Annotated in this window: 117 protein-coding genes (1 of these 117 cut by a window edge); 50 read left to right on the top strand and 67 right to left on the bottom strand. The window is 71.3% G+C overall.

The window, feature by feature from the left end; genetic code table 11:
- Positions 1 to 438: the 3' end of an NAD(P)/FAD-dependent oxidoreductase gene (locus tag GVL05_RS01905; protein WP_159570833.1), read on the top strand. The gene continues 756 nt to the left of window position 1, outside the view; only the last 438 of its 1,194 coding nucleotides appear in the window; the start codon falls outside the window, past its left edge; the stop codon is at positions 436 to 438.
- Positions 439 to 537: 99 nt separating this feature from the next.
- Here the strand turns inward: GVL05_RS01905 and GVL05_RS01900 are convergent, their stop codons facing one another.
- A complete protein-coding gene (locus tag GVL05_RS01900) occupies positions 538 to 1,617 on the bottom strand; it encodes an alpha/beta fold hydrolase (RefSeq protein ID WP_159570830.1) in 1,080 nt (359 codons plus the stop codon).
- 71 nt (positions 1,618 to 1,688) lie between these two features.
- Positions 1,689 to 2,564: an SMP-30/gluconolactonase/LRE family protein gene (locus GVL05_RS01895; protein WP_159570827.1), complete on the bottom strand. Its 876-nt coding sequence runs from the start codon at positions 2,562 to 2,564 to the stop codon at positions 1,689 to 1,691.
- Between the two features lie 89 nt (positions 2,565 to 2,653).
- Between GVL05_RS01895 and GVL05_RS01890 the strand changes: the two genes are divergently transcribed.
- Positions 2,654 to 3,226, top strand: a complete 573-nt coding sequence (locus GVL05_RS01890) for a hypothetical protein (RefSeq protein ID WP_159570824.1) — start codon at positions 2,654 to 2,656, stop codon at positions 3,224 to 3,226.
- A gap of 99 nt (positions 3,227 to 3,325) precedes the next feature.
- Here the strand turns inward: GVL05_RS01890 and GVL05_RS01885 are convergent, their stop codons facing one another.
- Positions 3,326 to 4,159 (bottom strand): DUF1206 domain-containing protein, encoded by an 834-nt coding sequence (locus GVL05_RS01885; RefSeq protein WP_123672176.1) that lies wholly within the window; start codon positions 4,157 to 4,159, stop codon positions 3,326 to 3,328.
- A 108-nt stretch (positions 4,160 to 4,267) separates the two neighbouring features.
- On the bottom strand, positions 4,268 to 5,434 hold the full coding sequence (locus GVL05_RS01880) for an RtcB family protein (protein WP_159570821.1): 1,167 nt from the start codon (positions 5,432 to 5,434) through the stop codon (positions 4,268 to 4,270).
- Positions 5,435 to 5,973: 539 nt separating this feature from the next.
- Here GVL05_RS01880 and GVL05_RS01875 point away from each other — a divergent pair.
- Together GVL05_RS01875 and GVL05_RS01870 are read left to right on the top strand one after the other, a co-directional pair.
- Positions 5,974 to 7,803 carry a glycoside hydrolase family 15 protein gene (locus tag GVL05_RS01875; protein WP_159570818.1) on the top strand — a complete coding sequence of 610 codons (1,830 nt, stop codon included), beginning with the start codon at positions 5,974 to 5,976 and terminating at the stop codon, positions 7,801 to 7,803.
- Positions 7,804 to 7,816: 13 nt separating this feature from the next.
- Positions 7,817 to 8,419, top strand: coding sequence for a DUF1992 domain-containing protein (locus GVL05_RS01870; RefSeq protein WP_159570816.1), 603 nt, complete (start codon positions 7,817 to 7,819; stop codon positions 8,417 to 8,419).
- A 67-nt stretch (positions 8,420 to 8,486) separates the two neighbouring features.
- Here the strand turns inward: GVL05_RS01870 and GVL05_RS01865 are convergent, their stop codons facing one another.
- Positions 8,487 to 9,167, bottom strand: coding sequence for a hypothetical protein (locus GVL05_RS01865; protein ID WP_131922103.1), 681 nt, complete (start codon positions 9,165 to 9,167; stop codon positions 8,487 to 8,489).
- Positions 9,168 to 9,365: 198 nt separating this feature from the next.
- Between GVL05_RS01865 and GVL05_RS01860 the strand changes: the two genes are divergently transcribed.
- The 6 genes from GVL05_RS01860 (at position 9,366) to GVL05_RS01835 (ending at position 14,438) form a co-directional block, all read left to right on the top strand.
- Positions 9,366 to 11,762 carry a phosphoketolase gene (locus GVL05_RS01860; RefSeq protein WP_159570813.1) on the top strand — a complete coding sequence of 799 codons (2,397 nt, stop codon included), beginning with the start codon at positions 9,366 to 9,368 and terminating at the stop codon, positions 11,760 to 11,762.
- Positions 11,763 to 11,882: 120 nt separating this feature from the next.
- The gene (locus GVL05_RS01855) at positions 11,883 to 12,185 is read left to right on the top strand and encodes a hypothetical protein (protein ID WP_131844797.1); all 303 of its coding nucleotides are present in this window, start codon (positions 11,883 to 11,885) and stop codon (positions 12,183 to 12,185) included.
- Complete coding sequence (locus tag GVL05_RS01850) at positions 12,166 to 12,381, top strand: hypothetical protein (protein ID WP_159570810.1); 216 nt, start codon at positions 12,166 to 12,168, stop codon at positions 12,379 to 12,381. The genes GVL05_RS01855 and GVL05_RS01850 overlap by 20 nt, the downstream gene beginning before the upstream one ends.
- Before the next feature lie 33 nt (positions 12,382 to 12,414).
- Positions 12,415 to 13,098 (top strand): fumarylacetoacetate hydrolase family protein, encoded by a 684-nt coding sequence (locus GVL05_RS01845; RefSeq protein WP_159570807.1) that lies wholly within the window; start codon positions 12,415 to 12,417, stop codon positions 13,096 to 13,098.
- A gap of 159 nt (positions 13,099 to 13,257) precedes the next feature.
- Positions 13,258 to 14,250: a sugar phosphate isomerase/epimerase gene (locus GVL05_RS01840; RefSeq protein ID WP_159570804.1), complete on the top strand. Its 993-nt coding sequence runs from the start codon at positions 13,258 to 13,260 to the stop codon at positions 14,248 to 14,250.
- An 11-nt stretch (positions 14,251 to 14,261) separates the two neighbouring features.
- Complete coding sequence (locus GVL05_RS01835) at positions 14,262 to 14,438, top strand: hypothetical protein (protein WP_159570801.1); 177 nt, start codon at positions 14,262 to 14,264, stop codon at positions 14,436 to 14,438.
- A 3-nt stretch (positions 14,439 to 14,441) separates the two neighbouring features.
- On the opposite strand, the gene GVL05_RS01830 is transcribed toward GVL05_RS01835, so the two are convergent.
- From GVL05_RS01830 to GVL05_RS01805, 6 genes are all read right to left on the bottom strand, one after another.
- Entirely contained in the window at positions 14,442 to 14,771 is a 330-nt protein-coding gene (locus GVL05_RS01830; RefSeq protein WP_131844800.1) for a hypothetical protein, read from the bottom strand.
- Complete coding sequence (locus tag GVL05_RS01825; protein ID WP_123937329.1) at positions 14,768 to 15,337, bottom strand: hypothetical protein; 570 nt, start codon at positions 15,335 to 15,337, stop codon at positions 14,768 to 14,770. Before GVL05_RS01825 ends, GVL05_RS01830 begins: the two co-directional genes overlap by 4 nt.
- The gene (locus GVL05_RS01820; RefSeq protein WP_235035797.1) at positions 15,334 to 15,948 is read right to left on the bottom strand and encodes an RNA polymerase sigma factor; all 615 of its coding nucleotides are present in this window, start codon (positions 15,946 to 15,948) and stop codon (positions 15,334 to 15,336) included. The genes GVL05_RS01825 and GVL05_RS01820 overlap by 4 nt, the downstream gene beginning before the upstream one ends.
- 153 nt (positions 15,949 to 16,101) lie before the next feature.
- A complete protein-coding gene (locus GVL05_RS01815) occupies positions 16,102 to 16,257 on the bottom strand; it encodes a hypothetical protein (protein WP_159570798.1) in 156 nt (51 codons plus the stop codon).
- Between the two features lie 178 nt (positions 16,258 to 16,435).
- Positions 16,436 to 18,952 carry an ATP-dependent DNA ligase gene (locus tag GVL05_RS01810; RefSeq protein ID WP_159570786.1) on the bottom strand — a complete coding sequence of 839 codons (2,517 nt, stop codon included), beginning with the start codon at positions 18,950 to 18,952 and terminating at the stop codon, positions 16,436 to 16,438.
- A complete protein-coding gene (locus tag GVL05_RS01805; protein WP_123294896.1) occupies positions 18,949 to 19,839 on the bottom strand; it encodes an SDR family oxidoreductase in 891 nt (296 codons plus the stop codon). The genes GVL05_RS01810 and GVL05_RS01805 overlap by 4 nt, the downstream gene beginning before the upstream one ends.
- Before the next feature lie 106 nt (positions 19,840 to 19,945).
- Here GVL05_RS01805 and GVL05_RS01800 point away from each other — a divergent pair, with 106 nt between their 5' ends.
- The 4 genes from GVL05_RS01800 (at position 19,946) to GVL05_RS01785 (ending at position 22,793) form a co-directional block, all read left to right on the top strand.
- Complete coding sequence (locus GVL05_RS01800) at positions 19,946 to 20,965, top strand: Ku protein (protein ID WP_159570783.1); 1,020 nt, start codon at positions 19,946 to 19,948, stop codon at positions 20,963 to 20,965.
- A 70-nt stretch (positions 20,966 to 21,035) separates the two neighbouring features.
- Positions 21,036 to 21,416: a hypothetical protein gene (locus GVL05_RS01795; protein ID WP_159570780.1), complete on the top strand. Its 381-nt coding sequence runs from the start codon at positions 21,036 to 21,038 to the stop codon at positions 21,414 to 21,416.
- A gap of 236 nt (positions 21,417 to 21,652) precedes the next feature.
- The gene (locus tag GVL05_RS01790; protein WP_159570777.1) at positions 21,653 to 22,135 is read left to right on the top strand and encodes a hypothetical protein; all 483 of its coding nucleotides are present in this window, start codon (positions 21,653 to 21,655) and stop codon (positions 22,133 to 22,135) included.
- Between the two features lie 46 nt (positions 22,136 to 22,181).
- A complete protein-coding gene (locus GVL05_RS01785) occupies positions 22,182 to 22,793 on the top strand; it encodes an antibiotic biosynthesis monooxygenase (protein ID WP_123937324.1) in 612 nt (203 codons plus the stop codon).
- Here the strand turns inward: GVL05_RS01785 and GVL05_RS01780 are convergent.
- The 6 genes from GVL05_RS01780 to GVL05_RS01755 are packed head-to-tail and all read right to left on the bottom strand — an operon-like array spanning position 22,790 to position 28,409.
- Positions 22,790 to 23,401, bottom strand: a complete 612-nt coding sequence (locus tag GVL05_RS01780) for a TetR/AcrR family transcriptional regulator (RefSeq protein WP_159570774.1) — start codon at positions 23,399 to 23,401, stop codon at positions 22,790 to 22,792. The two genes, GVL05_RS01785 and GVL05_RS01780, sit on opposite strands and share 4 nt — an antisense overlap.
- Positions 23,398 to 24,108 carry a DUF998 domain-containing protein gene (locus GVL05_RS01775; RefSeq protein WP_159570771.1) on the bottom strand — a complete coding sequence of 237 codons (711 nt, stop codon included), beginning with the start codon at positions 24,106 to 24,108 and terminating at the stop codon, positions 23,398 to 23,400. The genes GVL05_RS01780 and GVL05_RS01775 overlap by 4 nt, the downstream gene beginning before the upstream one ends.
- A gap of 19 nt (positions 24,109 to 24,127) precedes the next feature.
- Positions 24,128 to 25,072 (bottom strand): Ppx/GppA phosphatase family protein, encoded by a 945-nt coding sequence (locus GVL05_RS01770; RefSeq protein ID WP_159570768.1) that lies wholly within the window; start codon positions 25,070 to 25,072, stop codon positions 24,128 to 24,130.
- 9 nt (positions 25,073 to 25,081) lie between these two features.
- Positions 25,082 to 25,963 (bottom strand): ribokinase, encoded by an 882-nt coding sequence (locus GVL05_RS01765; RefSeq protein WP_159570765.1) that lies wholly within the window; start codon positions 25,961 to 25,963, stop codon positions 25,082 to 25,084.
- The gene (locus tag GVL05_RS01760) at positions 25,960 to 27,390 is read right to left on the bottom strand and encodes an MFS transporter (RefSeq protein WP_159570762.1); all 1,431 of its coding nucleotides are present in this window, start codon (positions 27,388 to 27,390) and stop codon (positions 25,960 to 25,962) included. The genes GVL05_RS01765 and GVL05_RS01760 overlap by 4 nt, the downstream gene beginning before the upstream one ends.
- A 5-nt stretch (positions 27,391 to 27,395) precedes the next feature.
- Complete coding sequence (locus GVL05_RS01755) at positions 27,396 to 28,409, bottom strand: nucleoside hydrolase (protein WP_123937319.1); 1,014 nt, start codon at positions 28,407 to 28,409, stop codon at positions 27,396 to 27,398.
- 163 nt (positions 28,410 to 28,572) lie between these two features.
- Between GVL05_RS01755 and GVL05_RS01750 the strand changes: the two genes are divergently transcribed.
- Positions 28,573 to 29,571 (top strand): LacI family DNA-binding transcriptional regulator, encoded by a 999-nt coding sequence (locus tag GVL05_RS01750; protein ID WP_235035796.1) that lies wholly within the window; start codon positions 28,573 to 28,575, stop codon positions 29,569 to 29,571.
- A gap of 263 nt (positions 29,572 to 29,834) precedes the next feature.
- Here the strand turns inward: GVL05_RS01750 and GVL05_RS01745 are convergent, their stop codons facing one another.
- From GVL05_RS01745 to GVL05_RS01720, 6 genes are all read right to left on the bottom strand, one after another.
- Positions 29,835 to 31,538 (bottom strand): MDR family MFS transporter, encoded by a 1,704-nt coding sequence (locus GVL05_RS01745; RefSeq protein ID WP_159570759.1) that lies wholly within the window; start codon positions 31,536 to 31,538, stop codon positions 29,835 to 29,837.
- Complete coding sequence (locus tag GVL05_RS01740; RefSeq protein WP_235035795.1) at positions 31,535 to 32,155, bottom strand: TetR/AcrR family transcriptional regulator; 621 nt, start codon at positions 32,153 to 32,155, stop codon at positions 31,535 to 31,537. The genes GVL05_RS01745 and GVL05_RS01740 overlap by 4 nt, the downstream gene beginning before the upstream one ends.
- A 50-nt stretch (positions 32,156 to 32,205) precedes the next feature.
- Entirely contained in the window at positions 32,206 to 32,688 is a 483-nt protein-coding gene (locus tag GVL05_RS01735) for a GNAT family N-acetyltransferase (RefSeq protein ID WP_235035794.1), read from the bottom strand.
- A gap of 66 nt (positions 32,689 to 32,754) precedes the next feature.
- Positions 32,755 to 33,444 carry an HAD family hydrolase gene (locus GVL05_RS01730; protein WP_159570756.1) on the bottom strand — a complete coding sequence of 230 codons (690 nt, stop codon included), beginning with the start codon at positions 33,442 to 33,444 and terminating at the stop codon, positions 32,755 to 32,757.
- Between the two features lie 55 nt (positions 33,445 to 33,499).
- Positions 33,500 to 34,141 (bottom strand): MBL fold metallo-hydrolase, encoded by a 642-nt coding sequence (locus tag GVL05_RS01725; protein WP_159570754.1) that lies wholly within the window; start codon positions 34,139 to 34,141, stop codon positions 33,500 to 33,502.
- A 57-nt stretch (positions 34,142 to 34,198) separates the two neighbouring features.
- Positions 34,199 to 34,624 carry a MarR family winged helix-turn-helix transcriptional regulator gene (locus GVL05_RS01720; RefSeq protein WP_159570751.1) on the bottom strand — a complete coding sequence of 142 codons (426 nt, stop codon included), beginning with the start codon at positions 34,622 to 34,624 and terminating at the stop codon, positions 34,199 to 34,201.
- A gap of 52 nt (positions 34,625 to 34,676) precedes the next feature.
- Between GVL05_RS01720 and GVL05_RS01715 the strand changes: the two genes are divergently transcribed.
- Both GVL05_RS01715 and GVL05_RS01710 read left to right on the top strand, forming a co-directional pair.
- Entirely contained in the window at positions 34,677 to 35,432 is a 756-nt protein-coding gene (locus GVL05_RS01715; RefSeq protein WP_159570748.1) for a glycosyltransferase family 2 protein, read from the top strand.
- Positions 35,433 to 35,527: 95 nt separating this feature from the next.
- Positions 35,528 to 36,205, top strand: a complete 678-nt coding sequence (locus GVL05_RS01710; RefSeq protein ID WP_159570745.1) for a hypothetical protein — start codon at positions 35,528 to 35,530, stop codon at positions 36,203 to 36,205.
- A gap of 34 nt (positions 36,206 to 36,239) precedes the next feature.
- Here the strand turns inward: GVL05_RS01710 and GVL05_RS01705 are convergent, their stop codons facing one another.
- Positions 36,240 to 36,848, bottom strand: coding sequence for a helix-turn-helix domain-containing protein (locus tag GVL05_RS01705; protein WP_159570742.1), 609 nt, complete (start codon positions 36,846 to 36,848; stop codon positions 36,240 to 36,242).
- Between the two features lie 67 nt (positions 36,849 to 36,915).
- Between GVL05_RS01705 and GVL05_RS01700 the strand changes: the two genes are divergently transcribed.
- Positions 36,916 to 37,902 carry an NAD(P)/FAD-dependent oxidoreductase gene (locus GVL05_RS01700; RefSeq protein WP_159570739.1) on the top strand — a complete coding sequence of 329 codons (987 nt, stop codon included), beginning with the start codon at positions 36,916 to 36,918 and terminating at the stop codon, positions 37,900 to 37,902.
- A 62-nt stretch (positions 37,903 to 37,964) separates the two neighbouring features.
- Here the strand turns inward: GVL05_RS01700 and GVL05_RS01695 are convergent, their stop codons facing one another.
- The 15 genes from GVL05_RS01695 to GVL05_RS01625 form a co-directional block, all read right to left on the bottom strand.
- Complete coding sequence (locus GVL05_RS01695; RefSeq protein WP_159570736.1) at positions 37,965 to 38,630, bottom strand: pentapeptide repeat-containing protein; 666 nt, start codon at positions 38,628 to 38,630, stop codon at positions 37,965 to 37,967.
- Between the two features lie 34 nt (positions 38,631 to 38,664).
- Positions 38,665 to 39,075, bottom strand: coding sequence for a DUF6314 family protein (locus GVL05_RS01690; protein WP_159570733.1), 411 nt, complete (start codon positions 39,073 to 39,075; stop codon positions 38,665 to 38,667).
- Positions 39,076 to 39,084: 9 nt separating this feature from the next.
- On the bottom strand, positions 39,085 to 39,438 hold the full coding sequence (locus tag GVL05_RS01685; RefSeq protein WP_131844819.1) for an SHOCT domain-containing protein: 354 nt from the start codon (positions 39,436 to 39,438) through the stop codon (positions 39,085 to 39,087).
- 163 nt (positions 39,439 to 39,601) lie between these two features.
- Complete coding sequence (locus GVL05_RS01680; RefSeq protein ID WP_159570730.1) at positions 39,602 to 40,687, bottom strand: NAD-dependent epimerase/dehydratase family protein; 1,086 nt, start codon at positions 40,685 to 40,687, stop codon at positions 39,602 to 39,604.
- Positions 40,687 to 41,880: a zinc-dependent alcohol dehydrogenase gene (locus tag GVL05_RS01675; RefSeq protein ID WP_159570727.1), complete on the bottom strand. Its 1,194-nt coding sequence runs from the start codon at positions 41,878 to 41,880 to the stop codon at positions 40,687 to 40,689. The genes GVL05_RS01680 and GVL05_RS01675 overlap by 1 nt, the downstream gene beginning before the upstream one ends.
- A gap of 124 nt (positions 41,881 to 42,004) precedes the next feature.
- Complete coding sequence (locus tag GVL05_RS01670) at positions 42,005 to 42,892, bottom strand: aminoglycoside phosphotransferase family protein (protein ID WP_159570724.1); 888 nt, start codon at positions 42,890 to 42,892, stop codon at positions 42,005 to 42,007.
- Positions 42,893 to 42,998: 106 nt separating this feature from the next.
- A complete protein-coding gene (locus tag GVL05_RS01665; protein ID WP_159570721.1) occupies positions 42,999 to 43,556 on the bottom strand; it encodes a TetR/AcrR family transcriptional regulator in 558 nt (185 codons plus the stop codon).
- 27 nt (positions 43,557 to 43,583) lie between these two features.
- Entirely contained in the window at positions 43,584 to 45,116 is a 1,533-nt protein-coding gene (locus GVL05_RS01660; protein WP_235035793.1) for an MFS transporter, read from the bottom strand.
- Positions 45,117 to 45,185: 69 nt separating this feature from the next.
- Positions 45,186 to 45,836, bottom strand: a complete 651-nt coding sequence (locus tag GVL05_RS01655) for a DNA alkylation repair protein (protein WP_159570715.1) — start codon at positions 45,834 to 45,836, stop codon at positions 45,186 to 45,188.
- 84 nt (positions 45,837 to 45,920) lie between these two features.
- Positions 45,921 to 46,118 carry a hypothetical protein gene (locus GVL05_RS01650; RefSeq protein WP_131844824.1) on the bottom strand — a complete coding sequence of 66 codons (198 nt, stop codon included), beginning with the start codon at positions 46,116 to 46,118 and terminating at the stop codon, positions 45,921 to 45,923.
- Between the two features lie 97 nt (positions 46,119 to 46,215).
- Positions 46,216 to 46,932, bottom strand: coding sequence for an NYN domain-containing protein (locus tag GVL05_RS01645; protein WP_159570712.1), 717 nt, complete (start codon positions 46,930 to 46,932; stop codon positions 46,216 to 46,218).
- Positions 46,933 to 47,082: 150 nt separating this feature from the next.
- Positions 47,083 to 48,276, bottom strand: coding sequence for a peptidoglycan DD-metalloendopeptidase family protein (locus tag GVL05_RS20330; protein WP_200849136.1), 1,194 nt, complete (start codon positions 48,274 to 48,276; stop codon positions 47,083 to 47,085).
- Positions 48,277 to 48,399: 123 nt separating this feature from the next.
- A complete protein-coding gene (locus GVL05_RS01635) occupies positions 48,400 to 48,876 on the bottom strand; it encodes an SRPBCC domain-containing protein (protein ID WP_131844827.1) in 477 nt (158 codons plus the stop codon).
- Positions 48,873 to 49,298: a helix-turn-helix transcriptional regulator gene (locus tag GVL05_RS01630; protein WP_159570709.1), complete on the bottom strand. Its 426-nt coding sequence runs from the start codon at positions 49,296 to 49,298 to the stop codon at positions 48,873 to 48,875. Before GVL05_RS01630 ends, GVL05_RS01635 begins: the two co-directional genes overlap by 4 nt.
- Before the next feature lie 78 nt (positions 49,299 to 49,376).
- Entirely contained in the window at positions 49,377 to 50,132 is a 756-nt protein-coding gene (locus GVL05_RS01625; protein WP_159570706.1) for a helix-turn-helix domain-containing protein, read from the bottom strand.
- Positions 50,133 to 50,208: 76 nt separating this feature from the next.
- Between GVL05_RS01625 and GVL05_RS01620 the strand changes: the two genes are divergently transcribed.
- Positions 50,209 to 51,027 (top strand): sulfite exporter TauE/SafE family protein, encoded by an 819-nt coding sequence (locus tag GVL05_RS01620; RefSeq protein ID WP_123294862.1) that lies wholly within the window; start codon positions 50,209 to 50,211, stop codon positions 51,025 to 51,027.
- 104 nt (positions 51,028 to 51,131) lie between these two features.
- A complete protein-coding gene (locus tag GVL05_RS01615) occupies positions 51,132 to 52,934 on the top strand; it encodes a gamma-glutamyltransferase family protein (protein ID WP_200849137.1) in 1,803 nt (600 codons plus the stop codon).
- 125 nt (positions 52,935 to 53,059) lie between these two features.
- On the opposite strand, the gene GVL05_RS01610 is transcribed toward GVL05_RS01615, so the two are convergent.
- Positions 53,060 to 54,103: an NAD(P)-dependent alcohol dehydrogenase gene (locus tag GVL05_RS01610; RefSeq protein WP_159570700.1), complete on the bottom strand. Its 1,044-nt coding sequence runs from the start codon at positions 54,101 to 54,103 to the stop codon at positions 53,060 to 53,062.
- Positions 54,104 to 54,279: 176 nt separating this feature from the next.
- Between GVL05_RS01610 and GVL05_RS01605 the strand changes: the two genes are divergently transcribed.
- Entirely contained in the window at positions 54,280 to 54,720 is a 441-nt protein-coding gene (locus GVL05_RS01605; RefSeq protein ID WP_111085865.1) for an OsmC family protein, read from the top strand.
- Positions 54,721 to 54,833: 113 nt separating this feature from the next.
- Positions 54,834 to 56,363, top strand: coding sequence for a threonine/serine exporter ThrE family protein (locus GVL05_RS01600; RefSeq protein ID WP_159570697.1), 1,530 nt, complete (start codon positions 54,834 to 54,836; stop codon positions 56,361 to 56,363).
- A gap of 9 nt (positions 56,364 to 56,372) precedes the next feature.
- Here the strand turns inward: GVL05_RS01600 and GVL05_RS01595 are convergent, their stop codons facing one another.
- A complete protein-coding gene (locus GVL05_RS01595) occupies positions 56,373 to 57,056 on the bottom strand; it encodes a TetR/AcrR family transcriptional regulator (RefSeq protein ID WP_159570694.1) in 684 nt (227 codons plus the stop codon).
- 172 nt (positions 57,057 to 57,228) lie between these two features.
- Between GVL05_RS01595 and GVL05_RS01590 the strand changes: the two genes are divergently transcribed.
- Positions 57,229 to 57,546: a hypothetical protein gene (locus GVL05_RS01590; protein WP_159570691.1), complete on the top strand. Its 318-nt coding sequence runs from the start codon at positions 57,229 to 57,231 to the stop codon at positions 57,544 to 57,546.
- Positions 57,547 to 57,636: 90 nt separating this feature from the next.
- Here GVL05_RS01590 and GVL05_RS01585 read toward each other — a convergent pair whose 3' ends face one another.
- Complete coding sequence (locus GVL05_RS01585) at positions 57,637 to 58,578, bottom strand: SDR family oxidoreductase (RefSeq protein ID WP_159570688.1); 942 nt, start codon at positions 58,576 to 58,578, stop codon at positions 57,637 to 57,639.
- A 198-nt stretch (positions 58,579 to 58,776) separates the two neighbouring features.
- On the opposite strand from GVL05_RS01585, the gene GVL05_RS01580 reads away from it, so the two are divergent.
- The gene (locus GVL05_RS01580) at positions 58,777 to 59,508 is read left to right on the top strand and encodes a hypothetical protein (RefSeq protein ID WP_159570685.1); all 732 of its coding nucleotides are present in this window, start codon (positions 58,777 to 58,779) and stop codon (positions 59,506 to 59,508) included.
- Between the two features lies 1 nt (position 59,509).
- Here GVL05_RS01580 and GVL05_RS01575 read toward each other — a convergent pair whose 3' ends face one another.
- From GVL05_RS01575 to GVL05_RS01565, 3 genes are all read right to left on the bottom strand, one after another.
- Positions 59,510 to 60,292 carry an endonuclease/exonuclease/phosphatase family protein gene (locus GVL05_RS01575; protein ID WP_159570682.1) on the bottom strand — a complete coding sequence of 261 codons (783 nt, stop codon included), beginning with the start codon at positions 60,290 to 60,292 and terminating at the stop codon, positions 59,510 to 59,512.
- Positions 60,293 to 60,326: 34 nt separating this feature from the next.
- Entirely contained in the window at positions 60,327 to 61,820 is a 1,494-nt protein-coding gene (locus tag GVL05_RS01570) for an LCP family protein (RefSeq protein WP_159570680.1), read from the bottom strand.
- Between the two features lie 89 nt (positions 61,821 to 61,909).
- Complete coding sequence (locus GVL05_RS01565) at positions 61,910 to 63,262, bottom strand: MFS transporter (protein ID WP_159570677.1); 1,353 nt, start codon at positions 63,260 to 63,262, stop codon at positions 61,910 to 61,912.
- Positions 63,263 to 63,371: 109 nt separating this feature from the next.
- Here GVL05_RS01565 and GVL05_RS01560 point away from each other — a divergent pair, with 109 nt between their 5' ends.
- On the top strand, positions 63,372 to 65,618 hold the full coding sequence (locus GVL05_RS01560; protein WP_159570675.1) for an FAD-dependent oxidoreductase: 2,247 nt from the start codon (positions 63,372 to 63,374) through the stop codon (positions 65,616 to 65,618).
- Positions 65,619 to 65,647: 29 nt separating this feature from the next.
- On the top strand, positions 65,648 to 66,424 hold the full coding sequence (locus GVL05_RS01555) for an IclR family transcriptional regulator (RefSeq protein ID WP_159570672.1): 777 nt from the start codon (positions 65,648 to 65,650) through the stop codon (positions 66,422 to 66,424).
- A gap of 200 nt (positions 66,425 to 66,624) precedes the next feature.
- Here the strand turns inward: GVL05_RS01555 and GVL05_RS01550 are convergent, their stop codons facing one another.
- A complete protein-coding gene (locus GVL05_RS01550) occupies positions 66,625 to 67,275 on the bottom strand; it encodes a GntR family transcriptional regulator (RefSeq protein WP_123294620.1) in 651 nt (216 codons plus the stop codon).
- Between the two features lie 12 nt (positions 67,276 to 67,287).
- Entirely contained in the window at positions 67,288 to 69,408 is a 2,121-nt protein-coding gene (locus GVL05_RS01545; protein ID WP_159570669.1) for an efflux RND transporter permease subunit, read from the bottom strand.
- 135 nt (positions 69,409 to 69,543) lie between these two features.
- Here GVL05_RS01545 and GVL05_RS01540 point away from each other — a divergent pair, with 135 nt between their 5' ends.
- Together GVL05_RS01540 and GVL05_RS01535 are read left to right on the top strand one after the other, a co-directional pair.
- Entirely contained in the window at positions 69,544 to 69,957 is a 414-nt protein-coding gene (locus GVL05_RS01540; protein ID WP_131844840.1) for a MarR family winged helix-turn-helix transcriptional regulator, read from the top strand.
- Between the two features lie 78 nt (positions 69,958 to 70,035).
- Positions 70,036 to 71,076 (top strand): LCP family protein, encoded by a 1,041-nt coding sequence (locus tag GVL05_RS01535; protein ID WP_131881078.1) that lies wholly within the window; start codon positions 70,036 to 70,038, stop codon positions 71,074 to 71,076.
- An 87-nt stretch (positions 71,077 to 71,163) separates the two neighbouring features.
- On the opposite strand, the gene GVL05_RS20325 is transcribed toward GVL05_RS01535, so the two are convergent.
- The 6 genes from GVL05_RS20325 to GVL05_RS01505 form a co-directional block, all read right to left on the bottom strand.
- The gene (locus GVL05_RS20325) at positions 71,164 to 71,862 is read right to left on the bottom strand and encodes a transglycosylase family protein (RefSeq protein ID WP_123294616.1); all 699 of its coding nucleotides are present in this window, start codon (positions 71,860 to 71,862) and stop codon (positions 71,164 to 71,166) included.
- Between the two features lie 302 nt (positions 71,863 to 72,164).
- Positions 72,165 to 73,316 (bottom strand): 23S rRNA (uracil(747)-C(5))-methyltransferase RlmC, encoded by a 1,152-nt coding sequence (gene rlmC / locus GVL05_RS01525; RefSeq protein ID WP_159570667.1) that lies wholly within the window; start codon positions 73,314 to 73,316, stop codon positions 72,165 to 72,167.
- Positions 73,317 to 73,323: 7 nt separating this feature from the next.
- Positions 73,324 to 74,202 (bottom strand): SMP-30/gluconolactonase/LRE family protein, encoded by an 879-nt coding sequence (locus GVL05_RS01520; RefSeq protein ID WP_235035792.1) that lies wholly within the window; start codon positions 74,200 to 74,202, stop codon positions 73,324 to 73,326.
- A gap of 37 nt (positions 74,203 to 74,239) precedes the next feature.
- On the bottom strand, positions 74,240 to 74,860 hold the full coding sequence (locus GVL05_RS01515; RefSeq protein ID WP_159570661.1) for a DedA family protein: 621 nt from the start codon (positions 74,858 to 74,860) through the stop codon (positions 74,240 to 74,242).
- 66 nt (positions 74,861 to 74,926) lie between these two features.
- Positions 74,927 to 75,586: a FadR/GntR family transcriptional regulator gene (locus GVL05_RS01510; protein WP_131881069.1), complete on the bottom strand. Its 660-nt coding sequence runs from the start codon at positions 75,584 to 75,586 to the stop codon at positions 74,927 to 74,929.
- Positions 75,583 to 76,305 carry an SDR family oxidoreductase gene (locus GVL05_RS01505; protein ID WP_131881067.1) on the bottom strand — a complete coding sequence of 241 codons (723 nt, stop codon included), beginning with the start codon at positions 76,303 to 76,305 and terminating at the stop codon, positions 75,583 to 75,585. Before GVL05_RS01505 ends, GVL05_RS01510 begins: the two co-directional genes overlap by 4 nt.
- A 45-nt stretch (positions 76,306 to 76,350) precedes the next feature.
- Between GVL05_RS01505 and GVL05_RS01500 the strand changes: the two genes are divergently transcribed.
- Complete coding sequence (locus GVL05_RS01500) at positions 76,351 to 77,100, top strand: SDR family NAD(P)-dependent oxidoreductase (protein WP_159570658.1); 750 nt, start codon at positions 76,351 to 76,353, stop codon at positions 77,098 to 77,100.
- Between the two features lie 4 nt (positions 77,101 to 77,104).
- Here GVL05_RS01500 and GVL05_RS01495 read toward each other — a convergent pair whose 3' ends face one another.
- Positions 77,105 to 77,512, bottom strand: a complete 408-nt coding sequence (locus GVL05_RS01495; RefSeq protein ID WP_111085883.1) for a MarR family winged helix-turn-helix transcriptional regulator — start codon at positions 77,510 to 77,512, stop codon at positions 77,105 to 77,107.
- 81 nt (positions 77,513 to 77,593) lie between these two features.
- Here GVL05_RS01495 and GVL05_RS01490 point away from each other — a divergent pair, with 81 nt between their 5' ends.
- The 7 genes from GVL05_RS01490 to GVL05_RS01460 all read left to right on the top strand — a co-directional run bounded on the left by GVL05_RS01490 (position 77,594) and on the right by GVL05_RS01460 (position 84,972).
- Positions 77,594 to 78,538: a zinc-binding alcohol dehydrogenase family protein gene (locus tag GVL05_RS01490; RefSeq protein WP_159570655.1), complete on the top strand. Its 945-nt coding sequence runs from the start codon at positions 77,594 to 77,596 to the stop codon at positions 78,536 to 78,538.
- Positions 78,539 to 78,647: 109 nt separating this feature from the next.
- On the top strand, positions 78,648 to 81,560 hold the full coding sequence (locus GVL05_RS01485; RefSeq protein ID WP_159570652.1) for a Na+/H+ antiporter subunit A: 2,913 nt from the start codon (positions 78,648 to 78,650) through the stop codon (positions 81,558 to 81,560).
- Positions 81,557 to 82,009: a Na(+)/H(+) antiporter subunit C gene (locus tag GVL05_RS01480; RefSeq protein ID WP_111085885.1), complete on the top strand. Its 453-nt coding sequence runs from the start codon at positions 81,557 to 81,559 to the stop codon at positions 82,007 to 82,009. The genes GVL05_RS01485 and GVL05_RS01480 overlap by 4 nt, the downstream gene beginning before the upstream one ends.
- Positions 82,006 to 83,697 carry a Na+/H+ antiporter subunit D gene (locus tag GVL05_RS01475; RefSeq protein ID WP_123294607.1) on the top strand — a complete coding sequence of 564 codons (1,692 nt, stop codon included), beginning with the start codon at positions 82,006 to 82,008 and terminating at the stop codon, positions 83,695 to 83,697. Before GVL05_RS01480 ends, GVL05_RS01475 begins: the two co-directional genes overlap by 4 nt.
- Positions 83,694 to 84,278: a Na+/H+ antiporter subunit E gene (locus GVL05_RS01470; RefSeq protein ID WP_123294606.1), complete on the top strand. Its 585-nt coding sequence runs from the start codon at positions 83,694 to 83,696 to the stop codon at positions 84,276 to 84,278. The genes GVL05_RS01475 and GVL05_RS01470 overlap by 4 nt, the downstream gene beginning before the upstream one ends.
- Positions 84,275 to 84,619, top strand: coding sequence for a sodium:proton antiporter (locus GVL05_RS01465; RefSeq protein WP_123294605.1), 345 nt, complete (start codon positions 84,275 to 84,277; stop codon positions 84,617 to 84,619). Before GVL05_RS01470 ends, GVL05_RS01465 begins: the two co-directional genes overlap by 4 nt.
- A 5-nt stretch (positions 84,620 to 84,624) precedes the next feature.
- Positions 84,625 to 84,972 (top strand): monovalent cation/H(+) antiporter subunit G, encoded by a 348-nt coding sequence (locus GVL05_RS01460; protein WP_235035809.1) that lies wholly within the window; start codon positions 84,625 to 84,627, stop codon positions 84,970 to 84,972.
- Between the two features lie 3 nt (positions 84,973 to 84,975).
- Here GVL05_RS01460 and GVL05_RS01455 read toward each other — a convergent pair whose 3' ends face one another.
- Positions 84,976 to 86,241 (bottom strand): MFS transporter, encoded by a 1,266-nt coding sequence (locus GVL05_RS01455; protein WP_159570646.1) that lies wholly within the window; start codon positions 86,239 to 86,241, stop codon positions 84,976 to 84,978.
- 206 nt (positions 86,242 to 86,447) lie between these two features.
- On the opposite strand from GVL05_RS01455, the gene GVL05_RS01450 reads away from it, so the two are divergent.
- Positions 86,448 to 87,494 carry an aldo/keto reductase gene (locus GVL05_RS01450; RefSeq protein ID WP_123937276.1) on the top strand — a complete coding sequence of 349 codons (1,047 nt, stop codon included), beginning with the start codon at positions 86,448 to 86,450 and terminating at the stop codon, positions 87,492 to 87,494.
- A gap of 8 nt (positions 87,495 to 87,502) precedes the next feature.
- Here GVL05_RS01450 and mgrA read toward each other — a convergent pair whose 3' ends face one another.
- Positions 87,503 to 88,546, bottom strand: a complete 1,044-nt coding sequence (mgrA, locus tag GVL05_RS01445) for an L-glyceraldehyde 3-phosphate reductase (protein ID WP_123294639.1) — start codon at positions 88,544 to 88,546, stop codon at positions 87,503 to 87,505.
- A gap of 111 nt (positions 88,547 to 88,657) precedes the next feature.
- Between mgrA and GVL05_RS01440 the strand changes: the two genes are divergently transcribed.
- From GVL05_RS01440 to soxR, 3 genes are all read left to right on the top strand, one after another.
- Positions 88,658 to 89,113 (top strand): iron chaperone, encoded by a 456-nt coding sequence (locus tag GVL05_RS01440; protein ID WP_159570643.1) that lies wholly within the window; start codon positions 88,658 to 88,660, stop codon positions 89,111 to 89,113.
- 50 nt (positions 89,114 to 89,163) lie between these two features.
- Positions 89,164 to 90,210 (top strand): YdcF family protein, encoded by a 1,047-nt coding sequence (locus GVL05_RS01435; RefSeq protein WP_159570640.1) that lies wholly within the window; start codon positions 89,164 to 89,166, stop codon positions 90,208 to 90,210.
- Positions 90,211 to 90,307: 97 nt separating this feature from the next.
- The gene (gene soxR / locus GVL05_RS01430) at positions 90,308 to 90,790 is read left to right on the top strand and encodes a redox-sensitive transcriptional activator SoxR (protein ID WP_159570637.1); all 483 of its coding nucleotides are present in this window, start codon (positions 90,308 to 90,310) and stop codon (positions 90,788 to 90,790) included.
- Here the strand turns inward: soxR and GVL05_RS01425 are convergent.
- On the bottom strand, positions 90,787 to 91,227 hold the full coding sequence (locus GVL05_RS01425; protein ID WP_235035791.1) for a MarR family winged helix-turn-helix transcriptional regulator: 441 nt from the start codon (positions 91,225 to 91,227) through the stop codon (positions 90,787 to 90,789). The genes soxR and GVL05_RS01425 overlap by 4 nt on opposite strands.
- Before the next feature lie 46 nt (positions 91,228 to 91,273).
- On the opposite strand from GVL05_RS01425, the gene GVL05_RS01420 reads away from it, so the two are divergent.
- Entirely contained in the window at positions 91,274 to 92,515 is a 1,242-nt protein-coding gene (locus GVL05_RS01420; RefSeq protein ID WP_159570634.1) for a multidrug effflux MFS transporter, read from the top strand.
- Between the two features lie 9 nt (positions 92,516 to 92,524).
- Here the strand turns inward: GVL05_RS01420 and GVL05_RS01415 are convergent, their stop codons facing one another.
- Complete coding sequence (locus tag GVL05_RS01415) at positions 92,525 to 93,223, bottom strand: phosphatase PAP2 family protein (RefSeq protein WP_131844859.1); 699 nt, start codon at positions 93,221 to 93,223, stop codon at positions 92,525 to 92,527.
- Positions 93,224 to 93,312: 89 nt separating this feature from the next.
- On the opposite strand from GVL05_RS01415, the gene poxB reads away from it, so the two are divergent.
- A complete protein-coding gene (gene poxB / locus GVL05_RS01410; RefSeq protein WP_159570631.1) occupies positions 93,313 to 95,037 on the top strand; it encodes a ubiquinone-dependent pyruvate dehydrogenase in 1,725 nt (574 codons plus the stop codon).
- 123 nt (positions 95,038 to 95,160) lie between these two features.
- Here the strand turns inward: poxB and GVL05_RS01405 are convergent, their stop codons facing one another.
- Positions 95,161 to 95,844 carry an SDR family NAD(P)-dependent oxidoreductase gene (locus tag GVL05_RS01405; protein ID WP_159570628.1) on the bottom strand — a complete coding sequence of 228 codons (684 nt, stop codon included), beginning with the start codon at positions 95,842 to 95,844 and terminating at the stop codon, positions 95,161 to 95,163.
- A gap of 169 nt (positions 95,845 to 96,013) precedes the next feature.
- On the opposite strand from GVL05_RS01405, the gene GVL05_RS01400 reads away from it, so the two are divergent.
- The 6 genes from GVL05_RS01400 (at position 96,014) to GVL05_RS01375 (ending at position 100,262) form a co-directional block, all read left to right on the top strand.
- Positions 96,014 to 96,532 (top strand): hypothetical protein, encoded by a 519-nt coding sequence (locus GVL05_RS01400; protein ID WP_159570625.1) that lies wholly within the window; start codon positions 96,014 to 96,016, stop codon positions 96,530 to 96,532.
- A gap of 37 nt (positions 96,533 to 96,569) precedes the next feature.
- The gene (locus GVL05_RS01395; protein ID WP_159570622.1) at positions 96,570 to 96,953 is read left to right on the top strand and encodes a helix-turn-helix transcriptional regulator; all 384 of its coding nucleotides are present in this window, start codon (positions 96,570 to 96,572) and stop codon (positions 96,951 to 96,953) included.
- A complete protein-coding gene (locus GVL05_RS01390; protein WP_159570619.1) occupies positions 96,946 to 97,413 on the top strand; it encodes a hypothetical protein in 468 nt (155 codons plus the stop codon). Before GVL05_RS01395 ends, GVL05_RS01390 begins: the two co-directional genes overlap by 8 nt.
- 175 nt (positions 97,414 to 97,588) lie before the next feature.
- Positions 97,589 to 98,431: a helix-turn-helix transcriptional regulator gene (locus GVL05_RS01385; RefSeq protein WP_159570616.1), complete on the top strand. Its 843-nt coding sequence runs from the start codon at positions 97,589 to 97,591 to the stop codon at positions 98,429 to 98,431.
- Between the two features lie 141 nt (positions 98,432 to 98,572).
- Positions 98,573 to 100,066, top strand: a complete 1,494-nt coding sequence (locus GVL05_RS01380) for a putative Ig domain-containing protein (protein ID WP_159570613.1) — start codon at positions 98,573 to 98,575, stop codon at positions 100,064 to 100,066.
- A gap of 1 nt (position 100,067) precedes the next feature.
- Complete coding sequence (locus GVL05_RS01375) at positions 100,068 to 100,262, top strand: hypothetical protein (protein WP_159570610.1); 195 nt, start codon at positions 100,068 to 100,070, stop codon at positions 100,260 to 100,262.
- Positions 100,263 to 100,507: 245 nt separating this feature from the next.
- Here the strand turns inward: GVL05_RS01375 and GVL05_RS01370 are convergent, their stop codons facing one another.
- The 3 genes from GVL05_RS01370 to GVL05_RS01360 all read right to left on the bottom strand — a co-directional run bounded on the left by GVL05_RS01370 (position 100,508) and on the right by GVL05_RS01360 (position 102,576).
- Complete coding sequence (locus GVL05_RS01370) at positions 100,508 to 100,807, bottom strand: Dabb family protein (RefSeq protein WP_159570607.1); 300 nt, start codon at positions 100,805 to 100,807, stop codon at positions 100,508 to 100,510.
- A 28-nt stretch (positions 100,808 to 100,835) separates the two neighbouring features.
- Positions 100,836 to 101,723: an SDR family oxidoreductase gene (locus tag GVL05_RS01365; protein WP_123937265.1), complete on the bottom strand. Its 888-nt coding sequence runs from the start codon at positions 101,721 to 101,723 to the stop codon at positions 100,836 to 100,838.
- A 121-nt stretch (positions 101,724 to 101,844) separates the two neighbouring features.
- Positions 101,845 to 102,576, bottom strand: a complete 732-nt coding sequence (locus tag GVL05_RS01360) for a trypsin-like serine protease (RefSeq protein WP_123294589.1) — start codon at positions 102,574 to 102,576, stop codon at positions 101,845 to 101,847.
- A 148-nt stretch (positions 102,577 to 102,724) separates the two neighbouring features.
- On the opposite strand from GVL05_RS01360, the gene GVL05_RS01355 reads away from it, so the two are divergent.
- The gene (locus GVL05_RS01355; protein ID WP_131922058.1) at positions 102,725 to 103,207 is read left to right on the top strand and encodes a hypothetical protein; all 483 of its coding nucleotides are present in this window, start codon (positions 102,725 to 102,727) and stop codon (positions 103,205 to 103,207) included.
- Positions 103,208 to 103,287: 80 nt separating this feature from the next.
- On the opposite strand, the gene GVL05_RS01350 is transcribed toward GVL05_RS01355, so the two are convergent.
- The 5 genes from GVL05_RS01350 to GVL05_RS01330 all read right to left on the bottom strand — a co-directional run bounded on the left by GVL05_RS01350 (position 103,288) and on the right by GVL05_RS01330 (position 109,635).
- Positions 103,288 to 104,211 carry an ROK family protein gene (locus GVL05_RS01350; RefSeq protein WP_200849133.1) on the bottom strand — a complete coding sequence of 308 codons (924 nt, stop codon included), beginning with the start codon at positions 104,209 to 104,211 and terminating at the stop codon, positions 103,288 to 103,290.
- Positions 104,208 to 105,896: an ABC transporter ATP-binding protein gene (locus GVL05_RS01345; protein WP_159570604.1), complete on the bottom strand. Its 1,689-nt coding sequence runs from the start codon at positions 105,894 to 105,896 to the stop codon at positions 104,208 to 104,210. Before GVL05_RS01345 ends, GVL05_RS01350 begins: the two co-directional genes overlap by 4 nt.
- Positions 105,896 to 106,789 carry an ABC transporter permease gene (locus tag GVL05_RS01340; protein ID WP_111085912.1) on the bottom strand — a complete coding sequence of 298 codons (894 nt, stop codon included), beginning with the start codon at positions 106,787 to 106,789 and terminating at the stop codon, positions 105,896 to 105,898. The genes GVL05_RS01345 and GVL05_RS01340 overlap by 1 nt, the downstream gene beginning before the upstream one ends.
- Entirely contained in the window at positions 106,786 to 107,745 is a 960-nt protein-coding gene (locus GVL05_RS01335; RefSeq protein WP_131844871.1) for an ABC transporter permease, read from the bottom strand. Before GVL05_RS01335 ends, GVL05_RS01340 begins: the two co-directional genes overlap by 4 nt.
- Before the next feature lie 93 nt (positions 107,746 to 107,838).
- Positions 107,839 to 109,635: a peptide ABC transporter substrate-binding protein gene (locus GVL05_RS01330; protein WP_131881022.1), complete on the bottom strand. Its 1,797-nt coding sequence runs from the start codon at positions 109,633 to 109,635 to the stop codon at positions 107,839 to 107,841.
- 216 nt (positions 109,636 to 109,851) lie between these two features.
- On the opposite strand from GVL05_RS01330, the gene GVL05_RS01325 reads away from it, so the two are divergent.
- Entirely contained in the window at positions 109,852 to 111,036 is a 1,185-nt protein-coding gene (locus tag GVL05_RS01325) for an ROK family protein (protein ID WP_111085915.1), read from the top strand.
- Positions 111,037 to 111,046 lie beyond the last annotated feature (10 nt).

Below are 111,046 nucleotides of genomic sequence, written 5' to 3'. Positions count from 1 at the left end.
CGCGACGGCATCGTGGTCTCGTCGACGCTGCTCACCGACGACGACTCGGTCTTCGCCGCCGGCGACGTCGCCGAGTACCCGGACCGGATCCTCGGGACCCGTCGGGTCGAGCACGTCGACAACGCGCAGCAGCAGGGTCGGCAGGCGGGCCGGAACCTCGCCGACGCCGACGAGACCTACGACCACACGCCGATGTTCTACTCCGACGTCTTCGACATGGGGTACGAGGCGGTGGGGCAGGTCTCCACGAAGCTCCGCACCGTCGAGGACTGGCAGGACCCGACCGTCACCGGCGTCGTCTACTACCTGGACGACGACGACACGGTGCGCGGCGTGCTGCTCTGGAACGTGTGGGACAAGACCGACGAGGCCCGCAAGGTCCTCGCCGAGGCGAACTCCCTGACGTCGGACATGCTGGCGGGCCGCATCACGGCCTGACCGGCGCACGGGTCGCCCTGAACGCGACCGACGGGAGGCCCGGTGCCGGTTCACGGAACCGGCACCGGGCCTCCTGTACGTCGCCTGCAGTGCCCGGTGTCAGCGGTTCGAGTCGGCCTCGGGTGCGACGGCGTCGACCACCGCCTTGCGGTCGGCCGGGTCGACCGGCAGGTCGTCCCCGTCGGCCATCGCGACCGCGTGGGCGGACTTCGCCGCCTCGAGCGTCTCGTCGTCGTTCTTCGCCATGCCGACCAGTTCGACGAAGCGCGACTTCACGAGCATCCACGCCTCGCTCGGGCTCAGACGCGACAAGTCGGACGCCGTCGAGTCGTCGCGCACCCGCTGCAGCGAACCGACCCCGCGGTCCGGCAGCCGGTGGTCGACGTGTGCGACCGCAAGCCGCGCGACCGCGTCGGCCTGGGCGTGCATCACGGAGTGGGCGCCGTCGACGACCTCGCGCAGCACCGCGTAGGGGAACACCCGCGCGAGCCGGCGGATCCAGTCCCGCGGGACCATCGCGTCGTGCTCGCCGCGGACGATGAGGGTGCGCGCCTGCACGTGGGCCGCGCGCTCCTCGATCGGGAACACGATCATCCGGGGCAGCACCTTCGAGAACCAGTGCCATCCGCACAGCGCGTACGCCGTGATGCCGTGCCACCGGACCGCCGAGGGCTCGTGCAGGGTCGACCGCAGGAACCGGAACGCGGACTGGCGGACCGTGCGCGCGTGCGAGTCGACGACCGGGCTGATGAGCACGAGGTCCGAGATCTCCGGGTGACGCGCCGCGACCTCGGTCACGACCTGGGTGCCCATCGAGTGGCCGACCAGGACCGGGTCGACCAGGCCGAGGTCGTCGATGACCTTCTCGACGGCGTCGGCGTACCGCTCGATCGAGACCTTCCCGCGGAACCGGGGAACGCCCGCGAAGCCGGGCAGGTCGAGGGCGTGCACCGGGCCGTTCTCGTTGAGGTGCGGGGCGAGCCGCTCGTAGTAGGTGGCCGCGATGCCGAGGCCGGCGACGAGCAGGAAGGCACGCTCCCCCGGCTCGCCGATCGAACTCACGCGGACGTACGTGCCGTCGACCGCGACCCGGTCCACCTCGACGGTGACGTCGGCGTTCTCAGCCTCCGCGAGTTCGCCGGCCGGGTCCGGGGTGGCTGCCGTGCGCTCGTCGTTCACGTGGGTCTCCTCGGGTCGGGCGAGCGCCCACGATACCCGCGGACACCGCCGCAGCGTGCGCTCCCGCCCGGTCAGCCGCTGAAGGTGTTCGCGGGGAACCCGTGCACCCGCGTCGGCACCGCCAGGATCGCCCCCGAGGACGGGTGCTCCTCCAGCTGCTCCTCGGTGAGGTTCTCCCGTGCCGAGGCGACGAACAGCGTCGACATGTCGGGGCCACCGAAGGCCACCGACGTCACGTTCGGGGTGGGCAGCTCCACGGTCTCGAGGTGCGATCCGTCAGGGCCGTACCGCTCCACCCGGCCGCCGCCGTAGACCGCACTCCACGAGCAGCCCTCGTCGTCGCGGACCAGACCGTCGTGGGCGTGGCCGACGACGAACGGTTCGAGCTCGCCGAGTTCGCCGTCCGGACCGTACGACCCACGGTAGATCGTCGATGCGCTCGTGTCGGTGACGTACATCACGGTGCCGTCGTCCGACCACTCGAAGCCGTTCGTCACGCCGAAGCCGCCACGGAGCACGCGCGTCGCACCGTCCGCCTCGACCGAGTACAGCGCCCCGTCGGGCTCCCCGGTCGTCAGGTTCATGCTGCCGACCAGGAACCGGCCGAACGGGTCGCACTTGCCCTCGTTGAACCGGAGCCCGGCCGTGGCGTGCTCGACGCGGGTGAGTTCACGTTCGACCACCCCGTGCTCGTCCGTCACGACGACGGTGTCCCCGAGCGCTGCGACGAAGCCACCGGAGGCCCGCGGCTGGAAGCTCGCGAGCGGCGGCGGGAGCAGGACCGTCGACACCACGGTGCCGTCGGACTGCGCGGTGACGAGGGTGCCGAGGGTGATGTCGGCCCAGCGGAGGAGCTGCGCCGACGGGTCCCACACGATGCTCTCGGCGAGGACCGCCCGGGCGTCGGAGAAGACGGTCACGGGCCCGGTCGTCGCGCTGGTGCTCATCGGACCGGTCTACCGGCGCCGGCTCCGTGCTCCCTCAGCGAAACACGGAATGTTCGGCTGTGGACTCTCCTAGCTGGCAGCGTGGCTCGATGATCTGTCCACTCCACGCCTGGGGCGACGAGAGCATCCGTTCCCACGGACTCGATGCGCCCGCCTACCTGCTCGGCGCCTCCGTCGTCGACTCCGACGACGTCGAAGCCACCCGCGAGGTGCTCGAGTCGCTGCGGCCGACGAACGGGAAGCTCCACTGGCACGACCTCCGTCGGCGTGAGCGACGACGGGTCGGCGAGGCCGTCGAGGCACTCGAAGCCCTGCACCTCGTCGTGGTCGCCACACCCGTGGATCTCCGTCGGGAAGAACGAGCACGAGCGGTCTGCCTGGAACGTCTCGGATGGGAGCTCGCTCGCCACGACGTGTCACTGCTCACGCTCGAATCACGTGCGAGCGCGCTCATCGCCCGGGATCTGCGAGTCGTGGAAGCACTCCGCGGCCGACGCGTCATCCCGAAGACCCTGCGGGTCGAGCACGGTGACCCCAGGAACGAGCCGATGCTCTGGCTCCCAGATCAGCTGCTCGGGATGTTCGGCGAGGCCATGACCACGGGAAAGCCGCTCTCGGATTCGATCGCCGACGGGCTCGAGACCTTCGAAGTCCGTCCGTGAGCGAACACCGGACGGCGCAAGAGCCGGGACCTGGTATACCCCAGGTGCACCGGCTCCGACTTCTCATCCCCCCAGCAGGAGGCGAGCAAGGTCAATATATCAGAGGCGGGCGTACCGCGCGCGGAAGAAGCTGTAGACGCCGAAGGCGAGGAACCCGATGCCGATCGCGACCAGGACGAACACGCCACCGGGCATCGAGCGCACCGCGTCGAACGCCGCGTCGAGGCCCGTCGCCTGGTCCGGGTCGCTCCGCAGTCCGGCCACACCGATGAGCACACCGACGATGACCACGGCGATGCCCTTGCCGACGTACCCGACGACCCCGAGCACCGTGACCACCCGGTCGAGCGTCCCGGACGGTCGGGTGATCTGCTTCCGGAACGTCCGCCGACACCCGATGACCACGAGCCCGATGCCGACCGCGACCGCGATCGCGCCGGCGAGGAGCAGCACGAACACCCCGCCGGGCGTCGCGAGGGTCTTCGCCGCGGCACTCTGCGACGAGCTGCTGGAACTCGACCCGGCGCCGAGGGCGTACGACGCCGACGAGTACGCGATGATGCCGTAGACCACGGCCTTCGCCACGTCCTTCGCCCGGGCGAGCCACCCACGCGTGCTGTCCGACCGGCCGCCGACGACGGCCTCGACGATCAGCCGCACGGTGAGTGCTGCCGTACCGATCGCGATCAGCCAGAGCAGGAAGACCCCGCCCGGCACGGCAGCGATCTGCTGCAGTGCTCCGGACTGGTCGGTCTCACCGCCGGAGGACGCGTTGCCGATGCCGAGCAGGATCGCGAGGTACCCGATCAGCAGGTGGACGATGCCGCTGCCGACGAAGCCGGCGCGAGCGGTCAGCTCGAACCAGCGGCTGTCCGCCGCTCGTCGGACCTGTCGTCCGGTCTCCCGTGCTGCGTGCTCTGCTGTGTCGCTCATCCGGTCAAGCGTGCCCGACGCGGGCCGGTCTGTCCGGGCCGCGCCGGGCAGTGGACGCGGACCGACGTCGGACGGGCGGCGCGGGGCGGGCTGCACCCGCGCCTCCCGTCAGTCGCCCTTCACGTTGACGACCTGCCGCAGCGTGTGCCGGATCGACACGAGGTCCGACGCGTCCGCCATGACCTGGTCGATCGGCTTGTACGCGCCCGGGATCTCGTCGAGGAACGCGTCGGTGTCGCGGTACTCGATGCCGACCATCGCCTCCCGCAGCTGGTCGTGCGTGAAGGTCCGCCGTGCCGCGCTCCGCGAGAACAGCCGACCGGCTCCGTGCGGCGACGACTCGAGCGACGGCTTGTTGCCGAGGCCCTCGACGACGTACGACGCCGTGCCCATCGACCCGGGGATCAGGCCGGCCTGACCTGCCGTCGCCTGGATCGCACCCTTGCGGGACACCCACACGGACTTCCCCCAGTGCGTCTCGCGCTGCGTGAAGTTGTGGTGGCAGTTGATCCGCTCCTGCTCGTCGACGGGGGTACCGACGACCTCGGACAGCTGCCGCACGACGCGGTCCATCATCTCCTCGCGGTTGAGCAGGGCGAAGTGCTGTGCCCACCGCAGCTCGGCGATGTACCGGTCGAACTCCGGCGTGCCCTCGACCAGGTAGGCGAGGTCGGGGTCCGCCAGCTGGATCCACCAGCGCTCCATCAGCCGCTTGGCGACCGTGATGTGCCGCTGCGCGATCTTGTTGCCGACGCCCCGCGATCCGGAGTGCAGGAAGAGCCAGACCCGGTCCTGCTCGTCGAGGGAGACCTCGATGAAGTGGTTCCCGGAGCCGAGCGTGCCGAGCTGGTTGCGCCAGCCGCCGTGCGCCTGTGCGGGGTCGAACCCGGCGGCGTCGGCCATCGCCTCGAGCTCGGCGATCCGCGGCTCGGCGGTCGCGACGATCTTGTGGTTCGACGCGCCGGCCGACAGCGGGATCGCGCGCTCGATCTGCTCGCGCAGCTCCTGCAGGTCGTCGGGCAGGTCGGCCTCGGTGAACTGGGTCCGGACCGCGATCATGCCGCAGCCGATGTCGACGCCGACGGCAGCCGGCATGACCGCGCCGAGGGTCGGGATGACGGAACCGACGGTGGCGCCGAGGCCGAGGTGGGCGTCCGGCATCAGGGCCAGGTGCGGGAACACGAACGGCATGCGTGCGGTCGTGCGGGCCTGCTGCTCGGTGTTGTCCTCGAGCATCGAGGCCCAACTCAGCAGCCGGTCGTTGATCTTCTTCATTGCTTCGTCTCGCTTTCAGGATGGCCGTCTGGACGGTCGTCTGGACGGTCTTCGATGACGGTCCGGGACGGTGTCCGGCCTGCGCTCCGGGCGACGTCGAGCGCGACGTGGCGAGGATGAGCAGGACGACGAACGCCCCGGGCCGGGTGGGCACGGGGCGTCGTGGGACGTTCCGTGCCTACGCGGGATAGCGGAGGGACCGATGCTGCTGCGGTTCGGGCAGCACGGCGGTCGCGTCGAGCTGGAGCTCGACGCGTTCCTCGTTGTGCTGCACGGCGCGCATGCGCGGTCCTTCCGGTGTGCCCGGGACGGGCGTTCCTGCCGGCGGCGTTGGTGCCGCTGGCGTTCCTGCCGGCGGCGTTGGTGCCGCTGGCGTTCCTGCCGTTGGGCAGGAGAGCGACAGTAGTGCGACACGCCCGGGATGCGCAACTCACCCGGGCGTGTCGCGGTCGTCCACAGTCGGGAGGTCCGTCCCGCGTCCTCCACAGCGGGGTACGTCCGCCTGATGGTCGCGCCCCGGGCGCGGGCAGTCTGGGTGCATGACGGAGCGCACCGAAGACACCCTCGACGCGGTCGACACCCACGCACGCACCGACGGCTACGCCCCGCTCCGCACCTACGGAGCGATCGGCGACGGTCGGACCGTTGCGCTCATCGCCCGCGACGGACAGATCGACTGGCTGCCGATCCCCTCGATGGACTCACCGCCCGTGTTCGCGGCGATCCTCGACGCCGAACACGGCGGCCACGTGGCGCTCCGCCCGGTGGACCGATCGGCCGAGGTCACCCGCGAGTACCTGCCCGGCACCAACGTGCTCGTCACCACGTGGACGACACCGTCCGGGCGGGCGACGGTGACGGACGCGATGGTCACCGGTGTCGCCGGCCGCCTGCCGTGGGCTGAGGTCGCGCGCTGCGTCCAGGGGGTCAACGGGTCCGTGGAGTTCGAGTGGGCCGTCGTGCCCGGCACCCTGCTGGGGACCGCTGAGCCGAAGCGCCTCGACACCGCGAACGGCGCCGTCATCGGCATCGACGGCATCACGATCGCGATCGTCGAGCAGGGGTTCGACCCGGTGGACGACGACCGCCCGCGCTTCTCCGGCCGGTTCACCACCGGCGACGGATCGAAGCACATCCTGACCATCGTCGGCACGCACGACGAGCCGATCTTCATGCCGCGGCCGGAGAGCGCACTCGCCGCGATGGACCGCACGATCGACAACTGGGCGACCTGGTCGGAGGAGTTCTCCTACGACGGCCCCTGGGCCGAAGCAGTGCAGCGCAGCGCCCTCGCCCTGAAGCTGCTCATCTTCTCGCCGACCGGAGCGATCGCGGCGGCGCCGACCACGAGCCTGCCCGAGGACCGGACCGGCGGCAAGAACTGGGACTACCGGTTCGCCTGGGTGCGCGACCTGTCGTACACCGTGCACGCCCTGACCCGGTTCGGCCTGCGCGAGGAGACCCACGCGGCGGTGTCGTGGGTGATGCGCACCATCGCCGAGCACGACGAGGACATGCCGATCTTCTACGAGCTCGACGGCACGAAGAGCGACGACGTCGAGGAGCGCGACGTCCCCGGGTGGAACGGCATCGGCCCGGTCACGGTGGGCAACCGCGCCGGCGACCAGCTGCAGCTCGGAGTCTGGGGTGACGTCTTCGAGATCCTGCGCCAGTACGTGAACGCCGGTAACGTCCTGGACCGGAAGACCGCGGCCGTCCTGCAGCAACTCGCCGACGACGCCTGCCATCGGTGGGAGGAACCGGACTCCGGCATGTGGGAGCTCGAGGACACCCAGCACTACGTCACGAGCAAGATCGGCTGCTGGCAGGCCCTCGACGCCGCGGTGGACCTCCACGACGCCGGGATGATCGACGGGCCGCGCGAGAAGTGGGTCGAGAACCGCGAGCTCATCGAGCAGTGGGTCGCCGAGCACGGCTGGGACGAGGAACGCGGGCACTACGTGATGTACCCGGGTTCGGATGCGCTCGACACATCGATCCTGCTGCACGCGATGAGCTCCTTCGACCGCGGCCCACGCATGGCGTCGACCATCCGGGCGATCGAGGAGCAGCTGCAGCGCGGACCGCTGGTGTACCGCTACTCGGGCATCGAGGACGAGGAGTCGCCCTTCGTCGCGTGCTCGTTCTGGCTCGCTGCCGCGATGGCCTGCACGGGCCGGGTCGACGACGCTCGGACCCTGATGGACGAGATGGTCGGCCAGGCGAACGACGTCGGGCTGTTCAGCGAGATGATCAGCGAGGACGGCTCGTTCATGGGCAACCTCCCCCAGGGGCTGTCGCACCTGGCGCTCATCCAGGCAGCGCTGACCATCGAGGAACTGACTGGCGAGGACGACCGCTCGGAGTGATCATGGAGGGGTCATGAACGACGTCGATGCACGGATGGACCGGCTCCGCAGGGCCGCTCGCTACCGCTACCAGCAGCTGGTCGACAGTGAGATCGAGCGGGGGTCGCTCGATCCGGACGAGGTGCGTGAGGAACGCCGGCTGCTGAAGGCGGCCGACGTCGCCGCGCATGCTCGGGCACAGATCGAGGAGGCCGAGCGCCGCGGCGTCTTCGAGGGCAATCCGTACCACGGCAAGCCCCTGCCCGGGAACGACGGGCAGCACGACCCGGACTGGTGGATCCGCTCCAAGATCGAACGCGAGGACATCCGCGGCATCGCTCCGCCTGCTCTCGCACTCCGCACCGAGGACGCGGAACTCGACGATGCCCTCGACGCGCTGTCGACGGAGGCCGACGTGCGTGATGTCCTGGTGGACTTCAACGCCCGGGTGAAGGAAGCCCGACGCCAGCTGCTCGGTGGGCCGCCGGTCGTGACGCCGCTGCGGGACGTCGACGACGAGGTCACCGCGTGGCGTGTCCGCCGGGAGGCCCGTCTCGCCGCGGCCGCAGCGGCTGCGGCTGCACTGGCGGCCGGGTCTGACGACCGACCTCGTCGGTGGTGGCGCCGGCGTCACTGAACGTGGTGAAGGGCCGTCCCGGTTGCCCGGGGCGGCCCTTCACGTGTGGTGCGTGTGGTGCGGGGTGTTACTTGATCTGTGCGGTGATGGTGGCGGTGCCGACGAGGAGGCCGCGCTTGACGGCGTCGGTGCCGAAGGTCTTGTTCAGCAGGCCGGCGGCGTCTTCGGAGACGTGGACGGTGGTGCCGGTCAGGATGGCGTTGTCGCCCTCGAGCTGGAGGGGCTTGAGGGAGCCGCCCCAGAGCTCGAACAGGAACGCGTTGGACGCGGCGACCTTGCCGTTGACCAGGACGTCACCGTAGAGCTTGGAGGAGCCCGGGTTCACGACGAAGTTCTCGAGCGTGACGGTGGTGTCGCCGGCCTTCAGCGTCAGGCCGGAGTCGTCGTGGTTGAGCAGGCCCTGCACGTAGGGCTTGTAGTTGCCGTCCGGCGACCAGTACGTGACCGAACCGGCGGTGATCGGGAACGACACCGACCCGTCCGCGAGGGTCGCATCCCCGGAGACGCCGGGGGTGAGCTTGAGGGCGGTGAGGGCGTCGGTGAAGCCGGAGTCGAGCTTCACGGCGGTGGAACCACCGAGGACCTCGGGGACCGAGGCGACCGGTGCGGGGATCTTCGACGACGACGACGAGACCGTGTGGATCGCCGGGGTCGAGGCCTGGGCGGAGGAGATGCCGAACGCGGCACCGCCGAGCACGAGGGCGCCGGTCGTGGCGAGGGTGATGGAGGTCTTCAGGCTCTTGCGCATGGTGATCGTTTCCTTTGCTGTGTGGGCACCCCGGCCGACGGCCGACGTATGCTCCTGTGCGTACGCTGAACAACGGCCATGTCTGACCGGAGAGCGCCCTGGGCTTTTGCCCTGTGCAACTCATTCGGTGCACCCCCGCGATCGGTTTGGAACGGGTTTCCTGAGGTTCACGGGGCCGGCATTTCGTAGCGTGGGGGCATGGCTCCTGCACAGCTCTCCACCACCGACCGACTCCGGGCGGTCGACGCCTGGTGGCGTGCCGCCAACTACCTGACGGTCGGGCAGATCTACCTGCTGGACAACCCGCTGTTGGGGCGGCCGATCGAGCCCGACGACATCAAGCCCCGGCTGCTCGGACACTGGGGCACCTCGCCCGCCCTCAACCTCGTGTACGCGCACTGCAACGCGCTGATCGCCGAGACCGGACGCGAGTTCCTGTACGTCTGCGGCCCGGGCCACGGCGGCCCGGCGATGAACGCGAACGCCTGGCTCGACGGCACGTGGGGCGAGCTGTACGCGGACGACGACCTGCAGCGCTTCTTCCGGCAGTTCTCGTTCCCCGGCGGGATCCCGTCGCACGCGGCACCGGAGACACCCGGGTCCATCAACGAGGGCGGCGAACTCGGCTACTCCCTCGCCCACGCGTACGGAGCGGCCCTGGACAACCCCGACCTGGTGGTCGCGTGCGTCGTCGGCGACGGCGAGGCGGAGACCGGCCCGCTCGCGGGGTCGTGGCAGGCACACACCTTCCTCGACCCGGTGTCCGACGGTGCCGTGCTCCCGATCCTCAACCTCAACGGGTGGAAGATCGCGAACCCCACCGTCCTCGCCCGCATCCCCGGTGAGGACCTGACCGCCTACTTCCGTGGCCTCGGGTACGACCCGATCGTGGTGGACTCGAAGCGGGTCGACGACGACCCGTACGCCGTGCACGCCCTGTTCGACGGTGCTCTGCGTCGAGCGCTCGCATCGATCGACGACATCCAGGCGGCAGCTCGGGCGCAGGCCGAACGTGCGGCTGCCGGGCAGCCCGCCGGCGCCGCCGACCTGCGCCCGCGCTGGCCGATGATCATCCTCCGCAGTCCGAAGGGGTGGACCGGGCCGAAGGAGGTCGACGGCCAGCAGATCGAAGGGACGTTCCGCGCCCACCAGGTGCCGCTGTCCGAGGTCCGCGAGAACTCCGCACACCGCGCCCAGCTCGAGGAGTGGATGCGGTCCTACCGACCCGAGGAGCTCTTCGACGCGGACGGGAACCCCGTCGGGATCATGACGACGATCCGTCCCACCGGCGACGACCGGATGAGCGCCACTCCCCACGCCAACGGCGGGCGCATCCGGACGGCCCTCGACCGACCAGCGCTCGACGCGTACGGGGTCCCCGCCGGCTCGACGGCCTCGGCCACCGGCACGCTCGGCCCGTGGCTCGCAGCGCTGATCACGAAGAACCCGTCGTCGTTCCGGCTCTTCGGCCCGGACGAGACGATCTCGAACAAGCTCGACGCCGTCTTCGACGTCACCTCGCGCGTGTGGCGTGCACAACGGGCGGTCGGCGACGAGCACCTCGCTGCCCGTGGACGCGTGACCGAGGTGCTGTCCGAGCACCTGCTGGAGGGCATGCTCGAGGGCTACGTGCTCTCCGGCCGGCACGGGCTCCTGAACACCTACGAGGCGTTCGCCCACATCATCGACTCGATGGTCGGGCAGTACGCCAAGTGGCTCGAGTCCTCGACCGACATCGACTGGCGTGCGCCCGTGTCGAACCTGTCGATCCTGCTGTCGTCGCACGTCTGGCGGCAGGACCACAACGGGTTCTCCCACCAGGACCCCGGGTTCCTCGACGTCGTCGCGTCCAAGCAGCAGGACCTGGTCCGGATCAAGCTCCCCGCCGACGCCAACACGCTGCTCGCCGTCGCGGCACACGCCTTCGAGACCACCGACCGCATCGAGGTGATCGTCGCCGGGAAGCACCCCGAGCCCGTCTTCCTGTCCCTCGAGGACGCCGTCGCCCACGCGGACGCCGGTCTCGGGGTCTGGGACTGGGCCGGCACCGAGCAGTCCGTCGGTCGCGTCGACGTCGTCCTCGCCTGCGCCGGGGACGTCCCCACGGTCGAGGCGGTCGCCGCCGCGGACATCATCCGGCAGCACGCTCCCGGGGTCGGCGTCCGGGTCGTCAACGTCGTCGACCTGCTCGCCCTCGGCGACCCCCGGAAGCACGAGCACCCGATCCCCGACGAGCGGTACGACGAGCTCTTCCTGCCCGGGACCCCGACGGTGTTCGCGTTCCACGGGTACCCGTCGCTCGTGCACCAGCTGACCTACCGTCGCAACGGGCACGACGACCTGCACGTGCATGGCTTCCTGGAGCAGGGCACGACGACGACGCCGTTCGACATGCTCATGCGGAACGAGATGGACCGCTTCGCGCTGGCGCACGACGCCCTGACGCGGGTCGACGCGGGTCCACACGCCGAGTTGCTCGACCGGCTGTCCGCCGCACGGGACGCGGCCCGCGAGTACGCCTACTCACGGGGCGAGGACCACCCGTCCGTCGACGGGTGGGAGTTCTCGGGGTGGCCGCAGGACCCGTCTGCCTGATCCCTCCTGCACAGGCCGGGAGGCCCGGATCACCGTCCACAGGACCGGTCACGCCCGCCGCGTGGCCGGTCCTGTGGCGTCAGGGTGGTCCACATGGATGTCGCGTTGACGAGTGCGGTCGTGTCGGTGGTCGGGGCTCTCGTGGCCGTCGGCGCGTTGGTCGTGTCGGTCGTCGACGGGCGGGCCGGGCGGCGAAATACCGAGTTCTTGGGGCACCGGGATCTCTGGTGGCAGCGTTGGTCGTGGGTCGCCGACCGCGCGACCTCGGACGACGTGCGGCAGCGAGAGGCCGCTGCTGTCATGTCGGTCGCCCTGACGACCCGCGACTGGACGACCGCTGACGACCGCTGGGTCCGCCAGGCACTCGATGACCTGAAGACAGCGACGAACGAAGGGACGAACGATGATCTCGAAGCTCAGTGACCGGGACTTCAAGTACTGGCTGGACGGACGTGAGCTCACCACGCCAGCGCTGCTCGCCGATCCGCACTACGGCCCCCTGATGCGGGCGAAGGGCGCCGAGGAGGAGCTCCGCCAGGCACGGATCGAGTGGCGCGAACGGCAGGAGCGCGCCCGCGCGCGGAAGCTCAAGTACGAGGCGTCCTTCGGTGAGAGCTGAACCGACGCCCTGCGAGCCTGCCACGCTGAGACCGTGACCGACCTCGTCATCCCGGCCCCGAGCCTCCCGACCGTCCCCACGACCACGGGCGCACGCTTCCCCGTCCGACGCGTCTTCTGCGTCGGTCGGAACTACGCGGCGCACGCACGCGAGATGGGTCACGACCCAGATCGCGAGCCGCCGTTCTTCTTCACCAAGCCGGCGGACGCCGTCGTCGTCGACGACGCGGACACCCCGTACCCGCCGCAGACGGCGCAGCTCGAGCACGAGGTCGAACTGGTCGTCGCGATCGGCACCGGCGGCGCGGACATCGGCGTCGACGACGCGCTCAGCCACGTCTGGGGCTACGCGGTGGGCATCGACCTCACCCGACGCGATCTCCAGGCCGAGGCCAAGCGCCTCGGTCGGCCCTGGGACACGGCGAAGGGGTTCGACGCCTCGGCACCGATCGGCGCGATCGTCCCGGCGCAGGGCATCGACCCGACGGCTGGTGTGATCGAGCTCGCCGTCGACGGCGAACGACGGCAGGTCGGTGACCTGGCCGAGCAGATCTGGTCGGTGGCAGAGACGATCGCGGCGCTGTCGCGGTCGGTGACGCTCGCCCCCGGGGACCTGCTCATGACGGGGACGCCCGAGGGGGTCGGGGCCCTGCAACGCGGACAACTCGTCGTCGGCACGATCGCCGGCATCGGCACGGTCCGCACCTGCATCGTCTGACCGGCGTTTCCGCAGTGTGACGCGCCGCTGGGAGGGCTCGCAGACACGCCGGGTATCCCTGGTGCGACGCCAGGTGGGGATCGCGGCGTCGCACACACGGGGCAGGACCATCGCGGCGGGCGTCTGCAGCTGCTCCGGGATGACGGAGGTACGGCCGTGATGGAACACGATCTGCTGGCGACGTCGTGGACGTGGGCGGGCGACGAGCCCATCAGCGAACGGGTCCACGTGGTCGGTGCCGCTGGGTTCGCCGGGCTCTCGTTGTCGCTCGACGACCTGCACGAGGTGCGTGCGACGACGGGCTTCGCCGAACTCCGCCGCATGCTCGACGGTGCGGGGATCGTCTGGGTCCAGTTGGGGCCGCTCGACCGCTGGTGGACGTGCACGAGCCGGACCGACGACGACGCCGCCGACCGCGGGGTGGTCCTCGAGGCCGCCGCGGCGCTCCGTGCCTGGCAGGTGATCGCTCGTGCCGACACGACGTTGCCCGGCGCCTCACCGCTCACGATGGCCGACGACTGGACCGTGCTGGCCGACCAGGCCGCGGCCGTCGGCGCGCAGCTCGTCCTCGAACCCGAGCCGTGGTCGAACCTGCCGACGATCGAACGGGCCTCGCGGTTCGTCGCGGCGGCGGGTCACCCGAACGGCGGGCTGCTGCTCGACGCGATGCACACCCTGCGGGGCGGGTCCACGTTGGCGTCGATCCGCCAGGCGGTCGCGCCCGCGACGCTCGCGGCGGTCGAACTGAGCGACGGGCTCCTGCACACCCCGGCCGGCATGACCCTGTCCGAAGAGGCCCGCGAGGCACGGTACCTGCCCGGAGCGGGCGCGTGGGACCTGCCGGGGCTCGTGCGCACCGTCCGGGAGCTCGGTTTCGACGAGCCGTGGGGCGTCGAGGTCCGGACCCCCGGCCACCGAGCGATGCCGATCGGCGACGCCCTGCGGACGGCCGCGGCGGCGACGCGGGCCGTGCTCGACGCGGCCGACGCGTACGGCGCACCGGCCGCGCCGGCGATGCCCTCGTCACCGGCTCCGACCTCGGCGGTCGACTTCGAGCCGCCCCACCCCCGGACCGATCCGCGGGGCAGGACACACTGGGGGTCGCACCGCCCGGCCGGACGCCGGGACGCCGACACAGGCACGCCCGCGTAGCCTCCTGGAGCATGAGCGACCAGACTGCACACGACGACGACCTCCTCCGCCGCTCGCAGGAGTCCATCGACGAGGCCAAGGCCGCTGCGGCCGAGGTGTCCGAGCCCGGCGAGGACGAGCTCGTCGACGAGGACCTCCCCGTCGCGGACGACGCCGAGCCGTCGGACGGATCGGCACCGGCCGCCTGACGCTCAGTCGATCTCGACGACGCGGACGGTGACGTCGGAGGGCGATGCCCCGAGGGCGTGGCGCGCTGCGGTCACGACGGCGTCACGCACGGCCCGGATGACCGTGATCGTCGGCACGGCCCGGTCGGTCGTGACGACCACGCGGATCCGCGCCCCGTCCGGGCGGTCCTGCACGAGCACGGCGCCACCGTCGCGCGGGATCTCGAGCACGGAGCGGACGTCGCGGACGAGCGTGGCGAGCCCGGGGCCGGGCGGCAGGACCGACCGGACGCCCGGCACCGCGAGGACGACCGAGGTGAGTTCGCGGGAGAGCACCCGGACGTCCGCGGTCACGGTGTGCCCCCGACCACGACGTCGGCGACGCGGACGACGACACTGCGGATCCGGAACGGTGCGTGCGCGCCGAGCACCGACGTGATGTGCGCCCGGAGCGCCTCGGCACGGTCCGACACCGATGCCTCGAGCGTGGCCACGATGGTGACGTCGACGTCCACGGCACCGCCGGGGACCCCGACGTCCCCGCTGAACCGGGTCCGCCGGACGACGACACCGGGCACGTCGTCACCGAGGGTGCGGACGAGTCCGCGCAGAGCCCCCTCGGTCACGACCAGGTGCGCGGCCGGATCGTCGTCGGGGACCGGGATGTCCCGTCCGGCGTGGGCGGTCGTCCGGATGGACGCGAGCACCGAGCTGATCCAGCGCTCGTCGCCGTCCGCCGATGCCTCGGTGTCGAGCAGGTCCCGTGATGCCACCCGCAGGGCCTGCAGCCGCTCGAGTGCGGCGACGGCTTCGGGGTCACCCTCGATGTCCGCCCGGACAGGAGTCCGGTCGGCGTCGAGGTAGTCGGAGAGTTCATCCAGCGTGAAGGCACCGTGACGGTCGTCGACGTCGTCGGTCATCGCCACCCCTCCATCTGTTCGAGCACGTGTCGCCGCGCACGTGCGAGCAGCCCGCGGACGGTCGGCGCGGGCAACCCGGTCGCCTCGGCGATCTCGGCGTAGGGCGCCCCACCCACCTCGCGCATCACCCAGACGGCGCGCTGTGCATCCGGGAGTGCCTGCACGATACGCGCGAGTTCCCGCACCTGCATCCGGGTGGCGACCACCTCGTCGACGGGTCGTTCGTCCGGGGCGTCGACCATCGCTTCGAGGTCGGCGTGCGGGTGCCGCCCGCGGAGCCGGTCGAGGGCCTTGTTGGCCGCGATCCGGAAGAGCCAGTTGCGCACCCGCTCCGGGTCCTCGACCCGGTCGATGCGCTGCCAGGCCTGCAGTGCGGCTTCCTGGACGGCGTCGTCGGCCTCGCCGTCGCCGTACCCGAGGATCCGAGCCGCGTAGGCCCGCATGTGCGGTCCGTACCGACGGATCAGCACCCCGAACGCGGCCGTGTCGCCGTCGGCGCTGCGCTCGACGAGCGAGGCGTCGGACAACGCCGCGAGGGCTTCGTCGCTGGACAGGAGCAGCTCCTCTTCGCGGATCTCGGATTCTCGTGTGACGAATCGGGTGTTCGTCACGTCCTTAGTACGTGCCTACCAGGTACGCCTCCGCGCGCCTGGTGCGAGCGCGCCGTGGCCGGCCATCCCTGAAGGGTCGGTCACGGTGCTTCGACGGCGGCCCGTGCGCTCCCTGATCCGGTGCACGGGCCGTCTTCTCCCCCGCCCCGGCGGCTACTCGTCGGTCTCGTCGGCGAGGAAGTCCGCGTAGGTCGCTTCGGTGTCGGTCACCACGGCCCCCGGATCGACCGGGATCCGTGCGGCACGATCCCCGTTGATCGCGACGCGTTCCTCGGCCGTGTACGGCGGCAGGTACTTGCTCGAGCTCATCCCCAGGCCCTTTCGTCCCGGCGAACGTAACAGTCGGCGGCGGACCGGCGGCCGGACATGTGGAAACGTCCCCCGCCCGGGCGCCGGACGGGGGACGGAATTTCGCCACGGGCGGACCCCATGCGCACGCATCAGCGCGTTCGCGAGCCGGCACATGGCGGCCGGTCCGGCGAGCAGGTCAGTGTTCGCGCACCACGTCCTCGGGGTCCTTGTCCGGACGCCAGCCCCGCCAGGACGGCTGCCGCAGGCGTCCGTCACCGGTCCACTCGGCGAACTCGACCTCGCCCACCCGCTTCGGCGTCACCCAGTGCGCGTCCCGTGCGTCGATCCGGGGCACGTCGACGAACGGCGAGGTCTTCCGGTCGAGCGGTCGCAGCGCTGCGGCGATCTCGTCGAGGTCGCGGTCACGGAACCCGGTGCCGACCTTGCCGACGTACTCGAGACCGTCCGGACCGGGCACGCCGAGCAACAACGAGCCGATCCCGCCCGATCGACGACCACTGCCAGGCTTCCACCCACCGACCACGACTTCCTGCGTGGCGTGGTGCTTCAGCTTCAGCCAGGCCTCGGACCGCCTGCCCTCGGCGTACTTCGAGCTGCGCTTCTTCGCGACGACCCCTTCGAGGCCCTGCTCCTGCGACGACGCCATCACGCCGTCGAGGTCACCCTGCGAGGCTGGCGGCACGTCGATCGCCCCGCCGGGCTCGACGACCGTCTCGAGCGCTTGCCGCCGGGCGTCGTACGCCAGGCGGGTGAGTTCGTGCCCGTCGGCCTCGAGCACGTCGAAGACCAGGAACCGCACGGGGGTCGTCTGCTGCGCCGCCCGCACCTCGCGCGCCTTCGTCAGGCCCATCCGGTTCTGCAGGAGCTGGAAGCTCGGGCGCCCCCGGTCGTCGAACGCGACGATCTCGCCGTCGAAGACGCCGTCGACCCCGGCACGGTCGCCGAGTTCCTGGAGTTCCGGGTACTGCTCCGTCAGGTCGTTGTCGTTCCGGCTCCGCAGCGTGACCGAGCCGTCCCGGACGGTGGCGAGCGCACGGACGCCGTCCCACTTCATCTCGAACGCCCAGTCGGCCGGGTCCAGCCGGGGTGCGTCCTTCGCCAGGGTGGCCTGCATGGTCCGTCGGTCCCCTGGAGCGGTGTCCGCGGGGCTGGCTCCGCTGATGCGCCGCTGTCCGTCTCGGTGCGCGGCAGAGGGACGGGAGGCCCGCCCCGCGTCCGTCGCGCCGCCGGCGTCCGCCAGCCGGTCGGGTTGCTCCTTCGTGCGGTGGATGAGCCAGTTCTTCTCGTCGCCCGCCCCGCCCCGGCCGCGGGTGTGCAGGAGCGCCAGTCGGCGAGCGCCGCCGGTCCGACCGTGCAGGGTGACGATGACCTCTTCGCCCTCGCGCCACTTCTCGAGCTCGTAGGTGCCGTCGTCCCAGAGCGTGACCGTGCCGCCGCCGTACTCGTCCTTCGGGATCGTGCCCTCGAACGCGCCGTACTCGAGCGGGTGATCCTCGGTCTGCACGGCCAGGTGGTTCTTGCCCGGGTCGGTCGGTTCGCCCTTGGGCAATGCCCAGCTCACCAGCACACCGTCGTGCTCCAGCCGGAAGTCGTAGTGGTCGCGGGTGGCGTGGTGCTCTTGGATCACGAACGTCGGGGTGCCGTCCTTCCGGACCGTGGGGGCTCCTTCGGGCACCGGCTCCGGCGTCTTCGAGGCGTCGCGCTTCGCGCGGTAGGCAGTGAGCCGGTCGCGAGCCGGCTGCTCGGCCTCGTTCGCACGCTCGGTCCGGTCGCTGTCCCAGTGACCGTGGTCGTCGCGCCCGACGGCAAGCGAGGCGGAGGCGACCGGGTGCAGGTGGTCCCCGTGCGCCTGCAGGCGTTCGAGGACCTCGTCCAACGTGAGCTGCGCGAGCCCGCGTTCCTCGAGTTCCTTCCAGGTGCGGGGTGCTGCGACCGTCGGCCGCTCGCGGCCGCGCAGCGAGTACGGCGCGATCGTCGTCTTGTTGCCGTTGTTCTGCGACCAGTCGACGAACACCTTGCCCGTCCGCTCGGCCCGGCTCATCGACGACAGCACCAGGTCGGGCAGGTCGTGCTCGAGCGCCTTCGCGAGTTCGTGCGCGACGTCGGAGACGTTCGCCGTGGTCGACCGGCCGTCGAGGGCGGCGTAGAGGTGGATCCCCTTCGAACCGGAGGTCACCGGGTACGGGTCGAGCCCCATGCCGTGCAGGATCTCGCGTGCCGCGACCGCCACCTCGACGCACTCGGGCAGGCCGACGCCCTCGCCGGGGTCCAGGTCGAGCACGAGCCGGTCCGGGTTCTGCTGCCCACCGCGCGGGCCGAACCGCCACTGCGGCACGTGCAGTTCCAGCGCGGCCTGCTGCGCCATCCACACGAGGGTCGGCAGGTCGTCGACGATCGGGTACTCGTTGTCGTGCTCGGAGTGGTGGATGGTGTGGTGGCGGACCCAGTCGGGCGCGGAGTCCGGCAGGTTCTTCTCGAAGAAGACCTTGCCGTCGACGCCGTTCGCCCACCGCTTCCGGGTCACTGGACGGTCCTTGACGTGCGGGATCATCCACGGCGCCACACGCTCGTAGTACTCGATCACCCGCCCCTTGGTCGTGCCGGTCTCGGGGTAGAGCACCTTGTCCGTGTTCGTCAGCGCCAGTCGCCGATCGCCGACCAGGACGACGGTCTTGCGGGCCGCCGGACTCACAGCGCCACCCCGGTCGCTCCCGCCACCGTCAGGGTCGTGCCCGAGGTGTACGACGACTCCGGCCCCGCCAGGTACACGTAGGCGCTGCCGAGCTCGACGGGCTGCGCCGGCCGGCCGAAGGGGGTGTCCTGGCCGTACCGTGCGATCTCGTCGCCCGGGTAGCTGATCGGCTGCAGTGGCGTCCACACGGGCCCGGGCACCACGGTGTTCGCTCTGATGCCCTTCGCCGCGAGCTGCCGCGCGAGGCCGTTGGTGTAGGTGGTGATCGCGGCCTTCGTCGCCGCGTAGTCGATCATGCGGTCCTGCGGCTGGTACGCGGACACCGAGCTCGTCGTCACGATCGCGCTGCCCGGCGCCATGTGCGGCACGGCTGCCCGGACCAGCCAGAACAGCGAGTACAGGTTGACCTTCATCGTGCGGTCGAAGTCCTCGGTCGACTGCTCGGTGACGTCCTCGTGCACCAGCTGGTGTCCGGCGACCAGGACGAGGGCGTCCAGCCCGCCGAGGTCGCGCACCGCCGTCCGGACGAGTTCGTCGCAGAAGCCCTCGTCCGTCAGGTCACCGGGCAGCATCACGGCGTTGCGACCGAGGTCGGCGATGACGTCACGGACCTCGGTCAGGTCGTCGATCTCCTCGGGCAGGGAGTTCAGTGCGACGTCGGCCCCTTCCTTCGCCATCGCGATCGCCGCGGCTCGGCCGATGCCGGAGTCGGCACCCGTGACGAGCACGCGGTACCCCCGCATGCGCCCCGTGCCGAGGTAGGAGACCTCGCCGTGGTCGGGCGGCGGGTCCATCGCACTGGCCAGCCCGGACCCCTGCTGCGTCTGCGCGGGGAACGGCGGTCTGGCGAACTGCGAGCGCGGGTCCTGCTTGTCGAGCTGGCTCATGCGCCCATCGTGCTCGCGTCGACCGGTCGACGGTCCAGCGAACCCGGATCTGTGGAGAACCCGTCGGCTGCGGGCACTCCCGTGCGGACACGGGCATCATGTGCGCATGAGGTCGATCTGGAAGGGTTCCATCGCGTTCGGGCTCGTCAACGTGCCCATCAAGGTGTACGCGGCCACCGAGACCCACGACGTGTCCCTGCACCAGGTCCACGACGAGGACAAGGGCCGCATCCGCTACAAGCGCGTCTGCGAGTTCGGACACGAGGTCGAGTACGCCGACATCCAGCGTGCCTACGACGACGGCGACAAGACCGTGGTGCTGACCGCGGACGACTTCAAGCAGCTCCCCGAGGAGCAGTTGCACGAGGTCGAGGTGCTCGAGTTCGTCCCCGTCGATCAGGTCGACCCGATGATGTTCGAGAAGACGTACTACCTCGAGCCGGACTCGCGCTCGCCGAAGGCCTACGTGCTGCTGCGCGAGACCCTGGCGAAGACCGACCGGCTCGCGATCGTGCAGTTCACGCTGCGCCAGAAGACCCGGCTCGGCGTGCTGCGCGTCCACGACGACGTCATCCTGCTGCAGGGGCTGCTGTGGGGCGACGAGGTCCGAGCCGCCGACTTCACGGCGCTGGACTCGTCGGTGAAGGTCAGCGCGAACGAGCTGAAGATGTCCTCGTCGCTCGTCGAGAGCATGTCGACGGACTTCGATCCCGACCGCTACACCGACTCCTACCAAGAGGAACTGCAGCAGCTCATCGACGCCAAGCTCGACGCCGGTGACGACATCGACACCGAGAAGACGTTCGGCGCGAAGGACGACGAGGACGACGAGGGCGAGGGCGGTGACGTCCTCGACCTGATGGCCGCCCTGCGTGCGTCCGTGGACAAGAAGCGGACAGGAGGCTCGGGGTCGCGTTCGGCGTCCAGCTCGCGTTCGTCGTCGGGTTCCGACTCGAGCGCGTCCGGCTCGACGAAGAAGGCGCCGGCCGCGAAGGCGCCTGCAAAGAAGACTGCGCCCGCCAAGGCCACCGAGAAGGCCCCCGCGAAGAAGACCCCCGCAAAGAAGGTACCCGCGAAGAAACCCGTGGCCAAGAAGGCCCCCGCCGAGAAGAAGCAGGCGAGCTAGGCCTCTTCACTGCGGCGCAGTTTGGTGTGATCCGGGGTGTGATCCGGGGTGTGAGTGGTAAGTTGCAAGCATGCGCACCACAGAGCTCCAGGCATTCGAACGCTCGATCCGCGCTGACCTCCCGGAGATCGTGGGGGACCTCCGCTCGGTTCTCGGCTCCAAGCTGGTCGCGTACATCGCGGGGGTGAACGAGACCCGAGCGGTGCAGCAATGGTCCGAAGCCGGGGGCCGACGGCCATCAAGCGTCGTCGAGCAGCGGCTGAAGCTCACGTTCCGCGTGGCCGAGTTCATCGCCGGGGTCGACGGAGAACGCGTTGCCCAAGCCTGGTTCCAGGGACTCAATCCGCGACTCGACGACGCTTCCCCGGCGCGGACCCTGCGCGAGGGCGACCTGGACGAAGTCGGCCCGAGGGTCTTGGACGCGGCCCGAGCGTTCGTGGCGAACGACTGATGAAGCTCGAGGGCGACCTCGTCGCCTGCCGCCCCGACGGACCGGTGTGGCGCGTCGGTCGGAAGCCGACGCCGTGGGGTTGGTCCGATTGGAAGTGGGCAGACGGGGGAGTGTTCCCTGGCCGATGGGATTCGCCGAACGGAACCTACCGGACGAGTTACGCGGGTTCCTCGCCGTTCGCGTCCCTCGTCGAGGTACTCGCACAGTTCCGCCCGGACCCTCAGGTCATCGACGCAATGGCGGAGATCATCGAAGACGAAGTCGATGCGCTCTACCCGACGGGCCAAGCCGGTGTCGTACCGTCGACGTGGTTCCGAGAGCGGCTCCTCGCCCGCGCGGCGCTTTCCGGAGTGTTCTGCGACGTCGGCGCAGCTGCGACCGTGGCACAGCTCCGTCCGGAGTTCCTCGAGTCCGCGCAGCGGCTGGGGCTCGCGGACTTCGACGTCTCCGCCGTCCAGCAGGCGAAGCACCGGGCGCTGACGCAACGAGTTGGCCTGGCGATCTACTCACTCACCGACGAGGCGATGAACCCGGTGTTCGACGGAGTGCGGTTCCTTTCCCGGCACGGGTCCGACCTCGAGCTCTGGACGGTGTTCGAGCGATCGGACGACGGGGACCGGAGCCGGTTGCTCCACGACGTCACCGCGGAACCGCTCCGAACGCACGATCCTGCAGTGATCGCGGCGATGCAGCTCCACGGCCTGTCAGCAGAGGACTGACCTCCGACGACACGAGCCGGTAACACGCGTCCGCGACACTGGACCCATGACTCCACAAGAGCCTGGGAGCCTGCAGTCGTCACCCGAGACCGCCGGCCCGCCCGTCACTGTGTCCATCACCCGCCTGGTCGAACCCGACCGCATCCCCGAGGTCACCCACTGGGTGCAGTCCGGCGTGAACCTCGCCAACCGCTACCCGGGGTTCCTCGGCTCCGGGTGGGTGCGGTCCCGGGCGCAGTCCCGCGAGTGGCACATGCTCTACCGCTTCGCCGACCACGACTCGCTGGCCACGTGGGAGAACTCCGACGACCGGCTGCGCTGGCTCGACCTCGGTCGCGACCTGGTCGTGGAGTCCCGCGTCGAGAAGCGCACCGGCATCGAGGGCTGGTTCGACGTCCCGCAGGACGCCCCTGCCTCGAGCGCTCCCCCGCGGTGGAAGCAGGCGGTGAGCATCTGGCTCGGCTTCTTCCCGGTGAACCTGGCGTTCACGATCGTCGTCGGGCTGCTCGTGCCGTCGTTCGCGGGACTCGCAGCGCTGCCGCGGGTGCTCATCACGACGCTCGTGCTCACACCGATCATGACGTTCTGGGTGCTGCCCTTCGTGACGAAGCTGATCCGTCCGTGGCTGCTGGCTCCACCGAGGTCCGAGCGGCCCTAGTCGACGACCCCGAGCGGCACGAACCCGTCGTGGCCGAGGGCGTCCCACCCGACCTGCAGCATGTGCGGCCGGGCCTCGGCGGCGGAGGCCTCGGTCTCGTACGTCAGCGCGAGCATCACGATCGCACCGAACGCCCCGGAGACCCGCGCCCGCCGGTCCAGCGGGGTGGCCGTGGCGTCGACCATGTCGATGCCGAACACGTCGAGGAGCGTCGCGGCGACCGGTTCGAGCCGGACGCCGACGTCGTCCCCGCGCCGCAGGGTGAACGCCGCGAGGGCGAGTTCCGCCCACCCCGGCCGGGCGAGTGCGAGGTCGGCGATCCCCGCGAGCGCCGCGGCGTCGCGGGACTCCCCCGCGGGGGCGTCGGAGGCAGCTGCCCGGATCGCCTCGGTCTGCACGGCGCACTGCGCGAGCGCGGCCTCGACGAGCATCTCCTTGCTCGTGAACCGGGCGAGGATGCCCGCCTTCGAGTAGCCGGCCTGGTCGGCGACGGCCTGCACGGCGGTGTCCTTGATGCCGCGGCGGGCGATGAGTCCGGCGGTGATGTCCAGGACGTCCCCGTTGATCTCCTCGGCAGAGGGCCGAGCACGGCGCGCGGGCCGGGTCATGCGCGGACCGCCGTGGCTCGTGCCGCCCGCTGGCGCCGCGTCCCCGCGACCAGCAGGGTGATCCCGGTCATGACCTCCCACGCGACGATCGTGTACACGGACGCACGCTCCCACACGCCGTCGGGGAGCACGTCGATCACCGTCGACGACGAGTCGACGACGAGCATCACGAGGGAGACGAGGCCGACGATCCCGAGCGCGACGCTCGCGATCCGGTAGGCCGCCGGTGCCCGCAGCGCCCGGGACCCGATGCCGGCGGTGATCGCCACGAGGTTGCCGGTCGTGATCGCTGCCGCCGCGCCGAGCACGTGGAACACGATGGTGCCGCCGTCGGTGCTCGTCTGGCTGCCGTGGAACGAGCCGACCAGGACCATCCCGACCAGGTGGACCACGGCGAGGACCGCGGTCGCCAACCGCGCACGGCGGGACGCGGCACGGAACACCACGACGGCGAGCACCGCTGCGATCCCGAACAGGACGCCCTGCCCGATGAACGTCGTGTTCATGAGCGCGTGCAGCGGTGAGTCGATCCCCCGCCCCTGGAACGCTCCGACGTCGGGGACCCCGAGGTCGGAGATGTAGTTCGTCGCGTAGCTGTAGCCGGGGAACGCCGACGCCGAGACGGCTTCGCCGACGAGCCATCCGACTCCCGCGACCGTCCAGAGTGCGCCGGGGACGAGCGCACGGGGTGTGTCCGTTTTGGTCATGTACTGACCATAACGGTCACTACTTGGAGTTGCCCAGCACCGACAGCTGGTCGAGCCGCTCGAGGATCACGCCCTCGCGGAGCGCCCACGGGCAGATCTCCAGCGCCGGCAGGTCGAAGATGTCGAGGCAGGCCTCGGCCACGAGCGCACCCGGCACCACCTGGTGCGCACGGCTCGCCGACACCCCGGGCAGCGTCGCGAGTTCGTCGACCGACATGGTCAGGAGCGCCGGCAGCTTCGACCGGAGCACGTCACCGTCGAGCACCCGCGGCACGAGCGGACCGGCACCCGAGGGCGCCGCCCCGCAGATCCGCGCGATCGACCGGAAGGTCTTCGAGGTCGCCACGGCACGGTCCGGACGTCCGGCGCGGAGCAACTTGCCGGCGTCGCGGGCGATCTCCACGCGGATCTCGTGCCGGATGCGGCGGACGTCGTCCTCGGTCGGGGTGCCGGCTGCGAAGTAGGACCGGGCCAGGCGTGCAGCGCCGATCGGCATCGACCACGCGACGTCCGGCGCCTCGTCGGCGCCCCCGGCGATCTCGAGCGAGCCGCCGCCGATGTCGAACACCGCGAGCCGTCCGGCGGACCACCCGAACCACCGCCGGACCGCCAGGAACGTCAGTCGCGCCTCGTCCCCACCGGACAGGACGGCCAGTTCGACCCCGGTCGAGGCCTCGACGTGGGCGAGCACCTCGTCGGAGTTCACCGCGTCGCGCACGGCCGAGGTCGCGAAGGCGAGCATGTCCTCGCAGCCGCGTTCCTCGGCGACGCGGACGGCGTCCGCGACGAACCGCGTCAGCGCGTCGACGCCCTCGGGCGTCACCGCGCCGGCGTCGTCGAGGTGCTCGGCCAGCCGCAGCGGCTGCTTGAACGAGGACGCCGGCAGCGGCGCGGCGCCGCCGTGGGCGTCCACCACGAGCAGGTGGCCGGTGTTGGACCCGATGTCGAGGACTCCCACGCGCATGCCACAACGCTAGCTGCCTGGAGGCCCGTCCTCCGCCCGCAGGAACGCCTCGAGTTCCGCCGTGGTCGGGTACGAGGCCTGTGCGCCCGCCTTGGTCGCGGCGTACGCCCCGACCCCCACCGCGAACCGTGCGGCGTCGACGAGGGAGGCCCCCGCCGCCAGCCGCAGGGCCACCGAACCCATGAAGGCGTCGCCGCAGCCCGTGGTGTCCACCGGCTCGACCCGGACGGCGTCGATCGACACCGGGGCCGCATCACCGTCGTGCACGACGCAGCCCGAGCCGCCGCGGGTGACGATCGACCGCGCGACACCGTGCTCGCCGAGCGACTCGGCCTCGTGCTCGTTGACGAGCAGGACGTCGGTCAGCTCGAGCAACTCGGCGGGGACGTCCCCGAACGGCGACAGGTTCGTCAGCACCGTTACCCCGGCGGCGTGCGCTGCCCGGGCTGCGGCGAGGACGACGTCGATCGAGACCTCGAGGCAGAGGCCGAGCACGCCGGCGTCGTCGAAGGCCTCGGCGGGCACGTCGTCCGGCGTCAGCGTGCCGTTGGCGCCGGCGGAGATCACGATGGTGTTCTCCCCCGCGGCGTCGACCGTGATGACGGCGGTGCCGGTGGCCACGCCCTCCCGGACGGCGACGTGCGTCGTGTCCGCACCCGCAGCCGCGACGGAGTCGCGGAGCAGCGCACCGTTCCCGTCGTCGCCGACCGCACCGATCATGCGGACCGTGCCCCCGAGCCTCCCGGCAGCCACCGCCTGGTTGGCGGACTTGCCACCCGGCAGGATCGCCAGGTCGGACCCGTGCAGGGTCTCACCGGGCTTCGGGAACCGCTCGGTCCGGACCACCAGGTCCGCGTTGAGCGATCCGACGATCACGATGGTCTGGGTCAACGGACGGTCTCCTTCTGCGGCGCGACGGACGTGGTCTCGGCGCTCTCCGGGCGGGGGATGAGGAACGAGATCGCGAGCGCGGCGGTCGTGATCACGGCACCGAGCAGCATGCCACCGGAGTACCCGGCGGTGCCCGCGGACCCGCCGACCCCGAGCGCGATCTGCAGCGCCGGCAGGACGGCGAAGCTGACCCCGGCACCGAGGTTGAACGCACCGGCGTTCAGACCGGGCAGGAAGCCGGGGTTCGACTCCGGCGAGAGCACGATGCCCAGGCCGTTCAGGATGATGTTCGCGATGCCGGCGTACGTGATGCCGATCAGGACGGTCGCGGTGACCAGGACCGGCAGCGAGTGCACGCCCACGAGCGCCATCAGGACCGTCGAGACGATGCTGCCGATGAGGCCGAAGCGGAGCACGGCGCGGTAGCCGATGGTCGGCGCGAGGCGTCCGGCGAACGGACCGACGATCCAGCCGACCAGCGCGTAGGGGGTGAGGAACACCAGCGAGGCGAGGTCGGGTTCCATGCCGAAGCCGGCGTCGCCGTTCTGCGCGAGCGACGTGACGAGACCGTTGACGACCGCGAAGACGCCCGTCATGGTCAGGAACGTCGTCGCGAGGAGCGCCCACGTGGCACGGCGCTTGAGGAACCGGGTCTCGACGAGCGGCTCCTTCACGCGGGACTCGACCGCCCAGAACACCGCGAAGGCGGCGAGCGCGACGACGACGCCGCCGATCACCAGCGCCGGGTTGGCGGCACCGAGCTTGCCGGCCTCGTTGAACGCGGTGAGCAGTGCCCCGACCGAGACGACGAGGGGCACGACACCGATCCAGTCCATCCGGGTACCGGCGGACGGCTTCGACTCCACACCCCACACGGCGACGAGCGCCAGCGCGATGACGGTGACGACGGCGATGACCCAGAAGATCCCGCGGAACCCGAAGTTCGTGGCGATCCAGCCACCGGCCAGGGCATCGACCCCGGCGATGCCGCCGTTCACGGCGGTGAGCAGACCGAGCGCGGCGCCGTAGCGCTTCGGGTCGGCGATCTCGTTGCGCAGGACGAGCAGGCAGATCGGGACGACCGGACCGGTGACACCCTGGATGATCCGGCCGGCGAACAGCATCGGCACGTTCACGGCGAGTGCGGCGACGATGCTGCCGACGAGCATCACGGCGAGCATGCCGACCAGGACGCGCTTGCGGCCGACGATGTCGGACAGGCGCGGCAGGAACAGCGAGAACAGTGCCGCGAGCGTGAAGTACAGGGTCTGCGAGAGCCCGATCGTGGCGTCGTCGGTCTTGAGCTCGCGCGCCATCGTGACCAGCGCGGGGCTGAGCATGCTCGCGTTGAGCTGGAACGCGATGCACGCTGCGAGGAGCGCCGCGGTGAGGGCGCCGATCGACTTCTTCGTCGATGTGGTGGTCATGGTGCTCAGATCTCCGAGGTCGTGGTGGTGGTCGTGGCGGCGCGCGGGGTCCAGCCGGTGTCAGGGGTCTCGCCGATGCGCTCGAGGGCGTCGACGACCAGGTCCCAGAACCGTTCGTGGTCGAGCTCCATGGCCGCGCTCGTCCGGCAGTCCTCCGGCGCGGGCGCACGGAAGTCGGCGACGGTCATGCCCAGCGTCAGGGTGCCCTGGGTCTCGATGTGGATCGGGACCTTCACGGCGCGGACGATGGTCGGGTCGATGACGTAGGCGACGGCGCAGGGGTCGTGCACCGGCGGGGAGTCGAAGCCCTGCGCGTCCTTGTAGGTCTGGCCGAAGAAGTCGAGCAGCTCGCCGACGAACGCGGCGGGGGCGGTGCCGACGGCGGCGATGCGTGCGGCGACCTCCGGGGTGGCGAGAGCCTGGTGCGTCAGGTCGAGTCCGACCATGACGACGTCCCAGCCGGCGTCGAAGACGATCGACGCGGCCTCGGGGTCGATGACGATGTTGAACTCGGCGACGGGACTCCAGTTGCCGACGTGCACGCCACCGCCCATGAGTACGACCTGCTTGACGCGCTCGACGATGCGGGGTTCCTTGCGGGCCGCGAGGGCGATGTTCGTCAGGCCGCCGGTCGGCACCAGCGTGACGGTGCCGGGCTCGTGCGCCATGACCGTCTCGATGATCAGGTCGACGGCGTGCCGCTGGTCGAGCTCGAACGAGGGCTCGGGCAGCATCGGCCCGTCGAGGCCGCTCTCGCCGTGAATGTCCGGGGCGACCTCGATCTGGCGCAGGAGCGGACGATCGGCGCCCGCGGCGAACGGCACCCCGGTGATGCCGGCGATGCGCGCGACGGCGAGGGCGTTGCGGGTGACCTTCGGCAGCGTCTGGTTGCCGACGACGGTGGTGACGGCCAGGAGCTCGATGTCCGGGTTGCCGTGGGCCAGCAGGATGGCGACGGCGTCGTCGTGGCCGGGGTCGCAGTCGAGGATGATCTTCGCGGGCTGGGTCGCACTGGGCACGCTGGGCGCTCCACTTCTTCGGGGAATCGAGGGGTCTGTGCTCGACGCGGTGGGGATCCGCGGTCCGACAGATCGTCGTCGCGCAGCGCGTCAAGCGTTTGACATCGAAACACGTCAAGCGTTTGACGTCAAGTCGTCGAGGCGCCCTCGGTAGCATCGACCCGTGCCTTCATCCGTCGCTCCGGGCCGCCGTGTGACCGCTGCCATGGTGGCCGAGCGCGCCGGAACGAGCATCGCCACGGTCTCCCTGGTCGTCAACGGCAAGGACCGCGGCCGGGTCTCCGTCCCCATCGCCACGCGGGTGCGCGACGCCGTCGACGAGCTCGGCTACGTCGTCGACCACGCCGCGAGCTCCCTGGCGCGCGGCAGCGGCGACCTGGTCGTCCTCATCGCCCCCGACCTGTCGAACCCCTTCTTCGCCGAGGTCATCCGCGGCGTGCGCGACACCATCGGCGACCGGTTCCAGCTCGTGCTGTCGGTCACCGAGCGCGGCGCGCAGCCCCTGGCAGCCGACGTCCGCCGCTTCGAACGCCTCCGCCCGGCGGGCATCCTCGTCGACGCCCCGGCCGCCGGCGAGTCGATGTCGGCGAGCGTGCCCGTGGTGCTCCTCGACGCCCCCGGTGGCACCGAGGCCGTCAACTACGACCTCTCCCCCGGCGTCCACGACCTCGTCGCACACCTGCACGAACGGGGGCACCGCCGCGTCGGGTACCTCGACGGGACCTCCCGCGCGACGACGTTCGGGGTCCGGCGCGACCTCTTCGAGCAGGAGTGCGCCGCCGCAGGCATCACCGTGTCCGAGGTCACCGCCCGCGCCGACCTCACCGTGGACGCCGCCGCCTCGGCCACCGAGCACGTCATCGAGGCCTGGCAGGACGACGACGTCACCGCGGTCGTCGCGGCAGCGGACACCCTCGCCTACGGCGTCCTGCGCATCGCCGGGTCGCTGGGCATCGCGGTCCCCGGTGAGCTCGCGGTCGCCGGCTTCGACGACCTGCCGTCGTCGTCGGTGACGGCCCCCGCGCTGACGAGCGTCGCCCTGCCCGGCGCCGACCTCGGGCGCGCGGCCGCAGAGCGACTGCTCGCGACGCTCGACGGCACCGCGGCCGAGCCGGCAGCGCTCCCCACCCGCCTGGTGCGCCGCGCGAGCACCGGCGCGTAGCGCCCGCCGCGGAGCACCCGCCCGCCCGCCGCGAGACTCGGCGGCGGCGCGGCGAGACTCGGCTTGGACGACAGTTCTCGCGCCGACGAGCACGAATAATGTCGCTGAGCCCGAGACTCGGGGCCGGCCGCGGCAGTGAACGCGACCGGACGACGGACGGGAGGCGCGGCACCAGCTGGCACCGCGCCTCCCGTCAGCACGCCGTCGTCTCCACAACGCGCCCCGCGATCCGCAGGACGCCGCCTGATCCGGCGGCGTCTCGCTCAGTCGGAGGTGTCCCGGCGGGACGCCGGCGTCTCACCACCCGACGACCCGGACTCCGCCGACACGGACTCCGCCCGGCCCTCGCGCTGCGCACGCTCGAGCTCGTCGGCCTCGTCGCCACCGACGGCCTCACCACGGGCGACCATGCCGGCCGTGTCGGAGAGCGTGATCTGCGGCAGGAACAGGGCGAGCAGGAACGCCACCGCGATGAAGGGCAGCAGGTACCAGAACACGGGCGCCAGCGAGTCGGCGTACGCGTTCACGATGCCGTCCTGCACTGCCTCGGGCAGCTTCGCCACGGTCGCGGGGTCGATGCTGCCCGCCGACGACGCCGCATCGGTCGCCGAGCCGCCGGCACCGGTGAACACGTCGGTGAGCGACGTCGTGAGCCGGGCCGTGAACAGCGCACCGAACACGGCGGTCCCGAGGGAGGCGCCGACCTCGCGGAAGTAGTTGTTCGTCGAGGTCGCGGTGCCCACCTGCTCGGCCGGCACGGCGTTCTGCGCGACCAGGACGACCACCTGCATGATCAGTCCGAGCCCGGCGCCGAAGACGAACAGGTACGCGCAGATCAGCCAGATCGGGGTGGCCGCGGCGAGCTGGGTCATCGCGAGCATCGCGATGGCGACCAGGACCGTGCCGATGATCGGGAACATCCGGTAGCGGCCGGTCTTGGTGATCAGGTTGCCGGACGCGATCGAGGTGCCGATCAGGCCGACCATCATCGGCAGCATCAGCAGACCCGACACCGCGGCCGAGGTGCCTGATGCCATCTGCAGGAACGTCGGGACGAAGCCGATCGCCGCGAACATGCCGATGCCGAGCACCAGGCCGATGCCGGTCGCGAGCAGGAACGTGCGGTTCTTGAAGAACGACAGCGGCAGGACCGGGTCCTGCGCACGCGACTCGACGAGCACGAGGAGCGCGGCGGAGACGACGAGCCCGGCGAACCACGCCCAGGTCTCGGGGGCGTCCCAGCCGTGGTCCTTGCTGCCGCCGAACTCCGAGAAGAACACCAGGCACGTGGTCGCGGCGGACATGAAGAGCACGCCGAGCACGTCGATGCGCTTCGTCGCCTTCTTGTTCGGCAGGGTCAGCGCGAACCACGCCACGAAGAACGCCGCGATGCCGACCGGGATGTTGATGTAGAACGCCCAGTTCCAGGTGAGGTGGTCGACGAAGAAGCCACCGAGCAGCGGGCCGCCGATCGCGGACAGGCCGAAGATCGCACCGAGCGGGCCGAGGTACTTGCCGCGCTGCGAGGCGGGCACGATGTCGGCGATGATCGCCTGCGACAGGATCATCAGACCGCCGCCGCCGAGCCCCTGCATGGCGCGGAACACGACGAGCTGCGTGAAGTCGCCGGCGAAGGCGCACCCGGCGGACGCGATGGTGAACAGGGCGATCGCGATGAGGAACAGGTTGCGGCGGCCCAGGACGTCACCGAACTTGCCGTAGACGGGCATCACGATGGTCGAGGCGAGCAGGTACCCGGTCGTCAGCCACGCCTGGTGCGCGACGCCGCCGAGCTCGCCGACGATGGTGGGCATCGCCGTCGAGACGATGGTCTGGTCGAGGCTGGAGAGCAGCATCCCCGCGATGAGCGCGGAGAAGATGATCCAGATCCGGCGCTGTGTCAGCAGCAGCGGTCCGTCGGTGCCGGGGCGGGCACGCTTGGTGGTGCCCGGCGCGGTTGCGCTCATGGTGTGGAGTCCTGTCCGGTGGTGATGGCCGCCCTCATCAGGCGGAGGTTCTGGGTGAGCAGCTCGTCGAACGGCGGGCCGGTGGCCTCGTCGAAGGCGTCGTCGAAGTAGGTCTCGGCGGTGACCTTCGCCAGCGCCGCGGCCGCTTCGGTGACCAGGCGCGCACGGCGGTCGGACGGATCCGGCCAGCCGAACCGCTGTCGCAGCGCCGCGGTGATGCGGGCGAGCTGCACGTCGGTCGCCGACAGGAACCGCGCGACGAGTGCCGGCTCCCGCTCGAAGACCCGGCGCACCAGGACCTCGTCCGACCGGTCGATGCCGTAGCGGTGGACCTGGTCGATCGCCAGGGCGACGATCGAGTCGAGTGGACCGAGGCCTGCAGGCACGGCCCCGCCGGCGGCGTAGGCCTCGATCACCTCGACGTCGGCGTGCAGCTCGATGCCGAGCACGGCGTCGTCCTTCGACGCGAAGTGGTTGAAGAACGTGCGCCGTGACACCCCGACGGTCTCGCAGAGCTGCTCGATCGTGAAACCGCTCAACCCGTGCTCGACGGTCGCCCGACGCGCTTCGACGATCATGCGTCGGCGCAGTGCGCGGGTGCGTTCGGTGGTGCTCACCGAGCAAGAATTGCACTATCTCCCTGAGAGTGCAATACGGACGGGAAGCCTCAGAGCGCCTTCTCGAAGCAGAACGACCACGGCATCGTCGCCGCGTACGGCGCGTAGACCGGGATCGGGCTCCACCCGGTCTTCTCGTACAGGGCGACCGCGTCGGGCTGCTTGTCACCGGTCTGCAGGATGAGCCGGGGTGCGCCGAGCTCGCGGCCGATGCGCTCGCACTCGTCGAGCAGTGCGGTGGCGGCGCCCTTGCCGCGAGCCGACGTCAGCACGATCAGTCGCTTCAGCTCGACCTCGTCGCCGAGACGGCGGATCGCGATGTGCCCGACGGCGTCACCGGACTCGTCGAGCGCCAGGACCGAGGCGACGACGGTCGACGGGTCGACGGACAGCGCGCGGCTCCGCTCAGCCGTGATCGCCGGGTCCTCGTCGCCGTTCGACGAACCGTAGCGTTCGTGCATCTCGTCGTCCATGCGGGCGCGGAGCGCCACGGATCGGGGGTCGCCCCAGGACACGCGTTCGATCGTGATCACGGTCGACGATCCTGTCACGGATGCCGGCAGCGGTGCACGCTCACGCGCGCCCACCCAGACGCTCGCTCACGCGCGCCCACCCAGCGCGGCGATCGCGCCGTCCCCGGACCGCAGCGCGGCGAGCACGGCAGCGGCGTCGTCGTGGACCTCGGCGGCGCCGGCTCCGCGGAGTTCGTCGCCGCCGATGCCGCCGGTCATCACCGCGACGGTCGTCACCCCGACGCGTCCGGCCGACTCGACGTCCCACATCGCGTCACCGACCATCACGGCAGCGTCAGCACGCACACCGGCCCGGTCGAGCGCCACCTGGATGATCCCGGGGTCCGGCTTCGCCTGTTCGACGTCCTCGGAGCTCGTCACCGCGGTGAGCCACTCCTCGGCGTCGAGCAGTTCGCGGAGCCGCGCCAGTTCGTGCTCCGGCGCACTCGTCGCCAGGACGACGGCGTGCCCGGCCTCGGCGACCGCACGGAGCAGGTCACGGGCGCCCGGCAGCAGCCGCAGCTGCGGCATGTGCTCGGCGAAGTAGGCGGTGTGGAACTGCTTGACGGTGTCGCGCGTCTCGTCGGACGCGTCCGGCAGCAGCGTCTCGAGCAGCTTCGCGGAGTCCATGCCGATCGCGCGGTGGATCCGCCAGGCGTCCACGGACTCGCCCGCTGCGCGGGCAGCGCGCCACCAGGCATCGATGTGGGCGTAGTTCGAGTCGACGAGCGTGCCGTCGATGTCGAAGAGGACTGCGGTCGAGGGAGCGTCGGACATCCCTCCATGCTGCCCGGGAGGCGCGGATCGCCTCCCAGGAGCACGGTCGCGTCCGTCAGACGGTGATCGATCCCCCCGCGGGCAGGATCAGGACCGGCACCGGTCCGAGACCGTCGGATCCGAGGAACCGCGCGGTGGACTGCTGGCCGAGGTCGCTCAGCATCGCCTCGTGGATCTGCACGGCACGCTCCGGCGCCACCGATCGGACGTAGTCGACCGCGGCGGCGGTGCTCGTCCACGGACCGCTGGTCGGCAGGAGCAGCGTCTGCACGGGGACCCCCGGCTCGAGGTACGCGTCACCCGGGTGGAAGACGGTGCCGTTCACCAGGTACCCGACGTTCGCGATCGTCGGGATGTCGCGGTGGATGACGGCGTGCTCCTCGCCGAAGACCTGCACGGAGAACGGCCCGACCTCGAACGCGTCACCGGCACGGACCGCAGCGACGCGGCCGTCGTGGTCACCCACCTGCTCGACGATCGCCGCCGGCCCGCGGACCACGAGCGACGGGTTCGCGTCGAGCCCGGCACGGACGGCGTCGACGTCGAAGTGGTCGGCGTGCTCGTGGGTGATGAGGACCGCGGCGGCAGCGCCGGCAAGATCAGCAGCCTCGGGCGTGAAGGTACCCGGGTCGATGACGAGGGTGGTGCCGTCCTGCTCGAGGACGACGGTGGCGTGGTTGTACTTCGTCAGCTCCATGCCGACAACACTACAACTGTGTTGTACTTCTGGTGGCCGATCCGGGTGAGGGAGCACTCAGTCGGCGCGCCGGGCCAACCGTTCGAAGATGCCGGGCAGGCGTTCGAGGGCCGCGCGTTCCTCGTCGTCGAGTTCCTCGCGGATCGCCGTCGCCAACCAGTCGGCCCGCGCGAGCATGTCCCGGCGGAGGACCTCGCTGCCGGTGTCGGAGATGCGGATGACCGACACCCGACGGTCGGATTCCGACGCCGTCCGCTCGACGTACCCGAGGTCGGCGAGCTCCCCGACCGTGCGCGACTGCCCCTGGTGCTTCACCGCACGGCGACGTGCCAGCTCCGCGATCGGCATCGGCCCCTCGCGCTCGAGGAACCCGAGGGTCGTTGCGTGGGCGGTGGGCAACGAGTCCGCCTCCCGCTTCGCAGCGCGCACGACGCGACCGATCGCGTGCCGGAGCTCCACGGCGAGTTCGTCGGTCCGGTCCATGCCCGGAACGCTACCGCGTGGTCGCACAGCGGACCTCCGGTTGGATCGGAGGATGGTCCGCGTCTCCGTCGTCATCCCCGTGCGCGACGACGCTGCGCACCTGCGACGCTGCCTCGACGCCCTCGCGGTGCAGACACTGCTCGCCGACGAGGTCGTCGTGGTCGACAACGGCAGCCGGGACGACAGTGCCGAGGTCGCCCAGGCAGCGGGGGCGATCGTGCTCACCGAACGCATCCGTGGCATCGCCCGGGCCTCGGCGCGCGGCTACGACCGGGCCTCCGGAGACGTCCTCGTCCGGCTCGACGCCGACTCCGTCCCGCCGCCGGGGTGGATCGCCGACGCGGTGCGGCTGTTGGCTGATCCGTCGGTCGTCGCGGTGACCGGACCCGGGTGTCCGCACGACGGCGGACCGCTGATCGGACGACTGTGGGACGCCGTCTACATGCGGCCGTACTTCGCGCTCATGTGGGCCGCGCTCGGCCGCCCACCGCTGTTCGGTTCCGCGATGGCGATGCGGCGGTGGACCTGGGACGCGGTCCGCAGCCGAGCGCACCGCGAGGACCCCGAGGTGCACGACGACGTCGACCTGAGCATGCAGCTCGACCCGGCCTGGCGGGTGGTGGCCGACCCCGTGCTCACGGTGCAGGTGTCCGCGCGACCGTTGTCGGGCCTCCCGTCCGCACTGTTGCGGACGCGACGCGCCTTCCACACGTTCCGCGTGAACGGCCGGCGGGCGAACCCGGTGCGTCGGTGGGCGCGGCGGGTGCGCGTGGGGCTGCGGGTGCGGCGCGGGTGGCGCACGCGCTGACGGGATCACGGAACGGTGACGCTTGCAGACGCCGTCAGCACGTCCGCCTACGTTCTATCGTGCGGGCACGTCCGCACGACGAACGAGGGGGAACGATGCGGCGATCAGCGCGCACGACGACATCCGGGATCACGGCGACGCTGACGGCGGCACTGGCGGTCGGACTCGCCCTGTCAGGCTGCGCCCAGAGCGCACCAGCGGGGCCGGGCACGCCGTCCGCGACGACGGCGGAGAGCACCGGCACACCGAGCGCCAGCACGAGCAGCACTCCGGAGCCGACATCGACGATCACGCAGGTCCCCGGGGTCGACTACGACGGCGGCACGGTGCCGGCGAGCTGCACCGATCTCATCACCCCCGGCAAGTGGGACGACGCGTTCGCCTCCACTCCGCTGAACGACCCCTCGGTCGTCGGCGACCCGATCGCGATCCCGAAGAGTGCCTTCACCCCCGTCCTGCAGGCCGACGGCAAGCGTCTGTACTGCGTGTGGCGGGAACCGCAGGCCGACATCTCCTACCTGTCGATCGCGGTCGACGTCGTGGACTCGGCAACCGCGAGCGCAGCGCTGCAGAAGCTGCCGGACGACGGCTACGACTGCGGCAACGAGGCCGGTGGCTACCAGTGCCAGAAGGTGTCGAAGAACGAGCAGTACCCCGTCACCGACGGGGACACCTACTTCACGCGTGGTGACATCGGCATCCACATCCAGCAGTCGAACATCGAGACCTCGGGGCTCCTCGACGACGTCATGGACCACGTCTTCACGTCGTAGACCGAGCGGGCCAGCTGGCCCGCGGGTCAGCGGGTCAGCGCGTCGGTCTCGACCGCACGTGCGCCCGCTCCCCCTGCGGCCCGTACAGGCACAGCACCTCGGTCACCGAATCGGTGACGTTGCCCATCCAGTGCGGGGTGTGGGTGTCGAACTCGGCGACCTCACCCGGCCCGAGGTCGAGGTCGTGTTCGCCGAGCACCAGGCGCAGACGGCCCGACAGGACGTAGAGCCACTCGTAGCCCTCGTGCGTCTTGAGCGACGGTTCGCCGCCCGGTGTGTTCGGCGGGAACAGCTGCTTGAACGACCGCACGCCGCCGGTGCGCTTCGTCAACGGCACGACGACCCGGCCGCCGTGCACCTCGGGCTTCATGTGCACCCGGGGGTCGCCGGTCTGCGGTGCTCCGACCAGGTCGTCGAGCGGCACCTGGTACGCCCGCGCCAGTGGGAGCAGCAGCTCGAGCGTCGGCTTGCGCTGCCCCGACTCGAGCCGCGAGAGCGTACTCACCGACACCCCGGTCTCCTCCGACAGGGCGGCGAGCGTGACGTCCCGGTGGGCACGGAGCGTGCGCAACCGCGGCCCCACCCCGTCGACGACCTGGGCGGTCGTGCGGGGGGCGACTGGTTCCTGCGGGCCGTGGGACATACTGCCCAGTTTGCCACATCAGCAAGGTTCCTTGCTGTCTGCGACCCATCGGCCGCATGCTCCTTGCATGCTTGATCACTACGACGTCATCGTCATCGGCGGAGCAGCCGCCGGCCTCTCCGCCGCCCTCGTCCTCGGGCGCTCCCGCCGCTCCGTCCTCGTCGTCGACGCGGGCGAGCCCCGCAACGCGCCGTCGGCAGGCGCCCACAACTACCTCGGGCGCGAGGGCATCGCCCCCGCCGAGCTGTCCGCGATCGGTCGCGACGAGGTCGCCGCCTACGGAGTCGAGGTGACGGCCGGGAGGATCGTGGCCGCGTCCGCCACGACGGGTGACGGCACCGACCCGGTCGGCTTCTCGGTCACGCTGGACTCCGGCACGGTCGTCACCGCCCGCAGGCTCGTCGTCGCCTCCGGCGCCGTGGACGTCCTGCCGCAGGTACCGGGCCTGGCCGAACAGTGGGGGCGCGGGGTCGTGCACTGCCCGTTCTGCCACGGGTGGGAGATCCGCGACCAGCGCATCGGCGTGCTCGTGACGACACCGAACGGCGTGCACCACGCGCTGATGTTCCGGGCGTTGAGCGAGCACGTGACCGCGTTCGTCACCGATCCGGCACTCGTCGACGACACCGCCCTGGCCGGTTTGCGGGCCCGCGGGATCGAGGTCGTGGATGACACGGTCACGCAGGTCCGCTCGTCGGAGGGCACGCTGACCGGGGTCACGCTCGGCTCCGGCGAGGTCGTCGAACTCGACGCCCTGGCCGCGGCGAGCACCGCTGAAGCGCGCGTGGACTTCCTGTCCGGGCTCGGCCTGGCCGCCACCGACCAGATGATGGGTGACTTCCGGTACGCGAGCGCGCTGACGGTCGACCCGGCCGGGCAGACCTCGGTGCGCGGTGTGTACGCGGCCGGCAACGTGGCGGCCCCGATGGCGACGGTCATCGCGTCCGCTGCCGCCGGGGTCCAGGCCGGGGCTGCGGCCCACGGCGACCTGGTGCAGGCCGACCTCGCGGCGGCGCTGGCCGCGGCGGCGGGCTCTGGGCGAGTCTCGGCCTGAGCGACAGTCCTCGCGCTTGGAGCCGCGAGGACTGTCGTCCACCCCGAGACTCGGGGCAGCCGTCAGCCGACGCGGTAGCCCGCCTGCGCCGCCAGCAGCGGGGCGAGCGTGTACAGCTGGTCGGCGCCGATCGTCGCACCGCGGAACCCCTCGAGGCGCTCGACCCGGTCGAGGTCCGCACCCCGCAGGTCCACGTGGTCGATCCGGGTGTTGGACCCCTCGGCGTCGCGGATGCTGCTGCCCTCGAACGACACCCGGAGCAGCTTCGCGTCCGCGATGTCGAGCTCGTCGATGACGCAGTCGCGGAACACCACGTCGGTGAGCGTCGACCCGCGCAGGTTCACGAACCCGAACTTCATCCCGACGAACTCGACGCCGTTCAACCCGGAGTCGTACAGCTCGCCGGAACCGATGCGACCGCCGGACACCCGGACCTCGCGCCACGAGCTGCTCGACGCCCGCAGCACCGGGGCGTCGAGCGTGTCGATGATCGAGTCGTGCACCCGGAGCCCGCGGAAGTCGGCGCCGTCGCCACGGATGGTGTCGATGACGCACTCCTCGATCTCGAGGTCGGGCAGCCGCTCACCGGCCAGGTCGAGCACGCCGATGCGCTTCCCCTCGATGCGGTCGCCGGTCAGGACGTCGCCGGGTCCGGGGACCCAGTCCTGCAGGTCGACGGGCTCGGTCAGGGTGATGCGCGGGGCTTCGGTGCCGGAGGAACGTGCCATGGACTCAGTCTGGCGCGTGCCGGTGACGTCGTGGTCACACCGGCAACCGGGTCAGCACGCTGTCGAGCCGGTAGTCCTTCGCCGGGCCCCGGGCTTCCCAGCGCACGGTCCACCGCTGCTCGTCGCCGTCCAGTGCCCCGGTGTAGTCGTCCGGTGCACAGGCGTGGGCGACGCTCGCTCCCCACACCCAGTCGTGGAACACCCGGCCGTCAGCGAAGTGCACGGTCCACGCGTGGTCATCGTCCCGCCGGACGGTCAGCGTCCGGGACACCGGGGTGGTCCGGCCGCCGAAGGTCATCACGCCCGCTTCGTCCCAGCGCACCTCGTCCGTGCCGACCGCGGTCAGCGTCGTGGTGCCGGTGACGACGCCCTGCACGCCGGCACGCCGGTCGTCCAGGGTCCGGCTGAGCACCCACTCCCCCAGCAGGTCCGTCGGCAGCAGCACCGCCCCAGGTTAACCGCGCAGAGCCTCGGCTCGCGCCGCCCGGTGCTCCTCGTCGGAGATCACACCGCGAGCGTGCAGGTCGTCGAGTTCGGCGAGCCGCTGTTCGAGCGGCTTCTCGGGCGCGAGCGTCCGGCTCTGCATCGCCTGGTACGCGATGTCCTCCTGCATGGTGAGCGGGTTCTGACCGCGATCGGCCATCCGCTTGCCCCGGTAGAGCGTCAGGACGACGATCGTCAGGGTGGTGAGGATCGTCAGGGCTGCGACGACTCCGAACGCGATGCCGAACCAACCGCCGAACAGGTCGGGCATCCCCGAGCCGCCCGGTCCCTCGAGTTCGCTGAACGCCGACCAACTGAGCACCATCGCGCTCCCCCTTCTCACAACGACGAGCGAAGCGTAGCGCGACCCGAGCGCCCGTTCCTTCCCAGGACACCCGCGATGGGAATCGGAATCGGGCGTACCTGGTCGAAACTTCCGACCCGGTACGCCCGAAAGCACCCGGTACGCCCCGGCAGCCCCAGCCCAGCTAGCCCCGCAGCGGATCCGACGCGGCCACGTGCGCACCGTCCGCGAACCCGGCCACGAGCGCACGCAACGCGTCTTCGGAGGTGTGCCGGGCCTCCCATCCGAGCACCGACCGGGCACGGTCGGTCCGCATGATCGGCACGCCGGCCGCGATGTCGATCCAGCCGGCGTCCGTCGGCTGCAACCGCAGCCGCCACGTCAGCGTCACGATCCCGCGCAGCAGTCCGAGCGGGATCCGCACGGCACCGAGCATGCCGAAGGCCCGGGCCAACCGCGGCGGGTTGAGCACGGGCGACGCAGCGATGTTGAACGCTCCGCCGGCCCGCTGATCGACGGTCCGCCAGTAGGCGTCGGCGACGTCGTCGGCGTGCACCGCCTGGAACACGAACGGGTACGGCAGGGGCAGCACGAGCCACCGGATCCACCGCACGATCGACATCGGCACGAGGCGTCCGAGGAACAGCCCGCGGATCTCGGCGGCGGCGTCCCGCTGGAAGATCAGCCCCGGGCGCAGCCGCGTGACGACCACGGACGGATGGTCTGCCTCGAACGCGTCCATCGCCGCTTCGTTCGCGGCCTTGTGGATCGAGTACGTCGCGGTGGGGATGCCGTCGGTCGGCCAGCTCTCGTCGACCGGGGTCCGCTTGCCCGCGGCGTCGACGCCCCGGTAGGTCCCGACCGACGACGCGACGACGACCTGCGGCACCCCTGCTCGCGCCACGGCCGACAACACGTTCGCGGTGCCGGTGACGTTCGTCCGGTACTGCATCGGGATGTCGTGCGTCGGCTGCAGCGCCCAGGCCAGGTGGATCACGGCGTCGGCACCGGTGAAGACCGCGGTGAGCTGGCCGACCGCGTCGGACGCGCCGATGTCCACGGCGTGCCAGACCGCGGAACCGTACGGCTCCGCGTGCACGTCCGGCAACCGCCGCGCGACCCCGACGATCTCGACGCTGCCGCCGCGCCCGTCGCCGTCGGAGGCACCGGGCGAAGCCCCGTCCGCCCGCGCGGCGACCCGCGCCTGCGCGAGCCGACGGAGCACCGCCGTCCCGACGTTGCCGGTCCCGCCGACGACGACGATCCGCATCAGGCGGCGGCCAGGGCGGGGTCGAGCACGACCTTCACGCAGCCGTCCTGCTTCTTCTGGAACACCTCGTACATGTGCGGGGCGTCCTCGAGCGACACCCGGTGCGTGGTCAGGTCGAGCGTGCCGAGCGGGTCCGACGGATCCTGCACGAGCGGCATGATGTCGTCGATCCAGTGCTTCACGTTGCACTGTCCTTCGCGGATGGTGATCTGCTTGTCGAAGAGCGTCATCATCGGCATCGGGTCGGCCATGCCGCCGTAGACGCCGCTCATGGACACGGTGCCGCCGCGGCGGACCAGGTCGATCGCGGCGTGCACGGCTGCGAGCCGGTCGATGCCGGCGACCTCGATCGCCTTCTGCGCCAGGGCGTCGGGCAGCAGGCCGGCCGCACGCTGCGCGAAGCCGGCGACGGGGTTGCCGTGCGCCTCCATGCCGACCGCGTCGACGACTCCGTCGGGGCCGCGGCCGTCGGTCAGGTCGACGAGCTCCGGCACGGTGTCCTTGGTCAGGTCGAACACCTCGGCGCCGTGCTTCGCCCCCAGGTCGCGGCGGACCTGTTCGGGGTCGACGGCGAGCACGCGGTAGCCCAGGTGCTTGCCGATGCGGGCGGCGAACTGGCCGACGGGGCCGAGTCCGAGCACCGCGAGCGTGCCGCCCTCGGGCACGTTCGCGTACTGCACGGCCTGCCACGCGGTGGGCAGGATGTCGCTGAGGAACAGCCACCGGTCGTCGGGCGTGCCGTCGTCCGGGATCACGATGGGCCCGTAGTCCGCGTGCGGGACCCGGAGGTACTCGGCCTGGCCGCCGGGGACCTGGCCGTACATCTTCGTGTAGCCGAAGAGCGCCGCTCCCGAGCCGTACTCGGTGACCTGGGTGGTCTCGCACTGCGACTGCAGGCCGTTCTTGCACATCCAGCAGTGGCCGCACGAGATGTTGAAGGGGACGACGACCCGGTCGCCGACCTTGAGGTTCGTGACGGCGCTGCCGACCTCCTCCACGATGCCCATGGGTTCGTGGCCGAGGACGTCGCCCTTGTCGATGTACGGGCCGAGGACCCGGTACAGGTGCAGGTCGGAGCCGCAGATCGCCGTGGACGTGATCCGCACGATCGCGTCGGTCGGTTCCTGGATGGTCGGGTCGGGGACGGTCTCGACGGACACCTTCTCGGTGCCCTGCCAGGTCAGTGCGCGCACGTCGCGTTCCTCTCGTGGTCGCTTCGGGCCGGCCGGGAGGCGCGGCTCGCTTCTCCCTCCTCGGTACGCGCCCGCCCCGTGGTGCGTTCACAGCCCCGCCTGGGTTCGGGGCTCCGCCGCCCGGTCAGACGACGGGATCCGCGAGCACCGTGGCGAGCACGCGCTCGTGCTCCGCGCGGTCGCCCGGGCCGGCACTGCCCGCGAGCATGATGAGCACCTTCCACAGCGCCCAGCCACGCGCCCGCGCCCACGCGTCGGCGTCGAGCCCCACGGCTTCGCGGAACACCGGGCGCGCCGCTGGCTCGAGGAACGTCCACGCGAGCACGAGGTCGCAGGCCGGGTCGCCGACCCCGCACGTGCCGAAGTCGATCAGGGCGGCGAGGCGTCCCGCGTCGTCCACGAGCAGGTTGCCCGGCGCGACGTCCCCGTGGAACCAGACCCCCGGACGGTCCCAGGTCGAGGCGACCGCGTCGTCCCAGATGCGTTCGCACGCCGCACGGTCGACCTGCGCGCCCAGGGTGTCGAGCGCCGCGACGACCTCGGCGCCGTACACCGAGGGGTGCTCGCCACGGTGGAACGAGTGCACGCCGGCGGTCGGGCCCCCGGTGGCGGGGAGGCTCCGGAGCTGCCGGAGCACCGCGCCGACGTCGGCGGCGAAGCGCTCGTGGTCGAGGTCGACCGCACGCGCGGCCACCGTCCCGTCGAGCCACCGCCGGACCGACCACGGGAACGGGTACCCCTCGCCCGGTTCGCCGAGGCCGACCGGCTCGGGGACCGCGACGTCCAACCGGCGTGCCAGGTACGGCAGGACATCCTGCTCCTTCTCGACCCCGGGCACGTAGCCGGCGGCACTCGGCAGCCGGACGGACAGCGCGTCGCCGAGTCGGTACGTGCGGTTGTCCCAGCCCTGGTGGTCGACCTCGCGCACGGGCAGGCCGTTCCACTCGGGGAACTGCGTCGCGACGAGCCGTTCCACGAGTGCGGCGTCGATCCGGGGCACTTCGGTGTGCATGGCCCCAGGGTAGGCCGACGCCGCCGACCGGACCACGGGGGTCGGGCCGGCCGCCTGCACTGGTGACCAGCGGGGCGGCCGCGCACCGGGCCTCCTGGCCGGGTCGTCAGGCGGGTTCTGCCAGGGCGAGCAGCGCGTCACGGGTGACCGCCAGCTCGCGTGCGTCCAGGTACGGCGGCATGGCGACAGCTGCTGCGAGCCCCTCGGCCGCGTGCCGGACGACCAGCGTGCGGTCCTCGGGCAGGCCGTCGCGCGCGAACACCGCGCGCCAGTCGTCGGCGTCCGCGGCGACGACCGCCTCGACCCCCGGCACCGCCATCAGGCCGGTCCAGTGCGCCGTCGGCGAGAAGACCTCCATGGCGCGTTGGCTGCCGCCGCACAGGGTCCGCACGTAGGCGCGGAGGACCTTGCCGGGGCGGTTCTCGGCCAGGTCGACGTGCCGCAGCACCTCGTCCTTGAACGTCGCGAGACCGTGCGCGGCGACGGCGAGGAGCAGCTCGTCCTTCGACGGGAAGTGGTGGAGCAGGCCGCTCTTGGAGACGCCGGCGTCCGCCGCGATCTCGGCGACGCTCACCCGGGTGCCGCGCTCGGCGAGCAGCCGCTCGGCGGCCTCGAGGACCGCCTGACGGGTGCGTTCACGATCGCGAGTGCCGTCAGTGCTCATGACGACCCTCAGTGCTCATGACGACCTTCAGTGCTCATGCGGTCCATCCTGCCGGTTCGGGATCACCCGGAGTGCGACCGCTGCGGCGACGGCGAGCGCCACGGCCGCGCAGATCGAGGCGAGCTGCATGCCACCGGTGAAGGCGTGCCGAGCGTGTTCGAGGATCGGGTCGCCGTCCTGCAGGACCTGTGACGCCGACGCCAGGGACTCACGGATCTGGTCGCCGACGCCGCCGCTGACCGCGCCGCTCGTGACGTCGAGGTTCGACCGGTAGAACGCGGTCTGCAGCGAGCCGAGCACCGCGATGCCGAGCGCGACGCCCAGTTCGTAGCCGGTCTCGGAGATGGCCGAGGCCGCGCCGGCACGCTCCCGCGGTGCCGCGGCGACGACTGCGTCGGTGGCCAGGGTCATCGAGACCCCGACGCCCAGGCCAACCACGGCGAGGGCGATCGCGATCCCCCAGTACGTCGGCAGCCCCTCGGCGAACGCGAGACCGGCCATGCCCACGGCAGCGACCGCCAGGCCGAGACCGATCGACCGGCCGGGTCCGACCCGCCGGGACAGCAGCCCGATGATCGCGATCACCGCGATCGAGGCCAGGGTCGCCGGCAGCTCGGCCGCTCCGGCGAGCAGCGGCGTGAACCCGCGGACCAGCTGCAGGTACTGCGAGAAGAAGAACAGCAGGCCGCTCAGCGCGAAGACCGACAACGAGTTCGCGACGACGGCGCCCGAGAACGCCGGGATCCGGAACAGCTGCAGGTCGATGAGCGGCGTCGTGAGGCGCTTCTGGCGGCGGACGAACCACCAGCCGGCGCCGATGCCGAGGAGTGCCGTCAAGGGCACCGTCCAGTCGAACCCGTGCCCGGCGACGTGCTTCACGGCGTACACGAGCGGCACGATCGCCAGCACCGAGAGGACGGCGGAGAGCAGGTCGATCGGGGTGCGCGAGCCGCCCTTCGACTCGGGCAGCAGGATGGCTCCGGCGATGACGATCACGACGATGACGGGGATGTTGATGAGGAAGACCGAGCCCCACCAGAAGTGCTCGAGCAGCGCACCGCCGACGAGCGGTCCGGCGGCGGCACCACCCGTCGCACCCGCCGACCACACGGCGATCGCGGTGGTGCGCTGCCGGGCGTCGCGGAAGATCGTGCGCACCAGCGACAGGGTCGACGGCATCAGGGTCGCTCCGGCGATGCCGAGCAGTGCCCGCGCGGCGATGAGGAGCTCGGGCGTCTGCGCGAACGCTGCGGCGGCCGAGGCCAGGCCGAACGCGACCGCGCCGACGAGCAGCAGGCGCTTCCGGCCGATCCGGTCGGCGACGTTGCCCATCGTCACGAGCAGCCCAGCGAGCGCGAACGAGTAGACGTCGCCGATCCAGAGCACCTGCGTCGCGGTCGGGTCGAGGTCCGCGGTCAGCGACGGGACCGCGAGGGCCAGCACGGTGCCGTCGATCGCCAGCAGCACCACGGCCAGGGTGAGGACACCGAGGGACGCCCATTCACGGACGGAGGCGCGGTGGATCGGGGCGGTGCTGGTGCTCGGGGTGGTTTCGGTCACCCGGAGACCCTAACCGACCACATGGTCGGTAGAGCCGACTGCACAGTTGGTTGTCAGCGTCGTTCGTCCTCAACCCCGCAGGCGGTCGCGATCCGCCGGCGGCAGGTGCTCGGTCGCCGTGTGGCGCGCCGCAGGCGCCAGGAACCGTCCGCTCTTCTCGAGGAACGCCACGAGCGCCGGCTCCGACGCGCGCTTGCCCGTCTCGCGCAGGACCCACCCCAGCGCCGACTGCACGGTGTCGCTCCGCTCCCGCACCAGGCGTCCCGCGATCCCGAGTGGCACCTCGGCGTCGCCCTGCTTCGCGAAGGCCAGCGTCGCCACGACCGCGATCCGGCGCACCATCGCCACGTCGGACTTCACGAGCGCGAACAGCGGCCCCGTCGAGCCACCCACGAGCGGCGCACCGACGAGCTCCTCGGCTGCCAGGTCGACCAGCGCCGGGTCGTCGAACCGCTCGGCCTTCGCTGCCGACAGGTACTCGTCGGTCAGCTCCGGATCGGGGCGCTCGCGCATCGCCTGCACCAGCAGCAGCACGGCGATGAGCTTCGCGCCGTCGCCCTCGCTCCACAGCAGCGCCGAGCGCTCGCCGTCGTCGAGGCCCTCGAACCGCCGTGCGACCCGGCGCGCCGCCGCGACGTCCCCGCTGGAGCGCGCGAAGGCGACGAGCACGGCCTCCGCGTCGGCCCCGCTCCCAGCCCCGGTCCCGCCGCGCGATGTCATCCGGTCAAGGGTATCCGCGCCGCCCCGCCCGCACTTCGTGAGCAGCAATGGTCGGGTGCCCGAAGGCGACCCGACCATTCCTGCTCACGAAGGTCGCTCCATCCGGATCACCACCGCGACATCGTCGACGACGGCCTCGGCGACGAAGGCGATCGCTTCCCGCTGCGCTCCGGCGGCCAGCTCGATTCGACTGACCTGCGAGATCGCTCCTGGCACCTGATCGTTCTGGACGACCCACCACCTCCCCTCTCGATGCGCGTGCGATGTGAACGTCGTGGTCATGGGTCCTCGTTTCGTGGCGGGGAGCAGGTCCTGCGCAGCCCGGTTGCACCCCGTGGTGATACGCAGTACATTGGCCGTACACCCCCGGATGTCTCGACTACCGGGCGCGAAGCCCCGCCTCTGGCGGGGCTTCTGTACTTCTGGCACGCCAACTCTTCGGTCGCGTGATGACACCGCGAACGTCCGCGATCCTGTCGGGCAGCTGCGAGTCGCGCATGACGGCCGCCCGAACGTGACGTACATGGTCGGGCTCCAGTGCGAGGAGACTCCGCACAGGGGAAGGGCTCGGGCACATGAGCCCGATCTCGACGCCACCCCTTTCGCGGACGATTCGCAGTGCGTCGACGAAGTCGGAGTCGTTCGACAGGACGAAGGCCGCGTCGACCAACCCGTCCATCGCATCGCAGACCAAGTGCGCAGCCAGACTCACGTCCGACCCCTTCTCCTCGATCTTCCGGACCCGCACAGTGCGCGGGGAACCGTCGTCGTCCAGTTCGAGCGGACTCTTCGCCATCCATCGCCGATCGGAACGGAACGTGCCGAAGTGCGTGGTGACCGCGGGGAGTGTCGCGAGGGCGCGCAGGTAAGCGCTCTGCCTGGAGGGCGCCGCCGGATCTTCCCCTTCGACGAAACGCACGCGCGCAGTGAAGTACCGCACGAGGACGACCTCGAAATCCGGGAGGAGCGTCTCGCTCAGCTTGCGGACGTCCAGCCACCGGCAATCCGGCCGGTGTTCCAGGGCGCGGCGGTAGAGATTGAAGCCGTCGATGTACACAGCAGCCCGCGGTTTGCGGCCGACCTCTTCCACACCCATCGGGACAGTCTGTCATGTGATGTTCCACTCGATGGAGTGAGCGTTCGCCGGGTGCGGGGCGCCCGCACTTCGTGAGCAGCAATGGTCGGGTGCCCGAAGGCGACCCGACCATTTCTGCTCACGAAGCGGTACGCCGCCAGCGCTCCCGGATCAGCGGAAGTGCATGTTCTTCAACGGGTCGACGAGCGTGCCGTTGCGCCGCGTCTCGACGTGCACGTGCGGGCCGGTCGACTGCCCGGTGTTGCCGGACTTCGCGATCTCGGTACCGAGCTTCACGATCTGGCCCTTCTTCACCCCGATCTTGCTGAGGTGGGCGGTGAGCACCGTGGTCATGCCGTAGGTCACGACGATGTAGTTGCCGTACGAGGCGTCGTTCGCCACGGTCTTCGTGACCGTTCCGGTTCCCGCGCCGTACACGGGGGTGCCGACCGGGACCGGGGCATCGGTGCCCTGGTGGTAGCGCGGGACGTGTCCGGCACCGCGGTCGTCGCCGTACCTGCCGGTGATCTTCGTGCCCTTCACCGGCCAGGCGAGCCCGGTCACGGGGCGGCTCGACCACACGCGGGTGTCCTTCGCCCCGTAGATCACGAGGTTGCCGTCGACCTGCAGGAGCAGGTTGCTCGAGCCCGCGGTGGTCGTCTTCGTGGTCCACAGTGCGACCTTGCGCGCCGGGTCCTTCGACCAGATCACGAAGTTGCCGTTCTTCTGCAGCTCGGCCCAGGCTCCGGGGTGGCCACCCGTCTTCGTGTGCCAGACCACTGCACCGTTCACCCGCTGCACCAGGTTGCCGTCCGCGCGCATCTCGAGCGTGCGGTTGGTGGTCGCGTCGGAGCGCAGGACGGTGCCGCTCAGCAGGGCACCACCGGAGGCGATCCGGTCTTGGAAGGTGTTCCACTTCACGACGACGGAGGTGCCGGCGAGCAGCGCCATGGTGCCGTCCGCACGCACGGCCAGCGCAGTCGAGTTCGCTCGGCCGGCCGAGGCCCAGCGCGCCACGCGCTTGCCGTTGCGCATGATGTCGAGTGCGCGGTCCCGCCCCACGACGGCGTAGACGTTCGAGGAACCTGCGGTGTTCGAGGCCCACAGCACGCGGTTCCCGATGCCGTACTCGACCAGGTTCCCGTCACCCTGCATGATGAGCCGGAACTGGCCGTTCTGCGAGGTCACCTGGTCACCGGGCAGGAGCTTCGTGCCGGCCGGGACCGACCCGACCCACACTGCGGACGCCGCGGCGGGTTCGGCGGTGGCGACGAGCGCCCCCGCCGCGAGGGCCAGCGCCATGACGGCGCCGGCGAAACGTGGGAGTCGGCGCGCACGTGCGACGGTCGACGGAGTGGTGGTCATGGATCCCCTGACTCGGAACCGACCACGCCCCTGCGCGGTCGTTCGGCGCTCGCCCTGTACGAGTCACCGAACGATGGTCGCTTTTCTGCGCGGGGCGCACAACCCCTTGACAGGGGGGTGCGGCTACGGCTGCTGCAAGAACTCCTTCGGTGTCGCCAGCAGCGCTTCGAGCTTGTGGAACGACTGCGTCCAGCCGGCGATGTTCATGTCGCGCATGAACTCGGGGAAGGGTCCCTGCGTCAGGGTGACGATCGTGCCGTCGCCGTCCTCGGCGAACTCCAGCGTCAGGGACAGCGCGGTGCCGTCCTCGACCCCGGGGATGCCGTGCGCCGTCGAGGTGCCGACGATGATCCGGTTCTCCTCGATCTGCTCGAGGGTCGAGGTGACGGGCGACGACCACTCGGCGTTGTCGTTGCTGACCATCGTGAGGTTCCAGGCGCCACCGACTCGCGCGTCGACCTCGACGGTGGCGACGGGGACGTGGAAGCCGAGGGGCCCGAACCAGAGCGCGAGCAGGGCCGGGTCGACGAACGCTCGGTAGACGTCGGCGACGGGGTGGGCGAAGCGGTGGGTGGCGTGGGCGGTGAACTGTTCGGTCATGACTGCTCCTGCGGATCGACGGTGAAGGCGGAACTGGCGGAACTGGCGGAACTGGTGGAACTGGCGGGTGGGGCGGTGGACGGGCTGCCCACCGGGGCAGGCGTGCGCTGGGCGGCGAGCAGGGCCTCCAGGCGGTCGAACCGGCGGTCCCAGTCGGGACGCAACCGGCCCAGCCAGGCGCCGAGCTCGTCGACGGCCTCGGGCCGGAGACGGCACGTGCGCCACGTGCCGTGCCGCTCGCGCGTGATGAGGCCGGCGCGTTCGAGCACGCCGAGGTGCCGCGAGATCGCCGGGGCGCTGACGTCGAACGGCTCCGACAACTCGGAGACGGTCGCCTCACCCTTGCCGAGCCGTTCGACGATGCGCCGTCGGATCGGGTCGGCGAGCGCCGACAGGACGACGTCGGTGCGGTCGGGTTCCATCGTCGCCCCCTCGGTGAACCAGACGGTTAATTAACCTCGGCGTTCAGTATGCGCTCGCACCCCCGGGAGCGCAAGGCCTCACCGGAACCGGGACGGCGGGGCCCCGAACGCCTTCGAGAAGGCGGCGGTGAACGCCGCGGGGGTCGCGTAGCCGAGTCGGCCCGCCACCTCCGTCACGGTGCCGCGTCGCAGGGCCGGGAGGCTCGACAACAGTCGCGCACGCACCCGCCAGCTCGCGGGACCCACCCCCGTGGCCGCACGGAAGTGGCGGTCGAGGGTGCGTTCCGAGACGGCCGCCGCGCGCGCCCAGTCGGCGTTCGTCACGTGGACGTCGGGCTCGGCCAGGTACGCCCGACACAGGTCGCGCAGGACACCCCGTGGCGGCAGCGAGACGCTCAGCGGGATCGGTGCGACGCGCTGGAGCTCGTGCAGGGCGAGCCGGACGAGGGTGCCGTCCCGGGCGTCGTCGTCGTACGGCACGTCGAGCGCGTTGGCGGCACGCAGCACCTCGCGCAGCAGGGGCCCGACCTCGACGACGGTGCACCGGGTCGGCCACCAGGGCACGGTGTCCGGCTCGATGTACAGGCTCCAGGTGCTGACGTCGAGCATCCGGACCTCGTGGGGCACCCCGGGCGGGATGAGCACGGCCCGGTCGGTCGGCACGGTCCACGAGCCGTCGTCGGTCTCGACGAGCATCACGCCACTCGCACCGTAGAGCAGCTGCGCCCGTCGGTGCTCGTGCCGGGCGAGCAGGTGGTCCGGCGGGTAGTCGGTGCCGATCGGCAGGACGTCGAACGGCTGGTGGTCGAACTCGGAGACCGGGACGTTGCGCACACGTCGAGGCTAGGTCTCGAAGGAACCTGCCGCACACCCGATCGTCCGCCGTGGTGATCCCCGCTGGGATGGAGGCATGTCGTTCATCGTGCTCGTGGTCATCGGGGTCCTGGTCGGGGTCACCACCGTCCTGTTCGGGTTCGGGGGTGGGTTCGTCACCGTGCCGATCATCACCGTCGCCGACGCAGCCCTCGGTGGCGACGCCGTCCGGGTGGCCACGGCGACCTCGGCCCTCGTGATGCTGGTGAACGCCGCCGTGGCCACCGTCTCGGCCCGGCGCGGCGCACTCGCACCACTCCGGGGCCGTTCGCCGCTGTTCGTCCTGCTCGGGGTCGGCGGCGCGGTCGGGGTGCTCGCCGCACGAGGGGCCCCGGACGCGCTCCTGCGCTGGGGCTTCGTCGCCTACCTCGGGGTCACGGTCGCCGACCTGCTGCTGCGCCCGGGCTTCCTGCGCAGCTCGGCGACGGACCGCGCGGTCGCGACCCGCGGCGGTGGACGCGACCACGGACCGACCCGTACCGGCGTGCCGACCGCCACGGGCCTCCCGATCGGTGCGGTCGCGGCGTTCCTCGGGGTCGGCGGCAGCGTGATGACGGTCCCGATGCTGCGCCGGTCCGGTGCCACCATGACCGCGGCGACCACCCTGGCGAACCCCCTCACGCTGGCGATCACGCTGCCTGCCGCCGCCGTGACCATGCTGCTGCCGGCGGTCGTCCCGCACGCCGCCGGACTCGTCGGCGCCGTCGACGTCCGGGCAGCCGTGGCCCTGCTGGTCGGCGCGATGCCGGTCATCGTGCTGCTCCGACGCCGCCCGCCGCACCTGCCCGAGGTCGCGCACGCCTGGGGCTACGTCGCACTGCTCGTCGCAGCGGGGATCGTCGTGGCCCTGGGCTGAGCGGGGAGCCCCGGGGAGAGGATGGGTGCATGCCGACGCCGAACCCCGCCTTCGTCCCGCCCACCACGCAGACCTCGCGCCCGGACCTGCAGGGCACGTTCGGCATGGCAGCCGCGACGCACTGGATCGCGACCGCCACCGCGCAGTCGGTGCTCGAACGCGGCGGCAACGCCTTCGACGCAGCCGTCGCGGGCGCGTTCGTCCTGCACGTGGTCGAACCGCACCTGAACGGCCCGGGCGGCGACCTGACGGCGGTGTTCGCGACGGAGTCGGACCCGACCCCGGTCGTGCTCGTCGGCCAGGGACCGGCGCCGGCCGGTGCGACGCCCGAGCACTACCGCGCCGAGGGCCTCGACCTCGTCCCCGGCTCCGGCGCACTCGCCGCCACCGTCCCGGGTGCCGTCGACGCGTGGCTGCTGCTGCTCCGCGACCACGGCACGTGGGAGCTCGCGGACGTCCTCGCGCCGGCGATCGGCTACGCCCGTGACGGCCACCCGGTCGCAGCCGGGGTGGTCCGGACGATCACCGCCGTGCAGGGCCTGTTCCGTGACCACTGGCCCACGTCCGCCACGCAGTGGCTGCCAGGAGGCACGGTGCCGGCCCCCGGGGACCTGGTGCGCAACGAGGCGCTGGCCGCAGTGCTCGACCGGCTCCTCGACGCCGGTGACGGCTCCGGCAGCCGGACCGCCCGCATCGACGCCGCGCGGAGCGAGTGGGCCGAGGGCTTCGTCGCCGAGGCCATCGACCGCTTCGTGCGGGCGCCGCACCGACACGCGTCGGGCACCGACCACGCCGGGGTCATCCGAGCGTCGGACCTGGCGGCGTTCCGGGCGTCGTACGAGCCCGCGGCGACGGTGGAGTTCCGCGGCTGCACGATCGCGAAGACCGGGCCGTGGGGTCAGGGTCCGGCACTCCTGCAGACCCTGCGGCTGCTCGAACCGCTCGACGACGCACTGCTCGACCCGTCGACGTCGGTCGGCGCACACACCATCGTCGAGGCGCAGAAGCTCGCCATGGCCGACCGTGAGGCGTTCTACGGCGACGGCGACGTCCCGCTCGACGTGCTGCTCTCCGACGCGTACACGGACGAGCGGCGTGCGCTGATCGGCGAGCGGGCCTCGTCCGAGCTGCGACCGGGCACGATCGCGGGCGTCGAGCGGGCGATGCCGCCGGCCCGGACGTCGTACTCCGCCGGCGACGGCGCTGGTCTCGGTGAACCCACGGTGCAGGTCGCGCGGGACGCCGAGCGCGCGCCGGTCGCTCCCGTCGCGCCGGTCGAGGACCGCGGCGAGCCGTTCGTGGCCCCGGACGGCGAGACCCGGGGCGACACCTGCCACATCGACGTGGTGGACCGCTGGGGCAACATCGTCAGCGCGACGCCGTCCGGCGGGTGGCTGCAGTCGTCGCCGACGATCCCGGACCTCGGGTTCTGCCTGGGCACCCGGCTGCAGATGACCTGGCTCGAACCGGGCACGGCGTCGACGCTCCGCCCCGGCGAGCGCCCCCGCACGACCCTGACACCGACCCTGGTGCTGCGTGACGGCGTCCCCGTGGCCGCGGTCGGCTCACCCGGCGGCGACCAGCAGGACCAGTGGCAGCTGCTGTTCCTGCTGCGGTGGATCGTCGGCGGGTACACCCCGCAGCAGGCGATCGACGCCCCGGCGCTGCACACGACGTCGTTCCCGGGGTCGTTCTGGCCGCGCACGTGGGAGCCGGCGGGGCTCGTGGTCGAGGACCGCCTCGGCGACGACGTCATCGCGGAACTCGAGGCCCGTGGTCACGTCGTCACCCGCGCCGGCGACTGGTCGCTCGGACGGCTGACGTGCGTGACGCGGGACCCGGCGACGGGCGTGCTCGGCGCCGCCGCGAACCCACGCGGTGCCCAGGGCTACGCCGCAGGCCGCTGACCCGGGGTCGTTCTTTCCCAGGACACTCGCGCTGGAAAGCGGAATCGGGCGTACCTGGTCAGAACTTCCGACCAGGTACGCCCGATTCGACCAGGGATGCCGCGAGGCGACCCGGCATCAGAGCGTCAGAGCGTCGGGACGACGACCGCGCGGCCCGACAGCTCGCCGGCCTCGAGCTTCCGGTAGGCCTCGAGCGCGTCCGACAGCGCGTACCGCTCCACGTCGGGGACGATCTGCCCGGCGCGGTACATGGCGACGACCTCGTGCAGGTCCTCGATGGTGCCCCAGTAGGTGTTCGTGATGGTCGACTCGTACGGCGTCCGGAAGAAGTTCCACTCGGTGGTGCCACCGGCGATCCCGACGACGGTGAACCGGCCGCCCACGGCCATGGACGCCTGCGCGACCTTGATGGTGGGCGTCGCTCCGACGAAGTCGAACGCGGCGTCGACCCCGCGGCCGCCGGTGACCTCGCGGATCGCGGCGGCCTGGTCCGGCCCGCCGGGCACCGTGATCGCGCCACGGGCGGCAGCGCCGTCCATGGCGTCCTGCTTCACGTCGGTCGCGATGACCGTGGCGCCGGTGAGCGCGGTGAGGATCTGCACGGCGATCTGCCCGAGGCCGCCCAGGCCGACGACCAGCGCGTACTTGCCGCCGCCTGCCAGGTTCGGCAGCGCGTTCTTGATCGCGTGGTACGGCGTGAGCGCGGCGTCGCTGAGCGGTGCGGCGGCGATCGGGTCGGCGTCACCGAGCGGCACGAGGTTGCGAGCGGGGACGCTGACGTACTCGGCCATGCCGCCGTCGCGCCCGAGACCGATGCCCATGTACGGGTTGGTCGCGGCGTTCTCGCAGTAGGTGTCCTGCCCCTTCGAGCAGTACGAGCAGTGCCCGCAGCCGACCGGCCCGTAGACCAGGTAGGCGTCGCCCTCGGTGAACCCGGTCACGCCGTCACCGACGGACTCGACCCAGCCGGAGTTCTCGTGCCCGAGGACGAACGGGGGCTGCTGCGACCCCGGAGCCCCGGCGGCGAACTCGCGGTACACCGCGACGTCCGAGTGGCACGCGCCGGCACCTGCGACCTTGAGGAGCACCTCCCCCGGACCCGGCGTGGGCTTGGGGACCTCCGTCAGGGACGGGAAGGTCTGGTACTGCTCGAACACGACGGCGCGCATGGTGGGTCTCCTCAGAACACCCTCACGCTACACCTGTTGTTGTGGGCAACACCTGTCGCTCAGAACCGCGAAGCCTGCGTCTTCGCCGTGAGCCGGTTGCGAGAACGTGCGTTCTCCGCTTGACTCGGCTGCGACGGTCCCGCTCGGGTCCGATCCCCCACACGAAAGGAGCGGCCATGCCCACGCGCACCGCACGCACCGCCTGGAACGGCGGCCTCAACGACGGTTCCGGCCAGGTCGAACTCTCCAGCTCGAAGGTCGGCACCTACGACGTCTCGTTCCCGAAGCGCGCCGCTGACGAGGCCGGTGGCAGCACCAGCCCCGAGGAGCTCATCGCCGCCGCACACTCGGCCTGCTACGCCATGCAGTTCTCCGCCGTCCTCGGCGAGGCCGGCGGCACGGTCGAGGCCCTCGACGTCAAGGCCGACGTCTCACTCGGCCCGGACTCCGCCGGCGGCTTCAAGCTCACCGGCATCGCCCTGACCGTGCACGGCGAGGTCACCGGCATCGACGAGGCGACCTTCCTGAAGGCCGCCGAGGACGCCAAGGCGACCTGCCCGGTCAGCAAGGCACTCACCGGCGTCGACATCACGCTCGACGCGACGTTCGAGCAGTAGTCGGGTCGCGTCCGAGACGCGACCGACCACCTGACGGGAGGCCCGGTGCCAGCTGGCACCGGGCCTCCCGTCCGCTCTGGTCGCGTCCAGATCGCGACTGGCACCATGGTCGGATGGCCGAGCAGCACTTCCCCGGCGAACCGAAACCGGGGCGCCCACACCGGCCGCCCCGCCCCCGACGCCGCAGCCTGGCGCAGCACGACCTGCGCGACGCCCGTGCCCGACTGCGCGGCACGATCTACGAGCACGTCGAACCCGACGCCAAGGGGCGCGACCAGTACACCGCCGCCCAGATCGTCGACTTCTGCCTCGACCTGGCCGAGGTGATGCTCGCCTCCGGTGCCGACACCCGCAGCGTCGAGACCGCCGTCGTCGCGGTGTCGACGAAGTGGAACCTGGCCCCGCTCGACCTCGACTTCTCCGGCAGCTCGGTGACGATCCAGTACGCGCCGGCCGACATCCCGCCGCTCGTGAAGGTCCGGACCGTGAGTTCCGACGGCTCCGACCTCGACCGGCTCGCGCGCGCGAACCAGATCGTGGACGACCTGATCCACGACGAGCGGGACATGACCTCGGGCGTCAGCGCCCTCGTGGCGGTGCTGCGGATGCCGCCGCGCTGGCCCACGTGGCTCGCCGACGTCGGGCTCTCGATCCTGGGGACCTCGATCGCGATGCAGGCCGGTGGTGGGTGGCGAGCGGGCATCGGCGCCTTCGTGCTGATGTTCGGGATCATCCTGTCCGGGCGCTGGCTGACGGGTCGTGGCTACCCGCAGTTCTTCGTGTCCGGGGCGCAGGGAGCGGTCGCGTCGGTGATCGGCACCCTGGCCATCGGTGCGGGCGTCCTGCACCCGGCGGGCGCCGCCACGATGGTCGCGGCCCTGGTGGTGCTGCTCCTGCCGCACGTCTCGCTCGTGACCTGGGCCCAGGACGCGATCTCCGGCTTCCGTGCGATGGCGGTCGCTCGGGCGTTCTACATCGGCCTGGTCATCGCCGCGATCGTCGTGGGGGTGCCCGCGGGGATCGCGATGACGAAGTGGCTGCACCTCGAGGTCGACCCGTCGGGCATCGTCACCCAGGCGCTGCCGTTGTGGGCGTCACTCTCGCTCACGGTGGTGTCGGCCGGGGCGAACTGCTTCGTGCAGCAGGCCAGCGCACGGGTGATCCCCGTCGCCGTGGTGTTCTCGGTGGCCGCGGGTGCCTCGCTGTGGGGACTGCGGCAGCTCGGCCTGCCGCTGCTCGGCGCGACGTTCCTGGCCGCGGTCCTGCTCGGCGTGCTGTCCACCTACGCAGCCGCGCGGATGCGGACCGCGGTCGCGGCGATCGCGGTGCCGGCGTTCTGCGGAGCGCTGCTGCCCGGTGTCGCCGTGTCGAACGCACTGCTGAACTTCATGTCGGGCTCGTCGAGCGCGGCCCTCGACTTCGTGGCCGCGGTCTCCGTGGCGCTCGGGATCGGTGCCGGGCTCGTGCTCGGCGGCCTGTTCGCGACACCGGGCGCGCGCCGGGCACTCCGGCGGACCCGTCGGGTCGTCGTGCACTCGGTCCACAACGACACCACCGCGCTCCGGGTCATCCGCGACACCGGGTACGACCCCGGCGACGGCTCAGTGCCGCGAGGATCGCGGTCTGCGCCGGGCGGTCGCTGACGGTCCGGGCTAGATGTCCCAGCTGCCGTCGTCGCCGTCGCTCCACGTCGCGTGCCGGCGGGCGGCCTGCGGCTCGTAGCGCTCCATCCAGCCGCGCTCGAGTCGGGCCACCGCACGGTCGAACGCCGGAACCAGGTCGAGGTCCGAGCGGAGCAGGGCCTGGAGCTGCAGGCCCTCGTACAGCGCGATGAGCTGTTCGGCGCCGCGACGGGGCTCCATGGTGTGCGGGGCGCGGCCGACGGCGATGTCGTGCTCGAGGCCACGCTTCACCTGTGCGTAGAAGAGCTGGTAGCGCGACCGCAGGTACGTCGCCATCGGGTGCTCGGGGTTGCCCGCGACGGACAGCAGGGCGACGAGCAGACGCATGAGCGCGGGGTCCTCGGCGTTCGACGCGACGATCGCGCGCAGGAGCTCGACGGTCGAACCATCGCCGACCTCGCGGGTGACCTCGTCCATCCGACCGCCGTTCCAGCGGTCGACGGCTGCGAGCACCAGGCCGTCCCAGGACGGGAAGTGCTGCTGGAGCTCCTCGACGGGGATGCCCATCCGCTCGGCGACGTGCACGGCGCGTGCTTCGTGGAAGGGAACGTCACGGAGCAGGTCGACGGTGGCCCCCACGATCGTGATCCGGAGGTGCAGGGTCGCCGCCGCGGCCGCTGCGGCCTGCGTGTCGGCGCTGGTGTTCTCGAGCATCGTGCCCTCCGTCGTTCCACGGACGTCCTGTCCGAGGTCGCCCCGACCCGGGGCACGTCCATCCAAACGCAGAACGGGGGACAACAGAATCCCCGGTACGGGTGTCAGCACATGGGGGGACACCGACACCACGCCCAGCGCGTTCGCACGGATCCGTGTGACGATGCCGGGCATGACCCCGAACGACCCCACCGCACAGGGACTCGCGACGATGGCATCGGCCGGCTTCGAGTTCGGCGGCGACCCGGATCAGGTCGCGCACGACGTCCGCGCGATGTGGGAGCAACTCGGCCGACCCGCGGGGGCGTTCGACGCCGCCGCCCGGGCCATCGCGGTGCTGCCGCAGCGCCCCGAGGTACCGATCGTCGACCAGGCACGTCGCCGCGCGTTCGAGCACGAGATCGGCATCAACCCGGTCGAGGTCGAACTCGCGGCAGCACTGTCGGCGCGGGAACTCCTCGAGCGGATGGCGCGCGCCGTCACCTGCTGACGTCACCACGGCCACAGACGGGACCACCCGGACGACGGGAGGCGCGGTACCCACCGGCACCGCGCCTCCCGTCAGCCCGTCGGCGACGCGCTACGGCGTCGGCATCCCACCGTCGACGTGGAGCGTCTCGCCGACCACGTAGGACGACTCACCGCTCGCCAGGAACACGTACGCCGGCGCCAGTTCGGCCGGCTGCCCCCAGCGGCCCAGGTAGGTCTGCTCGCCCGCGGACGGCAGCGCCTCGGGCGGCTGCCCGCCGGCCGGCTGCAGCGGCGTCCAGATCGGCCCCGGTGCGACGGCGTTGACGCGGATGCCCTTCGGTGCGAGCTGCGCGGCCAGGCCCTTCGCCAGGTTGTTCACGGTGGCCTTCGTGGCTGCGTAGTGCACCAGGTGCGGCGACGGCGCGTAGGCCTGGATCGACGTCGTGTTGATGATCGTGGAGCCCGGCTGCAGGTGCGGCACGGCGGCCTTCGTGATCCGGAACGTCGCGTAGGCGTTCGTCTTGAACGTCTCGTCGAACTCCTCGTCCGAGATGTCCTCGATCGAGGAGACGTTCTGCTGCTTGCCCGCGTTGTTCACCAGGATGTCGATCCCGCCGAGCTGTGCGACCGTGTCTGCGACGATCTGCTCGCAGACCGCGAGTGAGGTGATGTCGCCGGGCAGCGCGACGGCCTTGCGTCCGGCTGCCTCGATGAGCGCGACGATGCGGTCGGCGTCCTCCTGCTCCTCGGGCAGGTACGAGATCGCGACGTCGGCGCCCTCGCGTGCGTAGGCGATGGCGACCGCTGCGCCGATGCCGGAGTCGCCACCGGTGACGAGGGCCTTGCGGCCCGTCAGACGGCCGGAGCCGCGGTAGGTGTCCTCGCCGTGGTCGGCGGGGACGTTCTCCGCCATCTCGGCGTCGGTGCCGGCGCCCTCGAGGTACTGCTCGTCGGGCTTCTTGTCGGCGTACATCTTCGTCGGGTCCTGCATGGAGTACTGATCGAGCGCTGCCTGGTCGAGCCCTGCCTGGTCGTTCTGCTGGTCCGTCATGCCGCCGACGGTACGCAGGGGCGCACCACGGGCCGTCCAGGAGGCTGTCCCCCGGCGCGCGGAGCGGCCAGCGTCCGCCGGCCGCACCGGTCCAGGGCCGCAGTTGCGTCTTCCTCGTTTGTCACGGTCCGGTGACGGCCAGGACCCGATTCGGTAACACCTGTCGTTCTGGACGGGTCGGGGTCGTACCGTCGAACGGTGACCCCTCGGACCCTGCTGGCGCTCGGCGCTGCCGTGCTCGCCTTCTCGGCCGGTGCGCTGGCGCTCGACGGCACCACCGGGCTCGGAGCGGACACCGCCGTGGCGGCGGAGACGTCGCACGACGCCGCTCCGGTGCACGTGTCGAACGCGAAGCTCCGGCGGGTCGACTCGATCGAGCTCGACGCCGAGTCCCTGGTGCTCCGCAACGGCGGGAAGACCGTCATCGAGTCCTCGATGCGCGACTCCCGGTTGACCGTGAGCCTGCTCGACCGCCTGCTCGGCACCCCGTCGCGCACCCAGACGGCCGAGGGCGACGGCGGCGCGTGCTTCCCGGCCGGCACCACCTACACGTGGGGTGGCGCCATCCGCGTCGCGGCCCTGGCCACCGATGCGCGGGCGGGCAACGCCGTCGAGATCCGGGTGCTGCGCGACGAGGTCCGCAGCCGGCTCGGTGCACGGATCGAGCTGACCGGCCCCGGCGGCGTGCAGGTCGGTGACGACATCGCCGACGAGATCGCGGACGCCCCGCGCTCCGAACGGGTGTCCTACGGTTCGGACGACTCCCGCGCGTGGCAGTTGCTGCTGCGCGAGGGCTGGGTCGACCCCACCTCGGACGACGAGCGCACGGACGACCCCGCCGGCACCAACGGCGTCTCGGCCCTGACGAACGAGACCACGGTCACGGTGCTCGGCTCCCCGATGCCCGTGCACGCGCAGCGGAGCTGCTGACTCACACGCGGATCGTCGCGACCACCGGGAAGTGATCACTCGCGAACCACGTCTCTGGCCCGTCGTGGTCGATGACGACCCGGTCGGTGCGGGTGACCCCGCGGGTCAGCACCCAGTCGATGCGCTCCCCGGTGTCCACCGGCGGCAGCCAGTCGTTGAACGTCGCGGTCCGGTCACCCGGGTCACCCGCGAGGACCCAGGTGTCGTCGAACCCGGCGTCGGCGAAGACCCGTGACGCGGTTCCGGCACCGGCCGGCTCGTTGCAGTCCCCGGCGACGATGACCGGACCGGTCTCCCGCGCGAGCCGTTCGACGATGAGCGCCGCACTCTTGCCGCGCACCTCGTCGCCGTGCTCGCCGGGTTCGTGGTCCAGGTGTGTGGTGAGCACCGTGACCGCAGGTCCGTCGGTGTCCAGGAACACGGCGTGGTTCGCGATGCGCGGGAACAGGCTGCCCCACGTGTTCGAGACCGGCTCGTCCGGGGTGTCCGACAGCCAGAACGAGCCCTCGTCCGTCGGTCGGAACCGGTCGCGACGGTAGAACACCGCCGGGTGCTCCCCCGCGGCGCCACCCTCACGGCCCTGTCCGACGTCCGCGTGGCCCGGCAGCCCGGCGCGCAGGTCGTCGAGCTGGTGCGCGAAGGCCTCCTGCACGCACACCAGGTCCGGGTCGTGCCGACGGATGACGTCGAGGAGCACGGGGAGTCGGGCCGGCCAGTCGTGCTCCGGATCCGGGTTCTTGATGTTGTAGGTCATCAGGACGATCGGACGCGCTGCGCTGCTCACCCCTCGAACCTAGCGATCCGGTGCGGCCGCGGCCTCAGTTGATGCAGGTGCCCTCGGTGCCGTAGTTGTGCACGTCGGTCGACTTCGGCGCCGGCTCCTTCGTCGCCTGCTTGCTCGGCTTCGACCCCGAGCCGGTGTCGGCAGGCGTCGAGGCGGGCGCGCTCGGCACGCTGGCGGCCTTCGGGGCCTTGCCGTCGGTACCGAGCACGAGCGTGACGCCCGTCACGGCACCGGTCCGGACCGCGACGGCACCGGGCACGGCCGCCGCGACCGCCTTCGCCTGGGCCTCCTGGCCGGCGGGGTACTGCACCTGCGTGGCCGTGGTGGGGTCCGAGGAACCGGGCGGTGCGACCTGGAACCCGCGGCTCGTCAGGACCTGACCCGCTGCGGCGGCGGCCCCCGTGACACCGCTGCCGTTCAGCACGGTGACCGAGGTGTTCGCGGGCTGCGCGGCCGCGGCCTTCGTGTAGGTGTCCGGTTCGCCGACCAGTCCCTGCACGAAGGCGGGCAGCCCGACGGTGTCGATCTCGACGATCGACAGCGCGGAACCGTTCACGTAGATGGTCGGCGTGCCGAGGGTGGGGATCGTGGCGGACTGGATGTTGGCCGGCCGCAGGTTGCTCATCTGCGAGGCGAGGTCGAGCAGGTTCGTGTCCGTCTGGATCGAACCCCCGACCGCCTTCAGGATGTTGCCCATCTTGACCGGGTTGAGCAGCGTGCCCGCGGACGTGACCTTCCGGGCTTCCTGCGACAGGAAGTACTGCTGTCGGACGTTGCGGTCCAGGTCGCCGTTCGGCAGACCGTGGCGCTGGCGGACGAACGACAGGGCCTGCTTGGCGTCGAGCGTGGACTTGCCGGCCGGCAGGTCGACGCCGGAGTACGGGTCGTTGGTCGCCTGGTTCAGGCAGACCTCGACCGGGCCGAGCTCCTTGACCACCTGGTAGAAACCGAGCAGCGAGACCCGGACGTAGTGGTCGATCTGCAGGCCACTCAGGTTCTCGATGGTCTTGATGAGCATCTTCGCGCCACCGGTGTCGCCGCCACCGTTGAGCGTGCCGTAGTAGAAGGCACTGTTGAGCTTGCCCTTGCCGACGTCCGGGATGTCGACGTACGAGTCGCGGGGGAACGAGATCATCGTCGCCTGTGAGCCGTCGGCGTTGATGTGCAGGACGATCATCGTGTCGGTGTTCGTCGCCCCGCCGTCCGACTCGGTGCTCAGTTCGGCGAGCTGCTCGGGGGTGGCGTTGTCCGGCCGGTGGTCGTCGCCGACCAGCAGGATGTTCTGCGCCTTGCCGTCGACGTCGTTCTTCGTGTCCTTCTTGCCGGTGATCGCGTTGACGATCGTGACGCCGCCGGACAGCTGGTTGTAGGCGTAGGCCGCGTACCCGCCACTCAGCAGGACCGCCATCGTGAGCACGCCCGCGATCGCCGGGAACACCACGCCCGCTCGTCGCTTCTGGCGCCCGTGGCGCGGCGTCACGGCACCGCGGCGCGCGGGTTCCGTCGTCTGCTCGGGTTCGTTGCTCACCGGGAAACCATAACCGGAGCGCGCGCAGGGGACATGGAATCCGCCTGGTAGGTCACCCCACAGCCCCTGCGACACCCCTCACGTGCAGCTCACTCGGCAGCGAGTCCCTGCTTGTGCGTCTCGCGTGCGCGGAGGACCGTCACGCCGGTGATCGCGGCGGCCGCCATCACGTAGAAGGCCGGCGCGAAGGTGTTGCCCGTCGCGCTGATCAGCCACGTGGCGAAGTACGGCGTGATGCCGCCGAAGACCGCGACGCTGATGTTGTAGGCGATGCCCATCGACCCGTAGCGGATGGCGGTCGGGAACAGTTCGGCCATCGCCGCACTCACCGCCCCGTCGAACGCCGCCATGAACAGGCCGAGCAACACCATCGCGGCTGCGGCAGCCCAGAAGTTGCCGGCGTCCATGAGCATGAGCGTCGGGTACGTCAGCACGAGGAACCCCGCGCACCCGGCGAGCATGACAGGCTTCCGACCGATCTTGTCCGAGAGCAGCCCGAAGAACGGCACGAGCCCGGCGATCACCAGGAACCCGATGACGACGACGCCGTAGGACACGAGTGGCGAGTACCCGAGGTCGACCTGCAGGTACGAGGGCATGAAGGTCTGCAGGATCCAGTAGCCGACGGCCTTGAGGACGACGAACCCGACGCAGAAGAGCAGTGCCTTCCACCCGGTCCGGAGCGAGCGGCGGAGCGGGTTCTTCGCGAGTTCCCCCTTGGCCTTGAGCGCGCGGAACTCCGGGGTGTCCTCGAGCTTCGTGCGCAAGTACAACCCGACCAGACCGAGCGGCACCGCGACGAGGAACAGGACACGCCACCCCCACGACTCGAGCGCTCCGTCCCCGGCGATCGCCGTGAACAGGAAGACCAGGCCACCACCGACGATGAACGCCGCGAAGCCGAAGACGTCGATGAAGCTCGTCACGAAGCCGCGCCGGTTCGACGGGGCGTACTCAGCGAGGAGCGTCGTCGCCCCGGCACCCTCGCCACCGGCGGCGAAGCCCTGCACCAGCCGCACCACGACGAGCAGGATCGGCGCGAGCATCCCGACGCTCTGGTACGTCGGCAGGATCCCCATCACGGCGGTCGCGCCGCTCGTGATCAGGATGACCGTCGCCAGCGTGGTCTTCCGGCCGACCCGGTCACCGAGCGACCCCCAGAACAGCCCACCGAGCGGACGCATCACGAAGCCGGCACCGAACACGGCGAAGGCCGACAGCAGTGCGACCTGCGGGTCGCCCTGCTTGAAGAAGTACAGCGAGATGACGGTCGCCAACGTGCCGTAGAGGCCGAAGTCGAACCACTCGACGAAGTGTCCGACGCCGGCGGCGACGATCACCTTCCGCATGCCCTGGCGGCGTGCGTCGTCGCCCAGGGCCACCTGGACGTCGGGGGCGGTGGCGGCATCGACGCTGGGTTGCGTCCGGGTTCCGTCGCTCATGGGTGGGGCCTCACACTTCGTTGTCGAGAATTCGTTGACGATAGCACTCGCCGGGCACACATTGCCACACAGTGGGAAAGACACGCCACCGAGTGATACCGTTCCGACCATGCAATCCCGTGAACAGCACCACGACGTCGTGGTCGTCGGCGGCGGTCTCGCCGGTGTCAGCGCGGCCGTCGCCGCAGCCCGCCTCGGCTCGAGCGTCGCCCTCGTCACCAACCGCCCGGTCCTCGGCGGCAACGCCTCGAGCGAGATCCGGGTGTGGGTGGTCGGCGCGACGGCGCACGGCACGCAGCGGTTCGCCCGCGAGACCGGGATCATGGGCGAGCTCTTCCTCGAGAACCAGTACCGGAACCCGCAGGGCAACGCGGTCTACTGGGACCAGGTCGTGCTCGACCTGGTCCGGGCCGAGCCGAACGTGCACCTGCACCTCAACACCGACGTGCGGACCGTGCAGACGACGGACAACGCCAGCGGCGCACCGCGCATCACCGCCGTCACGGGGTGGACCATGGGGTCCGAGATCGAGACGACGTTCACCGCACCGGTGTTCCTCGACTGCACGGGCGACGGCCTCGTCGGGGCCCTCGCCGGCGCCGAGTACCGCATCGGGCGCGAGGGCCGCGACGAACACGGAGAGGAGTGGGCGCCGGAAACGGCCGACGACGAACTGCTCGGCAGTTCGATCTTCTTCTCCACGCACGACACCGGCCGCCCCGAGAAGTTCGTGCCGCCGTCGATCGCGAAGGACCTCGGCACGACACCGATCCTGGCGAACCGGGCGATCCGGACCGGCGACAACGGCTGCAACTACTGGTGGATCGAGTGGGGCGGCGAACTCGACACCGTCGCCGAGAACGAACGCATCCGCGACGAGCTCTGGGGCGTCGTCTACGGCATCTGGGACCACATCAAGAACTCGGGGGCGTTCGACGCGGACACCCTGACGCTCGACTGGGTGGGCGCGATCCCCGGCAAGCGCGAGTACCGCCGGTTCGTCGGCGACCACACCCTGACGCAGCAGGACCTGCTCGAGCAGCGCTCGTTCCCCGACACGGTGGCGTTCGGCGGCTGGTCGATCGACCTGCACCCCGTCGAGGGCGTCTACGCCGAGACCGCCGGCGCCCAGCAGCGGTACACCAACGGCACCTACGACATCCCGTTCCGGTCGCTGTACTCGGCGAACGTGTCGAACCTGCTGTTCGCCGGCCGCGACATCTCCGCGTCGCACGTCGCGTTCGGGTCCACCCGAGTGATGGCCACCTGCGCGGCCCAGGGGCAGGCAGCCGGCACCGCCGCGCACCTGGTCGCCCGGCACGGCACGACGCCACGGTCCCTCGGCACCGAGCAGATCGCCCTGCTGCAGCAGACCCTGCTGCGCGAGGACGCACCGGTCATCGGGGTCCGCGCCGACGACCCCGCCGACCTGGCCCGCACCGCCCGCATCACCGCGAGCAGCGAGCTGACCACGATCGACACGACGCCGTTCGCGACCGCCGACCGCTTCGACCTGGACCGCGACGTCGCGATCCTCCTGCCCGCCGACCCCGCGCTCGGCGAGTTCCGGCTCCGCACCGAGGCGGACGACGACACCGAGCTCACCATCGAGCTCTGGACCACCGGCAAGCCCCAGAACTACGCCCCGATCGACCACGTCAGCACGCACTCCGCACACGTCGCCGCCGGACCGGGCGAAGCGGTCGTCGATCTGGACTTCCACCCGGACGCACCGTGCAACGCGGTCGTCGTGGTCCGTCGGCAGCCCGGCGTCCGCCTGGTCCTGACCGACGGACACCCCTACGGCGTGATGGCCCTGCGCGCCCGCGCCGCCGACGACGAGCAGTTCGACAACCACATCCCCGAGGAGTCCGGACAGCCCGTGACGGACTGGGAGGCGCGCGCCCTGCGCGGACACGCGTTCGCGTTCACCGCATCCGGCGAGACGGACGCGTGGCGGGCCTCCCGGGTCAGCGACGGCCACCAGCGCCCGTTCGGCGGACCGCACATGTGGTCGTCCGGTGCGGGTGCCGGCGCAGCCGTGCTCGCGCTCGACTGGGCGGAGCCCGTCGACGTCCACCAGGTGCGCATCGTCTGGAACGACGACGTCGACGCCGACCTCATCAACCTGCACCACCACCGCACCCCCTGGGACGCCGTGCCCACACTCGCCCGCGACTACCGGATCGAGGCGTGCGTCGACGGGACCTGGCGGACGCTCGCCGCGGTCGACGCGAACCGGCACCGCCACCGGATCCACGACGTCGATCCGGTGCGCACGGCGGCCCTGCGGGTCGTCGTGACCGCGACGAACGGATCCCCGTTCGTCACCGCGAGCGCCGTGAAGGTCTCCTGACGCGCGCCGGGACGGGCCAGAATGAGGGGATGGCGACCACCCCTCCGAACCAGAGCATCGAGCGAGCCGCAGCGGTCCTCGGTGCGCTCGGCGCGTCCGACGGCGCGGTGCGAGCCTCCGACATCGCGCGGGCGATCGGGCTGGGGACCTCGACCACCGGGCGGCTCCTGGCGACGCTCGAGTCGCTCGAGTACGTCCGACGCGACCCGGAGACCCAGGCGTACTCGGTCGGTCGGGCCGTGCTCGAGCTCGCCAGCCAGGGGCTCAACCACAACCCGGTGCACCGCGAGAGCCGCTCAGCGGCGCAGGAACTCGCGCACCGGGTCGGGCTGACCGCCAACGTCGGCGTGCAGGACGCCGCGTCGTGCATCTACCTCTGCCACTTCGAGGGCTCGCTCGCGCCGAAGTCGCACACGATGATCGGGATGCGGCAGCCGATGCACGCGTCGGCGCTCGGCAAGGCGCTCATGCTCGACCTGTCGCCGGACGAGCGCCGCTCGCTGCTCGGGGACGACCTGGCCCGGTACACCGACCACACGATCACGACGCACGACGCCCTGACGGCCGACCTCGCCGTCTCGGCGAAGCGCGGCTGGTGCGAGGAGAACCAGGAACTCGCGCTCGGCCGGTTCTGCATCGCGGCACCGATCCGCAACGCCTCGGGGCGGATCGCGGCGGCGCTGTCGATCTCGGGGCGCCTGACGCAGTTGCGTGACCGCGACCTGGACTCCCTCGCCGAGGACCTCATCGAGGTCGCCGACCGCATCAGCGTCGGCCTCGGGATGATCAGCGCCGTCGCGCACTGACGCGGGCGTCGCGGCTCGAGACGCGCCGCCCGCCGCCCGGCACCCGCCGGGATTCCCGCGAAAGCGACAGTCTGCCGCGGAATGTTCGCGGACATCTGTCGCTTTCGCGCTCGAAACGCGCGTGACGACGGACAGGAGGCCCGTGGCGGGATCGCCACGGGCTTCCCGTCCGTCTCCTGGTCGCGTTGGGCGACGGGGCGCTACGCGCGCGACGGCAGCAGGTGGATGGCCTCCATCGCGAGCTCTGCCGCGATCGGGTCCTTCGCCAGGACGGCTGCCTTGAGCTTGTCGAGCTCGGGCAGGATCACCGCGGCCGGGATCAGCTCGGCGAGTTCGGGGACCCGGAGCTTGAAGGACAGCCCGTCGGTGGTCGACCGGCAGAGCTGCACGAGCGACGGGTTGCCGCAGGCGTCCGCCCACTGCGAGTAGATGTCGGCGCCGTTGCGGGCCACCTGGTCCTGCTCGTCGGCGCCGACCCGCGCGATGACGTCGTCGAGCATCTTCACGATCTTCTTGCGCTGCGGCTCGGTGAAGTTGGGCACCGCGAGGCGCACGACGCCCCCGTAGATGACGCCGAGCGTGCGGTAGGCGTCGAGGAGCTCGTCCTTCGTCGGGGCCGCCACGCGGGTGTAGCGGTTCGGTGCCATCTCGATCAGGCCGGCACGGGCAAGTTCCGCGAGCGCCTCGCGGATCGGGGTGCGGGAGACCCCGAGCCACGCGATCAGGTCGTCGTCGTTGAGTCGCTCGCCGGGCTCCAGCGTGCCGTCCATGATCGCGTCGCGGATCTTGTCCTGCACGGTGTCACGGAGGAGTTTGCGCTCGGCGGCGGGCTGCGTCGAAGGAACTGGCATGCACCCAGCGTGTCACATGTGATGGTTCGCGCGCGAGAGGCGCGACGGCCACCAGGCCCGCCGACCGAGGTCGTACGCGATCGCCGGCACGAGCAGCGAACGGACGACGATCGTGTCGAGCAGGACGCCGAACGCCACGACGAACGCGATCTGCACGAGGAACAGGATCGGGATGACGCCGAGGGCCGCGAACGTCGCCGCGAGCACCACGCCCGCCGAGGTGATCACCCCGCCGGTGACCCCGAGTCCGCGCAGGACCCCCTCGTGCGGACCGTGCCGTAGCGCCTCTTCCCGCACCCGCGTCATGAGGAAGATGTTGTAGTCCACCCCGAGCGCGACGAGGAACACGAACGAGTACAGCGGCACGCTCGGGTCCGCACCGGGGAAGTGGAACACGTGGTCGAACACGAGCGCTCCGACGCCGAGTGCGGCGGCGAACGACACGATCACGCTGCCGATGAGCACGAGCGGGGCGACGACGCTGCGGAGCAGGAGCATCAGGATGAGCAGGATCACGACCAGCACCACGGGGATGATCAGCGTGCGGTCGCGGATCCCGGTGTCGTTCGTGTCGACGGCCGTCGCGGTGACCCCGCCGACGATCGCGCCGGGATCGACCCGTTCGACGGCGGTGCGGAGGTCGCGGACCGTCTGCTCGGCGGCGTCCGAGTCGGCCGGGTCGGTCAACGTGGCCTCGAGCAGCACGTCGCCGCGCGACACCGTCGGAGTGGCGGCGCCGTTCGAGGGCGAGTCGCCCGTCACGGGCACCGTGCCGGACGGGGCGTCCTTCGCGGCGGCGACGACCCCGTCGACGCCGTCGACCCCCGTGACGGCGTCGACGAGTGCGTCGAGGTCGCGTTCCGACCCGATGACCTGCGCCGGGCTGCCGGAGCCACCGGGGAAGTGGTCGGCCAGGACGTCCTGCCCGTCGCGTGCCTGCGAGGCCCCGATGACCAGGTCGCTCTGCGGGACCCCGTCGGCCTTGAGCCCGACCAGTCCCGTGCCCATCGCGAGCAGCCCGACCGTGCAGACGATCCACACCACCCGGGAACGCTTGGCGACGAGCCGACCGACGCGGGCCCAGATGCCGCGGGCGTCCGGACCGGTGAGCACCGGATGGGCGCTGCCGTACGCGGGACGGAGCGGCCAGAACGCGGCGCGGCGGAACGCGAGCAGCAGGGCGGGCAGCAGCGACAGGGCGGCGAGCAGGCTGAACGCGATGCCGATCGCGGCGACGGGACCGAGCGCCTTGTTCGAGTTGAGGTCGGAGAGCAGCAGGCAGAGCACGCCCACGATGACGGTGCCGCCCGAGGCCAGGATCGGCTCGAGACTCCCCCGCAGGGCCGCCTTCGTCGCACCCCAGCCGGTGCGGTGGTCGCGCAGCGCCTCGCGGAAGCGCGCCGTGTAGAGCAGGGCGTAGTCCGTCGCGGCGCCGATCACCAGGATCGACAGGATCCCCTGCACCTGGCCGTTGACGGTGACGATGTCGGCCTTGGCGAGCCACCACACCACGAGGATCGAGGCGCACAGGGCGAACGTCGCGGTGCCGAGCACGAGGATCGGCAGCAGCGGTGACCGGTAGACGATGATCAGGATCACGAAGACCGCGGCGAGCGCCACCCCGAGCAGCAGGCCGTCGATGCCGGCGAACGCCTCGGTCAGGTCGGCGGTGAACCCGGCGGGCCCGGTGACGTACCCGCTGACGCCGCTGGGCAGGGCGTCGTCGACGTCGGCGCGGATCGCCTCGACCGCGTCACCGGTGTCGGCTGCCGTGGTGAGGGTCGCGACGATCTCGACCGCGTCGCCGTCCTCGCTCGGGATCACCGGGCTGACGGCTTCGACGTCGTCGCGGTCACCGAGCTGGGTCGCGAGGTCCTTCGCCGCGCTCAGGTCGGAGGACGACATGCCGCCGTCGCGCTCGAGCACGATGATCGCGGGTGCGCCCGACTCCTGCCGGAACTCCGACGACCGCTCCTGCACCTTCGTGGCGTCGGCCGACGCCGGCAGGAACGAGGTCTGGTCGTTCGTCGACACCTCGGAGATCTTGCCGAAGTACGGACCGCCGACGGAGGCGATCGCGAGCCAGACCACGATGACGAGCGCGGGGAGGACGATGCGGAGGAAGCGGGACACGACGGTGAGCGTACACCGGTCGTCAGCATGCTGATTACTAGACGGCTGCGACGCCGTCGTGACGCCGACCGCGACGCCGACCGCGACGCCGACCGCGACGCCGACCGCGACAGCTGGCGACCGTAGACTGCGCCCATGGACGACACGACCGAGCAGTGGCCCCTCGGCCGGCTGTTGTCGGCCGCGGCACGCTCGGTCGAGCGGGACTGGGATGAACGCCTCCGCGCCATCGGGCTGCCGCACGCAGCCCTCATCGCGGTCGACATCCTGATCCGCACGGGCCCCACCGGTGCCGACACGATCGCCCGCACGGCACGGGTGCAACCGCAGACGATGTCACGGACCCTCGAGCGCATGGAGCGGGACGGCCTGGTCGAGCGCACCCCGCACCCCGACGACCGACGCCGGCGCCTCGTGACCGTGACCGATCACGGACGCCGAGCGTGGGAGACCGCTCGACACATCGAGCGCGAGGTCCTGCCGGACGACCCGGCACTGCGGACGGCACTCACGGAACTGCTCGGGAAGTCACGGCAACCGAACAACTGACACGCTGTACCTGAAATACCAGATGCGGTACGATGGGTCGGTCGGTGGCACGCCGACGCGAACCCGTTGGAGTCCCGCATGTCCGAACGACGGGCGGCCCGCCTGGCCGCCGACACCGCCACCCGAAGCGGACGCCACCCGCGGCGCCGACGCCCGCTCCTCGTCGCACTGCTCGCGACGGTCGGCTCGCTGGTCGGCATCGCCACCGTGATCGCCGTCGTCGCGAGCATCTTCGTCGGCGGCCTGGCGCGCAGCTTCGACGCCCGCCACGACACGATCGCGAACCCGTTCCCGAGCGGGACCCGACCCGCTGCGTCCGGCGGCGAGAACATCCTGCTCATCGGGTCCGACTCACGAGCTGCACGCGGACCGGACGGCAAGCCATCCGAGGCCGGTGGCCGTTCGGACACCCTGATGCTCGCGCACGTCCCGGCCGACCGGCAGGCCGTGTACCTGATGTCGATCATGCGTGACTCGTGGGTCGACGTGCCGGGTCACGGGAGCGCCAAGATCAACGCCGCGTACGCGTGGGGCGGCGTCCCGCTCACCGTGCAGACCGTCGAGCAGCTGCTCGACGTCCGCATCGACCACGTCGCCGAGATCGACTTCACCGGGTTCAAGGACATGACCGACGCCCTCGGCGGTGTCACGGTCGACTCCGGGCAGGCGTTCGCCGCAGGCAAGCACGAGTTCGTCGCCGGCGCGAACCGGCTCGACGGCGACGCCGCACTCGCGTTCGTGCGCGAGCGGTACTCGTTCGCCGACGCGGACCACACCCGCGTGCTGAACCAGCAGGCGTTCATGCGCGGGGTCGTCGGCGGGCTGCTCTCCCGCGGCACGATCACGAACCCCGGGCGTATCCAGGACTTCGTGACCGCGACGAGCGAGCACCTGGCGGTCGATGCCGGACTGACCTTCCCGACCCTCGTCGGCCTCGGATGGTCGCTGCGCGACGTCCGGACCGACGACCTCAAGACGTTCACGGTGCCGACTGCGGGGTCCGGAACCTCGCCGGACGGGCAGTCCTACGTCACGCTCAACGACCTGGCGGTCGGCTCGCTGTCACAGGCGCTGCGGTCCGACGACGTCGCCGGTTGGCTGGCCGACAACCGGCAGTAGCGCCCGCAGGCTCCCACCACCGGTCACGCACGTCGACGCCCCGCGACCGAGGTCGCGGGGCGTCGACGTGTTCGTCCGGTGGAACGATCAGGCGGGGAGCTGCAGCTCCTGGCCCGAGTAGATGAGGTTCGCGTCGTCGATGGTCGACGTGTTCGCGGCCCACAGCTTGTTCCAGCCACCGTCGATCTTGAGCTTGGTGGCGATGGTGTCGAGCGTGTCGCCCGAGGCGATCGTGTACGTCTTGCCGCTCGTCTTCACGGCGGCGGGCTTGCTCGGCGTGGTGGCTGCCGGGGCGGCCTCCTGCGCGGGTGCCGGAGCCGGAGCCGGGGTGCTCGGCGCGGCCTGCTCCGGGGCAGCGGGGGCCGGTGCGGCCTGCTGCGTCGGGGCCGGAGCAGCGGGGGCTGCCGGAGCCGGAGCAGCGGCGGCCGGTGCGGCACCGCTCGTGCCGCTCAGTCCGAGCTGGGCCGAGCAGGCAGGCCAGGCGCCCCAGCCCTGCGTGGCGAGGACACGCTCGGCGACGGCGATCTGGGCCTCGCGGCTCGCGCCGGCGGGGCTGCCGACGCCACCGTTGGCCTGCCAGGTGCCGAGGTTGAACTGCAGGCCGCCGTAGTAGCCGTTGCCGGTGTTGATGGCCCAGTTGCCGCCGGACTCGCACTGCGCGAGGGCGTCCCAGGTCGAGCCGGACGCAGCGTTCGCGGGGGTTGCCGCGAGGCCGACACCGGTCGCGGCGATGCCGGCGAACGCGAGGCCGCCGACGATGGTGCGGGTACGGGAAAGCTTCTTCATGTGATTGCTCCACCGGGGTCACGAGCCGCTTCGAACGCGGAATCCACTGCCCACCCCGACCGATCGCGGTCAGTTGTGGGGTGCGCCACCGGGGGCAGTGGTCATCGGGCCGGCGGCACCTCGGTCGGCAACCATAGGAAACTCTTCACCGTTATCAAACCGAGACAAACGGTTCTACCCGTTGGTGCTATGTACCCCGCACCAGAACCTGTACGCCTCGATGCCCATGGCCATGGTCATCGACCCGTACCCGGGTACGTCACCTTGGCAATTCCCTGGCAATGCCGGCCAGGAGGCCCCGATCACCTCCGCGACAGCAGCGTGACGGCCTCGAGATGGCCGGTCTGGGGGAACATGTCGAGCACACGAGCGCGGCGCAGCCGGAACGAGGGCATGCGCGCGAGGTCCTTCGCCAGGGTCACCGGGTTGCAGCTCGAGTAGACGACGTGCTGCACGTCGGACTCCTCGAGCCAGGTCGACAGCGCCTCGCCGATCCCGCGTCGTGGCGGGTTCACCAGGACGAGCTCGGGCACCGTGTCGGGTCGGGCGCGGAGTGCGTGCTCGGTGGCGTCGTCGGCGGCGAACCGGAGCCCCTCGAGCCCGGCCTCGCGCGCGGACTGCTTCGCCGAACGGATCGCCTCGGCACTCGTCTCGATGCCGGTCACCGCTCGTCCCGGTCGCGCAGCGTGCAGGGCGAACCCGCCCACGCCGCAGTACAGGTCCCACATCGACGCCGGGTCGAGCTCGTCGATCCACGCCGAGGCCTGCGCGTACAGTTCGGTGGCGACGGCGGTGTTGGTCTGGAAGAAGCTCTGCGGCCGCAGGTGCATCGTGATCCCGCCGAGGCGCATCGGCAGCGTCTCCTGCTCGGTGAGCACGATCTCCCGGTCACCCTCGGTCACGGCCTTGTGCTCGGGAAGCAGGTTCGCCGTGACGACCACCACGTTCGGCAAGGCGTCGCGCAACACATCGAGGTACTGCCGGATCCGAGCCACCTGCCCCTCGGACCGCAGGACGAACCGCACCATCAGTTCGCCGTCGGGCGACTCGGTGACCAGGACGTACTTCAGCTCGCCGCGTCGGGCAACGACGTCGTACGGGATCAACCCCGCGGTCTGGACGAAGTCGGCGAGCAGGGGCAGCGCGTGTCGGATGCCGGGCGTGCAGATCCCGCAGCGCCGCAGGTCGACGCCGCGCTGCCGGTGGTCGAGGATGCCGACGGTCGGGTGCTCGGTCGAGCCGCCGACCACCATCTTCGCCTTGTTCCGGTACCCGGACTCGGGGCTCGTGATCGCCGGTGCCCACGTGACGGCTCCGGGGCCGCCAGCCGCCTCGACGGCGTCGTGCAGGAATTCGCGGGTACGGAGCTCCTTGTCGAGGACCTGGTCGGCGTAGGGCTGCCCCATGAGCGTGCAGGACCGGCACACCCCGCGGTCGAAGTAGTCGCACTGCATGGCCGAGTCAGGATACGGCAGCGTCCCGCGTCGTCGTGGCGATCCGGTACACCGACGTCGTCGCCGTCAGGAACAGCGTCGTGCCGTCGCCGCCGCCGAAGCACAGGTTCGACGTCACCTCGGGGACGGCCACCTCGCCGATCCGCTCGCCGGAGGGGTCGAACACCACGACGCCGCGGTGCGACGACGACCACACGTTGCCGTGCCCGTCGACCCGGATGCCGTCCGGTGCGCCCTCGCCCGGCTCGAGTCGCGCGAACACCCGGCCGTTCTTGAGCAGGTCGCCGCCGTCACCGACGCGGTCGTAGGCGCGGATGACCGGTTCGTCCCCCGACGAGCTCGCGATGTAGAGGACCCGCTCGGACGGGTCGAAGGCGAGTCCGTTCGGCTCGTCGACGTCGGTCGCGACGGGGCGCAGGTCCTCACCGGACGGTCCGCAGCGGAAGGTCCAGTGGTCGCCGTACTCGCGCACGCCGGGGTGGCCTTCGCGCGGCTGGGTGATGCCGTAGGCCGGGTCGGTGAACCACACGCTGCCGTCCCGCGCGACGACGACGTCGTTCGGCGAGTTGAACCGCACGCCGGCCCAGGCGTCGACGATCGGCGTGACGACGCCGTCGCGGTCGCGCTCCACCCGCCGGAGTCCGTGCGAGCACTGGACGACACTGCCGTCGCGGTCGAGCGTCCGGCCGTTGGTGAACTCGACGCCCTCGGCGTACGTCGAGGTCTCGCCGGAGTCGGCGTGCCACTGCAGGACCCGGTCGCCGGGGATGTCCGACCAGCGCAGGGTGCGGGACGCCGGGATCCAGCAGGGTCCTTCGGCCCACGTGCTGCCGGTGGCGATGCGCTCGAGCGCGTCAGGGTCCGGTACGAGGTCGTCGAGCAGCACGGGTTCTCCTTCGAACGGTGTCCCCACCCTACGTTCGTCAGGCCGCAGCCGCCGCCTCGCTGCGTCGTCGCACGGCCTTCTCGATCGCCGAGATCGCGAGGCCGAGCAGGATCGACGCCACGACCGCGAGGGTCGTGACGAGGAAGGGCTGCTCGCGGCTCCAGCGCCCGGTGGCCGCCGCGATGCCGACGCAGTACGCGGCCCACACGACGTCGGCGAGCACGCAGCTCACCAGGAACCGCCGAACGTCGAGCCCGCTGTCCGCGCCGACCAGGTTCGTCGTCAGCCGGCCCATCGGGATGAAGCGTCCGAGGACCGCGATGCGCCCGGGAGCGGCACGGTAGCGGCCGTCGATGGCGTCCCGGGCCTTGCGGACCTTCGGACGCGCGAACCACGACCTCGAGCCGAGGTCGACCGAGCGCGCCAGGTGGTACAGCCCGAGGTCGCCGAGGACCATGCCGATCGCGGCCGCGACGACGAGGACGAGGACCGGCAGGAGGCCGCCGTCACCACCCACCAGGAGCGTGCCGACCGCGACGACGAGCGCCTGGCTGGGGAGGAAGACCGCGACACTGCCGACGGCGAGCACGAGGCCGACCACGACGAACGTCCACGGGGTGCCGATGAGCTGGACGACCAGGTCCTGTGCTGCGTCCACGCTCACCCTCCACGGGCGCCGGAGGAGCGCACCGGACTCCATCTTCCCAGGTCGGCGGAGCACCGCTCACGTGCGCTCGACGATCGCCCGCATCGCCGCGGCCGCGTCGTCCGGGTGGCCGTCGACGACGGCACCGGCGAGCGCGAGGTGGAGGCCGACGTCGTGCCGGTCCGGGCGGATGCTCCCGCGTTCGCGCAGCACCTGGCCCACGACGCGGTGCAGGCGTCGGTACAGCGTGTTGTCGGACAGGTCGAGCACGAGCGCGTGGAGCCGCACGTCGGCGGCCACGAAGTCGAGGCGGTCGTCGCGGGCCGCTGCGGCCGCGAGCTCGTCCGCGGTGGTGCGGAGCGCCTCCCGTCGGTCCGCGCACTCGTCGAGGGGCGCCCGCCGGGCTGCTGCGGCGGCTGCGGCGGGTTCGACCGCCGCGCGGAGTTCGCGGAGCTCGACCGCCACGCGGTCACCGTCCGGGCCCCGGAGCCGCCACCGCACGACCCGCGGATCCAGGACGTCCCACTCCAGCACGCCGAGGACGGTCACGCCGACCCGGCGCCGCGCGGTGACCAGGCCGAGGGCGACGAGGACGCGGACGGCCTCGCGGACGATGCTGCGACTGGCCCCGGTCGACGCCACCAGGTCGTCGATGCTCCGGCGGCTGCCCACGGCGATGGCGCCGGAGACGACGTCGGCACCGATCTGGTCGAGGACGCGGTCGAACGTGCTGGTCACCGCTGGGACACCGGGCTGACCACGAGTTCGTCGACGCGCATGTACGACGGCGCCTCGAGCACGAACGACACCGCGCGGGCGATGTCCTCCGGCTGCAGCATCGCCGATCGTGCGGCGGCGTCGGGCACCGACGGCCGCTGGTCGAGGAAGTCGGTCGCGACGTCACCGGGGCACAGGTGCGTCGCCCGGACCCCGTGGTCTGCCTCCTGCTGGTTGAGGCTCCGGACGACCGAACCGAGCGCGGTCTTCGAGGCGGAGTACGCGACGCCGGCGCCGGGCTGGAAGGACCACCCGGCGTAGGACGACACCACGACGACCACTCCGCCGGACTCGCGGAGCGCAGGCAGTGCGGCGTCGACGACCGCGACCACCGCGGTGAGGTTCGTGTCGACGATCGCGCGGAAGTCCGGCAACGACTGGTCGTCCCACCGGCGCCGCGGCGCGTTCAGCCCGGCGGCGAGCACGACCGCGTCGAGTCGTCCGAACCGCTCGAGCACGGTGTCCCGCGCAGACGCGACGGCAGCGGGATCGGCAGCGTCGAGGGGCAGGACCGCCGCCGTGCCGCCGGAGGCCGTGATCGTCGCCGCGACCTGCTCGAGCCGGTCCACGCGCCGCCCGCTCAGCACCACCGTCCACCCGTCGCGCGCAGCGGCCTCGGCACTCGCGGCACCCATGCCGCTGCCGCCGCCGGTGACCCAGAGCACCCGTTGCTTCGCCATGCTGCAATAGTATGCCTATTGCAGCAACCGACGACAGGAGCAACGATGCACCTCGACCTGACCGACCGTGTGGTGGTCGTGACCGGCGCAGCACGCGGGATCGGACGCACGCTCGCCGATCGCTTCGTCGCCGAGGGGTGCCGCGTGGTCGCCCTCGACCTGGCCTTCGAACCCGACTTCCCGCTCGACCACGTCGTGTGCAACGTCGCCGACCCGGATTCGGTCCGGGCCGCCGTCGACGAGGTCGTCACCCGGCACGGCACGATCGACGTGCTCGTGAACAACGCCGGCATCAACGTCGAGGGCACCGTCGCCGAGCTGCAGTGGGATGCCTGGCGCCGGTGCATGGACGTCAACCTCGGCGGCACCTTCCTGATGAGCCAGGCCGTCGCGCCGGTGATGCAGGCCGCGGGGCGGGGGCGGATCATCAACGCCGCCTCGTTCGCCGCGATCATCCCGAGTGTCGGCAGCGCTGCCTACGCGGCGTCCAAGGCTGCGGTCGTCTCGTTCACCCGGGTGCTGGCGTCGGAGCTCGGCCCGTGGGGCATCACCGTCAACGCGTACGCGCCGGGCATGGTCCCGACGGCGATGAACGGGTTCGCGACCATGCCGGCCGAGGCCCAGGACCGCCTGCTCGACACCCTGTCGCTGCGCCGGTGGGAGACCGCGGACGACGTCGCCGACCTGCTCGTCTTCGTGGCGAGCGACGCCTCGGGCTACGTCACCGGCACCCTGCTCGACGTCTCCGGCGGCAAGCTCGCGACACAGATCCCGGCACGCGCGCACGGCCGCTGAGGGTTCAGCGCAGCATCCGCTCCAGGAGTGCGCGCAGCTGCCGCCGGTCCCGCTCCGGCAACCGGGCGGTGAGCGGCAGCAGTGCATCGCGGATCGCGCCCTCGAGCGAGCGCGCCACCTCGAGACCGGCGTCGGTGATCACGACGTCCACCGCGCGGGCGTCGTCCGCGTTCGGCTGCCGCGCGAGCAACCCCTTCTTCTCCGCGCGCGCCACCAACCCGGTCATCGTCGACTTCTCGAGCCCCAGGTACTGCGCCAGGTCACCGATCCGCAGACGACGGTCACGCAGGATCGCGAGGACCCGCAGCTGCGTCAGCGACAGCCCGGCATCGGCCGCGAGCCCGGTCAGCGGCCCCATCGTCCGGAACGCGGCCTCGCCCAGGGCATCGACGAGCTGCTCGTCCTCGGTCATCTCCTGCACCACTCCAGCCTAGTTGACGAACTTCGTGATGCGAACTACTTTGTTCGTAACACGAAGCAAATGGAGGACACCATGCACGCAGCAGTCGTCACCGAGTTCGGCCACGCCCCGACCTGGCAGGAGTTCGACGAACCGACTCCCGGACCCGGCGAGGTCGTCGTCGACGTCGTCGCGGCCGGTCTCCACCCGCGGGTCCGCTCGCAGGCCGACGGTTCGCACTACACCAGCGAGGGCGCGCTCCCCCTGGTCCCCGGCGTCGACGGCGTCGCCCGGTTCCCCGACGGCACGCTCCGCTACGTCGCCGTCGCGAGCGACACCCGCGGCACCATGGCCGAGCGCGTCGCGGTCGACCCGCGGGCGAGCGTCGTCCTGCCCGACGGTGCCGACCCGGTCACCGTGGCCGCCGGCGTGAACCCGGTGCTGTCGTCGTGGGTGGCCCTGCGCCGGCGGATCGACTTCGCCCCGGGCAGCCGCGTCCTCGTGCTCGGCGCGACCGGGGCCTCGGGCACCGCGGCGGTGCAGGTGGCGAAGCACCTCGGTGCCGCACACGTCGTCGCGAGCGGGCGCAACCCGGAGCGGCTGGCGGCGCTCACCGCCCTCGGCGCCGACGTCGTGCTGCCGTTGGCCGACGTCGACGCCCTCGGCGCAGCGGCAGCCGACGTCGACGTGGTCATCGACTACGTCTGGGGCCAGCCCTCGGCGGACGTGATGCGCGCCGCCGTCACCGCCCGCACCGACCCGGGCCGCCGACTCGACTGGATCGCGATCGGTTCCACCGCGGGCCACGAGGCGACGATCCCGTCCGCGGCACTGCGCGCCTCGGGCCTGACGATCGTCGGCAGCGGGCAGGGCTCGGTCGGTCGCGCCGGGTTCGTCGCCGAGCTCCCGGGCATCGTCGGTGCGATCGCGGACGGCACCGTCCGGGTGGACGCGACGGCCGTGCGGTTGGCGGACGTCGAGGCGACGTGGGCCGGACAGCCCGCCGGGAGCGCGGGCAGAGTGGTGTTCACAGTGTGAACCGAGCGCGAGCAGGCTGTCCGGTCGCACAGGTTCTCCACATCCCACTCTTCGTAGGCTGTGAGGGCCCAGTGAGCCGGACTGCAGCCCGACCCCGAGGAGGTGCCCGATGGTCCTCGTCCTCGTCGCGTTCGCGATCGTCGCCCTGATCGTCCCCGCCCTGACCCCCGTCCTCGGCCGCCGCGTGTTCACCGTGGCCGCCCTCGCGCCCGCAGCCGCCGCCGTGCTGACGGTGCTGCAGACGGACGCGGCCCTGCACGGCAGCGTCGTCGAACGGCACCGGTGGGTCCCGCAGCTCGACCTCGAGATCACGCTGCGGATGGACGCCCTGTCGTGGGTCCTCGCGCTCGTGGTGTCGATCGTCGGGGCCCTCGTGCTCGTCTACTGCGCCTCGTACTTCGGGCGCGACGAACCGGGGATCGGCCGGTTCGCGGGCGTGCTGACCGCGTTCGCCGGGTCGATGTTCGGGCTCGTCCTCGCCGACGACGTCATCGTGCTCTTCGTCCTGTGGGAAGCCACCACGGTCTTCTCCTACCTGCTCATCGGACACGACGCCGACAAGCGTGCGAGCCGAGCGGCCGCGATGCAGGCCCTCGTCGTCACCACCGCCGGCGGTCTGGCGATGCTCGCCGGCCTGGTCATGCTGTCGGTCACGGCGGGCACGACCTCGCTCTCCGGCATCATCGCCGCCCCGCCGACCGGACCGATCGTCACCGTCTCGGTGGTCCTCGTCCTGCTCGGCGCGCTGACGAAGTCGGCGATCGTGCCGTTCCACTTCTGGTTGCCCGCGGCCATGGCAGCTCCGACCCCGGTCAGCGCGTACCTGCACGCCGCAGCGATGGTGAAGGCCGGCATCTACCTCGTCGCCCGGCTCGCTCCGGCGTTCGCACTGCTCGACGGCTGGCGCGAGACGATCACCGTGCTCGGTGTCCTCGGAATGCTCATCGGTGGCTACCGGGCGCTCCGCCAGACCGACCTCAAGCTCCTGCTCGCCTACGGCACCGTCGCGCAGCTCGGGTTCCTCGTGCTCGCCGCCGGGTGGGGCGCGCCCGCGGTGGCGCTCGGCGGGGTCGCCCTGCTCGTGGCGCACGCCGCGTTCAAGTCCACACTCTTCCTCGTCGTCGGGGCGATCGACCACACCACCGGCACCCGCGACCTCGGGCGCCTGAGCGGCCTCGGCCGGAAGGCACCGTGGCTGGCCGTCGTGGCCGCCCTCGCGCTCGTGTCGATGGCCGGCATCCCGCCGACGATCGGCTTCGTCGCGAAGGAAGCCGTGCTGACCGGCTTCACCGAATCGCTGCACGGACCCGACGCCGGCTGGGCCTGGTTCGCCCTCGTCGGCGTGACGCTCGGCTCGGTGCTCACCGTGGCGTACTCGCTCCGCTTCTTCTGGGGAGCGTTCGCCCGCAAGCCCGACGTCGCCCAGACGGAACCGCACGCCCTGCACGGTCTGGGTGTGGTGCCGTCGATCCTGGCGCTGACCGGTCTCGCCCTCGGCCTGCTGACCCCGGTCGTCGCGCACGGCATCGAGCCCGCGGCGACGGCGGCCTCGCTCCCCGGCGAGGAAGTCCCCCACCTCGCGCTCTGGCACGGCCTCGAACCGGCGCTCGGCATCTCGGCCGTCACCCTGGTCGGCGGTCTCGCACTGTTCGCCCTCCGACGTCCGGTCGAGGCGCTGCAGCACCAGCTCGCCGGGTTCCCGAGCGCCTCGGGCACCTACCGGCACCTCATGCGCGGCCTCGACCGGTTCGCGACGGGCCTGACCGCCGGTGTCCAGCGGGGGTCGCTCCCCTACTACCTGACGGTGATCCTGTCGGTGTTCGTGGCGGGTGCGCTCGCGAACCTCGTGCTCGGCGGGCCGTGGGAGTTCCACGTCCGGTTCTCCGACTCGTGGGGGCAGATCCCGGTCGTCATCGTGATGTCCGTCGGCGCCATCGCCGTCCTCACCGCGAAGACCCGGTTCGCCGCCGCCGTGTTGGTGGGCGTGACCGGCTACGGCATGTCCGTCCTGTTCGTCCTGCACGGTGCGGTCGACCTCGCCCTCACGCAGCTCGTGGTCGAGACCGTCACCCTCATCGCGTTCGTCCTGGTGCTCCGGCGGCTCCCCCCGCGCATCGCGACGACGAACCCGAGCCGGTTCCGCATCGTCCGTGCGCTCTTCGCGGGGCTCGCCGGCCTCACGCTGGCGATCGTCGTCATCGTCGCCGCCTCGGCGCGCACCGCCGACCCGATCTGGCCGGACCTGCCCGCGCTCACGAGCTCGTTCGGGCACGGCCTCAACGTCGTGAACGTCGCCCTCGTCGACCTGCGCGGCTGGGACACCCTCGGTGAGCTCACCGTCGTCGTCGCCGCGGCCACGGGCGTCGCGAGCCTCATCTTCGTGAACTCCCGCGAGGACACGCTGCCCCGGCTCCGTGACCTGCCGGAGACGCTGACGGCGGACGGCCAGCGCACCGACGGCGAGCCGCGCGCCTGGCTGCCGACGAGCGCCGCCATCCCGACCGGCCGCTCGGCACTCCTCGACGTCGTGGTCCGACTGCTGTTCCACGGGCTCATCGTCCTGTCGGTCTACCTGCTGTTCGCCGGGCACAACGCGGCCGGTGGCGGCTTCGCCGGTGGCCTCGTCGCCGGCATCGCCCTGGCGGCCCGGTACCTGGCGGGCGGCCCGGCCGAACTCGGCGCCGCCGCCCCGGTCCGTGCCGGTCGACTGCTCGGGCTCGGTGTCGCGACGGCGGCGATCACCGCGATCGTGCCGCTGTTCTTCGGGCGCGAAGCGTTGTACTCCGAGTTCTTCGAGGCGACCGTCCCGATCCTCGGCCACGTCGAGTTCGTCACCGCGACGTTCTTCGACATCGGCGTGTACCTGGTCGTCGTCGGCCTGGTGCTCGACGTCCTCCGCAGCCTCGGCGCCGAGGTGGACCGGCAACGCCTCGAGGATGCCGGGGCACCCACCCGCGACACCACCGAAGGGTCCGTCCGCGACACCCTCGAGGCCCCCACCCCGGAAGGGAGCGCCACATGACCGTCACCCTCGTCCTCGTGATCGCGATGGCCGTGCTGTTCTCCTGCGGCGTCTACCTGCTGCTCGAGCGGTCCCTGACCCGGATGCTGCTCGGCTTCCTGCTGCTCGGCAACGCCCTGAACCTGCTCCTGCTGGTGATGTCCGGCGCTGCCGGCAACCCGCCGATCGGCAAGTCCTCCGAGGGCATCACCGACCCGCTCCCCCAGGCCTTCGCCCTGACCGCGATCGTCATCACCTTCGCCGTCAGCGCGTTCCTGCTCGCCCTCATCCACCGCTCGTGGCAGCTGTCCCGTGCCGATGAGGTCGAGGTCGACGAAGCGGACGTCGCCATCGGCCGCACGCGCGACGACCCCGACGACGACCCGGAAGCCGACTTCGACCCGAAGTCCCCCGAAGACGCCGACGATCCGCACGAACACCAACCGCACCAGGACGGAGTGAACCGATGACCTGGCTCGTCCCGCTCCTCGTCCTCGTCCCGCTGCTCGGCGCAGCCGTCGCACTCGGCCTCCTGCGGCACCAGAAGCTGCAGCGAGCGATCACCGTCGTGGTGCTCGTCGTCGCACTCGCCGTCGCCGCGACCCTCATGGTGCTCGTCGACCACCACGGCACCATCGTCGTGCAGGTCGGCGGGTGGGACGCCCCGTACGGCATCTCGCTGGTGGTCGACCGCCTGAGCGCCCTGCTCCTCACGGTGAGCGCCAGCGTGCTGCTCATCGTCCTGCTGTTCTCGATCGGCCAGGGGCTCGCAGCCGACGACGGTGAAGCCCCGGTCACGATCTTCTACCCGACCTACCTCGTCCTGGCCGCGGGCGTGCTCGACTCGTTCATCGCCGGCGACCTGTTCAACCTGTACGTGGCGTTCGAGATGCTGCTCGTGGCGAGCTACGTGCTCATCACCCTGGGCGGTAGCGAGCAGCGGGTCCGGGCCGGCACCACGTACATCGTCACGAGCCTGATCGCGTCGGCGATCTTCCTCGCCGCGATCGGCCTGGTGTACGGCGCGACCGGCACGGTCAACATCGCCCAGATCAGCGAGCGCGTCGCCGATCTGCCCGAGCACGTGCAGCTGCTCCTGCACACGATGCTGCTCATCGGCTTCGGCATCAAGGCGGCGGTCTTCCCGCTGGCGTTCTGGCTGCCGGACTCGTACCCGACCGCCCCGGCCCCGGTCACGGCCGTCTTCGCCGGCCTGCTGACGAAGGTCGGCATCTACGCGATCATCCGCCTCGAGACGGTGATCTTCCCCGGGCCGCAGTTGAACAACGTGCTGCTCGTGGTGGCGGTGTTGACGATGGTCGTCGGGGTGCTCGGTGCGGTGTCCCAGACCGACGTCAAGCGCCTGCTGTCCTTCACGCTCATCAGCCACATCGGCTTCATGGTGATGGGTGTCGGGCTCGGGACGGTCGCGGGGACGGCGGCCGCGGTGTTCTACACGGTGCACCACATCGTCGTGCAGACCACGTTGTTCCTGGTGTCCGGCCTGATGGAACGCGTCGGGGGGACCACGTCGACCCGGTCGCTCGGCGGGTTGTTGAAGGCCGCGCCACTGCTGGCCGCGCTGTACCTGATCCCGGCGTTCAACCTGGGCGGCATCCCGCCGTTCTCCGGCTTCATCGGTAAGCTCGGGCTGTTCCGCGCCGCCGCCGAGGACGGCTCCCCGTTGGCGTACGTCACGATCGCCGCCGGCGTGGTCACGTCGCTCCTCACGCTGTACGCGCTGATGCGCGTGTGGGACGCCGCCTTCTGGCGGCCGAAGCCCGCGGCCGAGGCGGCGGCGCCGCACGCGACGACCGCCGAACCGCACGCAGCCCTGCGGTCGCCGGAACCCGCCCCCTTGACCGTCTCCGAGGAGACGGGTGAGGCCTTCCACCCAGGAGGCTCGGTGACGGTCACCGACGCACCCCACGCGAGCAGTGCCTCCCGTCCGACCACCGGGTCGACCGAGGCGGTCGGCGAAGCGCCGACCAAGGTCCGGCTGCCGCGCATGCTCGTCGGCGTGACGACGGTCGCGGTCCTCGGATCCGTCGCCCTCACCGTGGTCGCCGGCCCGCTCTACGGGTACGCGAGCCGCGCAGCGGAGTCGCTCGAGTCGCCGGACCGGTACGTGCAGGCCGTCCTCGGAGGTGACCGGTGAACACCGACACCCGACACGTCGCGAACGCCCGCCGCATCGCGGTGGCGTGGCGGTACGACGTCCCGCTCGTCGCCGGACTGACCGTCCTGTGGGCCCTGCTCTGGGGCTCGTGGACGCCACTGACCCTGCTCTGCGGCATCGTGGTGGCGCTCCTGGTCACCCAGGCGCTGCCGCTCCCGCCGGTCCCGCTGTCGGCCCGGTTCTCGATCGTGCACGCCGTCCGGTTCCTCGTGGTGTGGTCCGGACTCGTCATCACGGCATCGTTCCGGGTCGCCTGGGTCGCGTTCCGCCCGCGGGGCGTCCGCCGCAGCTCCATCACGCTCGTGCAGCTGCACTCCACCGCCGAGATGACCTTCACGCTGGCGACCCTCGCGATCTCGCTGGTGCCCGGCTCGTACGTCGCCGACGTCGACCTCCGCCGTCGGCGCCTGCTGCTGCACGTGCTCGACACCGAGCGGGTCGAACAGGTCGAGGCCGCCCGTCGCGAGGCCCTCGGCATCGAGGCCATGGTCATCCGTGCCCTCGGTTCGAAGCAGGACGTCTCCGAACTGTCCGAACCGCTGCCGGAGGTCACCCGATGAGCGCCGCCGTCGTCGTCATGGGGATCGGCATCGCCCTGGTCCTGGCCCTGCTCGGCGCCACCCTCGCGCTCGCGGTGTTCCGGATCGTGCGCGGCCCGACGATCCTCGACCGGATGATCGGATCGGACATGGTCCTGACGACCGTGCTCGTGGTGATCGCGGCGTCGATGGTGGTCCGGCGCGACCTGACCGGGATCCCCGTCCTCGTGGTGATCGCGGCGACGAGCGTGTTCGCGACCGTCGCGGTGGCGCGAGCGGTCACGCCGTCGTCGGACCCGTCGGACGAAGGCCTGAGCGTCACCACCCCCGAGCACGCCGCCGAAGCAGAGGAGCAGTCGTGACCGAGATGATCCAGGCGTTCCTCGACGGCGCCGGCGTGCGGGCGTGGGTCGCGCTCGCCCTGCTGCTCATCGGCTCGCTGCTGTCCCTCGGCGCCGGGGTCGGCATCGTGCGCTTCCCGGACCCGCTCGTCCGCCTGCACGCCATGGCGAAGCCGCAGGTGCTCGGGCTGGCGTTCGGGCTGGCCGCGATCGTCGTCGCGGTGGGGACCTGGACGGCGTTCTGGGTCGTCCTGCCCATCATGGTGTTCCAGCTGTTCCTGGTGCCCGTCTCGACGCACATGATCGCCCGCGCCGGGCTGCGTGCCGACGACTACCGGCACGAGGACCTGTTGGTCGACGACACCGAGTCATGATCGTCAGGCGGCGGTACGGCGCCGCAGCAGCAGGTTGACGACGGCCGCGAGCACGACGACCGCTGCCGAGGCCGCGGGGAGCACCATCGCGACGGACGTGCCGTGCTGCTCCGCCAGGTCGCCGGTGATGGCGGACGCGATCGACTGCCCGACGATCACGGCGGATCCGAGGATCGTCATCGTGGTCGCGGACCGGCCGACCGGTGAACGGTCCGAACCGAGGCTGTACTGGGCGACGAGGGTCGGACCGATGCCGACGCCCATGATCGCCAGGACGATGCCGACCGCCACGACGGAGTCGGCCTGCGAGAACGCGATCGCGCCGCCGAGCAGGACGACACCGAACACGAGCCAGCGCCAGCCGAGGCCGAACGACCGCGGGAACGCTGCGGACCCGAGCGCGAGTCCGGCCGAACCGATGCCCATCAGGCCGTAGAGCAGGCCGGCCTGGGACGCCTCGCCGTGGGTCTCCATGAACGCCGTCAGCGACGTCAGGGTCGAGCCGAAGAACAGGCCGATGCCGAGGATCCCGACGACCACGACGACGAGCCGCGGACGCAGGAGTTGGCGCGCCGGGGCCTGGGTCAGTTCCTCGTGCTGCCCGAGCACGAGCTTGCCGGTGGGGTGCAGCGCGAAGGCGGTCACGAACACGAAGGTCAGGGCCGAGGCACCGGCCACGGCGACCCAGGGGGCGATCGCGCTGGCGAGGATGCCGACCAGGAACGGGCCGATGATGAAGACGGTCTCGTCGGCGGCGGACTCGTACGCCATCGTGCCGCTGAGGGTCTTCTCGCGGCGGGCCGGCCGCATGCGCTGCGCGATGATGGCGACGAGCCGGGTCCGGGACATCGGCGCGACCTGGGGCGCGGACGCCCCGATGCAGAACGCCATCGCGAGCACGGCCAGGTCCGGCGCGCTGCCGCTGACGACGAAGGGGAACGCGCCGAGCAGCGCCGCGTTGACGAGGCCGACGGGGACGAGCACGGCACGCTGGCCGAACCGGTCCGCGGCGGCGCCGACCATCGGTCCGAACACCGCGGCACCGATGCCGACCGAGGCGGAGTTGACGCCGCCGAGGGCGACGGAGTCACGCGCGGCCACGACGAGGGTGAGGACCCCGACGACCATCATGGCGAACGGCAGGCGGGCGATGAACGCCACCGGGAAGTACCAGCGTCCGGCGAGGGAGACGAGCGAGGCGTCTGCGCCGGCCGCGGGGTCCGTGCGCTCCGGGGCGGGCGCGGACGGGGTGGGACTGGTGTGGAGCATGGGGGTGTGCCTTCTCGGCCCGGCCCGGTTCGGTGGGGGCGGACCCATCGGGTGCCGCCGTTGTCCGCCGGGGAGCCGGCGGCCGGTAGATACACACTGCGTGTTTCAGAACTGCTCCCATCGTACCAACCGTTCCGGTCGGGGCCAGGGGTAATGCTTCGTCACCGGACCGTCCTGCGGCCCGCTCGGCCCATATCGTGGCGCGCATGGAACAGCGACGCATGGGGCGCACGGGGGCGCCCGTCAGCTCGCTGACGCTCGGGACGCGTGCCGTCTCCGGCGTCGCGGCCCACGACCCGTCGGCCGGAGTGACCCTCGTGCTCGAGGCGCTCACCCGCGGTGTGACGTCGGTCGACGTCTCGGACGCCGACGGCGCGGGCCTGGCCGAGACAGCTGTGGGCGCGGCGATCGCCGGACGGCGCGAGGACGTGTTCCTGTCGGTGCGGTTCGGCGCCCCGGTCGACCAGGACCCGGCGCACCGGGGCAACGGGCGGCGGTGGATGTTCCGTGCCGTGGAGCGGAGCCTGCAGCGACTCGGCACCGACGTCATCGACCTGTACCAGCCGGCGCTACCGGACCCGGCGACGTCGCTCGACGAGACGCTCGACGCCCTCGCCGACCTGGTCGCACAGGGCAAGATCCGAGCCTTCGGCCTCCCCGGGTTCCCGGCCGAGGAGCTCGTCGAGGCGCAGTGGCTCCGGTCCGGGTCGAAGAGCGCCACCGCGACGCACGTGCCCTACTCGATCCTCACCCGCACGGCGGAGCGCACGGTGTTCCCGGTCGCCCGCCGCTTCGGTCTCGGGGTCTTGGCCGGAGCACCCCTCGCCGGCGGCTGGCTCGCGGGCACCTACCGCAACGGCACCGTCCAACCACGCTCACCGCACGTCGACGAGCACCCGGACGCGTACGACATCGGCGCCCCGCGGAACCGTCGGAAGCTCGAGGTCGCCGACCGGCTCGGACGCCTGGCCGACGACTCCGGCTTCACGGTGTCGGAGCTCGCGGTCGCCTTCGCCCTGACCCACCCGGACGTGTCCTCGGTGGTGATCGGGCCGCGCACCGTGTCGCACGTCGACGCCTACGTGCAGGCGTCCGAGATCGTCCTCGACGACGGGCTGCTCGACGCGATCGACGCGATCGTCGCGCCGGGCACCCACGTGCTCGAACGGGACACCGGGTTCGCGCTGCCGGCGCTCAGCCGCGAACGACTCCGCGGTCGCACCCCGGTGGGCGCCGGACCGAACCGCTCGTAGGTCCGCGGTCAGGAGACCTCGCCGGCACGCGCTCCCGCCCACAGGTCGACGTCGGTGATGCCGACGGAGTGCTCGTCGATGGTGCGGAGCTCCTCGTCGGTGAACGAGGTGTTCGCCAGCGCCGCGACGTTGTCCTCGAGCTGCGACACCTTCGACGCCCCGATCACGAGCGAGGTCACCCGCTCGTCACGGAGCGCCCAGGCCAGGGCGAGCTGCGCCAGGGACTGTCCACGAGCCGCGGCGACGTCGTTCAGTGCCCGGAGGTGCCCGACGACCTCCGGGGTGATGCTCGACGCGTCGAGCGACTTGCCGGCGGCGGCTCGGGAATCAGACGGCACCCCGTCCAGGTACTTGCCGGTGAGCAGGCCCTGGGCGAGCGCGGTGAACCCGATCACGCCGAAGCCCAGCTCGCCGGCAGCGTCGAGCAGCCCCTCGGTCTCGATCCAGCGGTTGAGCATCGAGTACGACGGCTGGTGGATGAGGAGCGGGGTACCGAGGTCGCGCAGGATCGCGGCGGCCTGGCGGCTGCGTTCCGCGTCGTACGACGAGATGCCGACGTACAGCGCCTTGCCCTGCTGGACCGCCGTGTGCAGCGCGCCCATCGTCTCCTCGAGCGGGGTCGAGGCGTCGAGTCGGTGCGAGTAGAAGACGTCGACGTAGTCCAGGCCCGTCCGCTGCAGGGACTGGTCGAGCGAGGCGAGCACGTACTTCCGCGAACCGCCGCCCTGGCCGTACGGACCCGGCCACATGTCCCACCCGGCCTTGGTCGACACGACCATCTCGTCGCGGTACGGCCGGAAGTCCTCACGCATCAGGCGCCCGAAGTTCACCTCGGCCGCACCGTAGGGCGGGCCGTAGTTGTTCGCGAGGTCGTGGTGCGTGATGCCGAGGTCGAAGGCCCGACGGCTGATCGCGCGCTGCGTCTCGAACGGCACGTCGTCACCGAAGTTGTGCCAGTACCCCAGGGAGAGCAGCGGCAGGTCGAGGCCCGAGCGGCCGGTGCGGCGGTACGTCATCGAGTCGTAGCGGTCGTCGCTGGCGATGTAGGTCATGGTCCGAGCCTGCCACCGGCACCATCGGACGAGCGCAACGAGCGCGATCGGACGAGCGCGACGAGCGTGATCGGGTGCATGATCGACGCACCGACACGGAAGGGCACCACCATGGCACGGACGACGAAGGCCGAGGGCACCTTCACCGACGAGGAACGCGCGGCGATGCAGGAGCACGCCGCCGAGGTCAAACGCACCCGCGGCACGAAGGGCACCAAGGCGGAGAAGGCGGCAGCGGACGCCGCCGCGGTCGAGGCGAAGATCGCCGAGATGCCCCAGCCGGATCGCGGTCTCGCGGAACGCATCCACCGCATCGCGCTCGACGTCGCGCCCGACCTCGCGCCGAAGCTCTGGTACGGCATGCCCGCGTACTACCAGGACGGCAAGGCGGCGTTCTTCTTCCAGGACGCCGCGAAGTTCAAGGCCCGGTACGCGACGCTCGGGTTCCAGGACTCTGCCGCACTCGACGACGGGACGTTCTGGCCGACGTCGTGGGCGATCACGCCGGAGTTCTCCGAGGCGGACGAGGCGACCGTCGCCGACCTGATCCGCCGCGCGGTCGCCTGACCCCGCGGCCGGTACCGTGAGCGCATGACCGCGCTCCGTTCGGCCGACCGATGACCTCCGTGGGGGTGCCGGCCTGCTTCGCGCTGGTCTTCCTGCTGCTGTACGCCCTGGGACGGCGCCACGATCCGCGGATGCTCCGGAACGGCGTGTTCCTGACGGCGGCCGCGTTCTTCGCGCTCGCGACGGCCGTGACCGCGCTGACGCTCGTGGTCCCCGGGTTCAGCCTGGTCGTCGGCACCGTGCTGCTGCTCGTCCCGCTCGCGGTGGTCGTCCTCGGCGTGGCCCTCATCGCGAACGGGTTCCGGATGCTCCGCTCCGAGGGGCGCAGTCTCGGCAACACCCTGTCGTTGGTCGCGGGGGTGCTCGTGTTCGTGCTGCCGGCGGTGGCGATCGCGCTGTTCGTGTCCGCGAGCGGCGAGGGGTTCACGCTCTGGGACGGCGCCCGGATCGCGATCGCCGTGCTGATGGTGTTCGTGTGCGGGTACTTCGCCGTGTCCCTCGTCGCGTTCGCCGTGTACTCCGTCGTCTACGGCCGGATGCGTCACGGCACCGCGCCGGACACGATCGTCGTCCTCGGTTCCGGACTGATCCGCGGTGAGGTGCCGCCTCTGCTCCGCAGCCGCCTCGACCGCGCACTCGTCGTGTACCGCGCCGAACGGGCCGCCGGGCGTCGGCCGCTGCTGATCCCCTCCGGCGGGCAGGGCGACGACGAACCGCGCGCCGAGGGCACCGCGATGGCGGAGTACCTGCTGGCGAACGGGGCGGACCCCGACGACGTCCGGCCCGAGACCGAGTCCCGCAACACCCGCGAGAACCTGCGGTTCTCCCGCGCCGTGCAGGCCGAGGCCGGGCGCGACGGTCAGGTCGTCGTGGTCACGAACGACTACCACGTGCTCCGCGCCGCCACCCTGGCCCGCCGGCTCGGCCTGCCGGCACAGGTGGTCGGCTCGCCGACGGCGCCGTACTACGTGCCGAGTGCGTTCCTGCGCGAGTTCGTCGCGGTGGTCGTCGAACACCGCTGGCTCAACGTGGTGGCGTGCACGCCGTTCGTCCTGTTCACCGCGTTCCTGCTCTGGGAGTCGTTCCAGCAGCGGTAGACGCGACCGACGGGCGGTCGGGAGGCCCGTGGCGGGCCCGCCACGGGCCTCCCGACCGGCCGTTCGTCGCGTCGAGATCCACCGTAGGATCTCGACCATGGTCGAGATCCAGCCGCCCCGCCCGACCGACCTGCTCCCGATCGGCGAGATCGTCCGACGCACCGGCGTCGCCGCGTCGGCCCTGCACTTCTACGAGCGCAAGGGCCTGATCCGGCCCGAGCGCACCGACGGCGGCACCCGGATGTACCCGCGACACGTCGAACGGCGGATCGCGATCATCCAGGTGGCGAGGCGCCTCGGCATCCCGCTCAGCGAGGTCGCCGAGCAGTTCGGCACGCTGCCGGCCGACCGGATGCCGTCCCTGCGCGACTGGAACCGGCTGAACGCGCGGTGGCGTGCACGACTCCGGGCCCGCCAGCTGGAACTCGAGCGGCTGCAGCAGGAGATGACGCAGTGCATCGGGTGCGGCTGCGTCTCGCTCGGGGCGTGCTCGGTCGTGAACCCGGGCGACACGCTCGGCGACGAAGGCCACGGCGCTCGGCGACTGCTGCCGATCGAGGACGACGCCCCGCAGGACTAGACCCCGCGGAGTGCCTCGTCGATCCGGTCGAGCAGCGCGAGGGCCTCGGGCAAGCCGGCGTCGTCGTCGCCGAGCGCGGCGCGGAGCTTGCCGGCCCAGTGCGCGCGGAGGCGTCCGATGCTCTCCCGTGCCACGTCGGTCGAGTGCAGCTGCACGGTCCGTGCATCGTCCGGGTCCTGCCGACGTTCGACCATCCCCTTCTCCACCAGGGACCGCAGCGCGACGCTGAGGTTGCTGCGCTTGAGTGCCGTCGCCTCGGCCGTCGCGCTCGGCGAGGTGCCCGGGTTGCGGTCGACCCAGCGCATCACGAGCGCCTCGGTCCCGGTGAGCGGCACGATGTCGAGCGCCCCGGCACCGTGCGGGTCGATCTCCCGCGAGATCCGCAGCACGACGTCGGCGATGTCGGCGAGGACGTGGTCGGACACGGCGGAGTGCATGTCCGTACTGTACCGAGGATCGGCAATGAGTTATGCTTTCATAACAATGACCACGGACACCGGAACCATCCGCGCGCACGCCGCGACACCCACGACCAGGCAGCAGGGCATCACGACACCGCTGCTGCTGGTGCTCGGCCTGCTCAGCGCCGTCGCCCCCTTCGCCACCGACCTGTACCTGCCGGCGTTCCCGCAGATGACCACCGAGCTCGGTGCGAGCGCCACCACCGTGCAGCTCACCCTGACCGCGTTCCTGGTCGGCGTCACGGCCGGCCAGCTCGTCTTCGGCCCGCTGTCCGACCGGTTCGGCCGCGTGCCGCCGCTCATCGCCGGCGCGGCACTGTGCGTCCTCGCGAGCGTCGCCGCCGTGTTCGCACCGAACATCGGCGTGCTCATCGCGGCTCGACTCCTGCAGGGCCTGGGCGGTGCGGCCGGCATGGTGATCAGCCGTGCGGTCATCTCCGACCTGGCGACCGGCAAGCCCGCAGCCCGCGCGTTCTCGCTCATGATGATCGTCGGCGGGGTCGCCCCCGTCGTCGCTCCGCTGCTCGGAGGTCTGCTCACCGGTCCGATCGGCTGGCGCGGCCTGCTGTCGATCGTCCTCGGTCTGTCCGTGGTCATGCTCGTCGCGGTGCTCGCCGTCATCCGTGAGACCCACCTGAAGGCGCACCGCGACGTGCTGCGCGAGGAGCGGAAGAGCTCCGGTTCGCCGCTCCGTGCGCTGCGCTCCCGCACCTTCCTCGGGTACATCGCCGTGTTCGGCTTCGCGTTCGCCGTGATGATGGCGTACATCTCGGCCTCGCCGTTCCTGTACCAGGACATGATCGGCCTCGGCACCGTCGGCTACGGTCTGGCGTTCGGGCTGAACGCGCTGGCCCTGATGGGCGTGAGCATCGTGTCCGCCAAGCTCACCGAGACGCGCTCGGTCACCGGCGTGCTGTCGCTCGGCATCGCCCTGGTGTTCGCCTCGACGGTCGCGTTCGCGCTGCTCGTCGTCTTCGCGGCGCCCGTGTTCTGGCTCGCGGTCCCGCTGTTCACCGCGGTCGGCTCGCTCGGCCTGGTGCTCGGCAACGCCACGGCGCTGGCGCTCGGTGCGGTCCCCGCCGCTGCCGGCAGCGCGTCGGCCGTGCTCGGTGCGCTGCAGTTCGGGCTCGCGGCGCTGGTGTCCCCGCTCGTCAGCATCGGCGGCTCGGTGACGGCGGCACCGCTGGCGATCGTGATGCTTGCGTCCGCCGTGGTGGCCGTCGTGGCGCTGCTCGTCGCCCGGGGTCGCACCCGCCTGGCCTGACCCGGTCGGTCACCGACCCCGCAGGAACGGGATCCGCGGCATGAGCCAGTCGACCCACACCACCCGCACCCCCGGGGCCACGGCGAGCGCCCACAGGATCGAGGCCACCGCGTCGGTCGGGTAGTGCACCGCGTCGATCGACACCGAGAAGAACACCACCACGATCGCGACGACCCCGAGCGTCAGTGCGAGTCGGTGCCACCGGGTCTCGCGCAGCAGCCAGATCAGCGCGATCACGAACGCCGTGATGTAGACGGTGTGCCCGCTCGGGTACCCGGGGTCGGGCTGCACCGGGAACGGGTGCGGCAGCACGGCGACGTCGGGCCTGGCGCGGTGGACGATCTCCTTCACGACCGCGGACGGCACCCACGTGATGGCGATCGTGCCGCCGAAGGCCAGGGCCGGACGGAGACTCCGGGTGCGCCACCAGATCACGGCCACGACGACGACGGTGATCCCGATCGCCGGCCCAGGACTGATGACGTGGTAGACCGCCGTGGTGAACGCCCCGATCGCGCCGGTGTGCAGGGCGTTCAGGGCCTTCGACAGTCCGAGGTCGACCGTGCCGAGGGCGAACCCGACGAGCGTGATGACGACCACGGCGATGACCGCGATCGCGACGGAGACGAGCGGGTAGGGCGACGGCTCGAGGATCCCGGTGCCGTCGGACTCCGGTCGGCGGGGGCGGAGCAGCGGCGCGTCGGTCATCCGACCATCGTCCCAGCCCGGACTCCGACCACGGGTCCGGCGAGCCTCTGAAAGCACTCAGCGCAGCCGCCCGCGAGTAGACAGGAGGCATGCCAACCGTTGCCGAGAACATCGTCGCCACCCTCCGCAAGAACGACGTCGCCCGCGTCTACGGCCTGCCGGGGGACTCCCTCAACGGCTTCACCGACGCCCTGCGAAAGGACGGCACGATCCGGTGGGAGCACGTCCGCCACGAGGAGGCCGCTGCGTTCGCCGCGAGCGCCGAGGCCGAACTGACCGGCGAGCTCGCGGTCTGCGCCGGCAGCTGCGGCCCGGGCAACCTGCACCTGATCAACGGCCTGTTCGACGCCAACCGGTCGCGCGTCCCGGTCCTCGCGATCGCCGCGCACATCCCCACCGCCGAGATCGGCTCCGGCTACTTCCAGGAGACCCACCCGCAGGAGCTGTTCCGCGAGTGCTCGGTCTACGTCGAGTACGTCGCCGACCCGACGCAGATGCCCCGCCTGCTCGAGATCGCGATGCGCGAGGCCGTCGAGAAGCGCGGGGTCGCGGTGCTCGTGATCCCCGGCGACGTCCTGCTCGCCGAGGCGAAGGACGACCGCACCACCCGCATCGAGCGCACGACGCCGCGCATCGTGCCGAGCGAGGCCGAGCTGCTCCGCACCGCCGAGCTGCTGAACGGTGCCGACAAGGTCACGATCCTGGCCGGTGCCGGTGTCGCCGGGGCGCACGACGAGGTCATCGCGCTGGCCGAGCGGCTGCAGGCCCCGATCGTGCACGCCCTGCGGGGCAAGGAGCACATCGAGTGGGACAACCCCTACGACGTCGGCATGACGGGCCTGCTCGGCTTCGCGTCCGGGTACCGGGCGATGGAGGACGCCGACGTCGTGCTCATGCTCGGCACCGACTTCCCGTACCAGCAGTTCTTCCCCGCCAAGGCGAAGCACGTGCAGGTCGACATCCGCGGGTCGCAGCTCGGCCGACGACACCCCGTCGACATCGGCCTGGTCGGCACCGTCAAGGACACCGCCCTCGCGCTCATCCCGCTGCTGACCGGTTCGCACCCGACGAAGCACCTCGAGGAATCGCTGAAGCGCTACCGGAAGACCCGCGAGAAGCTCGACGACCTGGCCGTCCCCGCCGGCAAGAAGAAGCCGCTGCACCCGCAGTACGTCGCCCGGGTGCTCGACCGGATCGCCGCGCAGGACGCCGTGTTCATCCCGGACGTCGGCTCCCCCGTGGTGTGGGCGTCGCGCTACCTCACGATGAACGGCAAGCGTCGTCTGATCGGCTCGTTCGTGCACGGCACGATGGCGAACGCCGTCCCGCAGGCGATCGGTGCGCAGACGGCGTTCCCGGACCGCCAGGTGATCGCGCTCGCGGGTGACGGCGGGCTGACGATGCTGCTCGGCGAGCTCATCACGATCGTGCAGAACAAGCTGCCCGTGAAGATCGTCGTGTTCGACAACTCGTCGCTGAACTTCGTGGAGCTCGAGATGAAGGCCGCCGGGTTCGTGAACTACGGCACCGAGCTGCAGAACCCGGACTTCGCCGCGGTCGCCGAGGCGATCGGCATCAAGGGCTTCAAGGTCGACGTGTCCGACGACTTCGAGGACGCGATGGCCGCCGCGCTCGCGCACGACGGCCCCGCGCTCGTCTCGGTGCGCGCGAACCGGCAGGAGCTGTCGATGCCCCCGGCGGTCACGCTCGAGCAGGCGAAGGGCTTCACGCTCTACGCCATCCGCACGGTGCTGTCCGGTCGCGGCGACGAGCTGCTGGACCTCGCGTCGACCAACGCGCGTCAGCTGCTGTAGACGCGACCGCACGGCGGACGGGAGGCCCGTGGCGACGCCGCCCCTCCCTCGCAGGCTCGGTCGGCGCGCCCCGCACAACGCTTCGCGTCGCCGCTGAGCGGGGCGCGCCCGTCCGCTCTGTCGTCACCACCCGAGCGGCTGGCCGTCCTCCAGGAACACGCCGGTCGGGCCCTCCGGGCCCACGCTCGCGGCGGCCGCGACGGTCGCCGCGCTCACCTCGACGGGGCGACCGTGCGGGTACGGCACCCCACCGAGCTCGGTCGCCGTGTAGCCGGGCTCGAGGACCACGAAGCGCACCTCGGGCGCGATGCGGGCGTACTGCACCGTGAGCATCGAGACGGCCGACTTGCTCGCGCCGTAGACCGCGGCCTGCACGGTCGACGCCGCGCTGTCCGGGTCGTGGACCGCCGTGAACGAGCCGAGCGCGCTCCCGACGTTGACGACGAGGGGGCTGGCCGATCGGCGCAGGATCGGCAACGCGGCCTCGGTCGTGCGGACGATGCCGATGGCGTTCGTGTCGAAGACGGCGAGCGCATCCGGTCCGTTCAGCCCCCACATCGCGATGCCGGCGTTGTTGACCAGGACGTCCAGGCCGCCGTTCGCGTCGACGTGCGCGAAGGCTGCGGCGACCGAGTCGTCGTCGCGGACGTCGATCTGGACGGAGCGTGCGCCGATCTCGGCGGCGACGGCCGCTCCCTGGCCGGCGTCGCGAGCGCCGATCCAGACGGTGTGGCCGGCTGCGACGAGCTGGCGGGCGGTTTCCTTGCCGAGGCCACGGGTGGCGCCGGTGATGAGTGTCGTTGTCATGGGTCCAGCGTCGCGCTCGACGCTGTCGGCAGGGAGTCGCCCGGTTGTCGTAGGACTGGTGGGGCCAGGACGAAGGCATCGTAACGACACCGTTTCCTGGCCGTGTCGATTCGTCCGGGTGGTGTGCCCCTCGCGGGTCGTGTCAGTGGCCGGCGGTATCTTGTGCACCATGCTCGATCGCCCCTCACGCTGTAGTGCGGGAAGCTTGCTCGACTTCGCCTTCTACCCAGACGCACCCGAGCCGACGCCAGCCGCGATTGCCGCTGCGGCTGAGGAATTCCACGAGTTGATGCACAGGTCCGGCTGGCTTTGGTCTCCGTACAACTGGCCCCTCGAGAAGCGGCGCTTCACGAAGCGCCTCGAGGACGCGTGCGCCGGCACGCTGGTCCCGGTCGAGCATGTGAAGGACATCGACCGGGGAGCTCACGAGTACCTATTCGAGATCCGATGGAAGATCAAGGTCCTGGAGCAGCTGCCGGACGGCAAGCGGGCGAACCGGTCGGTTGAAGTCCGCCTGTACCATGCCGAGCCATCGACGATGACGGACGTCTTCGTCGGCCTGCACCTGCACGAGAAGCAGATCGTGAAGGGCAACACACGTGCCACGCGCGACCTGCAGGACGCTCAGATCGACATCGCGATCGCCCGCTTCCACGAGGGGCGTCCTGTGCACTGGGGGCTTCCCTGAGTGGACTCCACAGCACCGAGGACATAGAATAAAAGTTATGAACGATGCTACATCTCGGCTCGATGCGCGTGCAGACTCCCTCCTCGAGTCGACGAGCGTTCTGCTTCGAGACCTTGTGGAGCTCCGGCGCAAGCACGGGCTGACGCAAGCAGACGTGGCGGAGCGCATGGGGGTGAGTCAGCCGTCCGTCGCGAAATTCGAACGGTATGACGCGAACCCAACGCAGACGACCATCCAGCGGTACGCGATGGCAGTAGGTGCTCGGATCAGCATGCAGGTCATCGATGACTGCGAGGAGGAGCAGCTGTCGGCAGATCGGTTCTCGCAAGTCGTCAACGTCAACGCGCTCGGAACGTGGTCTCGCGGGCTCGAAGTGAGCCCGAAGGCGTATTCGGCCGAGTACCAGGTGACACGTGGCTGACGGTTCGCCGACGCCCGAGCTCATCGCCATGGTCGAGGCCTCCGAGCTCGTTGGGGTGAGCTACTTCGAGCTGAGCGCTTCGCGCGATGAGGACTCGACAGCGGCTCCGGAAGGCTCCGCCGAGCTCCAGCTGTCGCAAGAAATGGGTTACGGGTACCGGGAGGACGACGCTGCCTTTCGCGTCCGACTCCGCACCACGGTCCGGGCGCCGGGCCAAGGCGACATCGTCGTGGGCCTCAGCGGTGAGTGGTCCTGTGAGGGGAGCGCCCAGGCCATCGATCAGACCACGATGCTCGCCTTCATCAACGAGGTAGCGATGATGGTGCTTCTGCCCTACCTGCGCGAGGCCACTGCCGACCTGAGTCGCCGGGTGTTCGGCAGCGCCTTGCTTCTACCGCTGATCAAACGCGGAGACATCGAGTTCACCGCACAGCACTTGGCGCCGGGAGACACGAACTAGCGCTCGGATCGATGCCGTCCTGCCAGCGGTTCACTGCGAGTAGCTGATGCCACCAGGATCCCTCTCGACTTCGATCACCACAAACTGGCCGACCACACCGGGGGCGTGAGGCGCGCGGTTGTCGTAGGACTGGTGGGGCCAGGACGCGGCCGCGACGTGCGCGCAGACTGGGGGCATGGCGGACACGGACTTCGGGCACACCCTGCGACGGCTCCGCGACCACGTCACACCCGCGGCCGCCGGCATGACCGTCGGGCCACGACGTCGGGCGGCCGGGCTGCGGCGCGAGGAACTCGCGGGCCTCGCGGGGATCTCCGCCGACTACCTGACCCGCCTGGAGCAGGGTCGCGCGACGTCGCCGTCCGCCCAGGTGGTCGAGGCGCTGACGCGTGCCCTCCGGGTCTCGGACGCCGAACGAGAGCTGCTGTACGGGCTCGCCGGGCACGCGACCCCCGGTGCGGAGGTCGTGCCGTCGCGGATCCCGCCGAGCGTGCAGCGGCTGCTCGACCGGCTGGCGGACACCCCGGTCGCGGTGCTCGACGCCGCCGGGAACCTGCTCGTGACCAACGCTCCGCACGAAGCCTTGATGGGGCCGATCGGCGGGATGCGCGGGAACGAACGGAACACCGCCTGGCGGCACCTGGTCGGTGCCGGCAGCCGCGCCGTGCACACGCCCGCGGAACAGGCGGCGTTCGAGGAGAACCTGGTCGCCGGACTCCGGATGACCGCGGCTCGCTACCCGCTCGACCGGCAGTTGCAGCAGCTCGTGCGGGACCTGCGGGCGGCGAGCCCGCGGTTCGTCGAACTGTGGGACTCGGGTGCGACGACCCTGGGCGAGACGGCCCGCCGCAAGGTGATCGACCACCCCGACGTCGGGCTCATCACGCTCGACTGCGACACCCTGGTCGTCGGGCCGGAGGACCTGCGGATCCTGGCGTACACGGCGGTGCCGGGGTCGGTGGACGCCGAGCGGTTGGCGCTGGCGATCGTGCTGGGGACGCAGTCGTTGGTGGAGTGAGCACTCGCCCCCAATTCGTGGGGGATGCTCGCGACGTGGCCCTCAGCCCGTTCCAAGGTTGGCTACGATCCGAGAGCGCCGGCTTCCGGCGATCTCAGACGTCCGGTCTCCTGCCGGACTGCACACCCGAGGGGACCACCCGTGCAGCACAGCACTGCAACACTTCGACGCGCCTGCGCGATCGGCGCGACCATCGCCGTCATCGGCCTGAGCACCGGCTTCGGCGCGTTGACGGCCACGACCGCCTTCGCCGACGAGCAGCCCGTAACGCCGACGAGCACCGCGATCGCGTCCCCGGCGCAGGGCACTGACAGCACGGCCGACGGCGCTGACGAGTCGGCTCCGCCGGTTCCCGCGGCGACGTCCACGCCGACGGCCGAGGTGCCAGCTGATCCCACCGCGGAACCGTCCCTGCCGGTCAGCACGCCGGCCGCGACTGCGACTCCCGATCCCACCGCGCCCGTCGCAGCAGAACCGGCCGCGACGCCGACCGTGACGATCACCGGGGACGCGACCGTCGGCAGCACCCTGACGGCGACCGGGCACGACTTCACCGGCGACCTGGCCTACGCGTGGACCAGCGGTGACACGTCCTTGCCGGTCACCGCCGACTCGTACGTCGTCGCTGCCGCGGACGCCGGCAAGACCATCAGCGTCACGATCACCAGCGACACCGACGAGTCCGCGACGACCACGACGGCCGTCGTCACGCAGGAGGCGGCCTTCCCGGAGGCCTCGACCGAAGACGACCCGATCACGTTCTCCGCGGTCGCCGGTGAGCGTTTCACCCATACGTTCGCCGCAGAGGGCTTCCCCGCACCGACGTACTCGGCCGCCTACTACTCGCTCGACGATCCGTACGCGAGCGAGGACGACGGTGACGAGTCCGGGTACCTGCCGTACGGCCTGTCCCTGGACCACGCCACCGGCGCGCTCTCCGGGAAGCCCCGCTACTCCGGCACCTACGCGTTCCGCATCGTGGCGACGAGCGGCACCACGACCGCCTCGCAGTACGTCAACATCACGATCGACGCCGCCGCACCGCTCGGCGTGGAGGTCACCGCCGAGGACAAGGACACCTTCCTCACCGCGCACTCCACCAGCTGGGTCATCGAACGCGACGGCACCGTCTGGACGTTCGAGAACGAGACCACCCGTCAGCCCGACGGTGGGTACATCGGGTTCGGGGTCGGGTTCGAGGGCGGCCAGCCCACCATCGACCAGGGCGGGACCCTGCTCGTCAGCGGCCACCTGGTCGACCGCTTCGGCAACGAGGTCGACGACGCCGACGGCTACCCGGTGCCGTTCACGGTGACCTCGGATCACGCTTCCGACGTCATCACGCCGAGCCGCGATCCGTGGGTCGCGACCGACGTCACGTTCCCCGAGGCGTCGACGCACTCCCTCGAGGTCGCCTCGAGCGGGTTCGCGACCGCCTTCACGGTCGACGTCCAGCCCACCGCGGCTCTGGCCGTCTCCCCCACGGGCACGGTCGCCACTCCGACCGTGACCACGGGCGAGCTCGCCTACACGGGGTCGGACGCGATGCACCTGCTCCCCTGGGCCGGCGGCCTCGCCGTCACCGGTGCAGCGGTCATCGCACTGCAGGCCTCCCGCCGTCGGAAGCAGCACTGACGTGGCGACGAAGAAGCTCATCCCCGAAACCGCGCTCGTCGCCTACCTGGTCGGCGTGCCCCTGGCCGCAATGGGTGCGATCGCGGCGCTGAGCCTCGGCGGTGTCCAAGGTGCCGTCGCCGGGGCATCGGCGTTCATCGGCGGCGTCCTGTTCGTGTGCACCGGCATGGTCGTCAGCGCGGTCGATCGGCGCTGATCCCTCGTCAGGCACTGCGGGCGAGATGGCCCGCGACTCTCGCTCGACAGTGGCGCCAGGTCGAAGCGGTGCTCACGCACGATCACACGTGGCGTCCCTGACGCAGAGCTGGTGGAAGAACGAAGGCCCCGCGAGCGGGGCCTTCGGCTGGCGACGTTCCGGTAGCCGGCCCGTCGTGCTTCCACCGTACCGGTCCGCGCGAGGCGTCGGCACCCCCGATCCAGTCCGGACGGAGGCGCTGCCGGCTACGCCGCGTCCTCGACGTCGAACACCACGACCCGAGCACTCGCCCCGCCGATGAACTCGGCCACCGGCCGGTGCTCCGGGTGCGGCAGGTACCCGGCGAGCGCCGCCCGATCACGGAACCGCACCACGAGCATCCAGTGGAACCCGCCCTCCAGCCCCTCGGTGCTCACGCTCGTCCCCGACTGCACCGACTCGACACCGTCGATACGGGGCAGCTGCTCTCGCGACAGGGCGTCAGCCTCGGACGACCGGTCCGCTCCGTCCCACTCGACCAGCACGGTGTGCGTCACTCCTGACACGTGGTCTCCTCGTCTGTCTCGACGCCGATCAGAACGCGGGCGTTCCGCCGGCGATCGTGATCGTCGACCCTGACTGGTAGCTCGACTCCGGGCTCACCAGGTGCACGTACGCGGCACCGAGCTCGGCGGGCTGTCCGGGCCGGCCGAACGGCGAGGTCTCGCCGAAGTGCGACACCGTCTCGGCGTCGTCGGAGCCCGGCTGCAGCGGCGTCCACACCGGTCCGGGGGCGACGGAGTTCACACGGATGCCCTTCGGCGCGAGCTGCTGGGCGACGGCCTCGGTGAAGAGCTTGATCGCACCCTTCGACACGGCGTAGTCGATCTTGTCGGCCGAGGGCGTCGATGCCTGGATCGAACCGGTCGTCACGATGGTGGAGCCCGGCTCGAGGTGCGGCACCGCTGCCTTGGTCAGCCAGAACAGCGAGTAGATGTTGGTCTTGAACGTCGAGTCGAACATCGACGTGTCGAGGGTCAGGATGTCCTCGTTGCTGTCCATGCGGCCGGCGACCATGACCAGGGTGTCGAGCCCGCCGAACTCGTCGACGCCCTTCTGCACCAGGTCCTTGCAGTACTGCTCGTCGGAGATGTCCCCCGGGAACAGGACGGCGCGACGCCCCTCGGACTCGAGCAGGTCGCGGACCTGTTCGGCGTCCTGCTGCTCGTCCGGCAGGTAGGACAGCACCAGGTCGGCACCCTCACGCGAGAGGGCGATGGCGGCGGCGCGACCGATGCCGGAGTCGGCGCCGGTGATGATGCCCCGGTAGCCGGTGAGGCGTTCCCGGCCGACGTAGCTCTCTTCGCCGTGGTCGGGCTTCGGGTCCATCTTCCACGCGGCGCCCGGCAGCGACTGCTCCTGCTTCGGGTACGGCGGGGCCGGGTAGAGGGTGTTCGGGTCGCGCTTGTCGTACTGGCTCATGCGTTCCACTGTCGTCGTCGCGCGTGGACGCGCGTTCAGCCGCTGCGGTCCTGGGACACGGCTGATGACGGACGGGAGGCCCGTGGCGGCGTCGCCACGGGCCTCCCGTCCGCCACGTGGTTCAGACGCCGGCCGTGGTCCGGATCCAGGACGAGGCCTGCGACAGCAGGGCGTAGTTCGAGCCGGCCTTGGTGTCGGCGCCGGGGTCGGCGCTGTCACCGGTGGAGCAGACGGCGACGACCTTGCCGTTCACGAGCAGCGGGCCGCCGGAGTCGCCGTGGTTCGAGGCACCGGTCACGCCGGTGAGGTGCTGCGCACGACCGCTGTACGCGTCGGTGCTCGCACCTGTGAGCGAGACGGTGGCCTGGTAGAGGCCGTCGGACTGGGTCGCGTTCGCGCGCAGGCCGTAGCCCTGGATGGTGCCGGTTCCGCTCGACTTGGCGGTCGCGGTGAGGTCGAGCGGGGCGTAGGTGGACAGCGAGTAGGCGCTCTTCAGGTGCACGAGCGCGATGTCGCCGGCCGGTGCGGCGGAGACCCGGTCGACGGCGACGGCGGTGCCCCGGTTGGTCGTGGAGTTCGAGTGGTAGACGTTCATCGCACCGATGCCGTCGATGCAGTGGCGGGCGGTGAGGATCCACGAGGCGTTGATCTGCTCGCCGGTGCAGTTGCTGACGTAGCCCGACGGGATGGAGCCGCCCGACGCTTCGAGCTGGACCGCCCACGAGGTGGTGGGGGCCTTCTCGCCGCCGACGACCTTCGTGCTGGCCGGCAGTGCCGAGGCGGGTGACGCGGCGAACACACCCGCGGTGATGACGGCCGCGGCGGCGAACGCGGCTGCGATGGACTTCTTCATGACGACTCCTCTGTCGGGGGAAGCACCTGACCCGTTGCGTTGTGCAACTGGTCAGCATCCTGACCCTCGTTCGGGGGCCGCGCCAGTCCGCACTTCGGCGGACGGGGCCGCCCTAGGATCGTGTCGACCGGGAAACCGAAGGAGCGACATGAGCACGAACACCGCTCGGAGGACGCGCCCGACCGTCGTCACCATCGCGTCCGGCATCTGGTGCGCTGTGGTGCTCGTCCGCCTCGGGTTCCTGGTCGTCGCGGTGGTGAACACCGACGGTGGGCTCGCCGTCGCACTGGTCGGCGCGTTCATCGGCCTCGCCTTCGCGGCCCTGTTCGTCTGGCTGGCGATCCGGATGGCCCGCGGATCGGGGTCCGCGCGGCTCTGGCTCGCCATCGTGGCCGGCTTCGCCGTGGTGAACACCGTGGTCGGGCTCGTGCTCGGCGCAGGGGCCGTGGGCTTCCTCTACCCGATCGCCCTCGTCGCCGCGACGGTCCTGAGCTACCTGCCGACCACGCGAGGGTTCTTCCCGAAGACCGAGCGCCGCGTTCGACCCGCCGAACCCCGCACGGTCGGCTGGGACCCGACGACAGGTGAACGCATCACCGAGCCGGCACCCACCGACGGACGCGCCGGCTGACGGATCAGCGGCCCCGTCAGCACGGACGGGCCCGCGGCCATCACCAGCCGCGCCCGCCCGGAGATCGCTCGCGCGAGGACCTAGACCGACTCGGCCTCCGGCACCAACGCGCGCACCTGCGACGCGGCACCGAGCGCCACGGCGTCCGACCCGAGGGTCGACTGCGCCAGCCGGATCGTCGCGCCGCTCACCGGGGGCTCGGCCGCGATCGCCGCGGTGATGGCCGGTTCGAGCAGGTCCCACGACCGCGCGATGCCGCCGCCGATCACGATCGTCGTGACGTCGAGGATCCCCGCGGTGAGCAGGGCGGCGCGCGCCAGCCCCCACCCCGCGGCCTGGAACACGGCCGCGGCGTCCGTGTCACCGGCACGTGCGGCGACCGCGACGTCGCGCGCCGACAGCCGCAGGCCGGATCGTTCGGCGTACCGGTCGGCGATGCCGCGGGCGCCCGCGATGGTCTCGAGGTGTCCGACCTGTCCGCAGGTGCACAGCGCGTCGCCGAAGCCCGGCACGTGGCCGATCTCACCGGCGGCGCCGCGCGGCCCCGCGAACAGCCGTCCGCCGAGCACGAACGCACCGCCGACCCCGGTGCCGAGGGTCATCCCGAGCACGTCGGACTCCCCCGCGACGGCACCCGTGGCGATCTCGCCGAGCAGGAACGCGTTCACGTCGTTGTCGAGCGTCGCCGGCACGCCGAGGGCGTCGTTGACCGCGCGGGTCACGCCGTAACCGGCCCAGCCGGTGAACGAGTTGCCCGTCACGAGGACGGTGCCCGTGGCCGCGTCGACCACGCCGGCCGCGCCCACCCCGACACCCGTCAAGGAGGCCCGGTGCCGGACGAGCAGGCCCGTCACCGCCCCGACGGCGGCCGTCACGATCGCCGCCCCACCCGCGTGGGCGGGCGTCGGCAGATCGACGCGGTCGATGACCTCGAGGTCGGGGGTCGTCAGCACGACCTTGGTGTTCGTGCCGCCGACGTCGACGCCGGCGATCACCCGGGTCACGCGGTCACCGCCGCGAGCGAGGCGAGACGCTCCGTCCGGCGCTGCCGTTGCAGGACGGGGTCCGGCACGGGTACGGCGGCGAGCAGGCGCCTGGTGTAGTCGGTGGTGGGGTGGAGCAGGGTCGTGCCGGTGGTGCCCTGCTCCTCGACGACGCCCTGGCGCATCACCACGACGCGTTCGGCGAAGTGTTGCACGACGGCCAGGTCGTGCGAGACGAACAGGCACGCGAACCCCAGGTCGTCCTGCAGTTCACCGAGGACCTCGAGCACGGTCTCCTGCACGCTGACGTCGAGCGCCGAGGTCGGTTCGTCGGCGACGAGCAACCGCGGCTCGAGCACCAGGGCACGGGCGAGCGAGACCCGCTGGCGCTGCCCGCCGGAGAGTTCGCGCGGGGCACGGGACGCCAGGGTCCGCGGCAGCCGGACGGCGTCGAGCACCTCGTCGATCCGCCGACGACGGTCCGCCGACGACATCCCACGGCGGTGCACGGCGAGCGGTTCGGCGATGCACTCCGCCACGGACATCCGGGCGTCGAGCGAGGCCACCGGGTCCTGCAGCACGACGCCGATGCCGGACCGGAGCGCCCGGCGATCACGACCACGGGCGCTGCGCAGGTCCTGCCCGAACAGCGACACCGTGCCGGACGTCGGCGTGATGAGCCCGAGCGCCACCCGGGCCGCGGTGGACTTGCCGGAGCCGGACTCGCCGACCAGGCCGACCGTCTCGCCCGCGTGCACGGCGATGTCGATCCCCTGCAACGCGTGGACGGCGCGCGCCCCGCGCCCGAACGTCACCGTGACGTCCCGCAGGTCGACCACCGGGGCCGCACCGGGCCTCCCGGCCGCCGCGTCAGCGGACCCCGTGTCGACCGGAGCGGCGGGACGGTCGCCCGCCACGTCGAGCCGCGGCACCGCGGCGAGCAGCCGCTTCGTGTACTCGTGCTCCGGACGGAGCAGGACGTCCTCGACGCTGCCGGTCTCGACGATCTCGCCCTGCAGCATGACCGCGACGCGGTCTGCGAAGTCCGCGACGACGCCCATGTTGTGCGTCACGAGCAGCACGCCCGTGCCGGTGTCGACGGCGAGCTTCCGGAGCAGTTCGAGGATCTCGGCCTGCACGGTCACGTCGAGGGCGGTCGTCGGCTCGTCCGCGATGAGCAGCTTCGGCGAGTTCGCGATCGCCATCGCGATCACCACGCGCTGGCGTTGCCCACCCGACAGCTGGAACGGGAACGACCGCGTGCGCGACTCGGGGTCGGGGATGCCGACGCGGCGGAGCAGGTCGACGGCCTCGGCCGCGGCCTGCGCGGCGGTGACCGTTCGGTGGTTCCGGATCACCTCGGCGATCTGCGCGCCGACCCGGGTGAGCGGGTCGAGGGCCGTCGCGGGCTCCTGGAAGACCATCGAAACCGTCGAGCCCCGCAGGGCACGGAGCGACGGTTCGGGAGCACCGACGACCTCGTGACCGGCGACGAGCGCGCTGCCCGTCGCCGTCGCGTTGCCGGAGAGCAGCCCCATCGCGGCGAGCGCCACCGTGGACTTGCCGGAGCCGGACTCGCCGACCAGGGCGAGCGTCTCGCCGGGCGCGACCGACAGGGACACGCCCCGGACGGCCGACACGGTGCCCGACTCGGTGCTGAACGAGACGCCGAGGTCGGTCGTCCGCAGGATCGGTTCGGTGGTCATCAGCGGCCCCTCACGTCGAAGGCGTCCCGGAGTCCGTCGCCCACGGCGTTGAACGCGCAGACGATCAGGATCACGGCCAGACCCGGCGGCACGATGAGCCACCAGCGTCCGGAGTACGCGGCGGTGAGTCCCGCCGAGAGCATGCCGCCCCAGTCCGTCGCGGGCGGCTGCACGCCGAGCCCGAGGTACGAGACGTAGGCGACGAGCAGGATCGCGTCGGCGACCTGGAAGGTGGCGGCGACGACGATCGTGGACACCGAGTTCGGCAGCAGGTGCTTGCCGATGGCGCGGGCGTGCGAGCCGCCGATCGCGCGCAGGGTGAGCACGTAGTCGCGGTTCTTCAGCGTCAGGGTCTCGGCGCGGATCAGGCGGGACGGCACCAGCCACGACACCAGCCCGAGGATCAGGATGAGCCCGGCGACGCCGGGGGTCGTGATGGCCGAGATGACGAGCAGGATGAACAGCGCCGGGATCGCGATGCCCGCGTCGACGACGCGCATCATCAGCGCGTCGACCCAGCCGCCGACGTAGCCCGCGACGGAACCCCACAGGGTGCCGACGACGGTGGCCAGGACCCCGGCGGCGATGCCGACCATGAGCGAGACCTTGCCGCCGTACATCAGCCGGCCGAGCACGTCGTGACCGACGGCGTCGGTGCCGAGCCAGTGCGCCGCGCTCGGACCCTGGTTCGCCTGCTCGAGCAGGGTGTGGGTCTGGTCGGTCGGGTACAGGAACGGCCCGACGAAGCAGAACAGGACGATGACGACGATCACGGCCAGGCCGATCACGGCGAGCGTGTTGCCGCGGAACCGGCGGGCGGCGAGCCGGAACCCGGTGGCCGCGACGGTGACGGGAGCGCCCGGTGCTTCGGGTGCCAGTTGTACGGCGCTCATGCGCGGCTCGCCTTCACTCGCGGATCGATGAGGGACTGCGCGACGTCGGCGAGCAGGGTGCCGATGACGGTCGCGATGGAGATGACGAGGACGCAGCCGAGCAGCGTCGGGTAGTCCGACGACTGCGCCGCGTTCCAGAACAGGAGCCCCATGCCGGGGTAGTTGAACAGCTGCTCGGTGACGAGGGCACCGCCGAACAGCACGGGCAGGTAGTAGCCGAGCATCGCGACGACGGGCGTCAGCGAGTTCCGGAACACGTGCCGGCGCAGGATCGTCATCGTCGACGCACCACCGGCGCGGGCGGTGCGGACGTAGTCCTCCTGCAGGTTCTCGAGGGTCGAGGCCCGCATGTACCGGCTGAACACGGCGATCATCGCGAGCGCTCCGGTGACGACGGGCAGGACGAGCCCGGCGGGGTCCTGGAACACCTCGGCGAGCGTGGTGCCGCTCGGCGCCTGCGACGGCAGCCACGGCAGTTGCTGGCTGAACACGATGATCAGGATGAGGCCGAGGAAGAAGGCCGGCGTCGAGTAGAAGACGAAGGCCAGCGCGGTGGCGGCGTAGTCGACCGCGCCGTTGCGGCGGGCGGCCTGGAGCATGCCGACCGGGATCGCGACGACGAGGCCGAGGACGGCGGAGATGCCGGTGAGGACGAGGGTCTTCGGCAGGCGTTCGGCGATGAGCTGCGACACCGGTTCGTTGAGCGTGTACGAGGTGCCGAGGTCACCGGTGAGCAGGCGGCCGAGGAACCGCAGGTACTGCACCGGCAGCGCCTGGTCGAGTCCCTGCGCCTGGTTGAACGCGGTGATCTGCGCGGGCGTCGCGGAGACGCCGAGGACACCGCGGGCGGGTCCGCCGGGCAGCGCGTGCAGCAGGCAGAACACCACGATCGTGACGATGAGGATCACCGCGAGCGCCTGCAGGACGCGCCTGGTGAGGTAGAGAGCTGTGGTCATGCGGCTTCCGTCGTCTGGGTTGTTGCGTCGGAGCGGACGGGAGGCGCGGTGTGCGTCGGGCGCACACCGCGCCTTCCGTCCGTGGTCACGGTCCTACTTGTTCCACTTCCACTGGGCCGGGTGGAAGTTGGCGAGCGAGTCCTGGTCGAACCCGGACAGGCCCTTCTTGACGACCGAGATCTGGTAGTCGGGGCTCGGCAGCCAGATCACCGGCAGGTCCTTCGCGACCGCGGCGCTGTAGTCCTGCACGGCGGTGGCGTCGGTCGAGGTGGTGGTCGCATCGATGAGGTCGTCGACCTGCTTGTTCGAGTAGCTGCCGAAGTTCGCCGAACCACCGGTCGAGAAGAGCGACTCACCGGTCGGGTAGGCCGGGAAGTACCAGCTGCCCGCGGTGCCGAAGAACGACAGGTCCCAGTCGCAGCTGGCCTCGTCGCTCGTGCAGGTCGGGGTCTGCGAGAGCACGCTCGACACCGGCGCGGTCTTGATGGTGAAGCCGATGCCGGTCTTCGCGAGCGAGGACTGGATCGCGCTCATCATGTTGTCGGTCACGGTCGAGCCGGACTGCGACAGGACACCCATGGTGAACTTCGTGCCATTCTTCACGCCCTCACCGCACTGGCTGTCGGACGTGCCGGGGTCGGTGCAGACCATCGTGCCGCCCTGCTCCTCCCAGCCGTGGCTGGTCAGCAGGTCCTTGGCCTTCGACGTGCTGAACGGGTACGGGTTGTCCTTCTGCACGTCGGAGACGTAGTCGGACTCCTGCGCCTGCGGGATCGGGCCGTAGGTCGAGGTGGCGGTGCCGTTGAAGACGACCTTCGACAGGGACTTCTGGTCGATCGACATCTGCACGGCCTGGCGGGCGTACAGCTGCTTGAAGACGGCGCCCATGTCCGGGTTGTTGAAGTTGTACGGCATGTAGGTGATGGCCCAGCCGGTCCACGGCTCGACCTCGTAGCCCTTCGCCGTGAACGAGGACTCCTGGTCCATGTCCGTGGCGTTGATGTAGCCGTAGTCGACCTCGCCGGAGCGGACCGCGTTCACCTCGGCGTCGGCCGTCGTGAACGGCAGCAGGTTGACGGTCGTGATCGAGGGCTTCTCGCCGCCGTCGTACTTCGTGTTCGCGGTGAGGGTGACCTTGCCGGCGGTGGTGAACGCCTTCACGCCGTAGGGACCGGAGATGGTCTTCCACAGGTCGTCGGTGGCGTAGTCGGAGATCTTGCCGGCCGCGGTGTTCAGGTACTTCCAGACCTGCTTCGCGCCGGCGGTGGTCTCGTCGGCGTCGGTGACCTTGGCGCTCGCGCTCGTCTTGTCCCAGGCGTGCTGCGGCAGCGGGATGATGTGGCTCAGCTGGTTGGCGAGCATCCAGTCCGAGTTGTACGCCTTGTCGAACGTGATCGTGAAGTGGGTGTCGTCGACGGTCTTGAACGAGGTCCAGTTGTCCGGCGCCTTGCCCTTCGAGTACGAGCCCCACTGGTCCTTGTTCGCCTTGATCAGGTTGAACCAGAACTCGACGTCGCGGCTCGTGATCGCCTCGCCGTCGGACCAGTGCCGGTCACCGAGGGTGATCTCGACGCTCTTGCCGTCGTCGGCGAACTCCGCGTCCGTGGCGACGGACCCGTCCTTGTTCCACGCGATCTTGCCGGTGGAGCCGTCGTACGCGACGAGCGGCTCGTACAGCGACTGCGCGATGGAGCCGTTGTTCGTGTTGAGGTGCGCGGCGGTGCCGATCGGCAGGATCCAGTTGGGCGTGAAGTTCGCAGGAAGGGCGTAGTTGATCTCGTCCGGATTCGCGTTCGAGGTGGCGGAACCGCCCCCGGAACATCCGGCGAGCAGGGCGCTCACGGCGATCGCTGCTCCGGTGAGGAGCGCCCAGCGGCGGGGCTTGGTCATGTGTGTCTCCTGGTGCGTGGGAGTTCTGGGGAGGTGGAGCACGCGTGCCGAGCGGCACGGACACAGTCAATGGCCAAAGCCGTTGGAAAAACAAACATCTTCGTGTAAAAACTGCGTTTCTGCCGTTTGGACGAAAGGGTGAACGGGCCGTTCCGCCGGTTAGGCTCCGGGTGTTCGGTCGGTTCGACCGTCGTTTCCCCCGGATTGGAGAAAGTCGTGACGGACCTCTCTGCTCGCGTCCTCGAACTCGTAGCGTCGGGTCAGGCCGCGAGTCGCACCGAGATCGCCACACTGCTCGGCGCCGCTCCGTCGACGGTGTCGCACGTCGTCACCCAGCTGCTGTCGCACGGGCTGCTCGCAGAAGAGGGCACCGACGTCTCGACCGGCGGGCGTCCCCGCAAGGTCCTCCGCATCGGCGGCGTCGACGAGTACGCGGTCGCCGCGGACGTCGGCGGCGGGCACGCGCGGGTCGGGATCGTGCTGCCGGGAGGCGCGCTCGAGTCGGTCGCGAACGTCCCGTTCGCACTCTCCGACGGTCCGACCGCCGGCCTGCAGCGACTGGCCGGCCTGCTCGAGCGGCTCGCCGACGACCGTGGCCGCGCCGGTCTACGCGGGGTCGGGCTCAGCCTGCCCGGTCCCGTCGACGTCGAGGCCGGTGTCGTCGACCTGCCGAGCCGGATGCCGGGCTGGAACGGGTTCCCGGTGGCCGCCTGGCTGTCCGACCGCTTCGGCCTGCCGGCGATCGTCGACAACGACGCGAACTGCATGGCCGCCGGCGAGCAGAGCGTGCAGCCTCCGGGACGCCGGCAGACCATCACGATCAAGGCCGGATCGGCGATCGGCGCGGGCATCGTCATCGACGGCCGCCTGTACCGCGGGTCCACGGGTTCGGCCGGGGACATCACCCACGTGCGGATCGACGCCGCCGGTGACACCCCCTGCTCGTGCGGGAACACCGGGTGCCTCGAGACCGTCGCGTCCGGAGCTGCCCTGGTGCGGATCCTGTCGGGCGCCGGGGTCGACGTCTCCTCGACCGCCGACGTCGTCCGACTCGCCTCGGATGCCCACCCCGAGGCCACCCGTGCCGTGCGCCTGGCCGGTCGGTACCTCGGCGAGGTGCTCGCGGCCAACGTGAACTTCTTCAACCCGGACGCCGTCTACCTGGGCGGCATCCTCTCCACCCTCGACCCGTTCATCGCGGCCGTGCGCAGTCAGCTCTACGAGAGCTGCCACCCGCTCATGACGCAGCACCTGGCCATCGAGCCGGTGTCGCTCGGTGCCGATGCCGGGCTCGTCGGTGCCGGGCAGTTCGCACTGCAGCGGGGCCTCGCCGCGTCGCTCGAGGAGCTGTCCACCCCCATCCCGCAGTCCACCACCAGGAACAGGAGCGTCCGTGTCTGAGACCGTGCCC

Source organism: Curtobacterium sp. 18060, assembly GCF_902706105.1.
Classification (GTDB): domain Bacteria; phylum Actinomycetota; class Actinomycetes; order Actinomycetales; family Microbacteriaceae; genus Curtobacterium.
Note: the sequence above shows the minus strand (reverse complement) of the source record. Positions and strands in the feature narration are given on the sequence as shown.

Coding starts and splice junctions, on each gene's coding strand:
- GVL05_RS01895 (WP_159570827.1), bottom strand. CDS start 2,564: ATGAGCACCAGCGCGACGACCGGGCCCGTGACCGTCTTCTCCGACGCC.
- GVL05_RS01890 (WP_159570824.1), top strand. CDS start 2,654: ATGATCTGTCCACTCCACGCCTGGGGCGACGAGAGCATCCGTTCCCAC.
- GVL05_RS01885 (WP_123672176.1), bottom strand. CDS start 4,159: ATGAGCGACACAGCAGAGCACGCAGCACGGGAGACCGGACGACAGGTC.
- GVL05_RS01880 (WP_159570821.1), bottom strand. CDS start 5,434: ATGAAGAAGATCAACGACCGGCTGCTGAGTTGGGCCTCGATGCTCGAG.
- GVL05_RS01875 (WP_159570818.1), top strand. CDS start 5,974: ATGACGGAGCGCACCGAAGACACCCTCGACGCGGTCGACACCCACGCA.
- GVL05_RS01870 (WP_159570816.1), top strand. CDS start 7,817: ATGAACGACGTCGATGCACGGATGGACCGGCTCCGCAGGGCCGCTCGC.
- GVL05_RS01865 (WP_131922103.1), bottom strand. CDS start 9,167: ATGCGCAAGAGCCTGAAGACCTCCATCACCCTCGCCACGACCGGCGCC.
- GVL05_RS01860 (WP_159570813.1), top strand. CDS start 9,366: ATGGCTCCTGCACAGCTCTCCACCACCGACCGACTCCGGGCGGTCGAC.
- GVL05_RS01850 (WP_159570810.1), top strand. CDS start 12,166: ATGATCTCGAAGCTCAGTGACCGGGACTTCAAGTACTGGCTGGACGGA.
- GVL05_RS01840 (WP_159570804.1), top strand. CDS start 13,258: ATGGAACACGATCTGCTGGCGACGTCGTGGACGTGGGCGGGCGACGAG.
- GVL05_RS01835 (WP_159570801.1), top strand. CDS start 14,262: ATGAGCGACCAGACTGCACACGACGACGACCTCCTCCGCCGCTCGCAG.
- GVL05_RS01825 (WP_123937329.1), bottom strand. CDS start 15,337: ATGACCGACGACGTCGACGACCGTCACGGTGCCTTCACGCTGGATGAA.
- GVL05_RS01815 (WP_159570798.1), bottom strand. CDS start 16,257: ATGAGCTCGAGCAAGTACCTGCCGCCGTACACGGCCGAGGAACGCGTC.
- GVL05_RS01805 (WP_123294896.1), bottom strand. CDS start 19,839: ATGAGCCAGCTCGACAAGCAGGACCCGCGCTCGCAGTTCGCCAGACCG.
- GVL05_RS01800 (WP_159570783.1), top strand. CDS start 19,946: ATGAGGTCGATCTGGAAGGGTTCCATCGCGTTCGGGCTCGTCAACGTG.
- GVL05_RS01795 (WP_159570780.1), top strand. CDS start 21,036: ATGCGCACCACAGAGCTCCAGGCATTCGAACGCTCGATCCGCGCTGAC.
- GVL05_RS01790 (WP_159570777.1), top strand. CDS start 21,653: ATGGCGGAGATCATCGAAGACGAAGTCGATGCGCTCTACCCGACGGGC.
- GVL05_RS01785 (WP_123937324.1), top strand. CDS start 22,182: ATGACTCCACAAGAGCCTGGGAGCCTGCAGTCGTCACCCGAGACCGCC.
- GVL05_RS01780 (WP_159570774.1), bottom strand. CDS start 23,401: ATGACCCGGCCCGCGCGCCGTGCTCGGCCCTCTGCCGAGGAGATCAAC.
- GVL05_RS01775 (WP_159570771.1), bottom strand. CDS start 24,108: ATGACCAAAACGGACACACCCCGTGCGCTCGTCCCCGGCGCACTCTGG.
- GVL05_RS01770 (WP_159570768.1), bottom strand. CDS start 25,072: ATGCGCGTGGGAGTCCTCGACATCGGGTCCAACACCGGCCACCTGCTC.
- GVL05_RS01760 (WP_159570762.1), bottom strand. CDS start 27,390: ATGACCACCACATCGACGAAGAAGTCGATCGGCGCCCTCACCGCGGCG.
- GVL05_RS01745 (WP_159570759.1), bottom strand. CDS start 31,538: ATGAGCGCAACCGCGCCGGGCACCACCAAGCGTGCCCGCCCCGGCACC.
- GVL05_RS01730 (WP_159570756.1), bottom strand. CDS start 33,444: ATGTCCGACGCTCCCTCGACCGCAGTCCTCTTCGACATCGACGGCACG.
- GVL05_RS01725 (WP_159570754.1), bottom strand. CDS start 34,141: ATGGAGCTGACGAAGTACAACCACGCCACCGTCGTCCTCGAGCAGGAC.
- GVL05_RS01720 (WP_159570751.1), bottom strand. CDS start 34,624: ATGGACCGGACCGACGAACTCGCCGTGGAGCTCCGGCACGCGATCGGT.
- GVL05_RS01715 (WP_159570748.1), top strand. CDS start 34,677: ATGGTCCGCGTCTCCGTCGTCATCCCCGTGCGCGACGACGCTGCGCAC.
- GVL05_RS01710 (WP_159570745.1), top strand. CDS start 35,528: ATGCGGCGATCAGCGCGCACGACGACATCCGGGATCACGGCGACGCTG.
- GVL05_RS01705 (WP_159570742.1), bottom strand. CDS start 36,848: ATGTCCCACGGCCCGCAGGAACCAGTCGCCCCCCGCACGACCGCCCAG.
- GVL05_RS01700 (WP_159570739.1), top strand. CDS start 36,916: ATGCTTGATCACTACGACGTCATCGTCATCGGCGGAGCAGCCGCCGGC.
- GVL05_RS01695 (WP_159570736.1), bottom strand. CDS start 38,630: ATGGCACGTTCCTCCGGCACCGAAGCCCCGCGCATCACCCTGACCGAG.
- GVL05_RS01685 (WP_131844819.1), bottom strand. CDS start 39,438: ATGGTGCTCAGTTGGTCGGCGTTCAGCGAACTCGAGGGACCGGGCGGC.
- GVL05_RS01680 (WP_159570730.1), bottom strand. CDS start 40,687: ATGCGGATCGTCGTCGTCGGCGGGACCGGCAACGTCGGGACGGCGGTG.
- GVL05_RS01670 (WP_159570724.1), bottom strand. CDS start 42,892: ATGCACACCGAAGTGCCCCGGATCGACGCCGCACTCGTGGAACGGCTC.
- GVL05_RS01665 (WP_159570721.1), bottom strand. CDS start 43,556: ATGAGCACTGACGGCACTCGCGATCGTGAACGCACCCGTCAGGCGGTC.
- GVL05_RS01655 (WP_159570715.1), bottom strand. CDS start 45,836: ATGACATCGCGCGGCGGGACCGGGGCTGGGAGCGGGGCCGACGCGGAG.
- GVL05_RS01650 (WP_131844824.1), bottom strand. CDS start 46,118: ATGACCACGACGTTCACATCGCACGCGCATCGAGAGGGGAGGTGGTGG.
- GVL05_RS01645 (WP_159570712.1), bottom strand. CDS start 46,932: ATGGGTGTGGAAGAGGTCGGCCGCAAACCGCGGGCTGCTGTGTACATC.
- GVL05_RS20330 (WP_200849136.1), bottom strand. CDS start 48,276: ATGACCACCACTCCGTCGACCGTCGCACGTGCGCGCCGACTCCCACGT.
- GVL05_RS01635 (WP_131844827.1), bottom strand. CDS start 48,876: ATGACCGAACAGTTCACCGCCCACGCCACCCACCGCTTCGCCCACCCC.
- GVL05_RS01630 (WP_159570709.1), bottom strand. CDS start 49,298: ATGGAACCCGACCGCACCGACGTCGTCCTGTCGGCGCTCGCCGACCCG.
- GVL05_RS01620 (WP_123294862.1), top strand. CDS start 50,209: ATGTCGTTCATCGTGCTCGTGGTCATCGGGGTCCTGGTCGGGGTCACC.
- GVL05_RS01615 (WP_200849137.1), top strand. CDS start 51,132: ATGGCAGCCGCGACGCACTGGATCGCGACCGCCACCGCGCAGTCGGTG.
- GVL05_RS01610 (WP_159570700.1), bottom strand. CDS start 54,103: ATGCGCGCCGTCGTGTTCGAGCAGTACCAGACCTTCCCGTCCCTGACG.
- GVL05_RS01605 (WP_111085865.1), top strand. CDS start 54,280: ATGCCCACGCGCACCGCACGCACCGCCTGGAACGGCGGCCTCAACGAC.
- GVL05_RS01600 (WP_159570697.1), top strand. CDS start 54,834: ATGGCCGAGCAGCACTTCCCCGGCGAACCGAAACCGGGGCGCCCACAC.
- GVL05_RS01595 (WP_159570694.1), bottom strand. CDS start 57,056: ATGCTCGAGAACACCAGCGCCGACACGCAGGCCGCAGCGGCCGCGGCG.
- GVL05_RS01590 (WP_159570691.1), top strand. CDS start 57,229: ATGACCCCGAACGACCCCACCGCACAGGGACTCGCGACGATGGCATCG.
- GVL05_RS01585 (WP_159570688.1), bottom strand. CDS start 58,578: ATGACGGACCAGCAGAACGACCAGGCAGGGCTCGACCAGGCAGCGCTC.
- GVL05_RS01565 (WP_159570677.1), bottom strand. CDS start 63,262: ATGAGCGACGGAACCCGGACGCAACCCAGCGTCGATGCCGCCACCGCC.
- GVL05_RS01560 (WP_159570675.1), top strand. CDS start 63,372: ATGCAATCCCGTGAACAGCACCACGACGTCGTGGTCGTCGGCGGCGGT.
- GVL05_RS01555 (WP_159570672.1), top strand. CDS start 65,648: ATGGCGACCACCCCTCCGAACCAGAGCATCGAGCGAGCCGCAGCGGTC.
- GVL05_RS01550 (WP_123294620.1), bottom strand. CDS start 67,275: ATGCCAGTTCCTTCGACGCAGCCCGCCGCCGAGCGCAAACTCCTCCGT.
- GVL05_RS01540 (WP_131844840.1), top strand. CDS start 69,544: ATGGACGACACGACCGAGCAGTGGCCCCTCGGCCGGCTGTTGTCGGCC.
- GVL05_RS01535 (WP_131881078.1), top strand. CDS start 70,036: ATGTCCGAACGACGGGCGGCCCGCCTGGCCGCCGACACCGCCACCCGA.
- GVL05_RS20325 (WP_123294616.1), bottom strand. CDS start 71,862: ATGAAGAAGCTTTCCCGTACCCGCACCATCGTCGGCGGCCTCGCGTTC.
- rlmC (WP_159570667.1), bottom strand. CDS start 73,316: ATGCAGTGCGACTACTTCGACCGCGGGGTGTGCCGGTCCTGCACGCTC.
- GVL05_RS01505 (WP_131881067.1), bottom strand. CDS start 76,305: ATGGCGAAGCAACGGGTGCTCTGGGTCACCGGCGGCGGCAGCGGCATG.
- GVL05_RS01500 (WP_159570658.1), top strand. CDS start 76,351: ATGCACCTCGACCTGACCGACCGTGTGGTGGTCGTGACCGGCGCAGCA.
- GVL05_RS01495 (WP_111085883.1), bottom strand. CDS start 77,512: ATGACCGAGGACGAGCAGCTCGTCGATGCCCTGGGCGAGGCCGCGTTC.
- GVL05_RS01490 (WP_159570655.1), top strand. CDS start 77,594: ATGCACGCAGCAGTCGTCACCGAGTTCGGCCACGCCCCGACCTGGCAG.
- GVL05_RS01485 (WP_159570652.1), top strand. CDS start 78,648: ATGGTCCTCGTCCTCGTCGCGTTCGCGATCGTCGCCCTGATCGTCCCC.
- GVL05_RS01480 (WP_111085885.1), top strand. CDS start 81,557: ATGACCGTCACCCTCGTCCTCGTGATCGCGATGGCCGTGCTGTTCTCC.
- GVL05_RS01475 (WP_123294607.1), top strand. CDS start 82,006: ATGACCTGGCTCGTCCCGCTCCTCGTCCTCGTCCCGCTGCTCGGCGCA.
- GVL05_RS01465 (WP_123294605.1), top strand. CDS start 84,275: ATGAGCGCCGCCGTCGTCGTCATGGGGATCGGCATCGCCCTGGTCCTG.
- GVL05_RS01460 (WP_235035809.1), top strand. CDS start 84,625: ATGATCCAGGCGTTCCTCGACGGCGCCGGCGTGCGGGCGTGGGTCGCG.
- GVL05_RS01455 (WP_159570646.1), bottom strand. CDS start 86,241: ATGCTCCACACCAGTCCCACCCCGTCCGCGCCCGCCCCGGAGCGCACG.
- GVL05_RS01450 (WP_123937276.1), top strand. CDS start 86,448: ATGGAACAGCGACGCATGGGGCGCACGGGGGCGCCCGTCAGCTCGCTG.
- mgrA (WP_123294639.1), bottom strand. CDS start 88,546: ATGACCTACATCGCCAGCGACGACCGCTACGACTCGATGACGTACCGC.
- GVL05_RS01440 (WP_159570643.1), top strand. CDS start 88,658: ATGGCACGGACGACGAAGGCCGAGGGCACCTTCACCGACGAGGAACGC.
- GVL05_RS01435 (WP_159570640.1), top strand. CDS start 89,164: ATGACCTCCGTGGGGGTGCCGGCCTGCTTCGCGCTGGTCTTCCTGCTG.
- soxR (WP_159570637.1), top strand. CDS start 90,308: ATGGTCGAGATCCAGCCGCCCCGCCCGACCGACCTGCTCCCGATCGGC.
- GVL05_RS01425 (WP_235035791.1), bottom strand. CDS start 91,227: ATGCACTCCGCCGTGTCCGACCACGTCCTCGCCGACATCGCCGACGTC.
- GVL05_RS01420 (WP_159570634.1), top strand. CDS start 91,274: ATGACCACGGACACCGGAACCATCCGCGCGCACGCCGCGACACCCACG.
- GVL05_RS01415 (WP_131844859.1), bottom strand. CDS start 93,223: ATGACCGACGCGCCGCTGCTCCGCCCCCGCCGACCGGAGTCCGACGGC.
- poxB (WP_159570631.1), top strand. CDS start 93,313: ATGCCAACCGTTGCCGAGAACATCGTCGCCACCCTCCGCAAGAACGAC.
- GVL05_RS01405 (WP_159570628.1), bottom strand. CDS start 95,844: ATGACAACGACACTCATCACCGGCGCCACCCGTGGCCTCGGCAAGGAA.
- GVL05_RS01400 (WP_159570625.1), top strand. CDS start 96,014: ATGCTCGATCGCCCCTCACGCTGTAGTGCGGGAAGCTTGCTCGACTTC.
- GVL05_RS01395 (WP_159570622.1), top strand. CDS start 96,570: ATGAACGATGCTACATCTCGGCTCGATGCGCGTGCAGACTCCCTCCTC.
- GVL05_RS01385 (WP_159570616.1), top strand. CDS start 97,589: ATGGCGGACACGGACTTCGGGCACACCCTGCGACGGCTCCGCGACCAC.
- GVL05_RS01365 (WP_123937265.1), bottom strand. CDS start 101,723: ATGAGCCAGTACGACAAGCGCGACCCGAACACCCTCTACCCGGCCCCG.
- GVL05_RS01360 (WP_123294589.1), bottom strand. CDS start 102,576: ATGAAGAAGTCCATCGCAGCCGCGTTCGCCGCCGCGGCCGTCATCACC.
- GVL05_RS01355 (WP_131922058.1), top strand. CDS start 102,725: ATGAGCACGAACACCGCTCGGAGGACGCGCCCGACCGTCGTCACCATC.
- GVL05_RS01345 (WP_159570604.1), bottom strand. CDS start 105,896: ATGACCACCGAACCGATCCTGCGGACGACCGACCTCGGCGTCTCGTTC.
- GVL05_RS01340 (WP_111085912.1), bottom strand. CDS start 106,789: ATGAGCGCCGTACAACTGGCACCCGAAGCACCGGGCGCTCCCGTCACC.
- GVL05_RS01335 (WP_131844871.1), bottom strand. CDS start 107,745: ATGACCACAGCTCTCTACCTCACCAGGCGCGTCCTGCAGGCGCTCGCG.
- GVL05_RS01330 (WP_131881022.1), bottom strand. CDS start 109,635: ATGACCAAGCCCCGCCGCTGGGCGCTCCTCACCGGAGCAGCGATCGCC.